At 63.5% G+C, this 115343-nt stretch carries 95 protein-coding genes and 1 pseudogene; 33 read left to right on the top strand and 63 right to left on the bottom strand.

The window, feature by feature from the left end; translation table 11 throughout:
- Nucleotides 1-79 precede the first annotated feature (79 nt).
- The 3 genes from LG661_RS09135 to LG661_RS09125 form a co-directional block, all read right to left on the bottom strand.
- Nucleotides 80-1399 (bottom strand): amino acid ABC transporter permease, encoded by a 1320-nt coding sequence (locus LG661_RS09135; protein WP_230531566.1) that lies wholly within the window; start codon nucleotides 1397-1399, stop codon nucleotides 80-82.
- Between the two features lie 9 nt (nucleotides 1400-1408).
- A complete protein-coding gene (locus tag LG661_RS09130) occupies nucleotides 1409-2683 on the bottom strand; it encodes an amino acid ABC transporter permease (protein WP_407666687.1) in 1275 nt (424 codons plus the stop codon).
- Nucleotides 2684-2751: 68 nt separating this feature from the next.
- Nucleotides 2752-3771 (bottom strand): amino acid ABC transporter substrate-binding protein, encoded by a 1020-nt coding sequence (locus LG661_RS09125; RefSeq protein WP_230531564.1) that lies wholly within the window; start codon nucleotides 3769-3771, stop codon nucleotides 2752-2754.
- Nucleotides 3772-3998: 227 nt separating this feature from the next.
- On the opposite strand from LG661_RS09125, the gene metC reads away from it, so the two are divergent.
- Nucleotides 3999-5195: a cystathionine beta-lyase gene (gene metC, locus LG661_RS09120; RefSeq protein ID WP_230531563.1), complete on the top strand. Its 1197-nt coding sequence runs from the start codon at nucleotides 3999-4001 to the stop codon at nucleotides 5193-5195.
- Between the two features lie 27 nt (nucleotides 5196-5222).
- On the opposite strand, the gene LG661_RS09115 is transcribed toward metC, so the two are convergent.
- The 7 genes from LG661_RS09115 to LG661_RS09085 all read right to left on the bottom strand — a co-directional run bounded on the left by LG661_RS09115 (nucleotide 5223) and on the right by LG661_RS09085 (nucleotide 14013).
- The gene (locus tag LG661_RS09115) at nucleotides 5223-5603 is read right to left on the bottom strand and encodes a lipid-A-disaccharide synthase N-terminal domain-containing protein (protein WP_230531562.1); all 381 of its coding nucleotides are present in this window, start codon (nucleotides 5601-5603) and stop codon (nucleotides 5223-5225) included.
- A 1-nt stretch (nucleotide 5604) separates the two neighbouring features.
- Nucleotides 5605-6336: a glycosyltransferase family 2 protein gene (locus LG661_RS09110; RefSeq protein WP_230531561.1), complete on the bottom strand. Its 732-nt coding sequence runs from the start codon at nucleotides 6334-6336 to the stop codon at nucleotides 5605-5607.
- Nucleotides 6337-6382: 46 nt separating this feature from the next.
- Nucleotides 6383-8092: an ArnT family glycosyltransferase gene (locus LG661_RS09105; protein ID WP_230531560.1), complete on the bottom strand. Its 1710-nt coding sequence runs from the start codon at nucleotides 8090-8092 to the stop codon at nucleotides 6383-6385.
- A 202-nt stretch (nucleotides 8093-8294) separates the two neighbouring features.
- Entirely contained in the window at nucleotides 8295-9704 is a 1410-nt protein-coding gene (locus LG661_RS09100) for a M10 family metallopeptidase (RefSeq protein ID WP_230531559.1), read from the bottom strand.
- Between the two features lie 241 nt (nucleotides 9705-9945).
- Nucleotides 9946-11829 (bottom strand): TRAP transporter permease, encoded by a 1884-nt coding sequence (locus LG661_RS09095; protein ID WP_230531558.1) that lies wholly within the window; start codon nucleotides 11827-11829, stop codon nucleotides 9946-9948.
- Between the two features lie 102 nt (nucleotides 11830-11931).
- A complete protein-coding gene (locus tag LG661_RS09090) occupies nucleotides 11932-12879 on the bottom strand; it encodes a TAXI family TRAP transporter solute-binding subunit (protein WP_230531557.1) in 948 nt (315 codons plus the stop codon).
- Between the two features lie 63 nt (nucleotides 12880-12942).
- Nucleotides 12943-14013 carry an Ldh family oxidoreductase gene (locus tag LG661_RS09085; protein WP_230531556.1) on the bottom strand — a complete coding sequence of 357 codons (1071 nt, stop codon included), beginning with the start codon at nucleotides 14011-14013 and terminating at the stop codon, nucleotides 12943-12945.
- Nucleotides 14014-14333: 320 nt separating this feature from the next.
- Between LG661_RS09085 and LG661_RS09080 the strand changes: the two genes are divergently transcribed.
- Nucleotides 14334-15098, top strand: coding sequence for an HpcH/HpaI aldolase family protein (locus LG661_RS09080; RefSeq protein ID WP_230531555.1), 765 nt, complete (start codon nucleotides 14334-14336; stop codon nucleotides 15096-15098).
- A gap of 38 nt (nucleotides 15099-15136) precedes the next feature.
- Here the strand turns inward: LG661_RS09080 and LG661_RS09075 are convergent, their stop codons facing one another.
- Together LG661_RS09075 and araD are read right to left on the bottom strand one after the other, a co-directional pair.
- Nucleotides 15137-15856 (bottom strand): ribonuclease activity regulator RraA, encoded by a 720-nt coding sequence (locus LG661_RS09075; RefSeq protein WP_230531554.1) that lies wholly within the window; start codon nucleotides 15854-15856, stop codon nucleotides 15137-15139.
- A gap of 16 nt (nucleotides 15857-15872) precedes the next feature.
- Nucleotides 15873-17609 (bottom strand): L-arabinonate dehydratase, encoded by a 1737-nt coding sequence (gene araD / locus LG661_RS09070; protein ID WP_230531553.1) that lies wholly within the window; start codon nucleotides 17607-17609, stop codon nucleotides 15873-15875.
- Between the two features lie 320 nt (nucleotides 17610-17929).
- On the opposite strand from araD, the gene LG661_RS09065 reads away from it, so the two are divergent.
- The 8 genes from LG661_RS09065 to LG661_RS09030 all read left to right on the top strand — a co-directional run bounded on the left by LG661_RS09065 (nucleotide 17930) and on the right by LG661_RS09030 (nucleotide 27399).
- Nucleotides 17930-18649 carry a GntR family transcriptional regulator gene (locus tag LG661_RS09065; protein WP_230531552.1) on the top strand — a complete coding sequence of 240 codons (720 nt, stop codon included), beginning with the start codon at nucleotides 17930-17932 and terminating at the stop codon, nucleotides 18647-18649.
- A gap of 204 nt (nucleotides 18650-18853) precedes the next feature.
- Entirely contained in the window at nucleotides 18854-19477 is a 624-nt protein-coding gene (locus LG661_RS09060) for a class I SAM-dependent methyltransferase (RefSeq protein ID WP_230531551.1), read from the top strand.
- Nucleotides 19478-19519: 42 nt separating this feature from the next.
- Nucleotides 19520-20290, top strand: a complete 771-nt coding sequence (locus LG661_RS09055) for an alpha/beta fold hydrolase (protein ID WP_230531550.1) — start codon at nucleotides 19520-19522, stop codon at nucleotides 20288-20290.
- Between the two features lie 189 nt (nucleotides 20291-20479).
- Nucleotides 20480-21514: an ABC transporter substrate-binding protein gene (locus tag LG661_RS09050; protein ID WP_230531549.1), complete on the top strand. Its 1035-nt coding sequence runs from the start codon at nucleotides 20480-20482 to the stop codon at nucleotides 21512-21514.
- Nucleotides 21511-24414: an ATP-binding protein gene (locus LG661_RS09045; RefSeq protein ID WP_230531548.1), complete on the top strand. Its 2904-nt coding sequence runs from the start codon at nucleotides 21511-21513 to the stop codon at nucleotides 24412-24414. Before LG661_RS09050 ends, LG661_RS09045 begins: the two co-directional genes overlap by 4 nt.
- Complete coding sequence (locus LG661_RS09040) at nucleotides 24411-24779, top strand: response regulator (RefSeq protein ID WP_230531547.1); 369 nt, start codon at nucleotides 24411-24413, stop codon at nucleotides 24777-24779. Before LG661_RS09045 ends, LG661_RS09040 begins: the two co-directional genes overlap by 4 nt.
- A gap of 14 nt (nucleotides 24780-24793) precedes the next feature.
- Nucleotides 24794-25918 carry an adenylate/guanylate cyclase domain-containing protein gene (locus LG661_RS09035; RefSeq protein ID WP_230531546.1) on the top strand — a complete coding sequence of 375 codons (1125 nt, stop codon included), beginning with the start codon at nucleotides 24794-24796 and terminating at the stop codon, nucleotides 25916-25918.
- A 746-nt stretch (nucleotides 25919-26664) separates the two neighbouring features.
- Complete coding sequence (locus LG661_RS09030) at nucleotides 26665-27399, top strand: PhoH family protein (RefSeq protein WP_407666686.1); 735 nt, start codon at nucleotides 26665-26667, stop codon at nucleotides 27397-27399.
- Nucleotides 27400-27493: 94 nt separating this feature from the next.
- On the opposite strand, the gene LG661_RS09025 is transcribed toward LG661_RS09030, so the two are convergent.
- The 7 genes from LG661_RS09025 to uxaC all read right to left on the bottom strand — a co-directional run bounded on the left by LG661_RS09025 (nucleotide 27494) and on the right by uxaC (nucleotide 35381).
- The gene (locus LG661_RS09025) at nucleotides 27494-28156 is read right to left on the bottom strand and encodes a cold-shock protein (protein WP_230531545.1); all 663 of its coding nucleotides are present in this window, start codon (nucleotides 28154-28156) and stop codon (nucleotides 27494-27496) included.
- Nucleotides 28157-28384: 228 nt separating this feature from the next.
- Nucleotides 28385-29869 carry a mannitol dehydrogenase family protein gene (locus tag LG661_RS09020; RefSeq protein WP_230531544.1) on the bottom strand — a complete coding sequence of 495 codons (1485 nt, stop codon included), beginning with the start codon at nucleotides 29867-29869 and terminating at the stop codon, nucleotides 28385-28387.
- A gap of 9 nt (nucleotides 29870-29878) precedes the next feature.
- Complete coding sequence (locus tag LG661_RS09015) at nucleotides 29879-30721, bottom strand: ABC transporter permease (protein WP_230531543.1); 843 nt, start codon at nucleotides 30719-30721, stop codon at nucleotides 29879-29881.
- 4 nt (nucleotides 30722-30725) lie between these two features.
- On the bottom strand, nucleotides 30726-31637 hold the full coding sequence (locus LG661_RS09010) for an ABC transporter permease (protein WP_230531542.1): 912 nt from the start codon (nucleotides 31635-31637) through the stop codon (nucleotides 30726-30728).
- The gene (locus tag LG661_RS09005) at nucleotides 31637-32722 is read right to left on the bottom strand and encodes an ABC transporter ATP-binding protein (RefSeq protein ID WP_230531541.1); all 1086 of its coding nucleotides are present in this window, start codon (nucleotides 32720-32722) and stop codon (nucleotides 31637-31639) included. Before LG661_RS09005 ends, LG661_RS09010 begins: the two co-directional genes overlap by 1 nt.
- 14 nt (nucleotides 32723-32736) lie before the next feature.
- On the bottom strand, nucleotides 32737-33924 hold the full coding sequence (locus tag LG661_RS09000; RefSeq protein ID WP_230531540.1) for an ABC transporter substrate-binding protein: 1188 nt from the start codon (nucleotides 33922-33924) through the stop codon (nucleotides 32737-32739).
- 53 nt (nucleotides 33925-33977) lie between these two features.
- A complete protein-coding gene (uxaC, locus tag LG661_RS08995; RefSeq protein WP_230531539.1) occupies nucleotides 33978-35381 on the bottom strand; it encodes a glucuronate isomerase in 1404 nt (467 codons plus the stop codon).
- Between the two features lie 122 nt (nucleotides 35382-35503).
- Between uxaC and LG661_RS08990 the strand changes: the two genes are divergently transcribed.
- From LG661_RS08990 to LG661_RS08975, 4 genes are all read left to right on the top strand, one after another.
- Nucleotides 35504-36232 (top strand): GntR family transcriptional regulator, encoded by a 729-nt coding sequence (locus LG661_RS08990; RefSeq protein ID WP_230531538.1) that lies wholly within the window; start codon nucleotides 35504-35506, stop codon nucleotides 36230-36232.
- Between the two features lie 86 nt (nucleotides 36233-36318).
- Nucleotides 36319-37515, top strand: a complete 1197-nt coding sequence (uxuA, locus tag LG661_RS08985) for a mannonate dehydratase (RefSeq protein ID WP_230531537.1) — start codon at nucleotides 36319-36321, stop codon at nucleotides 37513-37515.
- 139 nt (nucleotides 37516-37654) lie between these two features.
- Nucleotides 37655-38317 (top strand): hypothetical protein, encoded by a 663-nt coding sequence (locus LG661_RS08980; protein ID WP_230531536.1) that lies wholly within the window; start codon nucleotides 37655-37657, stop codon nucleotides 38315-38317.
- A gap of 212 nt (nucleotides 38318-38529) precedes the next feature.
- Nucleotides 38530-39576 (top strand): FUSC family protein, encoded by a 1047-nt coding sequence (locus LG661_RS08975; RefSeq protein WP_230531535.1) that lies wholly within the window; start codon nucleotides 38530-38532, stop codon nucleotides 39574-39576.
- Between the two features lie 64 nt (nucleotides 39577-39640).
- Here LG661_RS08975 and LG661_RS08970 read toward each other — a convergent pair whose 3' ends face one another.
- The 5 genes from LG661_RS08970 to LG661_RS08950 form a co-directional block, all read right to left on the bottom strand.
- On the bottom strand, nucleotides 39641-40723 hold the full coding sequence (locus tag LG661_RS08970; RefSeq protein ID WP_230531534.1) for a D-TA family PLP-dependent enzyme: 1083 nt from the start codon (nucleotides 40721-40723) through the stop codon (nucleotides 39641-39643).
- Nucleotides 40724-40763: 40 nt separating this feature from the next.
- The gene (locus LG661_RS08965; protein WP_230531533.1) at nucleotides 40764-42281 is read right to left on the bottom strand and encodes a UxaA family hydrolase; all 1518 of its coding nucleotides are present in this window, start codon (nucleotides 42279-42281) and stop codon (nucleotides 40764-40766) included.
- Between the two features lie 12 nt (nucleotides 42282-42293).
- Nucleotides 42294-43649: a TRAP transporter large permease gene (locus LG661_RS08960; protein ID WP_230531532.1), complete on the bottom strand. Its 1356-nt coding sequence runs from the start codon at nucleotides 43647-43649 to the stop codon at nucleotides 42294-42296.
- A 13-nt stretch (nucleotides 43650-43662) separates the two neighbouring features.
- Nucleotides 43663-44217 carry a TRAP transporter small permease gene (locus LG661_RS08955; protein ID WP_230531531.1) on the bottom strand — a complete coding sequence of 185 codons (555 nt, stop codon included), beginning with the start codon at nucleotides 44215-44217 and terminating at the stop codon, nucleotides 43663-43665.
- A 149-nt stretch (nucleotides 44218-44366) separates the two neighbouring features.
- A complete protein-coding gene (locus LG661_RS08950) occupies nucleotides 44367-45362 on the bottom strand; it encodes a sialic acid TRAP transporter substrate-binding protein SiaP (protein ID WP_230531530.1) in 996 nt (331 codons plus the stop codon).
- A gap of 131 nt (nucleotides 45363-45493) precedes the next feature.
- Here LG661_RS08950 and LG661_RS08945 point away from each other — a divergent pair, with 131 nt between their 5' ends.
- The 3 genes from LG661_RS08945 to LG661_RS08935 all read left to right on the top strand — a co-directional run bounded on the left by LG661_RS08945 (nucleotide 45494) and on the right by LG661_RS08935 (nucleotide 47717).
- A complete protein-coding gene (locus tag LG661_RS08945) occupies nucleotides 45494-46204 on the top strand; it encodes a GntR family transcriptional regulator (protein ID WP_230531529.1) in 711 nt (236 codons plus the stop codon).
- A 74-nt stretch (nucleotides 46205-46278) separates the two neighbouring features.
- Complete coding sequence (locus LG661_RS08940; protein ID WP_230531528.1) at nucleotides 46279-47007, top strand: vWA domain-containing protein; 729 nt, start codon at nucleotides 46279-46281, stop codon at nucleotides 47005-47007.
- Complete coding sequence (locus tag LG661_RS08935) at nucleotides 47004-47717, top strand: DnaJ domain-containing protein (RefSeq protein ID WP_407666685.1); 714 nt, start codon at nucleotides 47004-47006, stop codon at nucleotides 47715-47717. The genes LG661_RS08940 and LG661_RS08935 overlap by 4 nt, the downstream gene beginning before the upstream one ends.
- 260 nt (nucleotides 47718-47977) lie before the next feature.
- Here LG661_RS08935 and LG661_RS08930 read toward each other — a convergent pair whose 3' ends face one another.
- The 14 genes from LG661_RS08930 to LG661_RS08865 all read right to left on the bottom strand — a co-directional run bounded on the left by LG661_RS08930 (nucleotide 47978) and on the right by LG661_RS08865 (nucleotide 62305).
- On the bottom strand, nucleotides 47978-48550 hold the full coding sequence (locus tag LG661_RS08930; RefSeq protein ID WP_230531527.1) for a HupE/UreJ family protein: 573 nt from the start codon (nucleotides 48548-48550) through the stop codon (nucleotides 47978-47980).
- A 12-nt stretch (nucleotides 48551-48562) separates the two neighbouring features.
- On the bottom strand, nucleotides 48563-49186 hold the full coding sequence (ureG, locus tag LG661_RS08925) for an urease accessory protein UreG (protein WP_230531526.1): 624 nt from the start codon (nucleotides 49184-49186) through the stop codon (nucleotides 48563-48565).
- Nucleotides 49183-49911: an urease accessory protein UreF gene (locus tag LG661_RS08920; RefSeq protein ID WP_322098848.1), complete on the bottom strand. Its 729-nt coding sequence runs from the start codon at nucleotides 49909-49911 to the stop codon at nucleotides 49183-49185. Before LG661_RS08920 ends, ureG begins: the two co-directional genes overlap by 4 nt.
- Nucleotides 49877-50350, bottom strand: a complete 474-nt coding sequence (locus LG661_RS08915; protein ID WP_230531525.1) for an urease accessory protein UreE — start codon at nucleotides 50348-50350, stop codon at nucleotides 49877-49879. The genes LG661_RS08920 and LG661_RS08915 overlap by 35 nt, the downstream gene beginning before the upstream one ends.
- A gap of 1 nt (nucleotide 50351) precedes the next feature.
- A complete protein-coding gene (gene ureC / locus LG661_RS08910; protein WP_230531524.1) occupies nucleotides 50352-52079 on the bottom strand; it encodes an urease subunit alpha in 1728 nt (575 codons plus the stop codon).
- Nucleotides 52079-52699, bottom strand: coding sequence for an urease subunit gamma (locus tag LG661_RS08905; protein WP_230531523.1), 621 nt, complete (start codon nucleotides 52697-52699; stop codon nucleotides 52079-52081). Before LG661_RS08905 ends, ureC begins: the two co-directional genes overlap by 1 nt.
- 8 nt (nucleotides 52700-52707) lie before the next feature.
- Complete coding sequence (locus tag LG661_RS08900; RefSeq protein WP_230531522.1) at nucleotides 52708-53547, bottom strand: urease accessory protein UreD; 840 nt, start codon at nucleotides 53545-53547, stop codon at nucleotides 52708-52710.
- The gene (urtE, locus tag LG661_RS08895) at nucleotides 53522-54217 is read right to left on the bottom strand and encodes an urea ABC transporter ATP-binding subunit UrtE (RefSeq protein ID WP_230531569.1); all 696 of its coding nucleotides are present in this window, start codon (nucleotides 54215-54217) and stop codon (nucleotides 53522-53524) included. The genes LG661_RS08900 and urtE overlap by 26 nt, the downstream gene beginning before the upstream one ends.
- Nucleotides 54218-54219: 2 nt before the next feature.
- The gene (urtD, locus tag LG661_RS08890) at nucleotides 54220-54972 is read right to left on the bottom strand and encodes an urea ABC transporter ATP-binding protein UrtD (RefSeq protein ID WP_230531521.1); all 753 of its coding nucleotides are present in this window, start codon (nucleotides 54970-54972) and stop codon (nucleotides 54220-54222) included.
- Between the two features lie 3 nt (nucleotides 54973-54975).
- Nucleotides 54976-56112, bottom strand: a complete 1137-nt coding sequence (gene urtC / locus LG661_RS08885; RefSeq protein WP_230531520.1) for an urea ABC transporter permease subunit UrtC — start codon at nucleotides 56110-56112, stop codon at nucleotides 54976-54978.
- Entirely contained in the window at nucleotides 56109-57701 is a 1593-nt protein-coding gene (gene urtB, locus LG661_RS08880) for an urea ABC transporter permease subunit UrtB (protein ID WP_230531519.1), read from the bottom strand. The genes urtC and urtB overlap by 4 nt, the downstream gene beginning before the upstream one ends.
- Before the next feature lie 68 nt (nucleotides 57702-57769).
- Nucleotides 57770-59026 (bottom strand): urea ABC transporter substrate-binding protein, encoded by a 1257-nt coding sequence (gene urtA / locus LG661_RS08875; protein WP_230531568.1) that lies wholly within the window; start codon nucleotides 59024-59026, stop codon nucleotides 57770-57772.
- Between the two features lie 238 nt (nucleotides 59027-59264).
- Nucleotides 59265-60080: an ATP-binding cassette domain-containing protein gene (locus LG661_RS08870; RefSeq protein WP_230531518.1), complete on the bottom strand. Its 816-nt coding sequence runs from the start codon at nucleotides 60078-60080 to the stop codon at nucleotides 59265-59267.
- 44 nt (nucleotides 60081-60124) lie between these two features.
- Nucleotides 60125-62305 carry a TonB-dependent siderophore receptor gene (locus tag LG661_RS08865; RefSeq protein ID WP_230531517.1) on the bottom strand — a complete coding sequence of 727 codons (2181 nt, stop codon included), beginning with the start codon at nucleotides 62303-62305 and terminating at the stop codon, nucleotides 60125-60127.
- Nucleotides 62306-62866: 561 nt separating this feature from the next.
- Here LG661_RS08865 and LG661_RS08860 point away from each other — a divergent pair.
- The 3 genes from LG661_RS08860 to LG661_RS08850 are packed head-to-tail and all read left to right on the top strand — an operon-like array spanning nucleotide 62867 to nucleotide 66844.
- Nucleotides 62867-63772 carry an iron-siderophore ABC transporter substrate-binding protein gene (locus tag LG661_RS08860; RefSeq protein ID WP_230531516.1) on the top strand — a complete coding sequence of 302 codons (906 nt, stop codon included), beginning with the start codon at nucleotides 62867-62869 and terminating at the stop codon, nucleotides 63770-63772.
- Nucleotides 63769-65730, top strand: a complete 1962-nt coding sequence (gene fhuB / locus LG661_RS08855) for a Fe(3+)-hydroxamate ABC transporter permease FhuB (RefSeq protein ID WP_230531515.1) — start codon at nucleotides 63769-63771, stop codon at nucleotides 65728-65730. Before LG661_RS08860 ends, fhuB begins: the two co-directional genes overlap by 4 nt.
- 13 nt (nucleotides 65731-65743) lie before the next feature.
- A complete protein-coding gene (locus tag LG661_RS08850) occupies nucleotides 65744-66844 on the top strand; it encodes a siderophore-interacting protein (RefSeq protein WP_230531514.1) in 1101 nt (366 codons plus the stop codon).
- 63 nt (nucleotides 66845-66907) lie between these two features.
- Here LG661_RS08850 and LG661_RS08845 read toward each other — a convergent pair whose 3' ends face one another.
- From LG661_RS08845 to LG661_RS08830, 4 genes are all read right to left on the bottom strand, one after another.
- A complete protein-coding gene (locus LG661_RS08845) occupies nucleotides 66908-67765 on the bottom strand; it encodes a PCC domain-containing protein (RefSeq protein WP_230531513.1) in 858 nt (285 codons plus the stop codon).
- Nucleotides 67766-67781: 16 nt separating this feature from the next.
- On the bottom strand, nucleotides 67782-68585 hold the full coding sequence (locus LG661_RS08840) for an SDR family NAD(P)-dependent oxidoreductase (protein ID WP_230531512.1): 804 nt from the start codon (nucleotides 68583-68585) through the stop codon (nucleotides 67782-67784).
- Between the two features lie 83 nt (nucleotides 68586-68668).
- Nucleotides 68669-69679: a TRAP transporter substrate-binding protein gene (locus LG661_RS08835; RefSeq protein WP_230531511.1), complete on the bottom strand. Its 1011-nt coding sequence runs from the start codon at nucleotides 69677-69679 to the stop codon at nucleotides 68669-68671.
- A 54-nt stretch (nucleotides 69680-69733) separates the two neighbouring features.
- Nucleotides 69734-71602 carry a TRAP transporter large permease gene (locus LG661_RS08830; protein ID WP_230531510.1) on the bottom strand — a complete coding sequence of 623 codons (1869 nt, stop codon included), beginning with the start codon at nucleotides 71600-71602 and terminating at the stop codon, nucleotides 69734-69736.
- Between the two features lie 362 nt (nucleotides 71603-71964).
- Here LG661_RS08830 and LG661_RS08825 point away from each other — a divergent pair, with 362 nt between their 5' ends.
- The 3 genes from LG661_RS08825 to LG661_RS08815 all read left to right on the top strand — a co-directional run bounded on the left by LG661_RS08825 (nucleotide 71965) and on the right by LG661_RS08815 (nucleotide 75334).
- A complete protein-coding gene (locus tag LG661_RS08825; protein WP_230531509.1) occupies nucleotides 71965-72777 on the top strand; it encodes an IclR family transcriptional regulator in 813 nt (270 codons plus the stop codon).
- 46 nt (nucleotides 72778-72823) lie between these two features.
- A complete protein-coding gene (locus tag LG661_RS08820; protein ID WP_230531508.1) occupies nucleotides 72824-74461 on the top strand; it encodes an acyl-CoA synthetase in 1638 nt (545 codons plus the stop codon).
- 69 nt (nucleotides 74462-74530) lie between these two features.
- Nucleotides 74531-75334 carry an SDR family NAD(P)-dependent oxidoreductase gene (locus LG661_RS08815; RefSeq protein ID WP_230531507.1) on the top strand — a complete coding sequence of 268 codons (804 nt, stop codon included), beginning with the start codon at nucleotides 74531-74533 and terminating at the stop codon, nucleotides 75332-75334.
- Here LG661_RS08815 and LG661_RS08810 read toward each other — a convergent pair.
- From LG661_RS08810 to LG661_RS08790, 5 genes are all read right to left on the bottom strand, one after another.
- On the bottom strand, nucleotides 75301-76416 hold the full coding sequence (locus tag LG661_RS08810; protein ID WP_230531506.1) for a DUF1513 domain-containing protein: 1116 nt from the start codon (nucleotides 76414-76416) through the stop codon (nucleotides 75301-75303). The two genes, LG661_RS08815 and LG661_RS08810, sit on opposite strands and share 34 nt — an antisense overlap.
- Nucleotides 76406-77449: an imelysin family protein gene (locus tag LG661_RS08805; RefSeq protein WP_230531505.1), complete on the bottom strand. Its 1044-nt coding sequence runs from the start codon at nucleotides 77447-77449 to the stop codon at nucleotides 76406-76408. The genes LG661_RS08810 and LG661_RS08805 overlap by 11 nt, the downstream gene beginning before the upstream one ends.
- A gap of 9 nt (nucleotides 77450-77458) precedes the next feature.
- Nucleotides 77459-78646 (bottom strand): di-heme oxidoredictase family protein, encoded by a 1188-nt coding sequence (locus LG661_RS08800; RefSeq protein WP_230531504.1) that lies wholly within the window; start codon nucleotides 78644-78646, stop codon nucleotides 77459-77461.
- A complete protein-coding gene (locus LG661_RS08795; protein ID WP_230531503.1) occupies nucleotides 78646-79995 on the bottom strand; it encodes a multicopper oxidase family protein in 1350 nt (449 codons plus the stop codon). The genes LG661_RS08800 and LG661_RS08795 overlap by 1 nt, the downstream gene beginning before the upstream one ends.
- A 116-nt stretch (nucleotides 79996-80111) precedes the next feature.
- Entirely contained in the window at nucleotides 80112-81389 is a 1278-nt protein-coding gene (locus LG661_RS08790; protein ID WP_230531502.1) for an imelysin family protein, read from the bottom strand.
- Nucleotides 81390-81596: 207 nt separating this feature from the next.
- Here LG661_RS08790 and LG661_RS08785 point away from each other — a divergent pair, with 207 nt between their 5' ends.
- Nucleotides 81597-82355, top strand: a complete 759-nt coding sequence (locus LG661_RS08785; protein ID WP_230531501.1) for a calcium-binding protein — start codon at nucleotides 81597-81599, stop codon at nucleotides 82353-82355.
- Nucleotides 82356-82555: 200 nt separating this feature from the next.
- Here the strand turns inward: LG661_RS08785 and LG661_RS08780 are convergent, their stop codons facing one another.
- The 3 genes from LG661_RS08780 to LG661_RS08770 all read right to left on the bottom strand — a co-directional run bounded on the left by LG661_RS08780 (nucleotide 82556) and on the right by LG661_RS08770 (nucleotide 86395).
- On the bottom strand, nucleotides 82556-83554 hold the full coding sequence (locus LG661_RS08780) for a Gfo/Idh/MocA family protein (protein WP_230531500.1): 999 nt from the start codon (nucleotides 83552-83554) through the stop codon (nucleotides 82556-82558).
- 96 nt (nucleotides 83555-83650) lie between these two features.
- Complete coding sequence (locus tag LG661_RS08775; RefSeq protein WP_456085510.1) at nucleotides 83651-85249, bottom strand: glycoside hydrolase family 43 protein; 1599 nt, start codon at nucleotides 85247-85249, stop codon at nucleotides 83651-83653.
- A gap of 99 nt (nucleotides 85250-85348) precedes the next feature.
- Complete coding sequence (locus LG661_RS08770; protein ID WP_230531498.1) at nucleotides 85349-86395, bottom strand: LacI family DNA-binding transcriptional regulator; 1047 nt, start codon at nucleotides 86393-86395, stop codon at nucleotides 85349-85351.
- A gap of 160 nt (nucleotides 86396-86555) precedes the next feature.
- On the opposite strand from LG661_RS08770, the gene LG661_RS08765 reads away from it, so the two are divergent.
- From LG661_RS08765 to LG661_RS08740, 6 genes and pseudogenes are all read left to right on the top strand, one after another.
- Nucleotides 86556-87791 (top strand): ABC transporter substrate-binding protein, encoded by a 1236-nt coding sequence (locus tag LG661_RS08765; protein WP_230531497.1) that lies wholly within the window; start codon nucleotides 86556-86558, stop codon nucleotides 87789-87791.
- Nucleotides 87792-87885: 94 nt separating this feature from the next.
- Nucleotides 87886-88920, top strand: a pseudogene (locus LG661_RS08760) (carbohydrate ABC transporter permease); the annotation flags it as partial.
- Nucleotides 88917-89801, top strand: a complete 885-nt coding sequence (locus LG661_RS08755; RefSeq protein ID WP_230531496.1) for a carbohydrate ABC transporter permease — start codon at nucleotides 88917-88919, stop codon at nucleotides 89799-89801. The pseudogene LG661_RS08760 and the gene LG661_RS08755, both read left to right, overlap by 4 nt.
- Before the next feature lie 2 nt (nucleotides 89802-89803).
- A complete protein-coding gene (locus LG661_RS08750; RefSeq protein WP_230531495.1) occupies nucleotides 89804-90883 on the top strand; it encodes an ABC transporter ATP-binding protein in 1080 nt (359 codons plus the stop codon).
- A gap of 61 nt (nucleotides 90884-90944) precedes the next feature.
- Complete coding sequence (locus LG661_RS08745; protein ID WP_230531494.1) at nucleotides 90945-91712, top strand: sugar phosphate isomerase/epimerase family protein; 768 nt, start codon at nucleotides 90945-90947, stop codon at nucleotides 91710-91712.
- Between the two features lie 5 nt (nucleotides 91713-91717).
- Nucleotides 91718-92893 carry a Gfo/Idh/MocA family protein gene (locus LG661_RS08740; RefSeq protein ID WP_230531493.1) on the top strand — a complete coding sequence of 392 codons (1176 nt, stop codon included), beginning with the start codon at nucleotides 91718-91720 and terminating at the stop codon, nucleotides 92891-92893.
- Between the two features lie 106 nt (nucleotides 92894-92999).
- Here the strand turns inward: LG661_RS08740 and hemN are convergent, their stop codons facing one another.
- The 7 genes from hemN to LG661_RS08705 all read right to left on the bottom strand — a co-directional run bounded on the left by hemN (nucleotide 93000) and on the right by LG661_RS08705 (nucleotide 101784).
- Nucleotides 93000-94352, bottom strand: coding sequence for an oxygen-independent coproporphyrinogen III oxidase (gene hemN / locus LG661_RS08735; protein ID WP_230531492.1), 1353 nt, complete (start codon nucleotides 94350-94352; stop codon nucleotides 93000-93002).
- Between the two features lie 370 nt (nucleotides 94353-94722).
- The gene (locus tag LG661_RS08730; RefSeq protein ID WP_407666688.1) at nucleotides 94723-96333 is read right to left on the bottom strand and encodes a phytoene desaturase family protein; all 1611 of its coding nucleotides are present in this window, start codon (nucleotides 96331-96333) and stop codon (nucleotides 94723-94725) included.
- Nucleotides 96334-96383: 50 nt separating this feature from the next.
- The gene (locus LG661_RS08725; protein WP_230531490.1) at nucleotides 96384-97172 is read right to left on the bottom strand and encodes an amino acid ABC transporter ATP-binding protein; all 789 of its coding nucleotides are present in this window, start codon (nucleotides 97170-97172) and stop codon (nucleotides 96384-96386) included.
- A gap of 46 nt (nucleotides 97173-97218) precedes the next feature.
- Nucleotides 97219-98193, bottom strand: a complete 975-nt coding sequence (locus LG661_RS08720) for an amino acid ABC transporter permease (RefSeq protein ID WP_230531489.1) — start codon at nucleotides 98191-98193, stop codon at nucleotides 97219-97221.
- Nucleotides 98194-98234: 41 nt separating this feature from the next.
- Nucleotides 98235-99521, bottom strand: a complete 1287-nt coding sequence (locus tag LG661_RS08715) for an NAD(P)/FAD-dependent oxidoreductase (RefSeq protein ID WP_230531488.1) — start codon at nucleotides 99519-99521, stop codon at nucleotides 98235-98237.
- Nucleotides 99522-99573: 52 nt separating this feature from the next.
- On the bottom strand, nucleotides 99574-100401 hold the full coding sequence (locus LG661_RS08710; RefSeq protein ID WP_230531487.1) for a transporter substrate-binding domain-containing protein: 828 nt from the start codon (nucleotides 100399-100401) through the stop codon (nucleotides 99574-99576).
- Nucleotides 100402-101052: 651 nt separating this feature from the next.
- Nucleotides 101053-101784, bottom strand: coding sequence for a GntR family transcriptional regulator (locus tag LG661_RS08705; RefSeq protein WP_322098849.1), 732 nt, complete (start codon nucleotides 101782-101784; stop codon nucleotides 101053-101055).
- Between the two features lie 264 nt (nucleotides 101785-102048).
- Between LG661_RS08705 and LG661_RS08700 the strand changes: the two genes are divergently transcribed.
- Nucleotides 102049-103062: an SIS domain-containing protein gene (locus LG661_RS08700; RefSeq protein ID WP_230531485.1), complete on the top strand. Its 1014-nt coding sequence runs from the start codon at nucleotides 102049-102051 to the stop codon at nucleotides 103060-103062.
- Nucleotides 103063-103100: 38 nt separating this feature from the next.
- Nucleotides 103101-103916 carry a PfkB family carbohydrate kinase gene (locus LG661_RS08695; RefSeq protein ID WP_230531484.1) on the top strand — a complete coding sequence of 272 codons (816 nt, stop codon included), beginning with the start codon at nucleotides 103101-103103 and terminating at the stop codon, nucleotides 103914-103916.
- A gap of 31 nt (nucleotides 103917-103947) precedes the next feature.
- On the opposite strand, the gene LG661_RS08690 is transcribed toward LG661_RS08695, so the two are convergent.
- The 4 genes from LG661_RS08690 to proV form a co-directional block, all read right to left on the bottom strand.
- Nucleotides 103948-105690: an inorganic phosphate transporter family protein gene (locus tag LG661_RS08690; RefSeq protein ID WP_230531483.1), complete on the bottom strand. Its 1743-nt coding sequence runs from the start codon at nucleotides 105688-105690 to the stop codon at nucleotides 103948-103950.
- A 99-nt stretch (nucleotides 105691-105789) separates the two neighbouring features.
- Nucleotides 105790-106677 carry a glycine betaine ABC transporter substrate-binding protein gene (locus LG661_RS08685; protein ID WP_230531482.1) on the bottom strand — a complete coding sequence of 296 codons (888 nt, stop codon included), beginning with the start codon at nucleotides 106675-106677 and terminating at the stop codon, nucleotides 105790-105792.
- Between the two features lie 65 nt (nucleotides 106678-106742).
- Nucleotides 106743-107657, bottom strand: a complete 915-nt coding sequence (locus tag LG661_RS08680; RefSeq protein ID WP_230531481.1) for an ABC transporter permease — start codon at nucleotides 107655-107657, stop codon at nucleotides 106743-106745.
- A 25-nt stretch (nucleotides 107658-107682) separates the two neighbouring features.
- A complete protein-coding gene (gene proV / locus LG661_RS08675; protein ID WP_230531480.1) occupies nucleotides 107683-108924 on the bottom strand; it encodes a glycine betaine/L-proline ABC transporter ATP-binding protein ProV in 1242 nt (413 codons plus the stop codon).
- A 355-nt stretch (nucleotides 108925-109279) separates the two neighbouring features.
- Here proV and LG661_RS08670 point away from each other — a divergent pair, with 355 nt between their 5' ends.
- On the top strand, nucleotides 109280-110518 hold the full coding sequence (locus LG661_RS08670) for an MFS transporter (protein ID WP_322098847.1): 1239 nt from the start codon (nucleotides 109280-109282) through the stop codon (nucleotides 110516-110518).
- Nucleotides 110519-110559: 41 nt separating this feature from the next.
- Here LG661_RS08670 and LG661_RS08665 read toward each other — a convergent pair whose 3' ends face one another.
- Both LG661_RS08665 and LG661_RS08660 read right to left on the bottom strand, forming a co-directional pair.
- Nucleotides 110560-113067, bottom strand: a complete 2508-nt coding sequence (locus LG661_RS08665) for a cation:proton antiporter (protein ID WP_230531479.1) — start codon at nucleotides 113065-113067, stop codon at nucleotides 110560-110562.
- Nucleotides 112956-115343, bottom strand: a 2388-nt coding sequence (locus tag LG661_RS08660; RefSeq protein WP_230531478.1) for an HAD-IC family P-type ATPase, incomplete at its 5' end; no start/stop codon positions are given. The genes LG661_RS08660 and LG661_RS08665, both read right to left, overlap by 112 nt.

Raw genomic sequence — 115343 nt, 5'->3', positions numbered from 1 at the left:
TCTCAACGGCAGCCTCGGCCATGGGATCGACGGCGGTGGGACGAATCTGCTGGGATGCGGTTGTCGTTGCCATGGGATCTTACCGTTTCTGACCTGCCGCAAGGCGCCGCTCGACCCCGAGGGAATAGCGCGACATGCTCCAGCAGAAGATGAAGTAGAAGAAAGCTGCGAAGGCGTAGCCCGTATAGCTGATCGTCGGAGCCGCCCATTCCGGGTCAATGCGGGACGCCTCGATGGTCTTGATGAGATCGAAGATGCCGACGATGGCGACGAGGGACGTATCCTTGAATAGCCCGATGAAGGTGTTCACGATGCCCGGGATCACGATCCGCAGGGCCTGCGGAAGGACAATGAACACCATCATCTGCGGATAGCTGAGGCCAAGCGACATCGCGCCCTCGTACTGCCCCTTCGGGATAGCCTGAAGGCCTCCGCGCACCACCTCTGCCATATAGGCGGAGGCGAAGAAGGCAGTGCCGATGAGAGGTCGCAGCAGGCGGTCGACGGTAATGTCTCCCGGCAGGAAGAGCGGCAGCATGGTGTTGGCCATGATCAGAACGGTGATCAGGGGGACGCCGCGCACGAACTCGATGAAGATGACCGACGCCATCCGCACGATGGGGAGCTTGGAGCGCCTGCCCAGGGCAAGCAGGACGCCGAACGGCAGCGAGAACACGATGCCGACGGTCGCCACCAGCAGCGTCACAAGAATGCCGCCCCAGAGCGAGGTCGGCACGTTTTGGAGGCCCCAGTCGAAATCGACGAGAGCCAGCGTGATCCCGATGACGGCGACAATACCGCCCCCGATCAGGAGCGCCGGACGGATGGAGGTCTTCAGAAGGGCAGCGATGAGGGTGAAAAGTCCAATCAGCAGAGCACCGAAGATCAGGAACCCGGTCCAGAAGCCGGCGCCGAAATCCGCGTTTCCGCCGGTCAGCACGATGTAGGAGGCGACCGGGAACAGCCAGAAGAAGTAGATTGCCCCGAGATCCCGCCGCGGTGCCCGCAGCCACAGGAGCCAGACGACGCCGATGGCCAAGAGCACGAAGAAAGTGTCGACGCGCCAGCGTTCGTCAGCCGGGTAGGAGCCATAGGTAAAGTAGTTGATCTTGTCCCAGATGAACGCCCAGCAGGCGCCGACTTCGCGGCCTGCCGTTTCGGCGCGGCAGGCCTCACGACCCGTGCCGGTCCAGACCGCATCGATGAAGAGGAACTCCACAAGCGGCGGGATGCTGACATAGAGCAGGTAGAGCACCACCAATGTCAGCAGAGTGTTGAACGGGCCCGAGAAAAGGTTCTCACGAGCCCAGGCAATGGGGCCGCGCGTCAGATTCGGCGGCGGCAGCGCCTCCACCTGATTGGCGCGGACGAAGTGGGGGCTATCGACGGCGGTGCTCATGAGAAACTCCTACCGTTCAACGATCGCCACGCGGCGGTTGTAAATGTTCATGAAGTACGAGGTGATGAGGCTGATGGTCAGATACACGCCCATGGTGATGACGATGACCTCGATGGCCTGGCCCGTCTGGTTGAGGACCGTGCCCATGAAGACCTGGACGAGGTCGGGATAGCCGATAGCCACCGCCAGCGACGAGTTCTTTGTGAGGTTGAGATACTGGCTCGTCAGCGGCGGAATGATCACGCGCATCGCCTGGGGAATGACAACAAGGCGCAAGGTCTGTCCCGGCGTGAGTCCGAGGGAGCCTGCAGCCTCCGTCTGCCCTCTCGACACGGCGAGAATACCGGCGCGGACTACCTCCGCGATGAAGGCGGCCGTATAGGTGGACAGGCCCAGCAGCAGGGCTACGAATTCGGGCAGGATCTGCATCCCGCCCGTCAGGTTGAAGGTGCCTCTCTCGGGCATCTCCACCCCGATGGGATTGGCACCCGCAAGGGTGAGGACCAGCCAGGTAGCGACGGGAAGCCCGAGGATCAGACCCAGGCTGACGAGCCCGACCGGAGCCTGCTCTCCGGTCTGCTCCTGCCGGCGCCACGCCCAGCGGCGGTAGATGAAGGTGCCGACAAGACCGACGAGGAAAGCGGCGGCGATCAACCAGGCATCGGAGGCATAGAGCGGGCGCGGCATGAAGAGGCCGCGGGCGTTCAGGTAGAACCCGGCTCCGAATTCATAGGAATTGCGCGGATGCGGCAGGGAGCCGAGGACCGCGATGTACCAGAACAGGAGCTGCACCAGCAGCGGGATGTTGCGCAGGACCTCGACATAGACCATTGCCACCTTCGCCACGACCCAGTTGCTGGAGAGCCGGGCGATGCCGATGGTGAACCCGAGAATGGTCGCGAAGACGATTCCGATGGCGGAAACCAGGAGGGTGTTCAGCAGACCAATGAGAAAGGCCTCACCATAGGTTGAGCCTGCGGCGCTGAACTGGAACAGGGTCTGGCTGATGTCGAACCCGGCCGTGACGTCGAGGAAGCCGAAGCCGGAGGCGATCTTCGCACGCTGCAGATTCTCAATGGCGTTCGTCGTCGCCACATAGAACAGATAGGTGACAACGACGACGAGAAGGGCCTGATAGAAAACACCGCGGACCTTCGGATCGTACAGAACCGACTTCTTCGGCGGCGATGTCTGGCTCACAACTGTCTGCACTGAACTCTTCCTTTGACGGCTGGCATGGCCTCTGACCGTCCTCCCCGGCTTGATGCAAGCATCGGGCGCCATGAACTGGCGTCAATGTTATAAATTATAAAGGGACGCCCGGGGTTGCCGGGCGCCCCAATCATGGGATCTTAGCGGACCGGGATGCCGTACTGAAGGCCGCCCTTCGTCCAGAGAGCGTTCTGGCCGCGATTGATCTTCAGCCTGGAGCCCTCGCCGACATTGCGCTCGAAGGCCTCGCCGTAGTTGCCGACGTGCTTGATGATCCGGTAGGCCCAGTCATTGGTCAGGCCGATGGACTCACCGAACTTGCCCTCGGTGCCGAGCAGACGCTTGATCTCCGGGTTGTCGGAGCTCCTCATCTGGTCGACATTGGCCTTGGTCACGCCGAGTTCTTCGGCGTTCAGCATCGCCATGTGGGTCCAGCGGACGAGATCGCCCCACTGATCATCGCCGTGGCGAACGGCCGGGCCGAGCGGCTCCTTGGAGATGATCTCGGGCAGAACCACGTGATCGTCCGGGTTCGAAGCGCGCAGGCGCTCGGCGTAGAGGCCGGAAGCATCCGTCGTGAACGCATCGCAACGGCCGGAGTCGTAGGCCTTGAAGGTCTCGTCCGAGGTGGCGAAGGCCACCACTTCGTACTTCATGTTGTTGGCACGGAAGTAGTCGGCGAGGTTCAGCTCGGTCGTGGTGCCCTGCTGGGTGCAGATCGAGGCGCCGTTGAGCTCTTTGGCCGAGGACACGCCGAGCTTCTTGCGGACCATGAAGCCCTGGCCGTCGAAGTAGTTGATGGCCGGGAAGTCTAGGCCGAGCTGTGTGTCGCGCGACATGGTGTGCGTCGAGTTACGCGACAGAACGTCCACCTCGCCCGACTGGAGCGCCGTGAAGCGATCCTTGGCGGCGAGCGGAATGAAGCGGACCTTGCTCGGATCGTCGAAGATGGCGGCCGAGATGGCGCGGCAGAGATCGACGTCGAGACCCGTCCAGTTACCCTGAGCATCGGGCAGACCGAAGCCGGCGAGACCCGTGTTCGAGCCGCAAACCAGATATCCCTTCTGCTTCACGCCGTTGAGGGTCGCCTGGGCCGAAGCGCCCGTTGCGAACAGGCCCGCCGTGAGGCCGAAGGCAACCGCTGCGATAGCCTTTTTCATGTTAGTGTATTCTCCTACTGTGTCGACGCGGCTCGGCGGCTCTCTGATGGAGCCTTCCGAGTCCCCCGTGTGACCGTTCCGCGCCGCTTCGATTGAGGCGGCATCAAGACCCATCACATTCCATGATTGATGACTGGTCAAGTCTTGATGGGATTCCACCGTGCCGGGGTTGACGCCGCAAGCCCCTCGGCCTCACATCAATTTCCCGTCATTAACCGCAAGATCCAATGTCCAAGCCTCCTTCAAAACCCGCCGATCTGGGAGAGCGCACCCGGCTTGTCCATGCCGGCCGCGAGCCCTTCGAGCAGCATGGATTCGTGAATACGCCCATCTATCGCGGCTCAACCGTTCTCTATCCGACCACCGACGATCTCCTGCACCGGCGGGGCCGTTACTCATACGGAACCAAGGGAACACCAACGACGGAGGCCCTCGAGACCGCCTGGACGGAGTTGGCCCGGGCGGCCGGAACGGTGCTTGCGCCCTCAGGCCTCGCGGCTGTCACCGTAGCCCTCATGTCCTGCCTGAAGGCTGGCGACCACCTTCTGATGACCGACTCGGTCTATCTGCCGACCCGGCAGTTCTGCGAGGGGGTGCTCAAGAAATTTGGTGTGGAAACCACTTACTACGACCCGCTGATCGGGGCCGGAATCGAGGCGCTGATCCGTCCGAACACGACGGCTGTCTTTACGGAAGCTCCCGGCTCCCAGTCCTTCGAGATGCAGGACATCCCGGCCATCGCCGAGGTCGCGCACAGGCATGGGGCCGTGGTGCTCATGGACAATACCTGGGCCACCCCCCTGCTCTTCCCGCCCCACGAGCGCGGTGTGGACATCGCCATCGAGGCCGGCACGAAGTATCTCAGCGGCGGGTCCGACCTCCTGCTCGGCATGGTCTCGGCCAACGAGCGCTGCTTCAAGAACCTGCGGGCGACCTATGACGCCTTCGCCATGTGCCCGGGCCCTGAGGACGTGTTCCTCGGCCTGCGCGGTCTCCGCACCATGGCCCTGAGGCTGCGGGAGCATGAGAAGCAGGCCCTCGACATGGCGCGCTGGCTTGCCGCCCGTCCGGAGGTGGCCCGGGTCCTTCACCCGGCGCTCGAGACCGATCCGGGCCACGCGATCTGGAAGCGCGACTTCAAGGGCTCGTCCGGCCTGTTCTCGGTCATCCTCAAGCCCTTCTCGGACAGGGCACTGGCCGCCATGCTGGACGGGCTCTCCCTGTTCGGGATGGGCTATTCCTGGGGCGGGTTCGAGAGCCTGGTCATCCCCTTCAACTGTGCGAGCTACCGCACGGCGACAAAGTGGGCGCCGGAAGGCCCTGCGCTTCGCTTCCACATCGGCCTGGAGGATCTCGACGATCTCAAGCGCGATCTGGATGCGGGCTTCGCCCGGCTCCGCGAAACGGGTGCCGAGGCGGCGTAAGAAATACGAGTATCTCGGCGGGCGGCTTCAGGCCTGTCCCGCCGAGGCTTCCATATCGCCTGTCGACCGAACCTCGTCCGTAATTCCGGCCTTTCGGTTGGCTTCCTTCGCGATCAGCATCAGGTTGCGGGCATAGATGAAGATCGAGAGGGACTGGCCGAGGATGATGACGATGTCCTTACGGGCGAAGCCATAGACCAGGGTCATCAGCCCGCCGGCGATGGACAGGAACCAGAACCCAACGGGAATGACGCTCTTCTCAGCCTTCTCGCTCGCAACCCACTGGACCAGGAACCGCGCCCCGAAAACAAATTGCGCCAGCACCCCGAAGGCGGCCCAGAGATCGAAACGGGCGATGACGAGATCATAGAAATAGAGCCCGAGATCGTGTGAAAGGCGCATCAACATGTCAGACGATCTCCTGAGCGATCGGCACGCGGCGGCGGCGGCGGATCAGCCACCAGACCCCGGCGAGGTCGAGAATGCCGACCCAGAGCCGGTCGAACAAGCCGTAATTGGAGTGCCCCGCGTTGCGCGGACGGTCGACCACGTCCACATGGGCAATGTGAAAGCCCTCGCGCTTGACGAGGGCCGGCATGAAGCGATGAAGAGCATCGAAATATGGCAGACGTAAGTAAACGTCGCGCCGGAAGGCCTTGAGCCCACAGCCCGTATCCCGCGTTCCATCCTTGAGGACCTGCGCCCTGATCCCATTGGCAATCCGCGACTGCCACCTCTTGCCCGCGCCCTTGCGACCTACCCGCTGCCCGGCGGCAAGCGCGACCTGCGGGTCGTCCAGCGCCGCCACCAGCCGTGGAATGAAGGCCGGATCGTTCTGCCCGTCCCCGTCCAGGGTCGCGATGATGGGTGCGCGGGCGACCAGAACTCCGGTGCGCACGGCAGCGCTCTGGCCGCAGCCGACCTCGTGACGCACGAGGCGAAGCCAGGAGCGCGTGGCCCTGGCGCTCAGGACCTGCTCCGCGGTCGCATCCGCCGAGCCGTCATCCACATAGATCACCTCGAAAGGAGCCAATGGCGCACAGGCGCGCTCGATCTCCTCTACCAGGAGGAGCACGTTCAGCGCCTCGTTCTTGACGGGCACCACAACGCTAAGGCGCGGGGCCGGGGAAGAATCAGTCATCCGTTCAGGGCCATTGCTGGCCACCTCTTATTGCTTATGGCAGGGATTAGAAGCCGGTCGCGTAAGCTCCGATATCGACCCGCCGGCCGCTATTGATATTGAATCCATGAACCCGGGTCGAGAGCGCAGGCGCGAGACCAAGGCGCGCATTCTCCGCCCGGAAATCCGCATCGAAACGGCTGTCCACGAAGACCACCCGGCACCCGCCCCGGCTCAGGAAGGCCGAGGCCTCCTGCCCGGTCTCCAGCATCTCGAGGCCTGTCCCGGTCAGGAAGACGAGGCTCGGCTCGCGATAGCCGAGGGTCGCCACCCGAGGATTGTCGCAGGTAAGATTTCGCGCGACCTCCGCAAGGCGGGGCGAGATCTTGAGCGAGCGGAGATCGAGCTGGGCAAGGCCGAAAACGCCGATCGACAGGCAAGCCGCCGACGCGAAACTGGCCACGAGGCATGGGACGATCCTGTTCTTGAGGAACAGGCGCCACGCATACAGAGCCGCAAGCGATGAGGCGACCAGGACCGGCAGGGCGCGATAGGGCAGCATACCGTCAAAAGACCAGGCCACCGCCGACAGGCCCACGGTCAGCCCGACCGGGATGAAGGGGATCAGGATCGTCGCCGGTTTGGCTGCCAGCCGGTGCGGGCCGACAAAATGGCGCGAGATCGCCATGACGGTGAGGATCGTCACCGCCGGGAACAAGGGCATGGTGTAGTGCGGGAGCTTCGTCGGCACGGCCTCGAAGACGATCCAGGAGGGAACGATCCAGGCGAGAGCGAAGGCAACCGGCTCCTCCCGGCGATAGATCCAGGCGAAGGGCACGGCAATGGCGGCGAGAATCGCTCCGGGCCAGAAGGTGGCGAAGAACGAAAGAAGATAGAAGCCCGGCGGCGCCCAGTGGTACTTCTGCGCCGTGCCCACCTTCCCCAGCATATCGTGGCCGACCGAGGCCGAATAGAAGGCCCCGCCGCTCTTGATGGCGATGGCGACGAACCAGGGTAGCACTACCATCAGCGTGAGCGCCAAACCGAGCCAAGGCCTCAAGGTCAGAAGCCACCGCGCAGAGCGCTCCTTGTAGGACAGCACGGCAGCGGTCAGGCCCGCGAACATCAGGATCAGGGGCCCCTTGATCAGGATGCCCAGAGCCAAGCCGGCCCAGAAGATAAGGAGCGCCCGGCGCGGCAGGACCCCCGCGCCCCGGCTCAGATAGGCCCGCGCCAGTCCACCCATCACGGCGACGGAGCAGGCGGCCAGCATGGCATCCGTCTTGGCGAGGCGTGCCTCCACCATGAGGATGATCGAAGTCGCCATCAGAGCGGCCGAAAGGAAAGCTCCGCGCCTGCCGAAGAAGGCTAGGCCGGCCCAATAGGTCAGGAGGACGGTCGCGATGGCTCCCGCCAGAGAGGGAAGCCGATAAAGCGCAATGGTCGTGCTAGCCTCGGGAATCCCGACCGCCTCGCCCGCCGCCACCGCGGCACTCTGCATCCAGTAGATGCCGACCGGCTTCTTGTGCCGCGCCTCATCCTGGAAGCGGATATCGACGAAGTCGCCGGCCTCCAGCATCTGCTTGGAGGCCTGGGCATAGCGCGGCTCGTCCCGGTCCATGGGCTGGAGTGAGGAGAAGCCCGGCAGGAAGCAGACCAGCGAGAGCAGCACGAGCACGAGGCAAAGGCGGGCATGGCTCCGCTCGACGGCATTCGCCAGCTGCGCCACGGAGAAGTGGCGCAAGGACAAACGCGGCTGGGCGACAGAACCGTCCATCGAATACTCCGGAGGCCTCAAACAGCCTTCGTGCCAGAAGAATGTGCGCGGGCGAAGCCCAGGAACGGCGCTGATGTCCTCCAAACCTGGCGGGAAGTCAAATGGACGGAGTGTAGCGGCAAGGCTCGGGCCGACCGCCTTGCTTCCCAACGCATTGCCGTAAGCAGGGCCGTTCGGCACTTCGGGGTTGAAGGCAGCAGCCTCAGACGACGAAAAAGTCGCCCGCCTTGAGCTTCAGCCCCTTGTCCAGCTTAGCGAACTTGATCTGATCGTTCTTTCCGGTGCCATCCGCATCGTAATAGAGAATGCCGGATTTCCTGTCGTGGATGACCCGGTCAGTCTTATCGTGGGCCTTGGGTCCAGCCCAGAAGGCCTTTCCCGCCAGCATTCCGCCTTTTCCGATCTTCGCAAAGACCCCGTTCTCGAGTTGGATTGTGTCGTCCTTCACATTGAAATCGTTGATCCGGTCGACATTGGTCTTCCGGTTCGGCTTCTTGTCGAAGGCGAAGGTGTCCTTGTCGGCCCCTCCCGTGAGAATATCGCGGCCGGAGCCGCCAAACAGGGTGTCCTGCCCCTCGCGGCCGCTGAGGCGGTCGGCTCCGCCCCTGCCTTTGAGGATGTTCGCCGCCTCATTCCCGAATAACCTGTCACTCCCGGATCCGCCGGTGGCGTTCTCGATCAGGGAGCGGGTATCCCCCTGGTAGAGCAATGCATTCGCAACATTGCCGCGGGCCACCTGAGCGGGACCGAGGTGAGCCAGTTGCGCGGCGGAGAGCGTGCTCCACGCGCCGGGGCGGAGATCGATGATCAGGTTCGTGGCATAGTTCGAGAGGTCGTAGGTGTCGTTGCCACCGCCGTCCCAGACCGTCATGAGGACCCGGTTGGCTCCAGGGCTTCCCTGCCCAATGCCATCGACGAAAGCTTGCCCTGAGACGGGATCCCAGCCGTAGGTCGTGCCGCCACTGTTGGTGGAGAAGTCAGCGCCGTACATGTATTGCAGGGCGGCAATGTCATACATCATGAGCGTCTGGGCGTAGCCCCAGGTCTCATTCTCCACATGCACCCCATCGGCTCCGACATAAGACCTGTATGTCGTGACCGAATACTCCATGGAATCGCGCGCCGCCGTCATGGTCCCGAACCCGCCGGTTTCGCTCCCGTGCTTCAGACCGAGCGCATGCACGATCTCATGGATGAAGACATAGTGGGCATAGCCTCCCGGAGCCAACTCGTCGAACCATCCGCTCGAGGTCCTGAACCAGGAGTCACCCCCCTCCTGGCGCGCCTCCGGCAGATAGGTCCAGGCAGAAGCCGGCGCATCTGACGATGCAAGGCGCAGGTCGGCATGGACTTCCCCGACTTCCTCGATTTCGGTGAAGGTCAGGTTTGTCACCGAAGAGATCATTCCGAAGGCCCGACGGGCCGCGTCTGCCTGGTCTGCGCTCAGGGGCTGGAAGTTGGCCGACAGCTCACCATTGCCATAGCCGTCCCCATAGGAGGCAGTATCGGTTGGGAAGCTGTAGGTGATGTCTAAGACATCCCATCCCAATCCCGACAGCAGACCGTCGATATCCTGATTAAAGGTGCGTTCGACCGAGACGGGGCCTACCATGTTTCCTCCAAAGCAAATCACCGTCAAATACTGGCCAATCAAGTTCCCCAGGTCATTCCATTTCTGTGTGAAAGATTATGTATAATCGGCGGCATTACATCACACATATTAGAACAATGTTGCCGTTCAGTGAATATTGCCCTGAAGCACGACAAAAACATCTACGCCAATAAGTAAGTATTCATCACATTTCTTGGATTTCTTGTAACTGCCCGGCAGCAGCTCCCATCGGAATGGGCGCTCAGGGCGTGCCCGGCTCCTTCACGCTCAGGGTACCGGAGTACTTCCGGCCCCAGGTGAGTTGGCTGAGGACCACCGTGCCGGTCAGCGCCGCCCCGGCAATATCCGTAATAAGACCCGGCTTGATCAGGCAGAAGGCGGCAGCAACGAGAAGCGCCCTCTCCCACAGCGCGGCCGGTCGGAGGAGATATCCATGCAGACCCGCTGCCAGCAGGAGCGCACCGGCGGCGGCAGTGATCATTGCGGACACGATCAGCGGCCAATCGCCGATCATCAACAAGGCTGGCTCATAGACAAACATGAACGGCACGATGAAGCCCGCGGCGCCGATCTTCACCGAGGCGATGCCGCTCTTCCAGAGATCCGCCTTGGCAAGGCCCGCGGCCGCGAAGGTCGCAAGCGCCACAGGCGGAGTGATGGCCGACAGGATGGCGAAGTAGAAGGCGAACATATGAGCTGCGGGCTCCACCACCCCGAGCTTAATGAGCGCAGGCACGAGAAGCGCGGTCATGATGATGTAGGCCGGCGTCGTGGGCATGCCCATGCCGAGCACGATGCCGGCGATCATGGTCAGGACAAGCGCCAGCAGCAGCGTGCTTTGGGCGAGATGCAGCACGACCTGTGTGAAGACGATGCCCGCTCCTGTGAGCGACACCACGCCGATGATGATTCCGGCGCAGGCGCAGGCGAGCGCGACGGGCAGTGCATTGCGCGCGCCGTCGATCATTGCCTCAATCACATTGCGCAGGGTGACATTGTGACGGGTCGAGGCACGCAGGGCCGCCACCGGGAAACAGGCGAGCGTACCCGCAAGGGCCGCCAGGGGCGCACTGTACCCGGAATACATGACGAAGAGGATCGTCAGGACCGGCAGGAAAAGGTGACCGCGCTCCCCCAGCACCTGGCCCAGCCGCGGCAGCTCGGAGCGCGGCATGCCGGCAAGCCCCGCGCGCTTGGCCTCGAAATGCACCGCGCCGAAGCATGCAAGATAGTAGAGAATGGCTGGGAGCAAAGCCCAGAGGATTACCTGGCCGTAGGAGACTTGCATGAACTCGGCCATGACGAAGGCGGCCGCTCCCATAATGGGTGGCATGATCTGCCCGCCGGTTGAGGCCACCGCCTCGACGCCGGCCGCGAAATGAGGCTTGAAGCCTGTACGCTTCATCAGCGGGATCGAGATCGGACCGTCGACCATCACGTTCGCGACCGCCGAACCCGATATCGTGCCGAACAGGCTGGAACTCACGACCGAGACCTTGCCGGGGCCGCCGGCGGTGTGGCCTGTGAGGCTCATGGCGAAGTCCATGAAGAGCTGGCCGGTGCCGGTGCGCTCCATGAACGCGCCGAACAGGACGAAGATCATCACGTACGAAGCCGAGACGCCGAGCGGCATCCCGAAAATGCCCTCCGTGGTCATGTAGAGCTGGTCAAGCAGCCGCATGGGCTCGACGCCGACATAGAAAAGACCATAGGCCAGGAAGATCAGCGCTGTGAGGGGCAGAGCCCAGCCGATAAGGCGGCGCGTCGCTTCCAGGATCATAACGACGAGAAGCGTACCGAGCGCCATGTCGGTCCAGGTCAGGTCGTCGATGTAATAGATGCGGTTCACGACATAGTCGTAATAGAAGAACAGGTAGAGGATCGGCGCGACCGCGAGCGCGAGCAGGCCGTAATCCAGCACCGAAGGTGGCTGTCCCTCATGGGTCTGCGTGCGCCGCGCCATCAGGAAGGTCAGCGTCAACGCGAACAGAAGATGGGTACCGCGGAAGATGATCGCCTCCGGCGTGCCGACCAGGATGACCCACATGTGATACGCCGCCATGGCAAGGCCGATGATGCCGGCAGTCCAGCGGACGATGTTGCCGTGCGTGAGATGCTGCTTCATGGGGGCGCTTCCGCGTAATCAGGTCGTGACGGTCTACAGGGAGGGCCGCGCCCCTCTGCCAGTGCGGCAGGAGGCGCGGCGCCATTCGCTTATGAGGCCCGATCAGGAGCTCTTGGCCTGTACGGAGATGCCCTGCTCCTTGTAGAACTTGGCCGCGCCAGGATGGAACGGCACGCCGACATCCTCCGCCATCTCCTTCGGAGTCAGCCCGGACATCGCCTTGCTAGTAGCTGCCAGCGAAGGCACGTTGTCCGCAATGGCCTTCGTCATCTTGTAGACCATATCCTCCGGCAGGTCGCAGTTGGCGACGAGGTGCGTCGCATAACCGATCACCTTCACGTCCTGCTCCTGCTTCGGGTAGGTGTTCTTCGGCACGGTCACGAGCGTGTAGCCGGGGTTCATCTTCTTCATCTCGGGCAGGCTGCCCGACAGGTCGAGAAGCTTCACGTCCCGCGCAGAGGCAAGGTCCATCACCGCACCGGAAGGAATGGCCGTGCCGAGGGTAAAGGCCTGGGCGTGCCCGTCCTTCATCTGCTCCACGGAGTCGGTATAGGAGACGTGGCTGACCTTCACGTCGTCATAGCTCATCCCGTTGGCCTTCAGGAGTTGCTGGGTGATGAGTTCGCCCGTGTTGCCGCGCGGCTGGGTCGTGATGGCCTTGCCTTTCAGGTCGGAAACCTTCTCGATGTTCGAATCCGCGGGCACCAGCATCTGGAAGTACTGCGGATAGAGCGTCGCCACATTGCAAACTTTGGTGGCGGCTTTCGGGAACGGCGCATTGCCGGCCAGTCCATCGACCGTGGAAATAGAGTTGCCGAAACCGACATCCGCCTTGCCTTCGTCGACACCGCGAACATTCGCAATGCCGGCGCCGGGAAGCGGCTGGACATTCGTTCCCGGAATCGCCTGCTCCCAGATCTCCTTCAGCTGACCGCCGAGCGGCACCCAGACGCCGCCCTGGGGCCCAGTCATCAGCTTCAGGTCGGCGGCATGGGCTCCGAGCGCGATCATCGAAGCGGCAGTTGCAGTCAGGATGGTGCGTAGCTTCATCGTTTCCTCCATGTCATTGTTCCGTGGCGGATCGAGCCGCCTCGGTCTTTCATCCCGCTGGCGTCAGGCCAGTAGAAAATCGGCGCCGCATTCGCGGGCAATACCTTCCACAACCTGCATCAACGAGCGGGGGACAGGCACGCCTTCGCGGGAGCGCCGCCGATAGGTCTCGTGCTCAGGATCGCCCGGAACCAGAACGGGCTGGCTCTCGTCGGCAGGACGTGTGGCGTGAAGGCAGTCGATAAAGGCGTCGAGGTCACGGGCGAACTCGCCCTCCTCGCGAAAAGCATCTGGGTGGATCGCCATGTGAAAGTGGCCCACATCGAAACGGCCGGCATTCGCATCGCGGAGCGGCGCATAGCTCGCGCCCGGCAGAAGCGTCGAAAGGACCTCGACCATGGCGGCAAGTCCATAGCCCTTGTGACCGCCCATCTCGCGGGAACCGCCGAGCGGCGTCATGAGGCGGTCGGCGAGGGCCTGCTCGGGATCGTGCTGCGGCTGTCCCTCGCGGTCGAGAACCCAGCCCGCCGGCAATCTCTTTCCCTCCCTGGCGGCAAGCTTCAGCTTGCCGATGGCGATGGTGCTCGTAGCCATGTCGAGCAGGAACGGCCTGTTGTCGCGCCCCGGCGCAGCGAATCCGATCGGGTTCGTTCCAAGCCGCGGCTCGCGGCCGAAGACCGGAACGATGGAGGGCTTGTAGACCGCCGAGGTCGACAGTCCGATGAGCCCTGACTGCGCGGCTCGGAGGGCATAAATGCCGGCGGCTCCGTAGTGATTTGAATTGCGCACCCCGACTGCACCGATGCCGAAGGCGCGCGCCTTCTGAATGGCGAGATCCATGGCACGGATAGATGGCGCCTGGCCAAAACCGCCGCCGCCGTCGATGAGAGCCATTGCGCCGAAGGAACGCGCAACCGCGACCTGTGCTTTCGGCTCTACGCGTCCGGAGCGGATCAGTTCGTCATAGAGCGGAAGCAGCGTTATGCCGTGACTGTCGATCCCCATCAGATCGGCTTTCGTCAGCACATCGGCGGTGACTGCAGCATCGTCTTTCGGTAACCCCCAGGCTTCGAACACCAGCGTCATCTGCCTGTGCAAAAGCTCTGCCGGAATCTTCGCGTGCTGCAGGGTCAATGGGCCACCCTCACCTGCTCTCCGCCGGCGCCAAGGCCCGGCGCGGAGGGGATCCTGCAAACGGCAGAAGCCGTCGTCTTTCCATAGGGTCGCTCCAAGGATCGTCGATGCCTGCAGACAATTCCAAGCGTTCCACTCAGGGTCAGGCTTGTCAAGTTGACGAGGGTTCTGCTGCATCGCTGCGCGGAAATACTTTTGCTGCTCTGCAGCATTTCTGATCTCCGCAGACTTCTCCCTCGAATAACTCTTCGGCAGGCGCTATCCGAGCGTGGCAATGCAGTGCTATCCATGAACCGCCAAACGGGAGGAACACGTACGCCATGGACATTCCGACGAACACCTTCAAGCGCGCGATTGCCAAAGGGGAGAAACAGATCGGCCTCTGGAGCTCGACGGGCAGCATCGCAGCCGTCGAGATGCTGGGGCACGCCGGCTATGACTGGCTTCTGCTCGATACGGAGCACACGCCTACGGAGCTGCCCGACATCATCTCGCAAATGCGCGTCCTCGTCGGGTGCTCGGCGGAACCCATCGTGCGCCCGGCCTGGAACGACACGGTTCTCATCAAGCGCTTCCTTGATGCCGGCGCGCAGAGCCTGCTTATTCCCTTCGTCCAGAACGAGGAAGAAGCCGAGCGGGCTGTGCGGGCAATGCGCTATCCGCCGCACGGCGTGCGCGGCGTGTCCGTCAGCTCGCGGGCGAACCGCTACGGGCGCGTGACGGATTACTTCAAGAAGGTTCATGACGAGTTGTGCTGTCTCGTCCAGCTCGAAACCGGCGCTGCGCTGGAGCGGCTCGAGGCCATTGCTGCCGTGAACGGGATCGACGGCATCTTCATCGGCCCATCTGACCTCTCGGCCGATCTCGGGCATCTCGGCAATCCAGGCCACCCTGACGTACAGGCAGCGATCCGCTCGGCCGTCGACAGATGCCGCAAGCTCGGAAAGCCTGCCGGAATCCTCGCACCGGTCGAGGCCGACGCCCGGCGCTATCTCGAGTGGGGCTACACCTTTGTGGCCGTCGGCGCCGATATGGGCCTCCTCCGCAAGGCTGCGGACGAACTCATCTCCCGCTTCAGGGAGTGAGTGCCGTCCGGGGCTCTGCGTCAGAAGCCTCATTGCGCTCACCGGTTGTTAGCCGCCCGCCACGTGGCGAAATCGGTGAGTGTCTGCGGGTCGGTGGCGGGGTAAAGGCCGAGGATCGAGCGTCCCTCCAGCACCTTCTCCGTTACGAAATCCTCGAAGGCTGTCATCTCGACGGCCTCGTTCGCGATCTCGTCCGCCAGATGCGCTGGGATCACCACGACGCCCTCCCCGTCCCCGACAACCACATCGCCCGGCCAGACCGGAACGTCGCCGCAGCCGATGGGTACGTTGATGTCGAGTGCCTGATGAAGCGTCAGATTGGTCGGGGCCGAGGGGCGGCTGTGATAGGCGGGAATGTCGAGATTTGCGATCTCCGGGGAATCCCGGAAGCCGCCATCGGTCACGACTCCGGCAACACCCCGCTTCATCAGTCGAGTAACGAGAATGCCGCCCGCGGACGCAGCGCGGGCATCCTTGCGGCTATCGATCACCATGACGGCGCCCGGCGGGCATTCCTCGACCGCCTTGCGCTGCGGATGGGAGCGGTCCTGGAATACGATGATCGGGTTCAGATCCTCCCGCGCCGGGATGTAGCGAAGGGTAAAGGCCTCGCCCACCATGTTACCGAGGTTCGGATTGAGCGGGCGCACATCCTGGATGAACTGGTTGCGCAGGCCTTTCTTGTAGAGAGCGGTACAGAGCGTCGGGGTGCTGACGGTCTTGAGCTTGGCGCGGGCCTCGGGGCTCAGCTGGGTCATGGTTCGTCTCCGGAACTCAGAAGATGGCCGGCTCGCCCGCGGGCGCACCGAAGCTCGTCTCAAGGAAGTCGAAATCGCAGCCCTCATGGGCTTGGCGGATGTGGCGCGTGAACATCCAGCCGTAGCCGCGCTCGAAGCGAAGTTCGGGCGGAACCCAAGCCATGCGACGCCGCTCCAACTCCTCCTCAGTGACGTCAAGGCTGATGGTACGCTCTGCCACGTCGATGGAGATGGGATCGCCGGTCTTCACGAGCGCCAGCGGCCCGCCGATATAGGCTTCGGGCGACACGTGCAGGATACAGGCGCCGTAGCTCGTGCCACTCATGCGCGCATCCGAGAGCCGCAGCATGTCGCGCACGCCCTGCTTCACCAGTTTCTTCGGGATCGGCAGCATGCCCCATTCCGGCATGCCCGGCCCACCCTGCGGGCCGGCGTTGCGCAGGATCAGCACGTGGTCAGGCGTGACGTCGAGACACTCGTCGTCGGTGGCCGCCTTCATGGAGGGGTAATCGTCGAAGACCAGCGCCGGGCCAGTATGCTTCAGGAAGCGGGGATCGCAGGCGCTCGGTTTGATGACGCAGCCGTCGGGGGCCAGATTGCCTTTTAGGACGGCAAGCGCCCCTTCCGCGTAAATCGGGTTATCCAAGCTTCGGATGACGTCGTCATTGTAGACCTCCGCCTGGGCAATGTTCTCACCCAACGTCTTTCCGCTTACGGTCATCGCATCGAGATAAAGATGTTCTCGGATGCGCGTCATCAGTGCCGGCAACCCGCCGGCATAGAAAAAATCCTCCATCAGGTAGGCGCTTCCGCTTGGCCGAACATTGGCGATAACGGGCACCCTGCGGCTGGCTTTCTCGAACTCGTCGAGACCGATCTCCTGCCCTGCCCGGCGGGCCTGGGCGATCAGGTGGATAATCGCGTTCGTAGAACAGCCCATGGCCATGGCGACCGCAATGCCGTTCAGGAAGGACTCCCGCGTCTGGATCCTATTGGGCGTGAGGTCCTCCCAGACCATCTCCACGATGCGACGGCCGCACTCGGCGCTCATGCGGACATGGTTGGAATCCGCCGCCGGGATCGAGGAAGCCCCCGGCAGGGCCATGCCGATGGCTTCGGCAATGGCCGTCATGGTGCTGGCGGTGCCCATCGTCATGCAGGTGCCGTAGCTTCGGGCGATGCCCGCCTCCATGTTCAGCCAGTCGGCGTCGGTGATGGTGCCGGCGCGGCGCTCGTCCCAGTATTTCCAGGCATCGGAACCGGAGCCGAGGACCTTGCCTTTCCAGTTGCCGCGCAGCATCGGCCCGGCCGGCAGGAAGATCGCCGGCAGGCCCGCGCTTGTGGCGCCGAGCAGCAGGGCGGGCGTGGTCTTGTCGCAGCCGCCCATCAGCACGACGCCATCGACCGGGTGGGAGCGCAGCAACTCCTCCACATCCATCGCGAGCAGGTTGCGGTAAAGCATGGTGGTCGGCTTGACGAAATTCTCAGCCAGCGAGATGCCCGGCAGTTCGATGGGGAACCCGCCAGCCTGGAGCACGCCGCGTTTCACATCCTCAACCCGATGCCGGAAATGAGCATGGCACGGATTGATGTCGGACCAAGTGTTGAGGATCGCGATCACCGGCCGCCCGGCCCAGTCCTCGGGCGCATAGCCCATCTGCATCATGCGGGAGCGATGGCCGAAGCCCCGTAGATCATCCGGCGCGAACCATCGCGCGCTCCTGAGCGCTTCCGGCATCTTCCTAGCTGTCATGGGATTGGCACCTGTGGAACGAGGTCGACCCAATGCGCCTGCCTAGACAGGCTAAGGGCGAAGGGCGCGCGCAATGAAGGGCTTAGGTCAGCGGGTGAGCGCAATCGGTGCCGCCGGTGCGGCCTCGGCAGCCTGGGTACCGGCGAGCAGGCGCACGAGTGCGCTCTCTGCATCGTCATGGCGCTTCCTCACTCTGGCCTCTCTTATCGGAGGCTTCCTGATCGGATCCGGCTCTTGGGCCGGCGACTCATACGCTAATGCATTAGTGCGCCAGCAACAAGTCTGTTATGCTGGCACACCAGACAACGGATTCCTCAGGCGTGACATCCTCAAGCACAGCACCGAACCCCTTCCCTGTCCCCGTGGCCGAGCGCCTTGAACGCGGTCGCCAAGCGGCTCCCCAAGTCTTCGAACGGATGAGGGAAGCGATCCTGTCCCTTGCCCTGACGCCGGGCACGGTCCTCTCCCGTAACGCCCTCGCCGCTCAGTACGGAGTAAGCTCGACGCCCGTTCGCGATGCGCTGATGCGGCTGGAGGAGGAAGGGCTCGTCGAGGTCTTTCCGCAGCATGCCACCGTCGTCAGCGCCATCGACCTGACGCTTGCCCGGCAGGCGCATTTCCTGCGGCGTTCCCTTGAGCTCGAACTGGTGCGGGATCTTTCGCATGCTCCCGACCCACGGCTGATCGCGAGATTGAAAGCCTGCCTGGCCGAGCAGCAGGCGCTCATGGAGGCTCAGGATGTCGAGGCCTTCGCCGCCGCCGACCAAGTCTTTCATCGGCACCTCTATGAGGCGGGCCAGATGCAGGCGCTCTGGACCCTCGTCCGCAGCCGAAGCGGGCATATCGACCGCCTGCGGCGCCTACACCTGCCGACCCCCGGCAAGGCGCAGAATATCCTCCAGCACCACACATGGATCGTAGAAGCCATCGCGGCCGGAGACTCCGACCGGGCGCAGCAGCACCTCCGCGACCACCTCTCCGGCACCCTGGCCCATGTGGACGAGATCCGCAGTCGCTACCCTGGATATGTCAGAGGCTAGAGAATGATCCGCAGGGCGACCTTGTCCTGCGGATCCCTCATCAGTGCATCGGCGCGCACACAACAGGGCACCGCTCAACTTGAAGCCGGAATCCTATGTGCTTCAGAGCACTTCGCTGAGGCCTGTATGCATTAGAAATGATCGTGCCATGACGCGGCTTTGAATGCCCGAAAACGACCTGGGGGGCAGTATCGGAGACCTATCATGGGTATCTATGCACAGCACATCGGACCGCGCATCGTGCGGTGTCTCTGCTGTAACCCGAACATCGCGCAGGAGCGCGGCAAGGTCGTCCCCCGCGCCAGGGGAACCGTTCTGGAGATCGGAATCGGGCCGGGTCTCAACCTGCCCTACTACGACTCCTCACATGTCGAGCGCGTAATTGGCGTCGATCCGAGCGAAGACTTCGTCAGGCTCGGGAAGGATAATCTCGCTTCCTCTGCGGTGCCAGTGACGCTCATCCAAGCTCCTGCCGAGCGGATCCCCCTCGACGATGCATCTGCCGACACAGCCGTGATCACCTACACCTTGTGTTCGGTCCATGACCCGGCGCAAGCGCTGCGGGAGGTCAGGCGTGTCCTCAGACCGGGCGGAAGTGTCCTGTTCCTGGAGCATGGTCTCTCCGGCGATGCAGCTGTCGCCCGGTGGCAGAAACGTCTGAACCCGATCTGGCGTCCCCTTGCTGTGGGCTGCAATCTTACCAGACCCGTGGCCAAGCTCCTCGAATCCGCAGGATTCCGGATCGAACAACTCGAAGAATTCTATCTTCCGGCAACACCGCGGCCGGTCGGGTTCCATTCACGAGGTACAGCCAAGCGGATCCACTAGGCGAAATCCCTCTGCATCGAAAAGCGAGGTAGGAGTGTCATCATGCATTCCTTTGCAAGGAACGGCGACGTCTTCATCAGCTTCCGTGATTTCGGAGAAGGCCAACCGCTGGTTCTGCTGCACGGCTTCAGCCTCAGCAGCCGAGACTGGTTCGACATGGGTTATGTCGAGCCGCTGGTCGAGGCCGGATACCGCCCCATCCTCGTCGATATCCGCGGGCACGGCGAGAGCGGAAAACCTCACGAACCTGATGCCTACACCGAGGAGGCCCAGGCCGGCGACATTGCATCCGTCCTGGATGCACTCGGCATCGAGCGGGCCGACATCCTGGGTTACTCCCGGGGTGGGCGCATGGCCCTGGATTTCGCTTGTCTCTATCCCGACCGCGTCGTCCGGCTCGTGATCGGCGGCGGCCATCCCTTCCGGCAGGACATGTCCCAATTCCGTGCAGCCACCGCGCACGGAATTGAAGGCTGGCTCGCAGTGATCGAGCAGTCCGGCGGCCCGCTGCCTGCCCAATTCCGCACCCGCGTCGCGGCTAATGATATCACGGCGCTGAGGGCTGCAGTTGCGCTGGACCGGCCGGATATATCCGGAGAACTGGGAGCGCTCCGCTCGCCGTGCCTCTTCTTTGTGGGAGCCGACGACCCGTTGCGCCCGCTGGCTCATAAGGCTGGGACGCTGCTGCAGACTGCGAAAGTGATCGACATACCAGGCTGCAACCATATGACGGCGCTGCAGAGGGCAGATCTCGTAGTGCCGCATGTACTGGAGTTCCTCACCGAGAGCGAACCTATCGTCATGAACGCCTGATCACCCGGAGGAGCTCTCGCTTTCCTGTCTGCAACCACGCTTGGCACGAGGAACAAAGGAGGTCAGACGCTTGAGGCTTGCCCTGACAGCGCCTACAATCTGCCGCTACGCGAGGCGCCATTCCGCGTCAGTTGGGGGAACGACGTCCTCGCGCAAGACAGCCGAACGTTCGTGCAACCGGTAGCCGCCATGCTGCAACGTTTCGAGTACACCTTGTCTTGCATGATCCGACTGCGTCCGCGCAGGCAGGCGGCGGCAGCTTGTGCGCGCCTGTTGTTCCTTTTCGGCGTGTTCATTCCCGCCCTTATCGCCTTTCCAGGGTGCAACTCCTCCGATGCTGCCGAAACAGGCCGGCGGGTCCTCCATGTGGATTCCTATCATCAGGGAAATGAGTGGAACGACCGGATCGTCGCTGCACTTCGGGATACCCTCACGGCAAAGGATGTCGAATTGCGCGTCGTACACCTCGACGCCAAACGCCGGCCGTCCGAAGCGGAGATCCAGGCATCCGCTCTCGGCACGTTGCGCCACATCGAGGAGTTCAAGCCTGACGTGGTGACCGTCAGCGACGATCCTGCCGCGCAGTATCTCGTGATGACCTACCTGCGGAACACCACGATTCCTGTCGTCTTCTGCGGGCTGAACTGGGATGCCTCTGTTTACGGCCTGCCGTATCGCAACACCACCGGCATGGTCGAGGTCTCACCGATCCCGCAGATCATTCGCCTGCTGCGCCAGCACGCGCGCGGCAACCGCCTCGGCTTTCTCGCCGAGGACACGGACGTCAAACGCAAGGAAATGGCCTTTCACGAGAAGCTATTCGGGATCGTGTACGAGAAAGCCTACTTCGTTGGCTCCTACGAGGAATGGAAGGAAGCCTTTCTGAAGGCGCAGCAGGAAGTGGATATGCTCCTGATCCTCGGCGTCGGCGCGATCGCGGACTGGGATCTCGACGAGGCCCGCCGCCTTGCGGAGGAGCACACCAGGATTCCGAGCGGCACCGACTTCGAATGGCTCACACCGGTCAGCCTCATGGGCGTGGTAAAACACCCGGAGGAGCAGGGGCGCTGGGCAGCGCAGGCCGCCCTGCGCATTCTCGACGGTGTGGAGCCCAGCACCATTCCGCTCACCTACAACCGGGATGGCGAGCTTTTCTTCAATGCACGCATCGCCCGGCAACTCAGAATCAGGGAAGCCCCGCCCCTGGCCAGGACGGTGCCATGACAGCTCCCACGGATGCGTCATCGGCTTCCCGCTCAAGACCGAAAAAGTCGATCACCCGGCAGACTCTCCGCCGGATCACGCTGCGCATCAGCATTGTCGTCGCAGTGGCGACGATCCTCAGTTATTGGCATGTGCGCAACGGCTTCGAGCAGCAGGCCCTTGAGGTTCTGGAACGTTATGTGGAGCAGAGGCGGGACCGTGAGAGCGCCGTCTTCGACTTGGCAAGCGGCAATCTTCGCACTTTTTCGGAGGCCTATCTCCGGGAGATCCGCCAACTCGACCCGCGGGATGCGGAGCGGCGCTTTTCCGCATTGTTCGAGACCCGGCCCGACGGCACCACGCGGCTCACCGATGCGGTCTTCAACACCTATGGCGTCACGGGCTTTATCGGAAAGCATGTGGTCGCGAACAGAGATCTGAAGCGGCGGCTCATCGCTGCCTTCGATCTCATCAAGCAGTTCGGTCCAGCCTGGGCGAGCCAGTTTGCCAATCTCTATGTGCTGACCCCGGAAGGGGCCGTCATCATGTACTGGCCGGGACAACCGTGGGGCCTGAGGGCCAGTGACTGGGAGGTAGCTGGCAAACTGAACCTGCTCACCGACCGGGACGACTCCATCGTGGTCGCGGGCGCCAGCGCGCCGCTTCCCATCGTGGATCGGCAGGAGCGCTGGTCGGAGCTTTACTTCGACTACGGCATCAACGACTGGCTGGTCTCAACCGTTCGCCCCGCTTTTGCCGACGGCACGCTCCTCATCCAGGTCGGGCAGGATATTCTGATGCATGACCTCCTGGGGCGCGCCCTCAGCGAGGATCTGAAAGGTACCTATAACCTCCTGTTTTCCGATAGTGGCGAGTTGATCGCGCATCCGCGTTTCATGGATGCCATCCAGGCCCGCAGCGGCTCCCTTCCGATTGCAGAGACGAAGGACCCGCATCTGGCCCAGATCCATCGGCTTGCGCTCGAGCGCAAGTCCGATCAGATCGTCATGCGCAATGCGCCGTATAACGAGATCGTCGCCCTTACAAAGCTGAGCGGACCCGGCTGGACCCTGGCGACGATCTTCCCGCTTACGCTCACTGCGGCCAATGCCTGGGAGGCCGCGCGGATCGTGCTCGTCATGGGCCTGCTGGCGCTCCTGATCGAGCTCTACATCCTCAGTTCGACCCTGAAGACGCAGATCGCCGTGCCCCTGCGCCAGCTTGTCAGAGCGACCGGATCGGTTGCCCGAGGGCAGCCCGGCACGAAGCTCGACCTGCGCCGGGATGATGAGTTCGGCGAGTTGGCCGCCGCTTTCACAGCCATGGCACGGCAGGTCGATGCCCGCGAGATGGCGTTGAAGGAGAGAAGTGCAAGCCTGGCGGAGCTTAACTCTCAGCTGGCCTACGAACTGGCGGAGCGCGAGCGCGCGGAGCGGGAATTATCCCACCATCGGGAACTCAATGCGCTCCTGGAGACCGTACAATACGGCGTTCTCTTCCTGGACCCGGAGCTGCGCATCCGCCTTGCCAACCGGGCCTACCGGGAAATGTGGGACATGCCGGCCGATTTCTATGACCAGCCGCGCACTCTCGAGGAGGATATGGAGGAGAGCCAGGCATTGGGGCTCTACGATGTGTCGGAGGACGAGTGGGCGCGCTACAAGGCCGAGCGCCTCGCTTCGATCCGGCAAGGGGACGTTGCACCAACGGAAATGCGGTTTCGCAGCGGCAAGGTTATCCTATACCGCTGCACCGCGCTTCCCGACGGCGGCAGAATGCTCACCTATTTCGATATCACGGAACTCAAGCGGATCGAGGAGGTGCTGCGCCGCCAAGTGGCGGCCATGGAGGCAGCCATGGACGGCATGGCGATCCTGACGCCGGATGCCAGCTACGAGTACCTGAACGCCGCTCACCTCAAGATCTTCGGATATGACCACATGTCCGAACTGAAGGGAAAGAGCTGGCGGCGTCTCTACCCGGAGGACGAGCGCAAGCGATTGGAATCAACAGGCCTGGTCACCCTGTTTCAGGAGGGCCGCTACAGCGGCGAAGCTATCGGTCTGCGGCGTGACGGCAGCACTTTCCCTCACGACTTCTCCCTTACCCTGCTGCCGAACGGCGGTTTGATCTGCGTCGTGCGTGATATCTCGGAGCGCCATGCCCGGGACGAGGCTCTGAGGGAGGCGAAGCGTCACGCAGAGGAGGCGAGCCGCGCCAAGTCCCAGTTCCTCGCCAATATGAGCCACGAGCTCCGCACCCCTCTCAATGCGGTGCTCGGCTACACGGAGCTGCTGCTGGATGGCCTCTATGGCACGCTGCCGGACAAGGCAGACACCGTTCTTAAACGGGTGCAGGCCAACGGCCGCCATCTGCTCGCCCTGATCAACGATGTCCTCGACCTGTCCAAAATCGAGGCCGGAGAGCTCTCAATCGTCCGGGAGCCCTACTCCATTCACGGCCTCATCCAGACCGCGATCTCCGCCATGGAGCCTCTGGCCCGGGCCAAAGGCCTCGACCTGAAGGCGTTCGTGTCTGAGGGGCTGCCGGCGGGTCTCGGCGACGAGCGGCGTCTGATGCAGGTTCTGCTCAACCTGATCGGAAATGCCATCAAGTTTACGGAGAAAGGTTCGGTCGAAGTTGCCGCCGCAGTGGACGATGGACGCCTGCAGATATCCCTGACTGATACGGGGATCGGGATCACGCCGGAGGATCAGCAGCTGATCTTCGGCGCCTTCCAACAGGGCACCAATGCGTCCGCGGCCGGCCAGGGCGGTACAGGGCTTGGTCTCGCCATCTCCAAACGGATCGTCGAGATGCATGGTGGATCGCTCACGGTCCACTCCGAGATCGGATGCGGCTCGACTTTCACGATCGACCTGCCCCTCGATCCGGCATGCGCGGATATGGAGGTCGCATGACGGGAAGCTGCATCCTGATCGTCGAAGACACGGAGGACAACCGGCAGATCATGCGCGATGTCCTGACGAATGCGGGCTTCGCTATCGTCGAGGCGCATGACGGCCTCATGGCCGTCGGCCTCGCAGCGGAGGTGAAGCCCGATCTGATCGTCATGGACATCCAGCTTCCCATTCTGAACGGCTATGAGGCAATCCGCCTGATCCGGGCCGATCCCGGCCTCCACCACGTCCCTATCGTGGCCGTGACGTCCTATGCCCTCTCCGGAGACGAGGAGAAGGCCCGGGAAGCCGGCTGCAACGCCTACATCGCCAAGCCCTTCAGCCCCCGCCAGCTCCTCGCGATTGTGCGCGAGTTCCTGGACTGACAAACGGAGCCTCCATGCGCGAGCGTCCTCTCATCCTGGTCGTGGACGACGTCGCCGAGAACCTTGATATCGTCACGATGCGTCTGACGGCCCAGGGGTACGCCGTCGAAATGGCGAGGAACGGGCGCGAGGCCATCGAGCGGACACATGCGCTTCGACCTGACCTGATCCTCCTCGACGTCATGATGCCGGAGATCGACGGCATCGAAGTGACGAAGAGGCTTAAGGCCGACCCCGCAACGCGGACCATCCCGATCCTGCTGCTTACGGCGCGCTCCAGCACGGAGGACGTGGTGGAGGGCCTCGACGCCGGCGGCGACGACTACATCACCAAACCTTTCGACCAGACGACCCTTGTCGCGCGGGTGCGCTCGCTCCTGCGCGTCAAAACGCTCTACGACACGATCCAAACGCAGGCGGAAGAGTTGGCCGCCATGAACCAGGATCTGGAAAGCCGCGTCCGGCAACAGGTGCAGGAACTGGAGCGCATGCGCGAGTTAAGGCGGTTCCTGCCGCCGCAACTGGCTGACATGATCATCTCGCAAGGCCGCGAGGCTCCGATCCTCGACCATCATCGCTGCGAGATCGTCGCCCTGTTCTGCGACCTGCGGGGCTTCACCAGTTTTGCGGAGATCGCCGAGCCGGAGGAGATCGTGGACCTCCTGAATGCCTACCATGCGGCGCTCGGCCCGCTCATCCATGAGGCGCAAGGGACACTCGAGCGCTTCCTCGGCGACGGCATGATGATCATCTTCAACGATCCCCTGCCCTGCTCCGATCCGGCCTCCCGCGCCGTGAGGCTTGCCGCCGCCATGCGCGATCGGTTTCACGGGCTGGCCCAAAATTGGGAACTACGCGGCTACGCCATAGGCTTCGGGCTCGGCATCGCCCAGGGCTACGCCACGCTCGGGCGGATCGGCTTCGAAGGGCGGTTCGACTATGCCGCCATCGGAACCGTCACCAATGTGGCGGCCCGCCTTTGCGCGGAGGCCCTGGACAGCCAGATTCTGGTTACCCAGCGCATCGCCTCCGAGATCGGCGAAATCGCCGATCTTCAACCTATCGGGGACCTTCAACTGAAAGGCCTGAGCAGGCCGGTTCCGGTCTTCAACGTCGAAGGTCTCAGGACTCCGGCCTGAGAAGATGAAGTGAGATTATTGGCTGCGGGTTTGATCGGCGTCACTGCGGCTGGCACGCCGCCGCTCGCGCCTGAGGCGCTTCATCAGGGCAATAGATGCCACCATGGTCCGTTCGAGTTCATTGAGAACAACACTGGCATTCGGGACATTGGTTAGGTTATTTTGTTCTAGCTTCAATGGTCTGGCTCCCGCTTCTTCTTGTACAATATTGTCAAATGAGCGCTTGGCGGAGACAATCAAGCCTCGCAGTGCGGCTGGAATATGGCCTCGGCCAGGACGGCATCCCTCTTTATCTCCACGATAGCTTGGCGTCTTCTCATGTGATCTCGGTCTTGTGGTTCATGAAAGGCCCTGAGGGGTTAATCCCGAAGGAAGGACGAGAAAGCGGCTGCCTGCCCTCGGGCTAGCTGCCTATAGCCTACGACCATGAACAGTTTTCCCCAGCCTTGTAGCCCGTAGGCAGCGCCGCCTTGGAACCGGGCAATATGCCTCAACATTTGACTCGCAGGTGAGCGTTGCAGGGATAAACTGTCATGAGAATCGAAGATGATTCCTCCCAGAAGGGTGGAGAAGACAGGCTTTGATGGGCAGGCAGACAGATCCTTTCCCCTCGGATCGCGGAACTCCACCGCCCAAAGCAACTCGCTCTCGAATTCGGACCTCTCTCGCATTTGCCTCCGTTCCGGCGCCTCTGCGCGGCGCCTGGAACGATGATCCTGCGCAGCCTCCAAACCAGGAGTCGGTCATTGAGCAAGCATCATGAGAAGCAGCGCCGCAAAGCCCGCCGTTCCCATGAAACGGCACAGGTCTTCGAGCTGAACGGCTCCAAATTCCAAGGTGAACGCAATCCCCCGCCGATCAAACCGCTCAATGCCACGCAGGACGACTACCTCGACGCTCTAAAGACCAGTTCCCAGGTCGTCGTTCTTGGACCGGCAGGCACCGGTAAGACCTGGATCGCCGCCACCTACGCTGCGGATCTCTACCGCCAACGCCGCATCTCCAGGATCATCCTGACCCGCCCCAATGTGCCCTGCGGCCGCTCTCTCGGCTTCTTTCCCGGAACTCTCGAAGAAAAATTCGGCCCCTGGGCCGCGCCTGTGATCGAAGCCATCAAGGAGCGGATCGGCACCGCAGCCTACGAAATCGCGCTGAAGAACGGTGATATTGAGATGGTGCCGTTCGAGATCATGCGCGGACGCTCGTGGAAGGATGCCTTCATCCTCCTCGACGAGGCGCAGAACGCCACGCCTGCCGAAATGAAGACCTTTCTCACCCGCATTGGCGAGGATTGCACCGTGGTCATCAACGGCGACGTGAGTCAGTGCGACCTGCGTGAGACCTCGGGCCTGCGCACCGTTATCCACCTGATCAAGTCGCAGATGCTGCCGGTGCCCATCGTCGAATTCAGCTTGAGCGACATCGTGCGATCCGGCGTCTGCGAGATGTGGGTCCGCGCCTTCGAGGAGGTTCACTGCTGACAGTTTCCTTGGCGGAACTCCGCTAGGTCCTGCCAAAAGAAAACACCCCCTGCCAGATGGCAGGGGGTGTTTTCATGGTGTCTGATAGGGATCGTTACGCGGCCTCGATGGCCCCGACCTCTCGGCCCTTGCGGCCCTCGACGATGGAGATCCGGACCGACTGGCCCTGCTCCACGCTGCTGAGGCCTGCCCGCTCAAGGGCCGAGATGTGAAGGAACAGGTCCTTGGGCTCGCCCTCGACAGAGACGAATCCATAGCCCTTCACCGTATCGAACCACTTTACCGTGGCAGGGACATCCGGGGGACCGGCCACCGGGCGAGGACCGCCGCGCGGCTGGGAGAAGCCGCCGGGCTGGCTCTGCCGCCCCGGCCCGCCCTGCGGCCTCGGCCGCGACTGCTGGGGCTCAGCGGTGCTGGTATCGACGCTGACGATCTCGTTGACCTGGGGCCCCTTCTGGCCAGCTCCGACCTGGACGACCAGGGTCGTGCCGGGCTCCAGGGCCGTATGGCCGGATGCCTCGACCTGGCGGATGTGCAGGAAGGCCTCGCCCGAGCCGTCAGTCAGCTCCACAAAGCCAAAGCCCTTGTCGGGGTTGAACCATTTCACCCGCGCTTCGGTCTCGCGGCCGGGTTCCGACCAGGAGGGCCGCTGCTGCGGACGCTCATAGGTCGGTTGCGGGGCATAACCGCCCCAGGGATCTTGAGGTTGGTCGCCGAACTGACGGCGACGGTCGCGGTGGTCGTTTCCTCGGCCCATGAGGCAGCCTTCTGAAGTCTAACGTTTCCATGAATGCGCTACAGGCCTACCGTTCTCAGGGGCCATAGGCAAGCTGATTGCTGAGCATCAACAAGGATATAATGCACCGGAATCGGGAGCGCCGTCCAGCCTGCATCTTTGAAAACGGCTCAGGAAACCCGCTTTGTCATCGCCGAAACTTGGCCCAAAAGAATAGTTCGGGCCATTCACGCATCATTCGGCTTGGTTTTAGCGGCGCCGTGAGGCCAGTTCCGCGACGGTGCGCGCTGAACCATTCGCATAAAGGCGCTGCAGCGCCGCCGTCACCGGCCCGGTGAACCGCGGATTGCCGGAGAGATCGTCTCCAAAGACTTCGCGCAGGGCGAACAGCGCCGTGGAAAGCTGCTCAGCAGAGCCCCCTGCCCGATCCGCAAGCTCCCGCAGCTGTCCCGCCAGGGGATCGCGCACATCGATGGGAGCGCCCCTCTCGTCGGTCCCCGTCACGTAGCGCATCCAGGCGGCCACCCCAAGGGCGAGCCGCTCGATGGGCGCATCGCCACGAAGACGGTCCCGGATCGTGCCGAGCAGTCGCTGGGGCAGCTTCTGGGATCCATCCATAGCGATCTGCCAGGTGCGGTGCCTGAGCGCCGGGTTCTTGAACCTCTGGATGAGCGCGCGCTTGTAGGACGTGAGATCCGCCCCTGGGGGCATATGGAGCGTCGGCGTCACCTCCTCGTCCATCAGGCCTTCGACCAGGCGGGAGAAAGCGGGGTCGGCCATCGTGTCCGCAACGGTCTCGTAACCCGCGAGATAGCCGAGATAGGCGAGTGTCGAATGACTTCCGTTGAGGAGCCGGAGCTTCATATGCTCATAGGGCTCCACATCGGCTACGAACTCCGCACCTGCCTCCTCCCAAGCCGGCCGGCCTGAGGGGAAGCGGTCCTCGATCACCCATTGAGTGAACGGTTCGGTCACGACAGGCCATGCATCGGCGACGCCGAGAGCCCGGCCAATCCGCTCGCGGTCCTCGTTGCTGGTGGCGGGCACGATCCGGTCGACCATGGTCGAGGGACACGACACCTCATCGGCTACGAACCGTCCGAAACCGGGCTCCACCAGTTCAGCGAGACGGGTGAGGACGCGCTTCACCGTGCGCCCGTTCGACGGAAGATTGTCGCAGGTCAGAACCGTGAAGGGCGGCACGCCCGCCATGCGCCGGCGGCGCAGGGCCTCCACGATGAAGCCGGGAGCAGTGCGCGGGGAACGCAGATTCGCCAGATCGTGCACGATATCCGGGTGGCTCTCGTTCAGGGCGCCTGTCGCCGGGTCATGGCAATAGCCCTTCTCGGTCACCGTCAGCGTGACGATCCGCGTCGCCGGGTCGGCCATGGTGCGAAGAAGCTCTTCCGTCGCCCTGGGGGCGACGATAACCCGGCCGATGGAGCCGATCACCCGGAGCGCTTCGCCCTCGTGGGAGCGGACCGAGAGGGTGTAAAGGCCGTCCTGCGGATCGAGCGCATCGTAGGTGTCCGGGCTGCGCAGGCTGGCGGCCACGATGCCCCAGCGAGGATCATGGATCAGTATGTCATCCGTATAGACGGCCTGATGCGCCCGATGGAAAGCCCCGATGCCGAGATGCACGATTCCGGCGGTGACCGCGCTCCGATCGTAGCGGGGTCGCTGAATGCCCGCCGGAAGGCCTGCGAGCGTCGTTCCGTTCAGACGTTCGTTCATCCCTGCCCCTCAATGCGCCGGCTGTTGCTTCGCGCGGGTGACGATCTGCGTCGGGTTGACGAAGCGCAGCGCAATGATGAGCCACACCAGCGTCGTCACCATATAGACCACCGCCATCGCGTCGATAGACTGGACGGCCCGCACGCCGGCCGCGAAGACGGCATAATAGAGCGCAACGACCAGGGTCTGGCTCGTCGGCCCCGCCACGAGGAAGGTCAGCTCGAACATGGCGATGGTGCGCACCAGCACCAGAAGCAAAGCCGCCAGGATGCCCGGCAGGAGCAGCGGCAGAAGCACATGGATGAAGAGCTTGAAGGTGTTCGCGCCGAAGACGCGGGCGGCCGCCTCGATCTTCGGGTCGATCTGCTCGATGAACAGGATCATCAAGAGGATCACGAAGGGAACGGTCGGCACCAGATTGGCCACCACGACCCCCCAGAACGTTCCCGCAAGCCCGGTCTGGTAGAGAACGGTCGCGAGCGGAATGCCGAAGGTAATCGGCGGGATGAGGAGCGGCAGCAGGAAAAGCAGCAGAAGCATGCGCTTGCCGGGAAAGTCACGCCGGGCAAGCGCGTAAGCCGCCGTGACGCCCAGCGCTCCGGAAATCAGCACCACCGCCCCGACCACCTGGAATGTGACGAGGAGAACGTCTCCCAGCTGGAACTCGCTCCAGGCCGAGGAGTACCACCGCGTCGTCCAGCCCGCCGGCAGCCAGGTCCCGAGCCAACGCGTGGCGAAGGAGCTGGTGACCACTGTGCCGATCATGGCGAAGAGATTGACGACGAAAAAGCCGACCATAGTCCAGACGGCCACAGCCCAAAGCTTCGAACCGAGTGTCGTATCGCGGATCATCGGCTTACCCTTTCGCGCCGGAGGCCGGGCCGCGGTAGAACAGCCCGCGGGAGGCCAGCACCGCCACGACGATGCCGAGCTGGACGAAGCCCATGATCATCGCCACAGCGGAGGCCATCGAGTAGTCGTATTCCTCGAAGGCCGCCTGATAGGCCGCAATCGAGATGACGCGCGTCGGTCCCGCAGGCGCACCAAGCAGCACGGCCGAGGGAAATACCGAGAAGGCCTGCACGAAGGACAGGCAGAAGGTGATGGCAAATCCCGGCATCAGGAGCGGAAGGTAAATGTGGCGGAAGCGCTGCCAGGCGTTGGCTCCGAGGGTTGCGCCGGCCTGCTCCAGGGCCGGGTCGATGCCGGTGACATAAGACAGGGTCAGAAGGAACGTGAACGGGAAGCCTGTGATCACGAGCGAGGCGAAGACGCCCCAGTAATTGTGGACGAGTTTCAAAGGCTGGTCGATCAGCCCAACCGTCATCAGGGTCCTGTTGAACCAGCCCTGGGGGCCCAGATAATTCAGCAGGCCCTCGGCCACGAGAACGGTCCCCAGCGTGATGGGCAGGACGAGGATCGTCGTCAGGAGGCGTTGGCGGCGCATGAGGCGCACCCGAAAGGCGATTGGAACCGCCAGAAGCAGGTTCAGGATCGTAACGGGAACGGCGAGCCATAGCGTCTTGGCAATGGTTTCATAGAGGAACGGATCCGAGAAGAAGCGCCGGTAGTTGGCGAGCCAATCCCCCCCGGCCTTTGGCTCGAAGGACAGGACGAAGCCGAAGGCGAAGGGATAGACGAACAGGACAAGGCTGAAGATGGCGGCCGGCACCACGAGCAGGGTAACGGCGTCGAAGCCGCGGGAGGCCAGCCGCTGGCGCAGGCTCGGCCCCGCTATGACGGCCGGGGTCGGCGCAAGGACGTCCATCAGGCTCTCCCCTGGACCGGCTCGGCGAAGACGAGGACGCGGCTGTCATCCGCCCGCAGATGGATGGGCGAGCCCGGCGCAACCTCCTGATGGGAACGGAAGACGAAGTCGAGGCCGCCTTTCGAGTGCGCCGTCCCGACGAACTCGCGGCCCCGGTACTCGATGGTGTCCACCGTCACGGCCAGGGCATTCGGCCCGGGCTCTCCGGCCACCAGATCGTCCGGACGGATGGAGGCGTAGGCCGACGAGCCAGTCGAGACCCGCTCGCGAGCCATGCCGCCGATCTGCGCTCCCTCGACATCCAGAAGGACCCGGCCGTTCTCGTGCGAGATCACGCGACCCTTGAGGCGGTTTCGGAAGCCCATGAAGTCTGCGACGTCGAGATGGGTCGGCGCATCGTAAAGCTCCTTCGGCGTCCCCACCTGCCGGACGATTCCGTCCTTCAGCACGACGATCCGGTCGGCGAGCGAGAGCGCCTCGTCCTGGTCGTGGGTCACGTAAATGGTCGTTGCACCGAGCTGGTTGTGGATGCGCCTGATTTCGGCGCGCATCTCGAGGCGCAGCTTGGCGTCGAGATTGGACAGGGGTTCGTCCATCAGCACGAGCGGAGGCTCGATGACGATGGCGCGGGCAATCGCCACGCGCTGCTGCTGACCGCCGGAGAGCTGGCCGGGCAGCTTGTTTTCCTGCCCCCCGAGCCGGACGAGGCTGATCGCCTCATCCACCTTGCGGTCGATCTCCGCCTTCGGCCGGCCGCGCATCTTGAGGCCGAACCCGATATTCTGGCGCACATTGAGGTGGGGAAAGAGCGCATAGTTCTGGAACACCATGCCGAACCCGCGCTCCTCGGGCCTCAGGGTGTCGACCCGGCTCTTGTCGAGCCAGATCGCTCCCCCCGTGACGGGAAGAAGGCCCGCGACGCAATTCAATGTCGTGGACTTGCCGCAGCCAGAGGGCCCGAGCAATGCGATGAACTCCCCTCGCTGAACCGTCAGGGAAACATCACGCAAGGCGTTGAGGGCTCCGAAATCCCGGCTGACGCGGTCTAGTCGGACTTCGTTGAATTGTGACAAAGCAATCGTCATCGCGGGCCTCTGACTTACTGGCGCTTCGCGCCGCCGACCTGTTCATCCCACATGCGGAACGCAACCACCATCTGCTCCGGCTGGAGCGGAAGTTCGATGGGGTTTTCGGCGATCCACTGCTCGTATTCGGGACGGCCGAACTCCTTGATGGCGGCCTGGCTCTCGGGCGGGGCCATGTCGAGGGTCACGCCCTGCACGGCAGGACCGGGGTAGAAATATCCCTCGTCATAGGTGTAGGCCTGCTGGTCCTTGGTGAGCAGGAAACTCATCAGGTCGAGGAGAACGGCGACCTTCTCGTTGGAAAGCCCCTTCGGCACCGACATGTAATGGGCATCCGCCACCCAGTGGAAGCCGTCGATCTTGCCGACCTTGGCCTCCTTCGGCACCACGCCGAGGACGCGCGGGTTGATGTCCCAGCCCGTCGTCGTCACCGTCATGTCGCGGGAGCCTTCGCCGAGTTCCTTCATCACCGCGCCCGTGCCGGACGGGTAGTACTCGACGTACTGGCCGAGCTCTTTCAGGTAGGCCCAGGTCTTGTCCCAGCCCTTGGCCGGATCCTGCGGGTTGCTGTCCCCGAGGATGTAAGGCAGCCCCATGATGAAGGTGCGGCCCGGTCCCGAATTGGCCGGACGAGCATAGATGAAGCGACCCGGATTGGCTTTGGCCCAGGCCAGCAACTCCTGGGCCGTCTTCGGCACGTCCTTTACCTTGTCGGGCATGTATTCGAGCAGCGGACCCGATGGATAATAGGTCACGACGACACCCTGCCCTTTTGCAAGCGACTGCATCTTGGCGGCGGCCGGGATATAGATCTGCTCGAGATTGGGCAGCGCGGATGCGTAATCCGGCAGCAGCTGGACCCAGAGATTCTGCTCGATACCGGCGGATAGCGCATCGGTGCCGGTGAGCACAAGGTCGATATCGACGCGGCCCGCAACCTGCTGCGCCTTGAGCTTGCCGGCGAGTTCCGGAGCCGGGGCCTTGGTGAAGGTGATGCGTGAGACGAGGTTGGGCTTCGCCTTGCGATAGTTCTCGATAGCCTTCTGCGTCAGCGCCAGGTTGCCTGCGACATCGATGATGTTGAGGTTGACCGGGCTTTTGGGCAACGCGAGCTGGGCGAAGGCTTTTCCGCCGAGAGCGGCCACGCCCGCGGCACCTGACACAGCACCGATGAAGGTCCGTCTGGTGAGGATATTCGTCATTCTCTCTTCCTCCCTTTTCTGTGCGGCGCGCTCCTTTGGGAGCTTGTCCGGCATCACAGCTTGTAGGCCTCTTTGGCGAGGCGATAGGCCAGGTCGTAGGCAACCTCGTGCGCCTCGTCCTCGTCGAGGCGATGGGTCGTCACGAGATTGGCGAGAAAGGCGCAGTCGACACGCCGCGCCACATCGTGACGGGCGGGGATCGACAGGTAGGCGCGGGTATCGTCGTTGAAACCGACGGTATTGTAGAAGCCCGCCGTCTCAGTGGTCAGTTCACGGAAGCGGCGCATGCCTTCGGGCGCATCGAAGAACCACCAGGCCGGCCCCAGCTTCAGCGCCGGATAGTGCCCGGCGAGCGGCGCCAATTCCCGCGAATAGCTCGTCTCGTCGAGGGTAAAGACGATCAGGGTCAATCCGGGCTCGTTGCCGAAGCGATCCAGCAGAGGTTTCAGGGCTTGGACGTAATCCGTTCGCGTGGGGATGTCCGCGCCCATGTCCCGGCCGAAACGGTTGAAGATCGCCCGGTTGTGGTTGCGGAACGAGCCGGGATGAATCTGCATGACCATGCCGTCCCCGACGCTCATGGCGGCCATCTCGGTCAGCATCTGGGCTCGGAACGTCTCCGCATCCTCGGCGCTGAAATCACCGGAGGCGACTTTGCGAAACAAGGCCTCGGCCTCCCCACGTGAAAGGTCGGCGGTTCGCGCCGTCGGGTGGCCGTGATCGGTCGATGTCGCCCCATAGTCACGGAAGAAGGCGCGGCGTTTCCGGTGCGCCTCCAGATAGCCGCTCCAGGTCGTGGCATCGCAGCCGGTGATCTCGCCGAAGCGGATGAGATTGTCGCGAAAACCTTCGAAGTCGGGATCGACGACCGGATCCGGCCGGTAGGCGGTGATCACGCGCCCGCCCCACCCGGATCGCCGGATGGTCTCATGGTGCATCAAGGGATCGAGCGGGCTTTCCGTCGTGGCGATCGCCTCGATTCTGAAGCGCTCGAACAAGGCGCGGGGACGGAATTCCGGCGTGCGGAGAGCCGCATCGATCCGGTCGTAATAATCGTCGGCATTCGCTGCGGAGAGTCGCTCCGTGAATCCGAAGAGCGTTGAAAATGTGTGGTCGAGCCAGGCCCGCGTGGGGGTGCCGCGGAAGAGATGATAATGGGCCGCGAAACGACGCCAGATCGCGCGCGGATCGCGCTCGACCGGGCTTCCGTCCCGGGTCGGAATGCCGAGGTCCTCCAGGCGAACGCCCTGGCTGTAGAGCATCCGGAAGATATAGTGATCGGGAACAACGAAGAGAGCCGCCGGATCCGGGAACGGCTCATTCTCCGCATACCAGCGCGGATCCGTATGGCCGTGGGGCGACACGATCGGTAGATTGCGGATGCCTGCATAGAGCCTGCGGGCCACGTCGCGGGCAGACGCGTCGACAGGAAAGAGCCGGTCCGGATGGATCAGCATGGCGTTCTCCCTCAACGCTTCCTCCAGCTTGTTTCCGGCCGGTTTCGAAGCGCCAACACTAGAAAGCTTAGAGCGGTCCAGATCGGTTTGCAATGGCCTACTAGTATGGTAGTGTTCCGCTTATGACGAATAAAGCACCCCTCGCCAAGCTCGATCTCAGCCGGGAACCCATGGCCCGCCAGGTGACCAGGGCCCTCCGCCAAGCCATCGTGAACATGCAGTTCGCGCCTGGAGAGATGTTGTCCGAGCAGGATCTCGCGCAGCGATTCGGAATCAGCCGCTCGCCCGTCCGTGAAGCCCTGATCAAGCTGAGCGAGGCCGGTCTCGTGCGTGTGCTGCCGCAGCGCGGAACGCAGGTTGTGAAGATCTCGCGCTCCGGCGTTGAGGACGCGCGCTTCATCCGCGAAGCGGTCGAATGTGCTGTGGTGAGAGAGGCCGCGCTCAAAGCGACACCCGTGATGCTCACAGAGCTCAATGCCAGCCTGACCCGGCAGCGGCGCGTCCAGCGCTCGGCCTCGACGGAAGAGTTTCTTTCTCTGGACGAGGAATTTCACCGTCTTCTCGCCGAGACGGCGGGGCGGCCTTCCGCCTGGCGGATGATCGAGGACATCAAACCTCAGATGGACCGGGTGCGATTCCTCGACATGAAGAAGGCAGTGCCGCGGCACTCCGTCATTGCGCAACACGTCATCATCGTGGAAGCCATCAAGGCGGGAGATCCGGTTGCGGCCGAGCAGGCGATGCATCAGCACCTGAGCGAGATCCTCCGCTCGCTCCCGGAACTCGCCGCGCAGTTTCCCGATCTCTTCGAGGCGGTGGACGAAGCCTCGCCAGAGGCCCTGAGTGCCTGAACCGGCCTTCTTGACGCGCAGCTTCAGCTGTGCCGACTCCCAAACTCCTCGCCGGCGTCCGAGCTCGGCTCCAAAAAGGTGACATCATGGAACAGACCTGGCGCTGGTTCGGCCCCGAGGATGCGGTTCGCCTCCCCCACATTCGCCAGACCGGTGCGACGGGAATCGTGACGGCCCTTCACCACATCCCCTACGGCGTTGTCTGGAGCATCGATGAGATCGAGGCCCGCAAGGCGCAGATCGCGGCCGATCCCTCGCTCGGCCTGCGCTGGAGCGTGGTAGAGAGCCTGCCCATCCATGAGAGCATCAAGATCGGGGAAGGCGACCTCACTCCCTTCTTCGACAACTACCGGCAATCCCTGCGCAACCTCGCGCAATGCGGGATCCTGACCGTCTGCTACAACTTCATGCCGGTGGTCGACTGGACACGCACCGAGCTCGCCTATCCCCTGCCCGGCGGCGGGACGGCCCTGCGATTCAACATGCACGAATACGTCGCCTTCGACTGCTTTATGCTTCAGCGCGAGGGCGCGGAGGCGGAGCATTCGCCGGAGGTCATCGCCCGCGCCAGGGCCTGGTACGAGCGCTCGTCGGAAGCCGATCGCCGCAAGCTCCTGTCCAACATCATGGCCGGGCTGCCTGGCGCCTATGACCGCTACGACGTTCCGGGCCTGCGTCTGATGCTGGACCGCTACCGGGGCATGGACAGAAACCGCCTGCGCGAAAACCTCGCCCGTTTCCTGCGCGAGGTGATCCCGACGGCCGAGGAGGTCGGGATTCGGATGTGCATCCACCCCGACGATCCGCCGCGCTCGCTCATGGGCCTGCCCCGCATCGTCTCGAACGAGGACGATCTGGCCTTTATCCTCGGTGCGGTCGATTGCCCCGCCAACGGGATCACCCTCTGCAGCGGTTCGCTCGGAGCAGGACCCGACAACAACGTTCCCGCGATTGCGCAGCGCTTCGCCAGCCGCATCTGGTTCACCCATCTGCGAAACGTCGCGAAGGAGCCGGATGGATCCTTCATGGAAGCCGACCATCTCGGCGGCGACACGGACATGGTTGCAGTCGTCAGCGTCCTGCTGGAAGAGCAGAAGCGGCGCAAGGAGGTCGGTGCCCCGCGCTGGCGGATCCCGATGCGGCCCGACCACGGCCACGAGCTCCTCGACGACGTCGGCAAGCCCACGCACCCCGGCTACCCGGCCATCGGACGCCTGAAGGGTCTCGCCGAGCTGCGCGGGGTGATGACGACGGTGGCCGCGCTCCGGAACCTGCCTCTGTAGCCCTGACCTTCTCTAGCGGCGCGCCCGAGCGCCGACATGGCTGTACTTGGAACGGAACCGTACCATACGCGATGCGGGCCGGAACGGGGCTGGTGCGGAGGGTTTATCCAATCCCCTCTTGCGACCCAGAAGGTGCATCATGGCGGCAGGCGCCTCGAACATCGTCAGACAGCCCAGCTTCATCGTCCTCGCCATCGTGGCCGCGGTCGGCTGGCTCATCGCCATCTGGGCCATCGTTGCGGGCACGAGGGAAGAAGCGGAGTATCAGAATCGAATCCAGCAGCTGGAGGTCAGCCGCGCAGCAGCCGTAACCGAACTGGAGGAACTGCGCCGGACGTCCGGAATGCTCGCCGATCTCGAAAGGCAGGTTGCAGCCGCACGCACCACCCTGGAGCAGATCCAAGCGGAGCAGCAGCAGGTTCAACAGAACCTCACAGAGGCAAGGCAAAACCTGACTGAAACGGAACGCCGCAGGGATGAGGCCATGAGGACGCTCAGTGACGCCTTGGCCAGCCGTGACCGCATCCTCGGCGAATTGCAGCAAGCACAGGCCCAATCGGCAGAGCTCCAGCAGCAACTGAACGGACTGATCGAACAGATCACGGCCCGTTCGAACGACCTCGCGACGATGGAGCGCCAACTGGACACAGGGAGGAATCCAGGGAGAGAAGCCGGACCGCCCCAGACCGGGACTGTCGATCTGGGCGCCGGCCCGAACGCCGCTTCGCCTCGCGTTCCCTCTCAGCCCAGCTATGGTTGTCGCGTGAGCGAGGGCGGCTGGGTCTGCTCGACGGGAGAGTGAGCCCCTCCTGAGCCAGACGGGGCTTACGAAACATTAGCCGATCTGAGCCGTTCTCCCTAGATCGGCACAGAATTCTCTGCAGTCGACCCAAATTCCTATCAATTCCAGGCTCCTGAGGAGCGGCCCCGCTTCCGGCGAGGCTTTGAGGCATTGCCAGGCTCTGAACAGCGAGTTCATCAGACCGGCAGCAAGAATCGGTACAGAGTATCGACGTGCAAGACATTCTGATCAAGCTCAAGCCCGGAACGCTCCGGGAATCTCTCCGGCTTGGGCTGCAGGGCGCGATTTCAGCCGCAGCAACGTACCTCCTTATGGAATGGATGGGACTTGCGGAGATGTCCTGGGGCGTGATCTCGGCGCTCTTCGTTGTCCAGCAGAGCACCGATGGAACGCTCACGGCCGCGAGCGGCCGCGTGGGCGCTACCGCCGTCGGAACGGTCATCGGCCTCGCATCGATCCAGTTCATCGGCGGTGATTTCGCGACGGCGCTGCGGCTTGCTGCCTCCGCCCTCGTCGTGAATGCCCTTGCCGCCTCCTGGCCGGGTTTGCGCTTCGGCGTCGTCGCCGCTGTCGCGATTGCTCTCGGGCCCAGCGCCAACGTCTGGGACGGCGCACTCGACCGCGGCATCGCCATCATGCTTGGCGCCCTGATCGGAACGATCGTCGGTTTCGGCGTCTGGCCGGAGACCGCCCGGCAGAAGGCGATCCGGTCGGCGCAGGCTGCGCTCGAGAACTGCGCCGACCTCCTCCAGGTTGCGCTGGACGAGACCCTGGACCCGCGTGAGCGGGAACTCGGAGCGATCCACCGTCGCTTTCTCGCGAATGTGCGGCAGGCTCACGACATGGCCTCCAGAGCGCGCCTGGGCAGGAACAACCGCCCGCCGCTGCACGAATTCGTCCATGCCCTGGAGCGCCTGTGGCATGCCCTGATCATCCTTGACCGGGTCGTCCAGGGTGACCGGCGGATCGATCCAGCTTGGTCCGCAGACATGGACTCGACCATTCACTGCATTCAGGAGGAGGCATGCGCCTATCTGGGAGAGGTAGCCCGCTACCTTCAGGAGCAGGGTCCGGCACCAACAATGGAACACCTGGATAAGATGATTGGCATGGTCGAGAAGCTCGCCGCCCCGGCCGCACTCGCAGAACCACGGGAGAATACACCCGCAGCCGAAGACCCGTTGCCGGTGCAGGCCCTCATATTCGGCCTCAGAGAGGTCGGCAGAAACCTGCGGGAGATCGGCCGGGTGCTGCAGTAGCCCAACAATCTGGCGAGCAGCGCCCGATCAGCGCCTTTTTCTCCGTCCGCATCGAATCTCGCTGTCAGACCAGGCGCCCGCGCGCGGCGACAGGAAGCTCCCCCACGATCTCCCCTCCCTGCACGGTCACGAGGCGGTCGACCATGTTGACCACCACGCAGACGTGATTGGGAATGACGCGGACGATATCGCCCACCTTGGGACGGTCGTTGCAGGCGGAAAGATCGAGGAAGCCGTGCTCCTCCGCAAAGCGTGCGATCTTGGCCTGAGGATGTTCAACAATAAGGCCATGGCCGTCGAGACCGCCCGTATCGCTGGTCAGGGTCTTTGAGCCCGAATCCAGGATCCCGCGATCGGCCTCGGCCCGGCTGACCACTGTGGCATAGACCGTCAGCGCACAATCGGAGAGGCCTGCGACGCCGGCGGCCAACATCATGCGGTCGTTGAACACATATGTCCCCGCTCGGTGTTCGGTGACGCCATCGATCCTGCCAAGATTGTTCAGATTGGGAGTTCCACCCGAAGAGACGATCCGCGGCTGGAGCCCCGCCTCCCGCACGCCCGCCGTCGCCTCGTTGAGGAAGGCCTGTGTCTCGGCCATGGCGCTCTCAGGAGGATAGAGCATGAAACCGGCGAACGAGAGCCCAGGGCGCGACGCGATGTCCTTCGCCAGGGCCACCGCCTGCGCCACTGTCGCAACGCCTGCGCGCTTGCGGCCAGTGTCGCACTCCACCACTACGTCGAGATCACGCCCGGCGATTTCTGCCGCGCGGGGCAGGCCCTCGACCACGGTCGGGTTGTCGGCGGCAACCGTCACCTTCGCCTTCGAGAGGAGCGCTCCGAGGCGGCCGATCTTGTGCTCCCCGAGCAGGTTGTACGAGATCAGGATGTCGTCGAGACCGGCCTCGGCCATGACCTCCGCCTCGCCGAGCTTCTGGCATGTGATGCCGCGCGCTCCGGCATCGCGCTGCATGGCGGCGATCACCGGGCTCTTGTGGGTCTTGATATGCGGGCGGTTCGCCACACCCGCCGCATCGCAGAGCGCCTGCAGGCGGGCGATATTGCGCTCGACGACATCGAGGTCGATCACGACGGCAGGTGTGCCGAACTGCCGGGCAATCTCGGCCTTCAGATTCTCAATCGACATGATCTATCCTTAAACGCGGCGACGGCCCGCGATTCCGCCGTCACATTACCGCGCCGACCTGCCAGGGCACAAATTCGAGGTCTCCGTAGCCCAGGTCCTCGGATTTCGTGTGCTCGCCCGAGGCGACCCGCAGGAGCGTGTCGAAGATTTCCGCGCCCTTCTGCTCGAGCGGGATGCCGTCGAGAATGTCGCCGCAATTGATATCCATATCGTCCATCATGCGGCGGTAGATATCGGAATTTGTCGCAAGCTTTAAGGAAGGCACGGGCTTCGCCCCGAAGGCGGATCCGCGTCCTGTGGTGAAGGCGATCAGGTTCGCCCCGCCCGCCATTTGGCCCGTTGCCGCGACCGGGTCGTAGCCAGGGGTGTCCATGTAAACGAAGCCATGCTCACGCACGAGTTCTGCATACTCGTAGACCGCACGCAGCGTCGAGCGTCCGCCTTTGGCTGCAGCGCCCAGCGACTTTTCGAGGATGGTAGTGAGTCCGCCTGCCTTGTTGCCGGGAGACGGATTGTTGTTCATCTCGCCGCCGTTGCGGGCGGTGTACTCCTCCCACCAGCGGATGCGGGAGACGAGCTTCTCGCCGACTTCACGCGTTGCGGCCCGCCGGGTGAGCAGGTGCTCGGCTCCGTAGATCTCGGGCGTCTCCGACAGAATCGACGTGCCACCGTGCCGGACAAGGAGATCGGAGGCCACCCCCAGCGCCGGATTGGCGGTGAGGGCCGAATAACCGTCAGATCCGCCGCATTGCAGGGCGAGCACCAGTTCAGAGGCAGGCCGCGTTTCGCGCTGGGCCGCGGCCACGAGCGGCAGCATGGTCCGTACCGCATCGACGATGGCCGCAACCGTGCGGCGCGTGCCACCGGTCTCCTGGATCGTGAGGGTGCGGAAGGTGTCCGTTTCGGTAAGCCCGTATTCCTGCTTCATCCGGCCGATCTGAAACACCTCGCAGCCGAGCCCGACCATGATGACGCCGGCGAAGTTCGGATGGCTGGCATAGCCCCACTGGGTGCGACGCAGGATGTCGAATCCCTCACCATAGGCTGCGTGCCCGCAACCGGTGCCGTGGACGATGGCGACGACGCCGTCGATGCCGGGGTACTCGCGCAGCAATCCTGAGCGCTCCACCTCGGCGGCCGCAAACCTGGCGACGGAGGCCGAACAGTTCACCGAGGTCAGAATGCCGATGTAGTTGCGGGTCCCGGTCCGTCCGGAGGCGCGCCTGTAACCCTGGAAGGTAGCGCGGGCTTCCGGGGGCAGCAGGTCGTCGTCGCGGGCATCGGAGCAGAACGCATAATCCCTTTCAAAGTCGTGCAGGCCGACATTGTGCTCGTGCACCCATTCTCCCGGCGCGATATGAGTCTTCGCAAAGCCGATGATCTGGCCGAACTTGCGGATCGGTTCCCCTTCGCGGATCGGCTCGACGGCCATCTTATGCCCACGCAGAATGCGCTCCCGGGCGGTCAGGCCGGAAGCGGAATCCCCTTGGTTCACCAGATCGATAGCGATGGCGACATTGTCCTCTGCGGACAGGCGGATGGTGCGGGGCGTGGTCATGGGTGCAATCTTCTAGAGATAGCCGAGTTGCCGGAGGAGGTCCGGTAGCCAGAGAACGGTTTGCGGAACGAAGGTAATGACGAGGAGAACCGCAATGAGCGGCAGCAGCCAGGGGGCGCAGGCTTTCATGCTGTCCTCGAACGAGATCCTGGCGACCCGCGCCAGCACGTAGAGAACCATGCCGACAGGAGGGGTGAGCAGCCCGATCATGAGGTTCAGCACCATGATGATCCCGAAATGGACCGGATCGATGCCGAGCTTCATGGCGACCGGCAGCAGGACCGGCGTCAGGATCGTGATCGCCGCGATGGTTTCCATGAAGCAGCCGACCGCCAGAAGGAAGACGTTGACCAGGATCAGGAAGGTGATGGGATCGGCCGCATAGGCGATAATCCACTCGCCCAGGGCGTCAGTAGTGCGTGTAGTGGTGAGCACCCAGCCGAAGATCGAAGCGCCCGCCACGATAAAGAGGACCACCGCCGTAGTTTCGATGGTATCCATCGTGACACGCACGAACTGGCGCAGGCTGAGGACGGAATAGCGATGTTTCTCCCCCCGCGCGGCAAGCACCAGGTTGAACGCCCTGTGGATCACGACCGAGAGCAGGAGTGCATAGCCGCAGGCGAAAACCGCCGCCTCTGTCGGCGTGAAGAGGCCGAAGCTCATGCCGCCGATGATGATGGCGGGCGTCAGGAGCGGCAGAAAGGCATTGAGGAACGAGCGACCGAGCCGACCAAGCTGGAAATTGGCATCCCGGCCGATTCCATAGCGATAGGCATAGATCACCACCATGCCCGAGGTGAACAGCGCCATGATCAGGCCGGGGACGATGCCCGCCACGAAGAGAGCATTGATCGAGGCATTCGCTACGACGCCGTAGATGACGAGGGGAAGAGACGGCGGGATGATCGGCCCGATGGTCGAGGATGCGGCTGTGAGCCCGACCGCGAACCGCGTGTCGTAGCCGTGATCGCGCATGGCCTTGATCTCGATCGTACCGATGCCGCCTGCATCGGCTACCGCCGTCCCGGACATGCCGGCGAAGATCACGGAGCCTGCGACATTCACGTGGCCGAGGCCGCCTTTCAGCCAGCCCACCGCAGCGACGGCAAAGTCATAGATCTGCTTCGTGATGCCGGCGGAATTCATCAGGTTGCCGGCCATGATAAAGAACGGGACCGCCAGGAGCGGGAAGGAATCCACCCCGTTCACCATCCGGTGGATGACCGTGATGACGGGCGTGGTCGTCTCGCCGGTCAGATTGCCGACGACGAGGAAGAGAAGCGACGAGCCCGCCAGGGCGACCGCAATCGGAACGCCGATCACGATCATCACCAGGAGTGCAACTATCATCGTAGCGACAAGCATGGAGCACTCCGACTCAATCGAGGGCGAGGCCGTGAGGCGCATCCGCCTCGCGGCCGCGAAGCCGCCGCACGAAACGGATCGCGGCATGAACGGTGATGCCGGCCAGGGCCGCCGAGACGATCCAGTAGACATATCCTTTGGGGATATCGATGGACACCATGTAGCCGGGAGCGAGCGCCCCGAGCTGATAGGCATACCAGGCCATGGCGCCGCAGAAGAGCGCGACGAGGCCATCCACTGCGACGAGAACCCAGTGCCGCCCCTTTCGCGGAAGGAACACGAGGAGCGCCTCGACCGCGATATGCGATCCCTTACGCATGGCCGTGATCGAGCCGACGAACGTCACAAGGATCAGGAGATAGCGGGCGATCTCCTCCGTCCAGCCGAGGGAGTCGTTGAGGACGTAGCGGGTCCAGAACTGCAGGAAGACCACGCCGAACAGGGCCCAGAAGATCACGAAGACCAGCGCATCGGACCAGCGCAGGTCGGACAGATCCACATGCGATTCCTCCTCCTGCCATTGCTGGAACAGATCGTCCGTTTCGTCCCGGGGGGTATCGGCAGGCAAAGCCCGCTCCCTGGAGACTGGAGCCCTTGAAGCCTCGGTTTGCATGTTCGGCAGAATCCACGGTTCTTCCCAGCCTTGGGCGGGAAAGGAGACACCAGAAGGCGAAGCCCCTCCCCCCGCGAGAACGGGGAGAGGGAGGGAGAGCAGGATCAGTTCGTGCTCGACTGGATCGCCTGCAGGCGGTCGTAGGTCGCCTTGTCCCAGGTGGCGTCGGGACCCATGTGCATCTTCACGGTGGCCTCGCGGAAGGGCTTGCGGTCAACGGCGACCACGTTCTCACCCTGTCCCTTGAACCAGTCGACGAGCTCCTTCTCCTTCTGGACGATGTCGTTGGTGCACTGATCCGCAGCCTGCCCCAGGATCTCGGTGAGAGCCTTCTTCTCCTCGTCGTTCAGGCGCTGCATCGTGCCGCCGGAAACGATGGTCAGCAGCGCGTCCGTGATATGGCCGGTGAGGACGATGTTGTCCTGAACCTCGTGAAACTTCTTGGCCTGGATCGTGACGAGCGGGTTCTCCTGTGCATCCACGACGCCCTGCGAGAGGGCAAGATACACCTCGGCGAAGGCGATGGGGGTCGGGTTGGCGCCGACGGCCTTCGGGAACATGGTGTAGAGCGGCGCGTCAGGCACGCGGATCTTCAGGCCCTTCATGTCCTCCGGCTTGGTAATGCCCTTGTTGGAGGTGACGTGGCGCTCGCCGTAATAGGTGAGCCCTACCACCTGATGCCCGGTCTTCTTCTCGTAGCCCTGCCCGAGTTCCTTGAAGAGATCGGAATTCCGGAAAGCCTTCCAGTGGTCGAAGTCACGGAACATGTAGGGTGCGCCGCCGATGGCGATCGGACCATGAGCACGACCGGCGAAGAGCTGGCCGGTATAGATGATATCCACCGTTCCGAGGGACAGTCCCTCGTTGATGTCGCTTTCCTTGCCGAGCGACGAGGCAGGGAAGACCTCGATCTCGTATTTGCCGTTTGTCCGCTTCTTGAACTCCTCGCCGGCCCAGAGGGCGCATTTGTGGTAGGGCTCGGAGGTCTCGTAGACGTGGGCGAATTTCAGTTTCGTCTGGGCGCTGGCTGGCAGCGCGGGCAGCGTGAGAGCGGCGGTGGCGAGAATTCCAAGTGTCAGGCGGCGTGTCAGATGCGACATGCAGTTTTCCTCCCGAAGCTTCGGCTCTACGGCCGTTTGTTGAGTACCGGCGAGCCCGACTGGCCCGTCCGGAGCCCGATCGGCCGATGGCGTCGGCTCGTCGGATCAGCTAACATGTTAGTACGATGCAGGTGATCGACAAGAAAAAAAATTACGGTTTCCTGGCTCTTTTGGACCGGGGCCCCCGCGGAAACACGACCGAGCAGGTGGAGCGCACGCTGAGATCCGCCATCGTGGCGCTGGACTTCGCCCCGGGCGAATTCATCGACAAAGGGCTCGTCTGCGAGAGACTCGGCGTCTCGCGCTTTCCCGTATCCGAAGCCCTCACGCGGCTGGCGGCGGAGGGACTCGTCGAGGTCCTGCCGCAGCGCGGCACCCGTGCCGCCCGCATCCGCCGGTCCGAGATTCAGGAATCCATGCTGATCCGCCGGGCGCTCGAGGCCATGGTGGCCGAAGCCGCTGCCCGGCGCCTGCCCTCCTCGGCTCTGGCCGCCCTCCAGGAGAACCTGCAGGCCCAGGAGGAGGCCGTCGCGCGAGGCGACCGGGCGGGGTTCTACACCCTCGATCTAGTCTTCCATGCGATCCTTGTGGACAGCCTGGAGATGCCCCGGGTTGCCGCCGTCATAGAAGCCTCCCGGGCCAATATCGACCGGGTCCGCCGCCTCCTCTCGTCCCCGCGCCGCCACGCGGTGACGTTCGCCGAGCACCGGGTCCTTGTCCGGGTGATCGAGGCCCATGATCCCGAGGCCGCCCGGCGGGCCATGGAGGCCCATCTCGATGCGGTCATGGATGAGCTGGAGCGCTTTTCCAGCGCGCATCCCGAGGTCTTCATGCCTCAATGATCGAGCGCGCGGCCTCCCGCCACGGATTTACAAGCCCCCCCTTCCTTCCCACATGATAGGCCGAGGGAGGGACGATGACCGACAAGAAGGATCTCACAAAGCCATCCGCCGACACCGGCAGTCCGGGCTCGATGATCGACTCGTTCCTGCAGGAGGCGAAGCGCCTCGGCCCGCTGGAGAACGGCGCGCCCCGCCCGCGTCTCGTCTTCGCGCTCGACGCCACCATGAGCCGGCAGCCCACCTGGGATGTCGCCTGCCGCGTCCAGGGCGAGATGTTCGCGGCCGCGGGCCAGACTGGCGGTCTTTCGGTCCAGCTCGTGTATTTCCGCGGCTTCAACGAGTGCCGCTCCTCCCGCTGGGTCGCTGATCCTCGCTCCCTGACGGACCTCATGACCAAGATCGGCTGCCGGGGCGGCCAGACGCAGATCGGGCGCGTGCTCCGCCACGTCCGGACCGAGGCCGGCAAGGAGCCGCTCAAGGTCCTGGTCTATGTAGGCGACGCCATGGAGGAGCCCATCGACGACCTCTGCGCGGTCGCGGGCGAACTCGGCCTGCTCGGCGTCAAGGCCTTCATGTTCCACGAGGGGCATGATCCGGACGCCGCCCGCGCTTTCAAGGAGATCGCCCGGCTCACCGGCGGAGCCTATGCCCGCTTCGATGCGGGCGCACCCCAGACCCTTTCCGAACTCCTGCGCGCCGCCGCCGTCTATGCGACCAGCGGCGTCGAGGGGCTCACGCGGCTCGCCTCGAACAGCACACACGCCAAAGCCCTTCTTTCCGACATGACGGAGCGCAAGCGGTGATGGTGCTCTACGGCATCGCGGCGGTCGCTCTCCTGTTGTGGATCCTGAACAGCTTCACGCAGGCGAACACGGCTGCCCTGGCAAAAGTCCTGAAGATCGTCGGCGGCATCGCCGCCCTCGGTCTTGCCGCACTCTTCGGCTTGCGGGGGCGGCTTGAGCTCGCCTTTCTGATCGGAGGCTTCGGGGCCTGGCTTCTCGGCTGGAGCGGCTTCGGCATTCCCGGATTTGGAAGAGGCTCCCAGAAATCCGCCGGCAGCGTCTCGCGCGTCCGCTCGGCGCTCATCGAGATGGAGCTCGACCACGATACGGGCGATATGGACGGCTCGGTTCTCGCCGGGGCCTTCTCCGGGCGGCGGCTCAGCGCCCTCGGCGAGGCGGAACTACAGGCGCTATTAGCGGAATGCCAGGCGGGCGATCCCGATGGCGGGCGTCTCCTGGAGGCCTATCTCGACCGCCGCTTTCCTCAATGGCGGGGAGGCGCCGGGACCGAGGAGCAGGCCGAGACGCCCCCCCGACCCTCGTCCGGCGCCATGTCGCAGGAAGAGGCTTACCAGGTCTTAGGCATCGAACCGGGCGCCGATCCCGATGCGATCCGGCAGGCGCATCGAGACCTCATGAAGAAGCTTCATCCCGACCAGGGCGGCTCGACCTACCTCGCGAGCCGGGTGAACCAAGCCAAGGAGGTCCTGCTGGACCGCGGGAAGTCGTAAAACACAACCCCGCCCTTCATTCTTCATTCATCGAGGATTCGTTAGAAGCCGCATCGATTGTGGCGAGGCCCCCATGAGTGATATTGGGATTGAACTTCTGTTGATCGGCGCAGCCGTAGCCCTCATGGCCACTATCTGCAGCTTCGAAGGCTGGTCGCGGTAACCCAGGACGGCTGCGGCGAAGGCCGCTCCTGATCAGAACAACCTGCATCGTCCCGACGCTCTCAGAGCGCCGGGCTGTCTGCGGCCGTGTCAGATGTCTAGCCTAAGGCCAGCACGAGACCCGAGGCGGCAACGGCCGCACCTGCAAGGCGGATGGCCTGAGGACGACCGAAGGCCAGGAAGCCTGTGCCAATTCCGGCCGCATGGAGCATTGCGCTCGCAAGGGCGAAGCCGAGGCTGTAGAGCGCTGCACCGGCCTCACTCGGCATCTCCGCGCCATGGGCATGTCCGTGGAAGATCGCGAAGACGCCAACGAGCGCCATGGCCATGCCAGGGGACCAGGAGCGGCCCAGGGCGACAAGCCATCCTAGGACGACGATCGATGCAACGATCCCCAACTCGACGCCAGGAAGGGTAACACCCGCCAGTCCCAGGCCTCCCCCCGCCAGCATCATGGCGATGAAGGTTGCCGGAACCGCCCACAATGCCCGTCCGCCGAGAACGGCCGCGAAGAGGCCGACCGTTACCATCGCCAGGATGTGATCGAGTCCGCCTAGAGGGTGCTGCAGGCCGGAGGCGAAGCTGGAAGCCGAATGGTCTCCGGTATGCGCCAGCACCGGCGTCGATGCGAGCATCAGGACCGGGGCGAGGATGCAACTCTTCTTGATCATGTGGTGCTCCTGTCAGGCGGCCGCGGCGAGTCCGCCGGCCTGTTCGATGAACCGGGCGATGGCATCCACGCCGACGCCGTCGCGGATGTTGCTGAACACATACGGCCGCTGGCCGCGCATGCGCTTGGTGTCCTCTTCCATGATCGCGAGATCGGCGCCCACATAAGGGGCGAGGTCAATCTTGTTGACTACGAGGAGATCGGACCGGGTGATGCCGGGCCCGCCCTTGCGCGGGATCTTCTCGCCGCCCGCCACGTCAATCACGTAGATCGTCAGGTCCGCAAGCTCCGGTGAGAAGGTCGCAGCGAGATTATCGCCGCCGGATTCCACAAGGACGATATCGAGCCTCGGGAAGCGCTTGCGCATGGTGGCGATGGCCGCAAGGTTGATGGAGGCATCCTCGCGGATCGCCGTATGCGGGCACCCGCCCGTCTCGACGCCCATAATGCGCTCCACGGGCAATGCGCCAGCCACGGTCAGGAGGCGCGCATCCTCCTTGGTGTAGATGTCATTGGTGATGGCGCAGATGTCGTAGCGCTCGCGGAAGGTCTTGCAGAGCGCCTCCATCAAGGCGGTCTTGCCCGAGCCGACCGGGCCGCCGATACCGACGCGAAGGGGTCCCGTTGAAGAGTTCATGAGCGGAAAAGCCTCGTGTATTGGTTTTCATGGTGGAACGAGCCGAGATCGGCCCGGAATGTCGCGCTGCCGATATCGTCGACGGTCAGGTGAAGGGAGTTCCGGGCCACGTCACGGACCGTCGCCGAAAGAGCAGCGGTGGCACGAATTCCGGCGGTCTGCCCGATGGGCGCGAGACGGATGGCGGCTGAGACAAGGGTCTGGATGAGCCCGAAGAGATAGGCTTCTGCCGTCACGGCCAGGGGAATGCCATGGGCGGCCGCCGCCATGCCGATGGCAACCGGAAAGGCGACATCTCCTTCGAGGTTCGGGAGGCGCGGCGAAGGCCATGCGGCGAGCGTCGCATCGAGAAAACTGCGACCCTGCTGGCTCGTTTCGAGATAGAGCTCCCCGGATGGCGAGAGCGCCAGCGCCAGCTCGTTGACGTCCGCAAGTATCGCAATGGCATTTGCCTCCACCGCCCGATAGGCATTGGCGAGCAAAACTGCATCGTTGCGGCCGAGCCCCAAGGTCATGGCATCGCTGAGCCAGGCAACGAGGGTCCCCTCGTTCGTCACATCCCCGGTCTCCACCGCCCATTCCAGGGTATGCGAGTAGGCGTAGCAACCGACCGGATAGGACGGGGACAGCCAGGCGAAGAGCGGCAGGACCGCCAGCCCCTCTCCAGTGCCCTGCAGAATGCCGCCGTTCTCACCCATGGCCATGCCCATGATGATGTCCGCCATGCTCATGGTGATGATACGCCCCACGGACGGGACGGAACGGCCTCTCAACGATCTCGACCTGAGCGCCGAGCCCTTGCAGCATATCGACCAGCACGTGATCGTAGCCGATGTAGATCGCATCGCGGGTGATCTCGGCCGGGACGTGCCGGTTGCCGATGTGCCAGGCGAGCGTCAGGAGGTCGAGGGGATCGCCCGTCCTGACCTCGACCAGCTTTTCGGGAGCCGCCCTCACCTCCACGAGCCAGCCGCTGTCCAGACGGATGGCGTCGCCGTCCTCCAGCACATCGGCCTTATCGAGGTCGAGGAGGAAGGCCGTGCCCCCATCGGCATGGAGCGCGATCCGGCGGCGGTGACGGTCGCCATGGTCGAGGGTGATGATGTCGACGATGCGGTCGGGAACGACGGCCTCGCGGCGGATGATGGATGTGGCGCGGATCATGTCAGAACAGGAAATAGCGTTGGGCCATGGGGAGGATCTTGGCGGGCTCGCAGACCAGCAATTCGCCGTCGGCGCGCACGTCATAGGTCTCGGGATCGACCTCGATTGCCGGCGTGGCGTCGTTGAGCACCATGTCCTTCTTGCCGATTCCGCCGCGGACGTTCTCGACTGCGACCAGCTCCTTCTGAATGTTGAGCTTTGCGGCCAGACCGCCCTCGACGGCAGCCTTGGAGACGAAGGTGAGCGAGGTCGTGGCGAGCGCCCGTCCATAGGCCCCGAACATCGGCCGGTAGTGAACCGGCTGCGGCGTCGGAATCGAGGCATTTGGGTCGCCCATGAGGGCGGCGGCGATGGCTCCGCCCTTGATGACGAGATCGGGCTTCACGCCGAAGAAGGCGGGCGTCCAGACCACGAGATCCGCGAGCTTACCGGGCTCCACGGAGCCGATATGCCTGGACACGCCATGGGCGATGGCAGGGTTGATCGTGTATTTCGCGATGTAGCGCCGGGCGCGCAGGTTGTCGTTGTCGCCGGTCTCTCCCGGCAGCGGACCGCGCTGGACCTTCATCTTGTGCGCCGTCTGCCAGGTGCGGATGATGACCTCGCCCACGCGGCCCATGGCCTGGCTGTCGGAGGACATCATCGAGAGCGCGCCGATATCGTGCAGGATGTCCTCTGCGGCGATGGTTTCCTTGCGGATGCGGCTTTCGGCGAAGGCGAGGTCTTCCGGGATGGACGGATCGAGATGGTGGCACACCATGAGCATATCGAGATGCTCGTCGATGGTATTGACCGTATAGGGCCGCGTCGGATTGGTGGAGGACGGCAGAACGTTGGGAAGTCCCGCCACTTTGATGATGTCGGGCGCATGCCCCCCGCCCGCCCCTTCCGTGTGGAAGGCGTGAATGGTGCGGCCCTTGAAGGCGGCGATGGTGTCCTCCACGAAACCGGACTCGTTCAGGGTGTCCGTGTGGATCATCACCTGGATGTCATAGTCCTCCGCTACCGAAAGGCAGCAGTCGATGGCGGCCGGCGTCGTGCCCCAGTCCTCGTGCAGCTTCAGGGCGCAGGCTCCGGCCTTGATCATCTCCTCCAGGGCTGCCGGCTTCGAGGCATTGCCCTTTCCGGAGAAAGCCAGGTTCATGGGAAAGGCATCCGCCGCCTCGATCATGCGGGCGATGTGCCAGGGACCAGGCGTGCAGGTGGTGGCATAGGTGCCCGTGGCCGGTCCCGTGCCGCCGCCGAGCATCGTGGTGATGCCGGACATCAGCGCCTCTTCGATCTGCTGCGGGCAGATGAAGTGGATGTGGCTGTCGAAGCCGCCGGCAGTGATGATCTTGCCCTCGCCCGCCACGATCTCCGTGCCGGGACCGATGATGATGTCGACCCCCGGCTGCACGTCCGGATTGCCCGCCTTTCCGATCGCGGTGATCCGGCCGCCCTTGATGCCGATATCGGCCTTCACGACACCGGAATGGTCGAGGATCACGGCATTGGTGATGACGGTGTCGACCGCTCCCTCCTGCCGGCTCGCCTGCCCCTGCCCCATGCCGTCGCGGATGACCTTGCCGCCGCCGAACTTCACCTCCTCGCCATAGGTGGTGAAGTCCTTCTCCACCTCGATAATGAGGGCGGTATCGGCGAGCCGTATCCTGTCTCCCTTCGTCGGTCCGAACATGTCCGCATAGGCCGCACGCGGGAGCGAGGCGGGCTTTCTTCCGTTCGTCATCACAGCGCTCCCATTACGCCCCGGCGGAATCCGTAGACCTCGCGCTTGCCCCCAAGCGGCACCAGCACGACCTCCCGGGTCGCGCCGGGCTCGAAGCGCACCGCCGTGCCGGGCGCGATGTCGAGGCGCATGCCGCGGGCCCTGTCGCGCTCGAAGGAGAGCGCAGGGTTGGTCTCGAAGAAATGATAGTGGCTGCCTACCTGGATTGGCCGGTGGCCGGTATTGGCGACGCTGATGACGACCCGCTCAGCGCCCTCGTTGAAGACGATCTCGCCTCCCAGAGTCGTGACCTCGCCCGGCACGTCTTTCGAGGCTGCACCGCGGATCGGGTGATGGACCGTGACGAGCTTGGTGCCATCCGGAAAGGTCGCCTCGACCTGGATGTCGTGGATCATCTCTGCGACACCCTCCATGACCTGGTCGGCGCTGACCACATGCGCGCCCGCCTCCATGAGTTCGGCGACCGAGCGGCCATCGCGGGCCCCTTCCAGCACCGTATCGGTGATGAGGGCGATGACTTCCGGATGGTTGAGCTTCACGCCGCGCTCCAGGCGGCGGCGGGCGACCATGGCCGCCATGGCGATGAGGAGCTTGTCTTTTTCACGCGGTGTAAGCTGCATGTTGGACCTTAGCTGAGCCAGACGCGGGGCAAGGGCTCGCCCCGAAAGGAAACGAGAAACGGACAGGCGGCGGCGCGCAGGGCCTCAATGGACACAGCACAGAAGCGCACTGCGAGAAGCCCGTTCCAGGCACCCGCCGCCGCATCGCAGCCGGGAACCGGGACAAGCTGCTCGCGCGCCTGCTCCAGGCGCGCCTCGGCATCGGGCGCGACATGGATCAGTGTCGCCAGGGCACGGGCGCCTTTGCCGACACTCGGTCTCTCGAGAAGGTCGGCAACCGGCCCCTCGAGGCGCAGCGTGTCGGCATAGATGAGGCGTCCGCCGCGCCGGATGCGCCAGCGATCCTCGAAGAACCCCTCCATCACCCACTCTGCGCGGGCCGCTCGACCGAAGACGACGGCTTCGAACAGGGTGAGGCGCGCATCCTCCGGCATGGTCACGTCGAGGCGTCTGGCGAGGCGCGCCCTATCGAAGAGCAGCGTCTCCTGGGGCAGCCAGTCGAGTTGCGCTCCGGCATGAAGCCTGAGATCGACGAAAAGCTCCGCCACCGGCCCGTCGGAGCGGTAGACCTTCTCGGCAGCAGGCGTCGCCACCGTCACCGACGCGCCGGTCTGCGCCTCGATCTCGATGGAGAAACGGTCGCCGCAGGCGATGCCGCCCGCTGTGTTGACGAGAACCGCATCCAGACCCGCCCCCTCGCCTCTCGGGAGCCGGATGCGCATGGACCCGCTCTCCTCGATCCGCACGGGGCGTGTCCGCCTGTCGAGAGACATTGCGCTGAACGCGACACGGCCGACGGCCCGCTGGCGCAGGGCGGCGGCGTCAAATGGCAAGGCGCTGACGGACATCGTCCCCCTCAAGGCCTGAGCGGCCACCCTGCTCGACGATTTCGCCGCGCTCCATGACCACGAAGCGGTCGGCCAGATCGCGGGCAAAATCGAAATATTGTTCGACAAGAAGGATCGCCATGTCCTTCCGTTCGCGCAGGAATGCGATTGCCCGCCCGATATCCTTGATGATTGACGGCTGGATGCCTTCGGTCGGTTCGTCCAGCACGAGGAGGCGCGGACGCATCACGAGGGCGCGGCCGATCGCGAGCTGCTGTTGCTGCCCCCCGGACAGATCGCCGCCGCGCCGTCCAAGCATGGATTTGAGAACGGGGAAGAGTTCGAAGACCTCTTCGGGAACCGTCTTTTTCCCCCGTTTCAAGGGAGCGAATCCGGTTTCCAGGTTCTCCTTCACGGTCAGGAGCGGGAAAATCTCGCGGCCTTGCGGAACATAGGCGATCCCGAGAGCCGCCCGCTCGAAAGGCTTCATCCGGGCGATGTCCTTGCCGTCGAACAAGATCGTCCCGCCCGAGATGGGCCGGTGCCCCGCAATGGCGCGAAGGAGCGAGGTCTTGCCGACCCCGTTGCGTCCGAGGACGCAGGTGACTTCCCCCACAGCGGCGGCAACGGAGACGCCGCGCAAGGCCTGGGCCGCGCCGTAGTGGAGGGACAGGTTTTCAACGGAAAGCATCGTCATCGGCCCAAGTAAACCTCAACCACGCGTTCATTGGAGCTCACCGCATCGAGGGAGCCTTCGGCCAGCACAGAGCCCTCGTGCAGGCAGGTGACCTTGACGCCGAGGTCGCGCACGAAGGTCATGTCATGCTCCACCACGATCACCGCCTTGGTCCGCGCGATGTCGCGCAGGAGATCGGCCGTGTCGGCGGTTTCCTGATCGGTCATGCCGGCCGCAGGCTCGTCGATCAGGAGGAGCTTAGGCTCCTGCGCCAGCAGCATGCCGATCTCGAGCCATTGTTTCTGACCGTGAGACAGTTCCCCAGCCTTGCGGTGCCGGTGGGCGGTGAGACGTACGCGTTCCAGCAGCGCATCGATCCGCTCCCGCTCCTCCCTGGTGCGACGGGAGAACAGGGTGGCGATGGGCCCCCGCTCCTCCTTGAGAGCGAGCAGCAGATTGTCCTCCACGCTGTGCATGTCGAAGACGGTCGGAGTCTGAAATTTCCGGCCGATGCCGAGTTCCGCGATCGCCGCCTCGTCCAGAGCCGTCAGGTCGTAAGTGCCCTCGAACAGGGCCGTTCCCTCGTTGGGCCGCGTCTTGCCGGTGATCACGTCCATCATCGTCGTCTTGCCGGCCCCGTTCGGGCCGATGATGGCGCGCATTTCCGCATGGTCCACCGCCAGCGACAGGGCATTCAGGGCGCGGAAGCCGTCGAAGGAGACGGTGACATTGTCGAGATAAAGAAGGGACGGCGTGACGGGCGCGTTCATGGTTCACTCCGCGGCAGGAGACAGGGCTTCGGCAGGCCGGTTCGTGCGAAACCGCTGCCGGGATCGTTCCCAGAGATCCTGGGCGGACCCGAGAATGCCGCGAGGCATGAAGAGCGTGACGAAGACAAAGAGACCGCCGAGCGCGAAGAGCCAGAACTCCGGAAGAGCGCCGGTGAACCAGGTCTTGCCCGCATTGACGACCAATGCGCCGAGGATCGCCCCGGCCAGCGTCCCGCGGCCGCCCACCGCCACCCAGATCACGACCTCGATGGAGTTGGCGGGCGCGAACTCGCTCGGGTTGATGATGCCGACCTGTGGCACGTAAAGCGCGCCGGCGACGCCCGCCAGCATGGCGGACAGGGTAAACACGGCGAGCTTGTAATGCTCGACCCGATAGCCCAGGAACCGGGTGCGACTCTCCGCATCGCGCACGGCGACAAGGACCTTGCCGAACTTGGAGGAAATGACCCAGCGGCAGAGCAGGTATCCGCCTGCGAGCGCCAGCACCGAGAGCACGAACAGGACGAGGCGCGTCGCGCCCGCCTGCAGCGGGAAGCCAACGACATCCTTGAAATCCGTCAGACCGTTGTTGCCGCCGAACCCCATGTCATTGCGGAAGAAGGCCAGCATCAGGGCGAAGGTCATTGCCTGGGTGATGATGGAGAAATAGACGCCGGTGACGCGGGAGCGGAAGGCAAACCAGCCGAAGACGAAGGCGAGCGCACCCGGCGCCAGCAGCACCATGAGGGCGGCGAAAGGGAACCAGTCGAAGCCGTACCAGAACCATGGCAGCTCCTTCCAGTTCAGGAACACCATGAAATCGGGCAGGATCGGATCGGCATAGACGCCCCGAGGGCCGATCTGGCGCATGAGATACATGCCCATGGCGTAGCCCCCGAGCGCGAAGAAGGCACCGTGCCCGAGGGAGAGAATACCGCAGAAGCCCCAGATCAGGTCCACCGAGAGCGCCAGCAGGGCGAAGCAGATGTACTTGCCGAGAAGCGGCACGAGATGGTCGGAGAGATGCAGCGCCGATCCCGGTGCCATGATCCCGTTGAGGACCGGCACCAGGATGGCCGCGGCGGCGAGCAGCGCGAGGACGACGATGCTCTGCCTGTCGAGCAGCGATTGGGTTTTCATGCTTCCACCGCTCTGCCTTTCAGCGCGAAGAGACCGCGCGGACGTCTTTGGATGAAGAGAATGATGGCGATGAGGAGCACGATCTTGCCCAGCACCGCGCCGGCATAGGGTTCGAGCAGCTTGTTGGCGACGCCCAGCGTCATTGCGCCCACGAGCGTACCCCAGAGGTTTCCGACCCCGCCGAAGACGACGACCATGAAGCTGTCGATGATGTAACCCTGCCCGAGATTGGGGCTGACATTGTCGATCTGAGAGAGCGCGACGCCCGCAATGCCCGCCACGCCGGAGCCCAGGCCGAAGGCCAGCGCATCGATGCGGCTCGTGCGGATGCCCATGGAGCCTGCCATGCGCCGATTCTGAGTCACCGCGCGGACGAAGAGTCCGAGCGAGGTGTATCGCAGGACCAGGAGCAGGACTGCGAAGACGGAAAAGGCGAAGACCACGATGACGATGCGGTTATAGGTCAGGCTCAAGGCTCCGATCTCCCATGCGCCGCTCATCCAGGCAGGCGTTCCCACCTCCCGGTTCGTGGGCCCGAAGATCGTGCGGACGCCCTGCTGCAGGATGAGGGACAGGCCCCAGGTCGCAAGCAGCGTCTCCAGAGGACGGCCATAGAGGAAGCGGATGACACTGCGCTCGATGAGGATGCCGACGGCGCCCGCGACCAGGAAGGCGAGCGGAAGGGCAATGAAAAGCGATGCGCCGAAGAGGCCCGGCGAATAGGTGCGAATGAGTTCCTGCACCACGAAGGTGGTGTACGCCCCCAGCATCACCATCTCGCCATGGGCCATGTTGATGACGCCCATGGTGCCAAAGGTGATGGCAAGGCCAATGGCCGCGAGCAGCAGCACGGATCCGAGCGAAATGCCGTACCAGACGTTCTGGACGGCGCTCCAGAACTCCAGGCGCGAGCGGACAGCGTCGGCCGCCTGCTGGGCGGCGGCCACCAGCGCCGGCGGGCTGTCGGCAGACAGGTTGGACAGGAGCGCCAGGGCGTCCTGATCGCCGCGCGCCCGAAGGGTTGAGACCGCCGAAAGCCGGTCCTCCGCAGAAGCATCGGCCTTGGTCAGCAGGATCGCGGCGCGGGCTTCCTGCAGGGCCTGCTTCACGCCCGCATCGCCTTCCTGTCCAACGGCCTTATCGAGATTGGGCAGAGCCGCCTCATCGCGAGAGCGGAAGACGGCGCGGGCCGCCTCCATGCGCGTTCCCGCATTCGGGCTGAGCAGCGTCAGCCCGCCGAGGGCAGCCTCGATGGCGCGGCGCACGCGATTGTTGACGCGAACCGGTTTCAGGTCTGCGGGAGCCGCCCCAAAGGCCTGGCCCGTGGCGGCATTGACGAGACCACCCGACGGATCGCGAATGAAGACTTGTCCATTGCCGGCCAGGAGCCTTCCGTCCTGCAGGGCTTCGATGACGGCCTGAGCCATGGGGTGGCCGCTTGACGCCACAGCGCCGATGGCTTCGTCCGTTTCGGAATAGCTGCCTGCGGAGAATTTCGGCAGCGCGTCCTCATAAGGTCCCGCGACAGCGGTGGCTGTGAAACCGACCAGAAGGACGACGGCTCGCAGGAGATGGCGCAAGCAGAACATTCAATCACGCTTTGAAAAAGGAGGATCGAGAGGGCGGCCCCATGGCCACCCTCGTCTTCAGCACCAGGTCACGCGCCGCACTTCTTGGTGACGGTGTTGTAGTTGCCGCATTTCAGGGTCTTCCAGTCGGCGATCAGGTCCTTGGAGCCCTCGAGGTGCTTCGACCAGGCATCGCCCGGAACGAGGCCGTCGGTCTGCCAGACGGTGTCGAACTGGCCGTCCTCCTTGATCTCGCCGATGAGGACCGGCTTCGTGATGTGGTGGTTCGGCAGCATTTCCGAGACGCCGCCGGTGAGGTTCGGAACCTGAACGCCGACGATGGCGTCGATGACCTTGTCGGGATCGGTCGTTCCGGCCTTTTCGACCGCCTTCACCCACATGTTGAAGCCGACGACGTGCGCCTCCATCGGGTCGTTGGTGACGCGTTTGTCGTTCTTGGTGAAGGTCTTCCACTTCGCGATGAATTCCCTGTTCTCCGGCGTATCGACCGACTGGAAGTAGTTCCAGGCGGCAAGGTGGCCGACGAGCGGCTTGGTGTCGATGCCGGCGAGTTCTTCCTCGCCCACCGAGAAGGCGACCACGGGAATATCCGTCGCCTTCACGCCCTGGTTGGCGAGCTCCTTATAGAACGGCACATTGGCGTCGCCGTTGATCGTGGAGACGACCGCCGTCTTCTTGCCCGCGGAGCCGAACTTCTTGATGTCGGCCACGATGGTCTGCCAGTCGGAATGGCCGAAAGGCGTGTAGCTGATCATGATGTTCTCGGGCTTCACGCCCTTGGACTTCAGGTAGGCCTCGAGAATCTTGTTAGTCGTGCGCGGATAGACATAGTCCGTTCCGGCGAGCACCCAGCGCTCCACGCCCTCTTCCTCGGCAAGATAGTCGACCGCCGGGATCGCCTGCTGGTTCGGCGCGGCGCCCGTGTAGAACACGTTCCGCTCGCTCTCCTCGCCCTCGTACTGGACGGGATAGAACAGGATGCTGTTGAGTTCCTTGAAGACCGGCAGCACGGATTTGCGCGACACGGAGGTCCAGCAGCCGAACACGGCCGCGACCTTGTCCTGACTGATGAGCTGGCGGGCCTTTTCGGCGAAGAGCGGCCAGTCGGAGGCCGGATCGACCACGACGGCTTCGAGCTTCTTGCCCAGCAGCCCGCCCTTCTTATTCTGCTCCTCGATGAGCATCAGCATGACGTCCTTCAGCGTCGTCTCGCTGATCGCCATCGTGCCGGACAAGGAGTGCAGAACTCCAACCTTGATCGTCTCCTGAGCCGTCGCAGTCCCGGCCAGGGCGCTGGAAACCAGCGCTGCCGCACTCAGCGCCATCAGGTTTCGCCGCGAGATATTGAATATCGACATAGGTCTCTCCCTTGCCTGCCCTGTTTCAGGTGCAGCACGGAAGCTCCATGCAAGGACCATGCCAAGATCGGAGAAAACACCCTGCCTCTGCCGGAGAATCGGCGAGAGGATCCCAAAAGGTGAAATTGCCTGCGGAACGCCCAGAAAATCGGCGAAAGCCCAAATACGAGGCCAAAAGGGCGTCGCCCTAAGGGACTAGGGCCGCTCAGCGGACGAAGCTGATCGGGTTTCCGGTGACCGGATGGGCGATGACATCCATGGGGATGCCATAGATCGACTGGAGACAGTCCGGGGTCATGATGTCTCTGGGATCACGGTGCGCAATCAGACTCCCGCCTTTCAGGGCGAGGATCTCGTCGCAAAAGCGTGCCGCCATGTTGACGTCGTGCAGCACCACGACAGCCCCCAGGCCGCGCTCCTGCGCCAGTCGCTTCACAAGGGCCAGCACCTCGACCTGATGGGCAACGTCCAGAGCGGAGATCGGCTCGTCGAGCAGGAGGCACTTGGCATCCTGCGCCACCAGCATCGCCAGCCAGACCCTCTGCCGCTCGCCCCCGGACAGGGTGTCGACCAAGCGCTCGGCGAACGGCTCGACATCCGTCAGCGCCATGGCCTCGGCCACCTTCCTGCGGTCTTCGGGACCGAAGCGGCCGAGCAGCCCGTGCCAAGGATAGCGGCCGAGCGCGACGAGTTCCCTGACGAGCATGCCGGAGCCCAGTGGCGTCTGCTGCGGCAGATAGGCTACTTTTCGGGCAAAAGGCCGGTCGCCCCACTCGGAGAGCACCCTCCCCTCGAAGGATATGACGCCGCCCGATGCGGGCTGCTGACGGGCCAGAAGCTTGATCAGGGTGGACTTGCCCGATCCGTTGTGACCGATCAGCCCGATCACGCGCCGCCCGGGAAGGGTCAGCGTGAGGGGCTGGAGAAGCATGCGTCCCGGAATGGAGAAACTCACCTCGTTCAGCGCGAACAGGGGATCTCCGGCATCAGCGATCGGATCGGGACAGAATGCAGTCGACATGGACGGGGATGTGATGGCGCCGCCCTGAGACGGCGCCCCGCGCATTACCACTTGTAGCTTGCCTTCAGGGTCGCGACCCGCCCTGCACCATAGTTGCAGGTGTACTGCGTCTGGCAGGAGGCCACGTACCGGTTGTCGAAGACGTTGTTCACGTTCAGGGCAACCTCGAAATCGTCCCAGGCATACCGGATCGCGGCATCGACCACGGTCGCCGACGGCACCTTCAGGGTGTTCTCGTTATCCGCGTAGGAGAAACCTGCATAACGCACGCCGGCACCGAACCCGAGACCTTTGAGAGGACCTTCCTGGACCGTGTAGTCGAGCCAGCCCGACGCCAGGATCTCCGGCACCACGTTCGGGCGGTTGCCGATCAGCGCGGCGTTGGTGTCACGGGTGATCTCGATGTCATAGGCGGTGAATGTGGCAATCGCCTTCAGGCCATCGGCAATGTTCGCCAGCGCCTCGACCTCGAAGCCGCGGGAACGAACCTCGCCTAGCTGAACCTCGAAGAACGAATTGACGGGATCGGCCGTGAGCGTGTTCTCACGGGTGAGATCGAACAGGGACGCCGTGATCAGACCATCGAAGAAGGTCGGCTTGTACTTGATGCCGACTTCATATTGCCGCGCGATCTCGGGCTCGAAGGGCTTGCCGTAGAAGTCCGAGCCGATGACGGGATCGAACGAGCGGGAGACCGCGACATAGGGCGTCAATCCGTTCTCGAACTCGTAGCCGAGGCCAAGGCGTCCGCTGAACTCGCCCGCCTCCTCCTCGAAATTGGCGGATCCCGCTTTATCGGTGCTCTCCGCCGTGACGTGATCGTAGCGCCCGCTCAGGCTCGCGATCCAGCCGCCGAGCCTGATCTGGTCCTGCGCATAGAACCCGACCTGGTTCATGATGAGGTCTTGGTCGAGATAGGGAACCGTCGGCCCCTGCGGCACGCCGTAGATCGGGTTGACCGGGCTCAGCGGCGTTCCGCCGACGGAGGCCTGGACGTGGTCGATATTGTAGTACTTGTAGTCCAGCCCGAAGAGCAGCGTGTGCCTGAGCGGACCGGTATCGAACTTTGCCTCGGCCTGATTGTCGACCGAGAACGTATCCACCACCGTATGGTGATCGAAGCCGATGCGGTAGAGCAGGAAGTCGGGGCCCACAGGGTTCGGGCCAGGGAATCCGGTGGCCGGATCGAGATATCCGTAGGGGTAAGGCCCGCGCTCCTTCGAATCCGTATGGGCGTAGCGAAGGTTCTGCCGGACCGTCCAGACGTCATTGAAGCGATGCTCGAACTCGTACCCGATCATGGCCTGATCGCGAACGTAGAGATCGACACCAGGCTCGTTGTAGTAGAACCGGCGCGGGATGTACCCGAATTGCGCGGGAACGACCGTACCGACGTAAGGCAGGAATCCTCCCGTGTGGGAGAGATCGAGACGCTGATACGACCCGAGCACGGTCAGCTCCGTGTCGGCATTGGGGCGGAACGTCAGCGCAGGCGCGATGACGCCGCGGAAATCCTTGGCCTTCTCGGTCTCCCATCCGCCGCCGGAGATCTTTCCGGTCAGGCGGTAGGACCAGATCTTGCTGCTGTCGAGCGCTCCGCCGAGATCGAATGCGCCATAGCCGTTGCCCCAGCTGTTGATGCCCGTCTCGACGTAGCGGAGGCTCTCGGTAGCCGGACGCTTGCTCACGAGATTCACCAGACCGCCGGGCGAGCTACCGCCGTACAGGGCCGAACTCGGACCCTTGAGTACCTCGATGCGCTCGAGGAGGAAGAGATCGATGTAGAATCCGCCGAAGCCGTATTGGTAGAGCGGCAGGCCATTCAGGAAAACGCCCGTCTGCCCGGCATCGAAGCCGCGGATGTAGAACCAGTCCGTATCGGAATCGAAACCGAAGGGCTGCGCGTAGACGCCTGCCGTGTAGCGGAGCGCCTCGTCGACCTTCTGAGCCTGGCGATCCTCGATCTGCTCGCGGCCGATCACCGAGATCGACTGCGGAATCTCCTCAATCGGCGTGCCGGTCTTCGCGCCGGTTGTCGTGCGGCTGGGAACGTAACCGTTCACCGGCCCTGTCGCCGTCCCGCCCTGCCCTTCAATGGTGATCGTTTCAAGAGCAATGGCGCCGGAATCCGACACGGCCTGCGCAAAGGAAGGCTTGCTGGATGCGGCCATGACGACAAGGGATGCGAAACTCACACCCACGCTCAGGAGAAAACGACGGTTCATTGTAGCCCCTAGACTCTTCGCGCGGACATGGCCCCGACGGGCTCGTGCGCATTCACGTCAGCAGATCGCTGTTCGCGGCCCTGACTATGGACTCGCTTAAAATCATGCAAGCACTATATTTTTTAATTACTACAAACTACGCCACATTATCGCTCAGAATAGAGGAACCTTGCTGTTTATAATTCATATAAACGGCTCACAACCCCTTTTTGCTTCAGTACCCCGTTATTTGATCGTCCGGCTGCACCCGGTGGCTGACAACAATCAGGATTCCCAAACCAAGCCCGGCCAGATCGAGCGCGCTCCTCCACATGCTTCTTTTGAAATCTTCTAACCTAATACAATATAAGAATTTTCCTGTGCAATCCGCTTGACGGATCGAGGTTTGCGGTCCATCACGCGGGATAGAACCTGCAGCCGCCCTGCGGACAAGACTCCTCTCTGACCTGAGATGGAAACCACTTGGCGCACCGAATAGACGCGCTTCTTATAAGTATTCGTGTATATAAAACAAATATTGACCGTTCTGCGGATTGTGAAAATCAGCGAGCCGGAAAGCGAATGCGGTCCTATATCACCGAAAATGCAAGGGCTTGGAGCCGTCGAACGCTGCTCGTCGCGGCGCTCGGAATGCCGTTCATCCGCATGGCTCGCGCCGACCCGCATGCGCGCATCGCCGTCGTCGACTGGGCGCTGCTCGAGACCCTGCTGGCGATCGGGGCGGCACCCGTTGCAGCGACGGAGCTAGTCCAGTTCAGGAAGATCGCCGTCGAACCGCCGGTCCCTCCGCAGGTCGCCGACCTCGGGCTTCGCGGCTCGCCGAACTACGAAATGCTCCTTCTCTCGCGGCCCGATCTGATCGTCAGTTCGCCCTGGTTCGCCTGGGCGGAGGGCAGTCTCAGCCGCATCGCGCCGGTTGCCTCCTATTCCATCTACGAGCCTGGCCGCCCGCCCTTCGCGCCCGCCGAGCAGGTCACGAACCTCCTGGGCGAGCGGCTCGGACGCCCGCGAGAGGCGCAGGATTATGTGGCCGCGACCTACCGCGAGATCGAACGGGCAAGGCAGCAATTGGCAGCGTGGACGCGCCGGCCCGTCTTTCTCATCAATCTCGGCGATGCGCGGCATTTCAGGGTATTTGGCCCCGACAGCATGTTCGGTGACGTCCTGCAGCGGATCGGTTTCGAGAATGCCTGGCCGCGCCCGACCAGCTACGGGGCGGCAGCTCCCATTCCGCTCGAGGCTCTCGCCCAAGTTCCCGAAGCTACCATCGTCATCATATCTTCCACTCCGCCGGATGCCGAACGAACACTCGCGGATAGCCCGATCTGGAATGCCATTCCGGCCGTCCGTGCAGGTCGCGTGGTGATGCTCGATCCCATCAACCCCTTTGGGGCGCTCCCCTCCGCACGGCGCTTCGCGCGCCTTCTGACGAATGCGCTTCTGGCAGCCGGAAGTGAGCCGGCATGACGGCAGTGCCTGCGTTCACGCGCTCGCGGACAGTCTGGATCCTGGCGGCGGCAACGGCAGTGGCTTTGTGCGGCTACCATGTCCTGCGCCTGCTGCCCTTGTCCGAGTCATTCGACCTGAACCGCGTCGTCCTATTGAACAGTGTTCTCCCTCGCGCGGCAGTGGCGTTGCTCGCCGGCGCAGCCCTCGGCCTGTCGGGAGCCCTGCTGCAGCAGGTGCTGCGAAACCCGATTGCGGATGCCTCGACCCTCGGCATTTCCGCAGGCGCGCAGCTCGCCATGACGGCTGCCACTCTGTTTGCGCCGACCCTCATGGCGCACAGCCGGGAATTCGTCGCCCTGGCCGGGGGCCTTGCCGCCGTCGTTCTCCTCATGTCGCTCACCTGGAGGCGAGGCCTCGAACCTGTGACGGTGGTTCTCGGCGGCATGGTGATCTCGCTGATCGCGCTGGCTCTGAGCGCCACGATGATCCTGGCGAACGGCGAATACATGATGTCGCTTCTGATCTGGGGCAGCGGCGCGCTCACCCAGCAGAGCTGGAGTCCAGCCCAGTCGATTGCCGCAGTCCTCGTCGCTTCCTTTGCGGCCTCGATGCTGCTGCTCCGCCCATTGCAGATCGTTGGATTGGATGATGCGAGCGCCCGCAGCCTCGGTGTCAGTCTCCTGTGGTTGCGCCTTGCTGCCCTTGCCATTGCCGTGTGGCTTGCCGCAGCCGTCACGGCTGAAGTCGGAATCATCGGCTTCATCGGGCTGGCAGCGCCCGCCTTCGCCAGGATCGGCGGCGCGCGCACTCAAAGAGAGATCCTTCTCGCGGCACCGCTGATCGGGGCGACGATCCTCTGGCTGACAGACGGCGTCGTTCAACTCGTCGCAGGCGGACCGGCGAATATGGTTCCGACCGGCGCGGCGACGGCTCTGCTGGGTGGCCCGCTGCTGCTCTATCTCCTCCCCCGAGTTCGAACGGCCGGCCACTCGCCCGCCGCTGCAAATCCGCCACCGGCCCTGCGGATCGCACGGCCCGTTCCGATACTGTTGATGCTCCTGCCTGTTGCGGCCGGCCTTGTGCTCCTAGCGCTGTTTGTCGGTCGCGGCCCAGAAGGCTGGGATATCGCCACCGGATCCCTCCTCGAAGATCTTCTCCCGTTTCGGGCGCCGCGCACCATCGCAGCCTTCGCGGCCGGGGGCATGCTGGCTGGGGCAGGCATGATCCTTCAGCGCATGACCGGCAATCCGCTGGCAAGCCCGGAGGTTCTGGGCATCAGCGCAGGCGCCGGAGTTGGGCTGGCGGTTGTCCTCTTCACGCAGTCCGCGCCATCGATGGGAATGAGGCTCGCAGGCGCGGCGGTCGGCGTCCTCATCGTGCTGACGGCCCTCCTCACGATCTCGGGGCGGACGGAACAGGGATCCGCGCGCCTCCTGCTCGGCGGCTTCGCGGCCGGCGCCTTCTGCAACGCCATCGTCAACGCCGTCATGGTGACGGGCGACATGCGCGCCTTCCAACTCCTGACCTGGATCAGCGGCTCCACCAATGAAACCGGCTGGGCGGAAGCAGTCATGGCGTTCACTACGGCTCTCGTTCTTCTGGCGCTTCTGCCACTGATGATGCGCTGGCTCGATATCCTGCCTCTCGGCTCGGCACCGGCGCAGGCCGTGGGGCTGCCGCTGCAGAAGAGCCGCATCGCCCTCGTTCTGACGGCCTCCGGTCTGACGGCCGCCGCCTCGCTGATCGTCGGGCCCTTGAGCTTCGTAGGCCTCGTCGCTCCCCACATGGCGCGGCTGATCGGGTTTGGCCGGGCTCATCAGCAGCTTGCCGCAGCGATCCTGATCGGATCCGGATTGATGGTCGCAGCCGACTGGCTTTGCCGGACCCTTGCATTCCCCTACCAGCTGCCCCTGGGGCTTTTCGCCTCCCTGATCGGCGGTCCCTACCTCGTCTGGCTCCTGCGCCGCAGGGCCTAACCCAGAGATGCCGATGGAACATCCCACGACCTCGCACCTCCTGCGCGCCGAAGCCCGGGTTCCCCTTTCGGGGCCTCACCATATGATGGACAAGCTGTGCGAGACCTTCACCGAATTCGGGACGGTGGAGCGCTCCGGACGATCCGCCCGTCTGGAAATCGCCTATGGCAGCATCTTCTTGGAAGCCGGCGAAACCAGCCTCGACCTGCGGGCGGAGGGCAGCGACCCAACCTGTCTGGCCTATGTGAAGATGAGCGTGGCCGAGCATCTCCTGAACCTCGCTTCCGACGAAAAGCCCCCTCTCGTCTGGTCGGGCGACGGCGCGGCGGGATCTCCTCTTCCGTATTTCCGTGAGATGCGCGTGGTGAGCGCCTGCAACGTCACACCCCGCATGCGCCGGGTGATGCTGCGAGGATCCGACCTTGCGCGCTTCACGACGGGCGGGCTCCACGTTCGCCTGCTCATCCCGCCGCGCCGAGGCGCTCACCCGCAATGGCCGGTGACCGGCGAGGACGGACGTCCCGCCTGGCCCAAGGGAAACGAGCGGCCGATCATCCGGATCTACACAATCCGCGAAATCGACGTGGAGCGGGGCGAGATCACCATCGACATCGTGCTGCACGAGGGAGACGACACGCCCGGCTCCACCTGGGCCCGGGAGGCGTCGGAAGGCGATGTCGTCGGCGTCATGGGGCCCGGCGGGGGCGATGTCCCGGCGGCGGATTGGTACTTGCTCGCGGGCGACGAGACCGCCCTACCTGCGATCGCCCGCATCCTGGCCTCCCTCCCGGCCGGATGCCGTGCAACTGTCATCCTCGAGATCCCCGATGAAAGCGAGCGACAGCCTCTCCCGAGTGCGGCCGAACTCGATGTTCGGTGGCTCTACCGAAACGGAGCGCCGGCCGGCACCACGTCTCTTATCGAGGACGCCGTACGCGGGATCCAATTGCCAGCCGATGTCGGCCGCCGTTTCATCTGGGCCGGATGTGAGCAGAAAAGCTGCCGGTGCCTGCGAAAGCTCGTGCGCAAGGAGTGGAGCGTCCCGGCCTCGGACCACCTGGTCGTAGCCTATTGGCGGGCCGGCTGCGCGGGAGAGACATCGGGCGAGGCTTGAGCCTTACGCGGGAGCACCGAACTACTCACGCATCGGCATGAGACGCCAAAGAGAATTCACGCGTCAGGGCTTCACGGTCTCGATGACCAGCTCGAACGTCACGCAGACCGGATTGTCGCCGCGAATGAGTTCGCCTGAGAAGATCGCTCCATCGATATCGACGACGTCGATATCGAGTTGCGCCCGCGGGTGGCCGGCCATACTCTGGACGCAACCGCGCCGGATCAGGACTTCGGTGGCGTGCGAGTCGACCCTCGTTCCATCCTCGAAACGCACGCCGTTGAGGCTTCCGATCCCATGAATACGGGCGGATCCGATGCCGTGCCTCGCACAGATCGCCTCGATGGCAAGGCTGATATCCTCGTTCGGACGGACCTTGGCGAGGAGCGCGCCCGCTTCCATCAACCCGCCGTCCTGGCCGGAGAGCGGCACCGGCTCGAACAGGGTGAAATTCGTCTCCGGATCGGGCCGCGCCTCGAAGGTCACATTCCTCATGCCGATCCCGGTCAGCTCCAGCGGCTCGGCCACGACGGTCTCGGGCGCCAGAAGGTGGCCCATCCTTGGGCCATCGGCCGTGTTCCAGATGCCATGGCAATGGAGGAATGGCCGTTCGTCGCGTATGCCGACGATGGCGCAGGCCCGCTCGATCTCGACGATCCCATCAGGCTCGAATGTATGACTGTACCAAGCGGCATGTCGGGCATCGGACGATGCGGCCGGGATCACATAGCTGAAGGGCTCACAGCGCAACCCGTCGAGGGCCACGAAGCCGCCGCGACAGCCTGCAGCCGCAAATCCCCTGGCCACCGCCTCATCCACGGTCAATCCGGGTTCGAGGATGAAGCGCAGCGGAACGGGCGAGCCGGCGCAGTCGCTCGTGCGCTCCTGATTGGCCGGGCCTGGATGAAGAATGTGCCTCATGCCCGATCACCGTCCTTTAGCGAAACTCGGAGATTGCGCAGCTTTGCCCTCCGTCGACCGGCAGACAGACGCCGGTAATGAACCGGGCCTCGTCGGAGGCGAGGAAGACGGCGGCGTTGGCCACATCCCAGGCCGTGCCCATGTGGCCCATGGGAACGGCGGCATTGCGCGCCGCCACCATCTCCTCCACTGAAGCATATTGACCGGAGATCTGCTTGTAGATCAGCGGTGTGTCGATCAGGCCCGGCATGATGCAGTTGGCGCGGATGCCCTGCCGCGCGTATTGCATGGCGAGCGCAACGGTCGCCTGGTTCACCGCCGCCTTGGTCGCGTAATAGGCGAAGTAGGGATAGCCGGTCCAGCGGATGGCGGCGAGGGACGAGATGTTGACGATGGCCCCGCCGCCCTGCCGCAGCATGTGCGGGATGACGGCCTTCGCCGTGCGGTACACCGACCCGAGATTCAGATCGACGGCGGCTGCGAACTGCTCCTCGCTCAGCTCGACCGGCCCGCCCATATGGGTCACGCCCACATTGTTGTGCAGAATGTCGATGCGCCCGAAAGCCTCGACGACGCTGGAAACGGCGCTCTCGGTGGAGGCCGCATCGGTGACATCGGCGGAAAGTGCGATGGCTTCGCCGCCCTCCCCTCGGATGATACCCGCCGTCTCCTCGGCCGCGTCCCGGGCGAGATCGATGCAGGCGACCCGCGCACCCTCACGGGCGAAGGCCACGGCCGCGGCCTTCCCGTTGCCCAAGCCCGGCCCCGAGGACCCCGCCCCGAACACGATGGCGGTTTTACCCCTCAGGCGCTCGGCCATGCATCTCTCCCCGGAATCGGATGGTCGTAGGATCACCAGGCCGGCCGAGGATCGGACCGGCCCAGTGCGTGTCGGAGTGGCGATCAGCTCAGGTTGCTGCCGACGGCTTTTTCGAGGATGGACCAGGCCTCATCGCCGTACTTCTTCTTCCACTCGGCATAGAAGCCCGCCTTGCGCAGCGCCTCGCGGAAGGGCGCCGGGTCCGGATCGTTGAACACCATGCCCTTGGCGGTGAGATCGTCCTTGAGACCCGCGTTCAGTTTCGCGACGTCGGCGCGCTCGGCGACGGCAGCCTCGTTGAGGTTCTTCGCCACGATGGCCTGCAGATCCGCCGGCAGGCGGTTCCACGCGCGGCGGTTGGCCAGGAACCAGAACCCGTCCCACATGTGGTTGGTCATGGAGACGTGCTTCTGCACCTCGTAGAGCTTCGCGGTCGAGATGATGGCCAGCGGATTCTCCTGGCCGTCGACCACGCCGGTCTGCAGCGCCGGATAGACCTCGGCGAAGTTGATGCTGGCGGGAGCCGAGCCGAAGGCCGTGAACATGGAGGTCCAGAGCGGGCTGACCGGCACGCGGATCTTGAAACCCTTGAGATCTTCCGGCGTCTGGATCGCCCTGTTGGAGCTAGTGATCTGCCGGAACCCGTTGTCCCAGATCTTGTCCATCACCACCAGGTTTGCCTTCTCAATCTCGCCGCGGACATAGGCGCCGAGTTCGCCGTCCATGGCTTTCCAGACAGCGTCATAATTCGGGAAGGCGAAGCCGATGCCGCTGATGGAGGCGTTCGGCACGAGGGTGGACAGGATCAGCGGCGACAGGGTGAAGAACTCCACGCCGCCCGACCGCACCTGGCTCAGCATGTCGGTGTCGGAGCCGAGCTGGTTGTTCGGGAAGATCTGGATCTCGACCCGCCCGTTCGTCTCCTGCTTGATCTTGTCCGCCGCTTCCTTCGCACGCAGGTTCATCGGGTGCGTGACCGGCAGGTTGTTGGCGTATTTGTAGACGAATTCGGCCGACTGGGCGCGGGCGCCGAAGCTGGTGACCAGCGCGGCAGAGGCTGTGCCCTGCAGCAGGGTCCGACGTGAAATGATCATTGATGTTCCTCCCTCTTGGTTGTTGTGTCAGGCGTCTTCACGCACGCTCTCGCGTTACAGGAAGCTGGTGGAAATGGCCGGGATCGCAGCGATCAGCACGAGGCCGACCAGAAGGGCCGCGATGTAGGGCCAGATGGCCCCCATCGCCTCGTCGGGCGAGACGTTGCCGATCTTGCAGGCGATGTAGAAGCCGATGCCGATGGGCGGGGCCATCAGGCCGATATTCATGGCTGTCACGACGACCATGGAATAGTGGACGTCGTTGATGCCGAGGTTCTTGGCGATGGGGAACATGAGCGGCGCCATCAGCACAATGGCGGGCAGCCCCTCGAGCACGCAGCCCAGGATGAGGAAGACGACGATGGTGACGGCCATGAAGCTGATCCAGCCTCCGGGCAGTCCGGCCATGAAGGTCGCCAACTGCTGGGCGAAGCCGGTCTGGGTGAGAGCCCAGGCCATGGCCAGCGCCGTGCCGAGAATCAGCAGAATTGCTCCGCTGAGCGCTGCCGTCTCCACGAGCATGGCGTAGAAGGTGCGCCCACTGATGCCGCCATAGAGGATCATGCCGATGATGAGGGCATAGAGGACTGCGATGGTGGAGACTTCAGTGGCGGTCGCGATGCCGCCGCCGACGGCGCTCCGGATGAGGAACGGCAGGACGAGCGCCGGCGCTGCGATCAGCATCGTGCGCCCGATGACCGAGAGCGGCGCCCGGCGCACGCCGGAGAGACTCTCCCGTGCGGCCTTCAGGCGCGCGAGCACCGCAAGCACGAGGAGCAGGACCATCGCCACCACGAAGCCGCTGGTGAACAGGCCCGCAATCGAGACGCCCGCGACGGAGCCGAGCACGATCAGCACAATGCTCGGCGGAACGGTATCCGCCATGGCCGCGCCCGTCGCTAGGAGCGCGATCATCTCGCGAGGCTGATGCCCTCGGCGCTTCATTTCCGGGAACAGAGCTGGGGCGACAGTCGCCATGTCCGAGACCTTGGAGCCGGAAATGCCTGAGACGAGGAACAGCGATCCGAGCAGAACATAGGACATGCCGGCGCGGACGTGACCCAGCAGGGAGGCTAGGAAATCGACGATGGCCTTGCCCATGCCGGTGGCGTCGAGAATGCAGCCGAGCAGCACGAAGATCGGCACGGAGAGCAGGATGATGCTGGACATCCCCTCATCCATGCGGCCGATCATGACGAAGATCGGAACCCGCGTGCTGAAGGCGAGGAACGCCAGCGTCCCGATGCCGAAGCAGAACGCAATCGGCACTCCCAGCACGAGACACACGGCCACAAGACCGACGAGGAAGATGAGGATGTTGACGTGGCCGAGCCGCAGGAGGGTCGGCGAGAGGAGCCAGAATGCCCCAGCCACCGCTGCGATCAGCAGGACCGCCGCGGCGAGATCCCTGATCGTGGAGGTCCTCACGGCATAGGACAGGACGAGGCCCAGCATGGCAAAGATGCCGAATGGAATGGCCGCAACGCGGAAGCTGTTGGGAATGTTGAGCGCAGGCGTCGAAACATACCACTCCTCCATCACGTACTCGGTGGCCGGCTGCAGCATGACGAGCAGGAAGGTGGCGACGAGAAGAAGGGCCAGCGTGTGGACGAAGGCCTGCGCCCTCGCGGGGAACATGCCCGTGAAAAGGGTCAGCTTCAGATGCTCGTTACGGTCGATGGCGATAGCCGAGCCCAGCATCGCGAGCCAGAGGAACGAGATCGACGCGACCTCGTCGATCCAGACCACCGGGATGGAGAACACGTAGCGGGACGCCACGCCAGCCAGCAGCAGAACGATGATGACCGACAGGAGAACAGCCGAGACGGCCTCAATGGGGCGGATCAGCAGAGTGCCCACACGAGGCGCATCGACCTCCTGCGCATTCGCCACAGGGACGACCGTTTCAGTGGTGGCAGCCATTTTGCTCTTCCTGTCCGACGATCCCCCGCCTTCAGACGACGGGACGCTAACCTCAGAGATGACCGAAGCCGCGCAGGGCGGCAGGGGCCGGACGATGGGATGCGAGGCTGACCTCCCCGCCTCGCCTCATGGAGAGCGCTAAATAGCCGGGTCCCGCCAGGCGCATATCGTTTCCTCCCGTCCCCTGATTGTCAGCGGCTGAACCGCATGACAGGTCCATCTTATGGATCTCTGTTTTGCAACGGATAGTGAAAAGATACACGTCTGACAGGTCATTGCAACACGGCCTGAAGCGAATTAGGCTTTTGGCGATGATCCCCTGAAGCGCTTTTGGTCCACATTATGGACCCGGATCGAGCCCCATGGACGATGCGCAGTTCCAACCTCATGACCTGCCCGGCTCACAGAGCGTGGACCGGGCGTTGCGCCTGTTGTCGCTGGTGGGGCGTGAGGCCGAACGCGGCGCACAGCTGAGCGACATCGTCGAGGAAAGCGGCCTCAACAAGCCTACGGCGCGACGGCTCCTGCTCGCTCTGATGCGCGCAGGCCTCGTCGAACAGGAGCCGGTGACCCGTCGCTACTACCTTGGCGAGGAGGCCTATGTTCTCGGCACGCTCGCCTCCCGCCGACACGGCCTGCTCGAACTGTCGATGGAGAGCCTGCGCAATATCTCGGAGGCGACCCGCGACACGAGCTTCGTCTCCATCAGGCGGGAGAACTACGCCGTGTGCCTGCACCGGGAGGAAGGCACCTATCCCGTACGTACCCATGCTTTGCAGGCCGGGAACCACCACCCTCTCGGAATCGGAGCGGGCTCGCTCGCCATGCTGGCCGCCCTGCCGGACGAAGAGGTCGAGCACGTTCTGGCAGCCAACAGGAGGGTTCTGGACAACCAGTATCCCAACTACTCCGTCGAGCAGATCCGCGAGGATATCGCCGCAACGCGAGAGAATGGCTACGCCCTCAACCCCGGCCGCATCTTCGCCGGCTCCTGGGGCCTTGGCGCTGCGATCCTGTTCCCGGACGGGCGGCTTGCCGGCGCGCTCAGCATCGCCGCCATCGACAGCCGCATGGCGGCCGACCGGCAGCCGGAACTCGTTCGCCATCTGAAGGCGGAAGTCGCGCGTGTCGAGACCAAGCTCCGCAGGATGTTTCCCACGAGCAGCGGAGCCTGACCATGTGGGCCAACACCCATTGCACCTCCTACCTGGAAGGGAAGACATGACCAGCAGCTCCCCCCAACCGCATGGCGGCGTCGCACCGGTCTCCAGGCGCGTCATGAACCTGTCCCATTTCCTTCGCCAGACGGCCCGGCGGCATGGGCAAGAGATCGGCTTCGTGTGGGGCGATGCGACCTGGACATGGGCCGAGCTCGACCGCCGCGTCGACGCCATAGCGGCGACCCTTACGGCAAAAGGCATTAGGAAGGGGGACCGGGTGCTAGTGCAGTCCAAGAACTGCAACCAGATGTTCGAAGCGATGTTCGCCTGTTTCCGGACCGGAGCGGTTTTCGTGCCGACGAACTTCCGGCAGACGCCCGATGAGGTTGCCTATCTCGCACAGGCCAGCGGCGCTTCCGCCCTGATCTGCCACTGCGATTTCCCCGAGCATGCCGCGGCGGTGCGCGATGCGATGCCTGACATCAGGTTCGTGATTTCCATCGGCCCATCAGAAATTGGCGAAGACTACGACGGGCTCGTCCAGTCCCATCTGGGTCAACCGGTTCAGGCGGCTCCCGTGGAGCATGACGACCCGTGCTGGTTCTTCTTCACCTCGGGAACGACCGGACGCCCGAAGGCCGCGGTCCTCACCCATGGCCAGATGGTTTTTGTGATCACTAACCACATTTGCGACCTGATGCCGGGCACGACCCATGAGGATGCATCCCTCGTCGTGGCGCCGCTCTCGCACGGCGCCGGCGTCCACCAGCTCGTCCAGGTGGCGCGAGGCGTCAAGACGGTGCTTCTCCCCGGCGAGCGCTTCGATGTGGCCGAGGCCTGGAGGCTGGTGGAGCGCTGGCGCATCACCAACATGTTCACCGTACCGACCATCGTGAAGCTGCTGACCGAGCACCCATCGGTGGATGCGTTCGACCATTCCTCCCTGCGCTATCTCATCTATGCGGGCGCGCCCATGTACCGGGAGGACCAGAAGCACGCACTGAAAACGCTCGGGAAGGTGCTCGTCCAATATTTCGGCCTGGGCGAGGTCACCGGCAATATCACCGTGCTGCCCCCAGCCCTCCACGATCTGGAGGACGGCCCGAACGTGAAGCTCGGCACCTGCGGCTACGAGCGCACGGGCATGCAGGTCTCGATCCAGGACGATGAGGGGCGCGAGATGGCGCCGGGTGTGACAGGCGAGATCTGCGTCTGCGGCCCGGCCGTCTTCGCGGGCTATTACAACAATCCGGAGGCTAATGCGAAGGCCTTCCGCGACGGGTGGTTCCGCACGGGCGATCTCGGGCACATGGACGAGGAAGGCTTCCTTTATATCACCGGCCGCGCCTCCGACATGTACATCTCCGGCGGCTCGAACATCTATCCCCGGGAGATCGAGGAGAAGATCCTCGCGCATCCGGCTGTCGCCGAGGTCGCAGTGCTCGGCATCCCGGACAAGACCTGGGGCGAAATCGGCGTCGCTGTCTGTGTCCTGCGTCCCGAGGCGGTGCTCAACGAGCGCGAACTCCTGGCGTGGATGGATGGCCGGATCGCCCGCTACAAGCTCCCCAAGCGCATCTTCTTCTGGGACGCCCTGCCCCGCTCCGCTTATGGCAAGATCACGAAGAAGAACATCCGCGCAGAGCTGGAACGGCGAGGCTGCCTTCCCCTCGACCAAGCTGTCGAGGCTAGCGCCTGAAGCAAATTGAGAGGAACCGGGCTTCAAGATCCGGCGAGCGACAGTTCAGGGGGCATGGGAGGGGATGAGATGCACAAGCAGGGAACGGTGCTGGTCACGGGCGGCGCCTCAGGGATCGGACTGGCCGTCGTCGAAGCGGTTCTCGACAAAGGCTGGCGTGCCGTCGTAATCGATCGGGACGAGCGGAGTCTCGATCAGTGCCGGGCGTCTCTGGACCGCTTTGCCGGCCGCATCCGTTTCGAGCCGCTGGATATTGCCGACGAGAATGCCGTCGTCCGCTCCATTGCACAAATTGAAGCGGATGAGGGTCCGATCACCGGCTTGGTGAATTCCGCCGGGATCGCGAAGGATATCCCCTCGCTTGAAACCAGCGCGGAGGTTTTCCGCCGCATGCTGGAGGTCAACCTCATCGGCAGCTTCGTCGTCTCGCGGGAAGTGGCCCTGCGGATGCGCTCGCGCGGGGCCGGATCGATCGTCAACATCGCATCGGTGTCCGGCGTCCGCGGCAATGTCGGCAGGGTTGCCTATGGCGCTTCCAAGGGCGGCGTGGTCACGATGACCCAGGTCATGGCGGTCGAACTGGCGCCAATGGGGATCAGGGTCAATGCGATTGCGCCGGGCCCGATCGAAACGCCGCTCGTCCGCGAAGTGCATACCGATCAGGTCCGCGCCACCTGGCTCGCGATGGTCCCGCAGGGACGCTATGGACAGCCGGCCGACATCGCCAGCATGGCGGCCTTCCTTCTCGACGATGCGCTCTCGGGCTTCGTGACAGGGCAATTCATCTGCGTCGATGGCGGCTTCACGGCAGCGGGCCTGATGGGTCAGAAAGCAGCGGCTCAGTCAACGGAGGAATCAAGCCAGAGGGCGTGATTGTCCCAGCTCCACCGTTCGAGATCGCCCCCTACGCGCTCGATGGCCTTGCCCTCGATCCGCGTGAGCCCGGCGCCGGCATTGCCCGACGTGACGAGGAATGTTGCGGAATCCTGTGCGGCGGCTATCCCGCAAACGTCGGACATGCTCTGCCGCCCCAGATAGCGCCGCGATTTGCGGTCCCAGAAGGCGACGATATTGCCGTGAGGACTCGTGGCCGCGATGATATCGCCCGAGCGGTCGAGCGACACGGAGCCGATGTAGTTCTCCAGGGAGGCGAGGTCGTCCTCAGGCATTTCGAGGAACACCGCCCTGCCCTCTGACGTCAGGATGCCGACGAGGGGAACGACATCGAACGGATCGCCCCGGAACTGACACCCGAATACGGTCTCGCCATCGGGGGAACAGGCGAGATGGCGGATGCTCAGGTTGCGCAGGTCGCGCGCAAGCTCGATGCGGCCTTCCACGTCGCCCGTGCCGGTGCGCAGGATGGCGAGGCTGGACTCAAGCGCGCCTTCGTTGACAACCTCCCGGCTGGCTGCTTCCGTGCGCTCCCCCCCGTTGGCGATCACGAGACGCTCGCCTCCGGGCAGGAAGACGAGATCATGGGGGCCGGGGCCGCTCGTCGGCATTTCGCCGATCCGCGCATAGCCGGCATCGGCGTCATAGGTTCCGACGATACCCTCGCCCGTATCCCCCTGGTTTTCCGTGGCGAAGAGCAGTCGCCCGTCATCCGAGAAGGCGCCATGGCCGTAGAAGGAGCGGCCCGCAGCCGCAGGAATCACCTTGCGGACGCCTCCGGTGCCGGGGTCGATCACCGCCATCCAGTTGCCCGGCCTCCGGGCAAACACGACAAGCTCGCGTCCGCCCGGACGAAGGGTCATGTCGTGCCCGCGCGACGGCAGCGTCGTCGCGAATTTCAGACGTCCGTCGAGCGAGAATGCAGCCAGGTGGTGGACGCCCTTCGCATCCGCGCAGGCCGACACGTAGACAGGCTCTGCCGCGAGGGCCGCACGCGGAGCCAGGCTCGAACCGATGGCCACTCCCAGAGTGGCGAGAAAGCTCCTGCGATCAATCTCCATCGAGCGAATTGAACCCCGTCGTGATGCCTAGGGCGGGAGGCAGGGTTGCTGCCGTGATCTCGCGTGCGGACGAAACCGCGTCGCGCAGAAGAACGACCTGAGGCCGACGGCGCGGGTCGGCGGCCGCCTCGCCCAGATCGTCCGGAACGTTTGCGGCGATGGAGCCTGCCGCCGCGATGGAATCGAGCGCCCCTGCTCCTTCTCCGGGCTGTGCGCCGAGCAGCGCCTTTGCGAGATCATGGGCGGATTCGAGGTTGAGGCGGATGGCCCGCGCTGCGCGGCCGCTGCGCCACATCTCGGCCAGGGTCGGACGCGCCGCATCGATATTCTTCCCGAGCGGCCCGGCGAGCTTGAGGTCCTCGGTCACCTCCGAGCCGGTCAGGAGTTCCGTCGCGAAGCGCGTTACGGCCTCCCGCGCGCGGGGCTCGTCCGCGCTTTCCAGCATCGGCAGAGTCTCGCTTCGCCACTTCTGCGCAACATCCCGAGAGGTGGACGCCAAGCCATCCGCAATGGCCTGCCCGATCCGGCACAGGCGCTCGGCCGAAGCCGCGCCCGATCGCAGGGCCGATCTGGTCTCGTCCTCGAAGAGCAGCCGCTCCAGCGCTGAAAGGCCTTGGCCGGCGACGCTCGTCTCACCGAAACGCTCGGGCGAAAAGACCTCCGCATCTGGGCGACCGATAAGGTTAGACAATGCCCGCGACACCGCGTTCCGGCGCTCGGGCCAATGCGCCATGCGTTCGAAGCGGAAGCTTTCTCCGATGGGGCCGTAGCGCAAGAACTCGATCTTCGCCCAGGCATCGGCGGCCTTGCCGAAGGCCTTGTCGAGGCTGGCGGGATCACGCGGCGGCGGCGACTTGCAATACGCGTCCCAGGCCTGCGCCTGCTTGGCCGTCTCCTCGGCAAGCTCCTCATAGCGCGGCACAACGAAGCCGCGCGCCGTGCGCAGCGCCGTCTCGCGGTAATCGGCGGCATGGAGAGTGCCGCTCGCCACGAGCGCGAGAAGAAAAGCGAAACCTGAAAGAAAGCGCTTCAAAGGAAACTCCTAGAGCGACGACACGAAGGCGAGAAGCCTTTCGCGATCGTCCTTGTCGAGGGCCATGTACCGCGACCGGGCCTGCCGCCCTTCGCCGCCATGAGCCCGGATCGCCTCATCCAGCGTTCGTGCCCGCCCATCGTGCAGAAGGCCTGAACCCGAGGCAAGAATGCGGGACAGGCCCCAGAGCGGTGCGGTGCGCCATTCTCGCGAGTCGACACCCGGCTCCGTTGCGCCCCCGTCGAGTTCATCGCCCATGTCGTGGAGAAGAAGATCGGTATAGGCCTGCACGGGTCCCTTTGGCGATGGAAGGGCGGGTGCATGACAGGCGCTGCAGCCGGTATTCGCGAACAAAGCCGTCCCCTCCGCATTCTCGGCCGTAGGCTCCCTGGACGGCGGCGCGACGGCGGCGAGATAATCGCGGATCATAGCAACGAGTTCGCCCGTGATCTCAGGCGTATTCAGGTCTCCGCCATGCGGAGCCGCCAGGCACTCCGACTGCTTCTCCCCACAATCGCCCCAGGGAGCGGGGCGGCCGGGCGTCGACAGGCCAAGATCCGTCGAGAACGCCATCTCGACCATGTCGGAGAGCCTCGCGGCCGAGGCCTTCCAACCGAAGCGCCCGACCTGGTATCCGCCATCACGCGCATACACGAATCCGGCCCGGCCGGAGATGCCGTCGCCGTCGCTGTCATCGGGATCGGCGAGCTTGAGAAGCTCATCCTCCGGGACAGCCTCAAGGCGACCGAGCCCGCGCAGGGCCGGAGCGATACGCGCCCCATAACGGGTGCCCTCCCCGACCGGTCCTTCGAGGTCGTGAGGGACGGGCCCAGCCACGGAGAGGGCGATGCGCCCTTCCGGCTCGACACCGGGAACGGCAGCGGTCTGGAGTTGCTTGCCATAGACCGGATCCGCCCTTCCCGCCCCATCTGAGAAGCGCAGCACAAGGCTTTCGCCTGTGACTTTGCCCGTCGGATCCGTCGTGACAGGCATCCGCTCGAGGCCTGCATGGCAGGATGCGCAGGCGCGCGCATTGAACAGGGGACCGAGTCCATCATTGGCCTTGGTGGAGGACGGCGCAGGAACCCAGGCGCGCTCGAACAGCGCCTTGCCGATGGTTCGGCTCATGCGGTCGTCGGCCATCGCGGCGCCTGCCAAAAGAGCCGCCGCGACGGCAATGCCCATGGCGAGGCGCATCACACAACCCTCACGTAGCCCATCATGCCGAACTCGAGATGCTCCAGGATATGGCAATGGAACATCCAGTCGCCGCGCTCGGCCACGAAGGCGATCTCGATACGCTCCTTGGGATGCAGCAGCACCGTATCGGCCATGAAGCGCGGAACGTCGGATCGCGACGCCGACAGAACCTCGAACATGTGACCGTGCAGATGGATCGGGTGCGGGTGCGGCGTGGCGTTCATCAACTCGAACACGTAGGACTTGCCTGCCTGCAGCATCGCCAAGGGCGGCGGCATCCGCCGGTGGTCGGCATTCGGCCAGGAGACCTTGTTGATAGCCCAGAAGGTCGAATCCTGTACGCAAAGGGAGTCGAGCAGCACCTTGCTCAGGGGATCGTCCTGCGCCACGGCCTGCACGAAGTTGGCAGCCCCCGTCGCGGCGCTGAACGCAAAGCTCATGCGCTCTGCATTCTTCAGGTCAGCCCTTGGCACGAGGGAGGCGTAGAGCGGCTTCGGAGAGAATGGGCGTGGCCTGAGAGATGCTTCGACGGTCTTCAGCGTTGCAAGGGGCCAGGGCTCAGCGGAGAAGTAGTCGAGCACCTGGAACGTGCGGCCCGCTGCGGGTGCGCGCACCAGGACATCGAGGCGCATTGCGGCCCCAAGCCGCCAAGTGTGGAGCGGGAACGGCTCGACGGGATTGCCGTCCGTTGCGATCACATAGGCCTCCGCCCCCTCCACGCCGACTTCGATCATCCGGCTGGCATCGAGATTGAGGATACGCAGGCGAATATCGCCATGGGCGGGCACGTCGGCGGAGAAGGCCTGCATGCCGTTGACTGCGCGCACGGTACCGAAGGTGCCGGCCCGGCTCGCCCCCTCCGGTGTATCGAAAGGCAGCCAGGAGCCGTCATCGGCCAACCGCCAGTCCTTGTTGGCGAGCACGATATCGGCATGCGACGGCTCCTGCTCCTCGCCCTCGACGATCAGGATGCCGGCAAGCCCGCGCCCCACCTGTCCTGTCTCATTGCAATGCGGGTGGAAGAAGAAGGTGCCCGTGTCGGGCGGCGTGAACTCGTAGGTAAAGCTCTCGCCCGGCTCGACAGGAGGCTGCGTCAGATACTGGACGCCATCTTGGCTGTTGGGCACGCGGATCCCGTGCCAATGCATCGAGGTGTGTTCGGGCAGGCGGTTGACGAGCCGTGCCTGCAGCGTATCTCCCAGCCGCAGGCGCGTGACGCCGAAGGGTTCGTCCGTGTAGGTCCATATTCGCGAAACGGGACCCGCAGGTCCCAGGAGGCGCGCCTCGCGTTCGGCGGCCGTGAAGGTCAGCTCATGCCGGCGTCCCACCGGAAAGGGGGGCCGCACGGGCAGCCCTTCGCCTGTCCGCGCAGGCGAAGGCCGCCATCCGAGACCCGCGAGAGAGCCTGCTCCCGCGAGCCCGGCGAGACCGCCCAGGAAGGCGCGACGTGTCGGCCTGAGGCTCACTGCACCGCCGAAGGATTATCGAGGCTGTCCGATCCCTCGATCTCGATCTTGAGACCGAGCTCGTTGACCAGCCCTTCGATGGCGCGGGCTTGGGCGACGAGCGCGTTCACGCCCTCCTCGACGACACGATTGCCCTCGGCATTACCCTCCGCGATCATCTGGTCGTAGGCCTCGACGCCCTTGTCCGCGCGCGCCTTGATCGCTCCAAGCTTGTCCGTTGAAATCTTCATGGCGGTGTCGACCTTGCCGGCGACGCCTCCGGCCTTCGCCTTGGCGTAATCCGCCAGACTTGCACCCTCAACGACGCTGCCGTCGGTGCGGATATACCGGCCATTGTAGATCGCGGCCATGCCGACCTGATCGTAATAATGCGAGTTGTGGGTGTTGTCCGAGAAGCAGTCATGCTCCTCTTCCGGATCATGCAGGATGAGGCCGAGCTTCATGCGCTCGCCAGCCAACTCGCCGTAGGAAAGACTGCCGAGGCCGGTGAGGATCGTGGAAAGACCCTCTTCGGCGCTCTTGCCCGTCACGTCCTTGCGGGCGGCGCCATCAGCGCTCCAGGCCTCGACCATCTCCGAGAGATCGTCGATCAGGAGGTCCGTCGCGACGCGAAGATATTCGCGCCGGCGCTCGCAATTGCCGTGGGTGCAGTTCTCGAGCGAATAATCCGTCGCAGGACGCGCTCCGGCCCCGGCCTTCGTGCCGTTGAGATCCTGCCCCCAGAGCAGGAACTCGATGGCGTGATAGCCAGTCGCCACATTGGCCTCGACGCCCCCGGCCTCCTGCAGCGTCTCGCTCAGGAGCTCCTTCGTGATCTTGCTCGCATCGACCTGATCGCGACCGATGCGGATCTGCTTGTTGGCGACTACATTGGCCCGGTAGAGCGGGTTCTCGTCGGAAGTCTCACCGTAGGAGGACGCATCGACGTAGTCGATCAGGCCCTCGTCCAGCGGCCAGGCATTGACCTTGCCCTCCCATTCGTCGACGAGCGCATTGCCGAAGCGGAAGCCTTCCGTCTGCTGGTAGGGCACCCGCGCAGCAAGCCACGCCTCGCGCGCCTTCTTCAGGTTGGCCTCCGTCGGCGCCGCCAGGAAGGCATCGACAGCCTTGTCGAGATTGCGGGCCGCCGTGAGCGCATCCTCGTACATGGCCTGCGCGATATCCGCATAGGTGGACACAACCGCCTTCGGCTCGGGAGCAGCGGCGAAAACAGGCGAAACAGCAAGCGCGCCAAGCAGCGCCGTTGCAGCCAGCAGGGACCGGGCAGACTTCATGCGAGAGACCTCCTCCAGGACCGGCAGGATTGGCGATCCAGTTTAGAACTTCTAAAAAGCATCTTACTTTTCAATCAGTTAGCTACACGAAGGGAGGCATGGGCGCAACCCGGAGATCGAGCCTTTCTGCCATTACCGGCAGAGCCTTTCTCTTGATCCCCTCCTGCTCTTTCGGATAACCATCCTATCCAAACAGAGGAGGAATCGATGGCAACGTTCACGTGGAAAGGCTCTTACGGCTTTGATATGTGGTCCTACAGCTTGAGTGGATTGGCCTACGGAGATGGTTATTCGCGCTCTACGACGAAATTTGCGGTAAGGTATGGTTCCAGCTGGTCGACGCGGGATGAATTCCGGGGCGCCGGTTTCGCCTATGACGCCGATGGTGTTCCCATCAGCGGGACCGTAAAAAGTTACGCTGGTTACATCGACGGTCGACAGATTTCCTCCATCACCGGCGCGAAGGTTGCCGCGACGACGCTCGTTTCCGCCGCGGCCACGTCCTCGACTTCAGATGACCTGCGCGTTTTCAGGTCCATTCTGTCCAAGAATGATGTCGTCAAAGGCGGCAAGTATGACGATACGCTCTACGGCTTCAACGGGAAAGACAAGCTGATCGGCGGTCGAGGCGACGACTTCCTTTATGGTGGCAAGGGAGCCGATCGGTTCGTCTTCCAGTCCGTGCGGGACAGCTCGGTCGCGGACGGCGACATCATCATGGATTTCTCTAGAACCCAGCGCGATAAGGTCGACCTGAGGATTATCGACGCCAATACAGCTGCCAGAGGGAACCAAGCTTTCAAGTTCATCGGAACGAGCGAGTTCAGCAATAAAGCGGGCGAGCTGCGCTACTTCGGCACGGATGGCGTGGTCGTCGAGGGAGACACCAATGGCGATGGCCAAGCCGATTTCTCGCTTTACCTCGCCGATATCTCCAAGGTCTACAAAAGTTACTTCATTCTGTAGAACCCTTTGGAATCCTACTCCCGCGTACGACTGAGGCGGAGAAGACCGGCATAGGTCGCCACATCCATGAGGCGGTGGGGAGCCGATCAAAACAGGGTTATCGGCTCTCCGTTAGGCCGAGGCGATGGCTTCATCTCTCCCGCGTCCGTCCGCGCAATGCTGCATTTTGGCCGCATCTCGGAAGACGCTTCGGAAAACCTCTAAGTCGTCTCCCAGGCAGCCGATTGCGAGGAGCGCCGCAAAGCATCCAGGATGCGCATGTTCATCAGCGCATCCTCGAGACCATAGGCCAGCGGCCCGGCGCCGCGGATTGCCCGGCTGAAGGCCTCGCCCTGCAGCTGGTACTGATCAGCGACCGGGAATTCCACGGCTCGGGCGGAGCGCCCCCCCGGCACGTTCCCGTCATCGACAAAGATGCGGGTCGGTTGGTCGGGCGGGGCATTGAAGGGAATCTCGATTTCGATGCGTCCCCTCGTCCCGAGGATCTGCACCCGTTGATGGGGCACGAGCTGGGTGGAGACCGTGAAGGTGAGCTGCCGTCCCGCCCCGAAATCCATAAGCGCGCTTGTCGCGCGGTCGACGGCCAGGGTCGGATCGAGGTCCACCAGCGCGACCGTGCGAACGGGCTCGGCATCGAAGAAGTAGCGTCCGGCCACGACGGCGTAGCAGCCGATGTCCAGCAGTCCGCCGCCGCCAATATCCGCCTGGTTGCGGATATTGGAGGGATCCGCATTGTAATACGAGAAGAGCACCTGGATTGCCCGCACCTCGCCGATCTCGCCCTGCTGAATGAGATCCCGGGCGTGTTGCCATTGCGGGTGATGGCGGACCATGAAGGCTTCGGCGATGACGACCCGAGACGAAGCCTCCTTCAACTGCTCCGCCTCCTGACGTGTGATCGCGATGGGCTTCTCGCACAGCACATGCTTACCGGCGGATGCGGCCATGAGGGTGAGAGGAACGTGCAGGTGATTTGGAAGCGGATTGTAGATGGCCTCGATATCCGGATCGGCGAGCAGTGCCTCATAGGAGCCGTAAGCCTTCGGTATCCCAAGCTCGCTGGCCATCTCTTGAGCGGATGCTTCATTCCGCGAGGCTACGGCCGCGATCGTGCAGAGGGGGCTCTTCATCATCCCGGGAACGACCTTCGCCCTGCCGATCCTGGCCGTGCTCAAGATACCCCAACGAACCGGTTGCATATTGTCCTCCTGTCAATGAGCACGCCTGTGACGGCATGTGGCTTTTGAGACCTGTATTACCTTGACTGCAGTTGTTTCACTCTCGTCCGCAGTCGCCTATTCATTGCGATGAGCGCGATAGGTGAAGAAGTCGAAATCGGCCGGCTGGGCGCGGCCTGTCAGATCGTGAGCCGCCATCCCGACAAATGCGCCGGTGAAAGATCCATGCCCTCCCGGCCCGACTTCGTCCGACAGAATGCTCGCATCGAGGACCGGACCGACGGGATGCCACTCTGCCCCGTCGACAGACCATCTGAACCGAAGATCCGCCAAATGGACATCAACGCCGAGGTGGACCGGCCCCCTTGCCGGCAGGGGCAAGTCGCTGTCGAGCGCATAGGTCATCAAGGCATCCGGGTGATCCCCCAGGCATGAGATGACCTGAAGCACCCGCCTCCCCTCGTCGTCGGCGGACACCGCAAGATAGTGGAAGCGGGCGCGGTCGTAGTAACAGATCAGGCCGGCCAGCTGTTGATAGGTCTCGGGCGCGAACTCCACCACCGTCTCTGCCGAACAGCTCCATTCGGTCTGGCGGCGCGCCACCAATGCCTGTTCGAACCAGCTCCCGATCGACTCCCGTCCGTAGAGCCGCAGATAACCCGGTCGGGCCTCCAGCGAAAAGAGGCGCTCCCACTCGGGAGTGCGCAGCCACTGGAACACGGAAGGCAACTGGCCCTCATCGAAATCGTGACGATCCGGCTCAGGCGGGAACGGATGCGGCGGCAATTCGGGTCCTTGGACCTCGACCGCCGGCACCTGACCTCCATGGGCGAGATAGAGCCAGCCGTCCTCTTTCCAGACCACCCGCTGAATGGCCGTTTCCCGGCCCAGCGGAGAGCGCCGGGTCCCAGGAAGCGGGCGGCTGCAGAGATGGGTATGAAAGACCTCGCCCGTGGGTGTCTCGACATAGAAGCCGTGTCCGGCCCTTTGCAGCGGAGCATCCGGAGCATCCTTGCTGGTCAGAAGGTGCATGTCCGGGTGCAGCTCATAGGGACCGTTGATACTTCTGGACCGCGCCATTGTGACGGCGTGGTTGTAGGAGGTGCCGCCCTCAGCGACCGTGAGATAGTACCAGCCGTTGCGTTTCCAGAGATGCGGCCCCTCGACCAGCCCGAGCGGGCTTCCTTTGAAGATGTTCCTGATCGGACCGACGAGGCGCTGCTCGCTGGGCGAGTACTCCTGCAGGAGAATGCCGTCGAAGGAACTCCGCCGCCGGCGGTGGTCCCAGACCATGTTGACGAACCATTTTCGGCCGTCGTCGTCGTGAAACAGCGAGGGGTCGAAGCCGGACGAGTTCATGTAGATCGGATCGGACCAGGGACCTTCGATGGAGGGAGCCGTTACCAGGTAATTGTGCGTATCCTTGAAATTGCCGAGACGCCGCTTCACGTCCGTGTAGATCAGCCAGAACAGACCATCCGCATAGGTCAGCGCAGGCGCCCAGACGCCGCAGCTGTCGGGATTGCCACGCATGTCGAGCTGGGACGGACGATCGAGCGGCCGGCAAACCAGCCTCCAGTTCACGAGATCGCGCGAATGGTGGATCTGCACGCCCGGATACCATTCGAATGTCGAGGTGGCGATGTAGTAGTCGTCGCCAGCCCGGCAGAAAGCGGGATCGGGATTGAAGCCGGGCAGAACAGGATTGCGAATGATCGTCATGAGCTTTTCCGGCGCTGGAGGAGATTGGGACAAGCGAGGTTCGGTTCATCTGCAGTGCAAGGATTCGAGAGGCGGCTGCTGCACCGCTTCATCTCACCCTCCGGGTCTCGGCGCAGGGCCTGTGGTGCCACGCTCTAAGAGCCGCAAGGGCAATTGGATGTCCCATTCGGCGGGATCCATTTTCCCCTGAATCATCCTCAGGAGGGTGCGAGCTCCAGCGCGGCCGATCTCATGCAAGGGCTGCTGAAAGGTGGTGAGCGTCGGCTCGATGTAGTCGGCGAACTCGATACCGTCGAAGCCGATGACGGAAACATCGTCAGGAACCCGAACTCCGGCGGTCGTCACGGTCTTGATGAAGCCGATCGCGCTTTCATCGCAGGCCGCGAAGATGCCTGTCGGCCGCTCCCTCAGGCGGAGGAAGGACTGCGCGGCGGATACGCCGGTCGAGAACATGAAGGGCCCTTCCCAGCGCACAAAATCCTCCTGGCCGAAGCCGGCCGCGGCGATGCCTTCCAGGAAGCCCGTGAACCGCTCCATTTCGATGAACGTGCCTGGAACGCCTGAGATATAGCCGAACTTGCGGTGCCCGAGTTGGGCCAGGTATTCCACGGCCTTTCTCGAAGCCGCACGGTCCTGAACCGTCACATTGGGGACTCGGCCGCCCGGGATGGCCGAGCACATGGCCACCATGGGCAGCCCTGACTCCCCCATGCTGCGCTTGCCGCTCTCCGGAATGCGCCCGTTCATGAGAAGGACCCCGTCGACCTGTCGGGAGAGAGCAAGGTCGACATACCGGGCCTCCCGCTCCGTCCGGTTATCCAGATTGCCGACGATGATGCCGTACCCATTCTGCGTCAGCTCGTCGTCCACTCCCCGCAGGACCTGAGCGAAGACCGGGTTGGTGAGACGCGGGGCCACCACGAGCACGGTCATGGTACGCCGGGTGCGCAGGTTGCGGGCCGTGCTGTTGGGCGTGTAGCCGCTCCGGCGCACCGCCTCCATCACGAGAGCGTGCGTTTTCGGCCGCACCTGATCGGGATTGGCCAGGACGCGACTAACCGTGGCGGTCGAGACACCGGCCAGTTGGGCCACGTCGGCGATGCGTATCTCTTTGACTGTGCGCCAGCGCTGACGGCTCATTCAGCGCATCCATAAAGCTCGGACATGTTACCACCCGATCGTTGTAGCCGATCCGCTACGTAAATTTTATGCTTGACGTACCTTGAAGTCGATTTCAACCTACATACAAAAAGATGTAATCGATTACAAAAATCGATCAAAACGCTTCTGGGAGGAAGCCATGCACCTGAAGACACGCATTTCCGCGTATACCCTTTCTGTTGCCATCGTTTGGAGCTCCGGAGCCTTCGCTCAAAAAGCCGAAGTACTCCATTGGTGGACGTCCGCGGGCGAATCCGCAGCCGTCAAGGTTTTCGCCGACCAGTACAGCAAGGCCGGCGGAGAATGGGTCGACAACGCCATTGCAGGCGGCCCGAATGCCCGCGCGGCAGGCATCAACCGCATCGTCGGCGGCAATCCGCCCACCATGATGCAGTTCAATACCGGCAAGCAATTCGAAGAGCTTGTAAGCAACGACCTCGTTCGTGACGTCGAGAGCCTGGCGAAGGCCGGCAAGTGGCGAGAGATCATGCCGAAGCCGATCGTCGAGGCGACGGTCCGCGACGGCAAGTTCTATGCAGTTCCGGTGAATATTCACGGCCAGAACTGGCTCTTCTACAATACGAAGATCTTCAAGGATGCGGGCCTCGAGCCTCCGAAGACCTTCCCTGAACTGATTGAGTCCGGTGAAAAGCTGAAGGCGCAAGGCGTCATCCCCCTCGCATTGGGCGGTCAGCCGAATTGGGAGCACAACCTGTTCCGCGCCGTTCTCGTCGGCAACGGCGGAGCCGACCTGTTCCGCAAGGTCTATGGCGCACGGGACCAGAAGGCCGCCAAGAGCGCCGAGTTCAAGGAAGCGGCCGAACTCTTCGGCAAGATGCGCTCCCTCGTCGATCCGGGTTCGCCCGGGCGGAACTGGAACGATGCAGCCGCCCTCGTGATCACCGACAAGGCAGCCATGCACTTCAACGGCGACTGGGCCAAGGGCGAGTTCACCGCTGCGGGCCAGACGGCAGGCAAGGAATACGGCTGCACCATCGTCGGGAGGGATCCCAGAGTCGTGATCGGCGGCGACGTCTTTGTCTTCCCCGTGACTCAGGACAAGGACCAGCTCGCAGCGCAGGACAAGCTGGCGGGTGTCCTGCTCGACCCCGCGACACAGCTCGAGTTCAACAAGAAGAAGGGATCGATCCCGGTCCGCCTGGATGTGGACGTCTCGTCCATGGACATCTGCGCCCAGAAGTCCGCTGCCGTCCTGAAGGACCCGGCGAACCAGGTTGAGGCCATGGAGCTCCTGAGCACGCCGAACTTCTCCGGCGCCATGCAGGACGCGGTCACGCAGTACTGGAACAACCCGAACATGCCGGCCGACGCCTTCGTGGAAAAGGTTGTGTCCGCCATGCAAAGCGCCAGCTGAGACAGCCTCGTTACAGATCCGGCGGGAGATCTGCTCCCGCCGGAGCCCTGCCACTCTCGCTAGAGCGGACGACCGATGGCCATTGTCACGATTCCTGCTGCAGTCGCCAGTTCCTCACGCCCTCTCAAGAGGCGCCGGCTTTTCAGCACAAGGCTGCCCGCAGCTCTCGCCCTTCTGCCGACGGCGCTGATCGTCCTGGTCGTCTATATCGGCTGCATGCTCTGGACGGTGCGGTTGTCGTTCACGAGCTCGACGCTCCTGCCCAGGCTCGATTGGGTCGGCTTTGCTCAGTACAGCCGCCTGTTCATGAACGACCGTTTTCTGGTCTCGGCCGAGAACATCCTTATCTTCGGCACGCTCTTCATTTCGGGATGCCTCATNGCTCGATTGGGTCGGCTTTGCTCAGTACAGCCGCCTGTTCATGAACGACCGTTTTCTGGTCTCGGCCGAGAACATCCTTATCTTCGGCACGCTCTTCATTTCGGGATGCCTCATCCTCGGCTTTCTGCTCGCCGTCTTCATCGACCAGAATGTGCGCGCCGAGGGTGTTTTCCGCACGCTCTTCCTCTATCCCTACGCCATGTCGTTCGTCGTCACCGGCGTAGCGTGGCAATGGTTTCTCAACCCTGGCCTCGGCCTGGAAAAGCTCGTGCGCGACATGGGCTTCGAGAGCTTCACCTTTGACTGGCTCGTGAACCAGGAGATGGCGATCTACACCATCGTCATTGCGGGCCTTTGGCATGGAGCCGGGCTGACAATGGCGATCCTGCTTGCAGGCCTGCGGGGCGTGGATGCGGATCTTTGGAAGGCCGCGCGCGTCGATGGAATTCCGACCTGGCGCGTCTATCTCTCTGTCGTGCTGCCCCTGCTCCGGCCGATGGTCGTGACCGCCACCGTGCTCCTTGCGACCGGCGTCGTGAAGCTCTACGACCTCGTCGTCGCCATGACCCTCGGCGGTCCTGGCATCGCAACCGAGGTGCCGGCGAAATTTGTCATGGATCACCTGTTCGAGCGCAACAACATCGCGCTCGGAACGGCGGCAGCGACAGTCATGCTGATCACGGTGATCGCGATCCTGGCGCCCTGGGTCTACGCCAAGTATGTCCGGCCGCAAGGGAGGCTCGCATGATCGCCGCCGTACCGCAGGGGCGTCGCCCACGGCGTCTCACCATCGGCCGGATCGGCGTCTACGCCTTCCTGATTTCGGCCGCCCTGTTCTTTCTGCTGCCGCTCTGGATCATGGTCGTGACCTCGCTCAAGCCGATGGAGGAGATCCGGCTGGGCAATATCCTCGCCCTCCCTGCGGAACTGACCTTTGGGGCCTGGAGCAAGGCTTGGTCCTCGGCCTGCACGGGGCTGGAATGCAACGGGATCAGCGTCGGCTTCTGGAATTCGGTGCGCATCCTGATCCCCTCCGTGATCCTGTCGATCGCTGCCGGCGCCATCAACGGCTATGCCCTGTCTCTTTGGCGGGTCCGGGGAGCCAACCTGATGTTCGGAGTCCTGCTCCTCGGTGCGTTCATTCCCTACCAGGTCTTCCTCTATCCCCTGGTTCGGATCTTTTCCACGACGGGGATCTACAATTCGCTGCTGTGCATCGTCATTGTCCACGTGATCTTCGGCCTGCCGACGATGACGCTGCTGTTTCGCAACTACTATGCCGGACTTCCCATCGAACTGTTCAAGGCGGCCCGCATCGATGGCGGGGGCTTCTGGACGATCTTCTTCCGGGTGATGCTGCCCATGTCGACCCCGATGATCGTTGTCGCGACGATCCTGCAGGTCACCGGCATCTGGAACGACTTCATCTTCGGGCTGACCTTTGCGGGCCGTGAGAACCTGCCCATGACCGTTCAGCTCAACAACATCGTCCACTCCACGCAAGGCGAGCGCGCCTACAACGTCGACATGGCGGCAACCATGCTGGCGGCCCTCGTTCCCCTTGTTGTCTACTTCGTCTCAGGGCGCTGGTTCGTCCGCGGCATCGCCGCCGGTGCTGTAAAGGGGTAAGCATGTCCGCAGTTTCCGTTCGCGATCTCACCGTAGCCTTCGAGGCGGTCCGCGTCTTCAACGGCCTCTCGCTCGACTTCGAGGAGGGCGAGTTCATCGTCCTGCTCGGACCTTCCGGCTGCGGAAAGTCCACCCTGCTCAACGCTATCGCCGGTCTCCTCGACATCTCCGAGGGACAGGTCTGGATCGGGGGGCAGAACGTCACCTGGGAGGAACCGAAGGATCGCGGCATCGCCATGGTCTTCCAGTCCTATGCGCTCTACCCGCGGATGAGCGTGCGCGAGAACATGTCGTTCGGTCTCAGGATGGCGAAGACGCCCAAGCATGAGATCGAAAGGCGGGTCAGTCAGGCAGCCGATCTTCTGCAGATCACGCATCTCCTGGATCGTCGCCCCGACCAGCTGTCGGGCGGCCAGCGCCAGCGCGTGGCCATCGGCCGGGCTCTCGTGCGCGATGCGGCGGTCTTCCTGTTCGACGAACCGCTCTCCAATCTGGACGCCCAGCTCAGGAACGAGCTTCGCATCGAAATCAAGAGACTCCACGCCAGGCTCGGCAAGACCACGATGATCTACGTGACACACGACCAGATCGAAGCCATGACCCTGGCAGACCGGATCGTGGTCATGAAAGAACAGAAGATCCAGCAGGTCGGCACTCCGTCAGATATCTACCATCGCCCAGCCAACATGTTCGTCGCCGGTTTCGTCGGCTCTCCACAGATGAACTTCATCGAAGGCAGAATCGAGAACACTGGCAGCGGACCGATCTTCGTGTCGGGCCAGCGCCGCCTGCCTCTCCACGGCTACGAGTTCACGGGCAATCCCTCTTCCGGACAGGAAGTGGTTCTCGGCGTGCGACCGGAGCATTTGGAGATCGTCGAAGTCGGCGCCTGGCCGGGCTTCAAGGTCGATCTCATCGAGCCGATGGGCGCCGATACCGTGATCTGGTGCAGGGACGGCGACGGCTCGCTTCAGGTCCGCACCAACGGCAGCGCCCGCATATCGACCGGCGAGCGACTCAGTCTGGGGATCGATGCCGCCCAGGTCTCGCTCTTCGACTTGCGAAGCGGCCAACGCCTTTAACCACCAGCAACTCCCGCGCCGGCCCCGCATCACAGGCAGCGCATTCAACCTCGGGGGCTCCATGAGCGTCACAGACTTCCTTTCCATTCAGCTTTATACCCTGCGCTCGATGGAGGACCTCGACCGCATCCTCGATAAGGTGGCCCAGGCCGGATACCGTTATGTGGAAACGGTCGGGTCGCATCTCGATGACGCCGCGAACGTCCGCTCCAAACTGGAGACCCGAGGGCTGCAGGCATCGTCCAGCCATGTCAGCATGGCGGCACTGCGCGAGAAGCCTGACGCTGTTGTGGAGGCTTGCCGCAATCTCGGCATTACGGACCTCTACATGCCCGCCGTTCCCCCGGAACAGCGCGACGTGGACGCGGATGGGTGGCGCTCGCTTGGACAGGAGCTCGGCCAGATCGCCGACCGTTTCCAAAGAGACGGAATCCGGCTCGGCTACCACAACCACCATTGGGAACTGAAGCCGAAGGACGGAAGCAAGACAGCGCTCGAGCTTATCTTCGAAGAAGCGGAAGGAAGTCCCCTCGCCTGGCAGGTCGACGTGGCATGGCTCGTGAGAGGCGACGTCGACCCTAAGGACTGGATCCAGCGTTATCGCAACCGGATTACGGCCGCCCACGTTAAGGACATCGCCCCGGCAGGGCAGAACGAGGAACAGGACGGTTGGGCCGATGTCGGCTCAGGCGTCCTGGACTGGCGCAGTCTGTGGCGCTCCTGCCGCGAGGCCGGGGCCAAGTGGATGGTGGTGGAACACGACAAGCCTGCCGATCCCGCCCGGACAGCCCGCACCAGCTTCGATTTCCTGCGCACCATCGAGGAATAACCGTCATGAAAACCCTGAACGTCGGCATCGTCGGGTGCGGCAACATCTCGGGTATCTACCTTCAGAACATCCCAGCCTATCGGGGGCTGGCGCTGCGGGCCTGCGCCGACATGAAACCCGAGGTCGCACAGGCGCAGGCCAGCCGATACGGCCTCGAAGCCCTCTCGGTCGATGAGCTTCTGGCACGCGAAGACATCGATCTCGTGGTGAACCTCACGATTCCCAGCGCCCATTTCGGCGTCTCCCTTGCCGCGCTCAGCGCGGGCAAGCACGTCTTCTCCGAAAAGCCCCTCGCCATCGATTTCGAGCAGGGCCGCAAGCTCGTCGACGAGGCGGAGGCCCGTGGCCTGCTGCTGGGCTGCGCACCGGACACATTCCTTGGAGCAGGAGGACGCCTCGCCCGCAATCTGATCGATGAGGGTGCGGTCGGACGCATCCTCTCGGGCTCTGCCACCCTGATGTCGCACGGCATGGAGCACTGGCATCCGGATCCGGAATTCTTCTTCAAGCCGGGCGGCGGGCCCATCCTCGACATGGCGCCCTATTACCTGAGCGCCCTGGTCAATCTCCTCGGTCCCGTTCAGCGCGTCTTCGCCATGTCGAGCATCGGGTTCCCGGAGCGCATCGTGACGTCGGATTCGCCCCGCAAAGGTCAGCGGATCACCGTGGAGACGCCCACGAGCGTCATGGCGCTTCTGGAATTCGCCTCCGGCGCCCAGGTCACCTTCTGCATGAGCTGGGACGTGTGGAAGCACGGGCATCCGGCCATCGAGCTCTACGGCACGGAGGGCTCCCTGCGCGTGCCGGACCCGAACTTCTTCGGCGGTCATGTCGAGGTGACCGAGCGCGGCGGGGACTGGCAGGCAAAGGATTCCGGCAATATGCCGCTTGGAGCCCCGAACTGGCGCTCGCCGAACTGGGCGCCGGATCTACCCTCGCGCGCCAACTACCGGGCGCTCGGCCTTGCCGATCTCGCCAGCGCCGCCCTCAACGGCACGCCTCACCGTTCCACAGGCCGTCTGGCGCTTCATGTCCTCGAGGTGATGCACAGCATCCTGGAAAGCGCCGCCACCGGACGCCCCATGGCCATCACGACCATGCTTGAACGCCCGGCGATCCTATCCGACGAGGAGGCAGCCGGCCTCTGGCAAGGTCCGCCTCACGCGGCTACGGCGGCCTGACGGGACGAGGCGCGTGACCATAGTCCAGTATGAACTGCAAGTCGCAATGGGAGCCTGCCGGTGCAGAGCAATGGCTCGATCCCCGATAGGCTTCCCGGCTTCCTGCTCAAACGGCCCGGCTATGGGTTCGGCCCGATTGGCCGAGATAGGCGTCGAACAATGAAGCCACGCTCCTGACGAGGAAGCGCGTGTCGTCGCTCACCGACAGGACGCTTCCGTCGAGACGGATGATGCCATCGCTCTCCAGCATCCGGAGCCGCGGGATCGACTGCAGGATGCTCTCCGGCGCCACGCCGTGCCGGCCACACACCTGCATCAGGTCGACCCGGAAATCGCACATCACGCGCTCGATCAGATCGGCCCGAAGCCGATCGTCCGCCGTCAGCGCATAACCCTTCGCAGTGGCGAGTTCGCCCTGCAAGATGCGCTCGGCATAGCGCCCCAGCACGACTTCGTTCTGGGCATAGCCCTGCGTCAGCCGCCCGATGGCCGAGGCGCCGAAGCCGATGAGAACGTCGCTCGGATCGGTCGTGTAGCCCTGGAAATTACGGTGCAGGCTCCCACCCACCTGGGCCTGCACCATGGAGTCCTCCGGCAGCGCATAGTGATCGAGACCGATCCGCCAGTATCCGGCGGCCACGAGCGCCTCGGCAATAGCCTCCGCCTGCTCGTAGCGGGCGGCCCCATCCGGCAGCATCGCCTCGTCGATCTTGCGCTGATGCTTCTTGAACGACGGCACATGCGCATAGCCGAAAACGGAGAAGCGCTCAGGCCGCAGCTCGATGCTCCTGTGCACCGTGTCGATGCAGGACTCGACCGTCTGGTGCGGAAGTCCGTAGATCAGGTCGAAGTTGACCCCACGCACGCCCGCGGCCCTCAGCCCCTCCGTCGCCCGAGCGGTCTGCTCGAAGCTCTGCACCCGGTTGATCGCGCGCTGTACGGCAGGATCGAAGCTCTGGACCCCCAGGCTCGCGCGGGTGACGCCCGCCTCCCCGAGCGCCGCAATCATGGCGCGGGTCAGGGTGCGCGGATCGATCTCGACCGCAATTTCCGTCTCCCGGTCGAGGGAAAACCGTTGTCTCATAAGATCGACCAGGGCGAGAAGCTCCGACGGCTCCATGACCGTCGGCGTGCCCCCGCCGAAATGCACATGCCGCACCGGCAGAGGAGTGCTCAGGCGATCCCCCACGAGATCGATTTCGCGGCGGAGAACCTCTAGGTAGTCGGCAATGGGGGCGTCCCGCTGGGTAATCGTGGTGTGACACCCGCAATACCAGCACATGGAGCGGCAGAACGGGACATGAAGGTAGAGCGACGCCGTCGCTCCGTCCTGCAAAGAGGCAAGCCACTCGCCATAGGCCTCGTGGCCGATCGCAGCGGAAAACTGCGGGGCTGTCGGATAGCTCGTGTAGCGGGGAAGCCGCTCCTCCCCATACCGCGCTCTCAGATCGTCTCTCATCATGCGTTCCTCAATGCGCCGGAACATCCTCACCCGGCCGCATCTGCGCCATTGGCGCCCATCCGCCGCATCTAACAGTGCCCACCCCTCGGTTCTTTGACCTTCCTCAATCCGAGCTGAGATCGGTGAGGCACGGGTGGAGATGGTTTGATCCAGATCAAAAAGACGGATTCAACTTGGGAAGCTTGGCCAGAAACACTTCGCAGTTTTCGCTGCGGGAGACTCGGAGCGCTATACCCATGGCCGCCCAGCACAACGCCCCTCCGATGGAGACCAAGGATGGCCAGCTGAAGATCGGCCATGGGTACGAACCCACTGCAAAGCGAGGTCTACTCTGTACGAATCGTGGAGTGCTCGATTGACCGGCGGCTCAACGCAACCGCCGCATGTCCGCCATCATGGCCCGCGCCGCGTTGTGGCCCGGTGCGCCCGTGACGCCTCCGCCCGGGTGCGTGCCCGCACCGCACATGTAGAGTCCTGTAACTGGAGCGCGATAGTCGGCGTGGCCCAGCATGGGACGGGCGCTGAAGATCTGGTCGAGAGTCAGGGCGCCATGGAAGATGTCGCCGCCGATCAGGCCGAATGTCCGTTCGAGGTCGAGCGGGCTCATAATCTGCCGGCCGACGACGCTCTGCTTGAAGCCCGGAGCATAGCGGTCGACAGTGGCAATCATGAGGTCCGCCACCTCCTCGCGGTGATCATCCCATGAGCGGCCGTCGGAGAGCTTGGGCTGCACATGCTGGCAGAACAGGCTCGCCACATGCGCGTCCTTGGGCGCGAGGGTGTCGTCCAAGGTCGAGGGAATGAGCATCTCGACCACGGGTTCACGGCTCCAGCCCGACTGTTTCGCGTCGTCATAGGCGCGATCCATATAGGCGAGCGATGGTGCGATGATGATGCCGGCCGTGTGGTGATCCGCCGGATCGCGACCCGGCAGGGCCGAGAAGCTCGGCAATTCGGAAAGGGCCACATTCATCCGGAAGGTGCCGGAACCGGATTTCCATCGGCGCATGCGGCTCAGAAAGTCGGCAGGAAGAACCTCCTCCGGCACGAGGCTGTCGAAGAGCAGCTTGGGATGGACGTTTCCTGCCACCGCCCGTGCCTTGATGGTCCGTCCGTCCTTCAGAACGACCCCTGCCGCCCTGCCCTTCTCGATGATGACCTCTCGAACGTGCGCATCGAGCTCGATTTCCACGCCGCGCTCGCGGGCGGCTTTCGCCATGGCCTGGGTGATGGCTCCCATGCCGCCGATAGCGTGACCCCAGGCCCCCTTCTTGCCGTTCACCTCGCCGAAGACATGGTGAAGCAGTACATAGGCGGTGTTTGGCGTATAGGGGCTCGCGAAGTTGCCGACGATGGCGTCGAACCCAAAAACCGCCTTCACGCAATCCGTCTCGAACCAGCCGTCGAGATAGTCGCCGGCCGACTTGGCAAAGAGATCGAGCAGCGCCCGGCGGTTTGCCATGGAGAGTCCGCGCAGGCGGTTCCCGGTGGACAGGGTGCGCCACCCCTCCGACAGCACCGAACGCCAGCCGCCATCGACCAGATTGGGAGGCTGCTGCAGGGTGAGATCCCGCAGCACGTCCGCAATGGCGTCGATCTCATTGGAATAAGCTTTGTAACGCTCCGCGTCGCGGGCGCTGTAGCGGGCGATCTCCGAGCGAGTAACGCCTTCGCCAACCTTCAAGTACTGTTCGTTCGGGAGAGGCAGGAAATTCGCCAGACGACGCTCGACGATCTTCAATCCATGACGCTGAAGATCCAGATCCCGGATGATCTTCGGATTGAGGAGGCTCACCGTATAGGAAGCCACGGAGTTGCGAAATCCTGGGTGAAACTCCTCTGTCACCGCAGCGCCGCCCACGACGGAGCGCTGCTCGAAGACTTTCACATTGTAGCCGGCAGCAGCCAGGTAGAATGCGCAGACGAGACCGTTATGCCCCGCGCCGATGACAACGACATCGCAACTCTCGGCCACGATCCCCTCCCGCTTCCCTATCGCTCGACCTTCATCAAGCACATCCTGGGCGCTTAGTGAATGATCTGGCTCAGGAATGAGCGGGCCCGCAGTTCCTTCGGATTGGAGAAGAACTCCACCGGCGTTCCTTCCTCTACGATCTCACCGCGATCCATGAACACCACCCTGTCGGCGACCTGGCGGGCGAACCCCATTTCGTGGGTGACGACTGCCATCGTCATGCCCTCTCCGGCCAGCTGAGTCATCGTGTCGAGTACTTCCTTGACCATTTCGGGGTCAAGGGCCGAGGTCGGCTCGTCGAAGAGCATGATGTCGGGCTGCATCGACAAGGCGCGCGCGATCGCAACCCTCTGCTGCTGGCCGCCTGACAGCTGCGAGGCATATTTTCCGGCCTGCTCCGGGATGCGGACCTTGCCCAGGTAATAAAGTGCGCGCTCCTCCGCCTCTTTGGTCGAGACGCCGCGGACGAGCCTTAGCGGGAGGGTGCAGTTCTCGAGAACGGTCAGGTGCGGAAACAGGTTGAACTGCTGGAACACCATGCCGACCCGCAGACGCACGGCCTCGACAGCCTCGGGCTTGCGCGTCAGCTGGATGCCGTCGACACGAATTTCGCCCTGCTGAAAACTCTCCAGGGCGTTAATGGTCCGAATGAGCGTGGACTTGCCCGATCCGGACGGACCGCAGATCACCAACCTTTCACCCCGCGCAATGGTGAGACTGACGTCCTTCAGGGCCTGGAAGGACCCGAACCACTTGGAGAGATTGCGGATCTGCACGGCGGGAGTGGCCGGGACCGGATCGGCGACCGGCTCGACGAGAGAGAGGCTGTTTCCCTGGACCATGACGCATTCTCCTCTCAAGCAAGACAGTTCGTGAACGGCGCATCCATCACCGGGTCTGGGCCCTGTTGAAGCGCCGTTCGATACGGGTCTGAATGAGTTCCAGCACGATGGACATGACCCAGTAGATAAGAGATGCGGTGATCATCATCTCTATGTGGCGGAACTCGGTCTGCCCCTGGGTGCGGGCGAGATACATCAACTCCCAGACGCCGACCACCGAAACGAGCGAGCTGTCCTTGAGCATTGCGATGAACTGATTGCCCGTGGGCGGAATGATGATGCGCATCGCCTGCGGGAGAATGATGCGGGTCATCGTATCTTTGGGCTTCAGGCCAAGGGCACGAGAAGCCTCCCACTGGCCCTTCGGAATGCTCTCGATGCCAGCCCGGAAAATCTCGGTCATGTAGGCGCCGTAACAGAGCGACAGGGCCATGATGCCCGCCGGGACCGCATCAATCACGTAGCCGAGTTGCGGCAGGCCCAGATAGATCAGGTAGATCTGCATGAGCAGAGGGAGGCCGCGGAACAATGAGGTGTAGAAGTTTGCGATCCCCAGGGCGATACCGTTGGACGACAGCTTGGCAACCGCACCGACCATCGCCAGAACGGATGCGATGAAGATCGAGACCGCGGAGACATACAAGGTGGTCGTGAGACCTTGCGTGATCAGGAACCCGATCTTACGGCCGATAAACTCGAAGCTCAGGTCGAAGGAATAGAAGAACACCAGGACGAGAAGCGCGAGCTCGGCCCAGACGACATAGACCTGATGCTTGAGGCTCAGCCGCAGCACCACGAAGACGTTGAGGGCAACGATCCCCGTCACCAGAACGGCGACAACAAGATTGGCGGCGAAGGGCGCGTCCGCGGCCATTCCAAGTGCCGAGGCCAGCATCTGCCCGAACGAGGTCGTTCCGGCCTGCACATAGAGCAGAAGCCCGAACAATGCGGCAAGCCCTGGGATGTAGACGGACGGCCGGGACAGGAGCCTCGGATAATCGACGTTATCTGCGTAGTGCATCGGCTTGCCCTTCCTTCAAACCTGATCCAGTCACGATGTCCTCAGGCCGACTTGCGCTCTCTAAAAAGATCGGCCGCCTGATAGGCCCAGTAAGTGAGCTGGGCCGCCGCCCGGCCCGCGATCCATCCGTTCCAGGCGAGGCCGAAGGGAGCGAAAAGCTTATAGCGGTCCGTCTCTCCGGCGACAGCCTCGGCGATCACGCGCCCGCCGATGGCGGTCGTATTCAAGCCATGACCTCCAAAGGCCGTGCAGTACCAGACCCCGGGTTGCAGCCGCCCGATCTGCGGCATCATATGGCGGGCATAGGACATCAGGCCCGACCAGACGATTTCGACCGGAAGGTCCTTCAGCTGCGGGTAGGTGGACACCATGGTCTTGTGCAGCAAGCGCCCGAGAAGCCTCGGCTCCGTCGTACGGGTGGTGATCTTGCCGCCCCAGAGGATGCGCTCGCCCCCGTCGACCAGACGGTAGTAGTCGCCGGCCCGCCGGTCGTCTCCAATAGCCACTTCGGTGCGGATCGCACTGGCGATCAGCTCCCTGTTGGGCTCGGTCAGCATCACATAGGTCGCAATCGGCAGATAGCTCCGCTTGAGCTGCGGCACGACGTTGCCGGTATACCCGCCCGATGCGAGCACCAGATGGTCCGCCTCAATAGATCCGTAGCTCGTCTTCGCAACCTTCGTCGGCCCATCCAGACTCGTTTCGACGACCGGAGAGCCTTCATAAATTACGCCACCCAGCCGCTCGATCTCCCTGGCGACTGAACGTGCGTAGTTCAGGGGGTGGAAGTGAAACGCGTTGGGGTCCAGGAGTGCCTGGTAATAGCGCGGCGAGACCAGAAGCTGCCTGACCTCGTCCCTGCTCTTGAACTCGACCTTGTAGTTGAACTCCTTCTCCAGCCAGTCGCGATGCGCCTTGAGATCGTCCGCCGCTTCATACCGTACGGCACCCATGATGCCGTGGACCGGCTTCGCGGCTTCGAGCGCAAAGGCCTTCACATTGCTCAGAACGTTGTCGGCCCCCTCGGTGGAAAGCCGGTGCAATTCCTTGGCGTGGTCGGGACCGACCATGCGCTGGACGTTTTTGTAGCGCGCTGCCCAGCCGGGACTGACAAAGCCGCCATTGCGACCCGACGCTCCCCAGGCGACGCGGTTGGCCTCAAGGACGCAGACATTGCGCCCTCGCCTTGCCAGTTCGAGTGCGGCCGTCAGGCCGGCCAATCCCCCACCCACGATGCAGACATCAGCCTTCACGCGACCTTCGAGAGCTGGTCGCTGGACGGCATCCGGACCAAGCGCCCGCCGATAGTACGTTTCGATATAGGACATGATGGTGCGATGTCTGTTCGTGGCTGGGAGATCGATCAGAGAAGCGAAGGGACTATTTGCTGTAGTCGCTGCCGTACCATTTGGTGGTCAGCTTGCTCAGCGTTCCGTCGTCCTTCATGCTCTTGATGATGCCGCTCAGCTTGGCAGTCCATTCCGGATCACCCTTGTCGGTCACCACCACGAGCGGCTCCTTGAAGGCTGCATCGCCCGGAAGGATCTTGATGGGGTAGCGATTCTTCATCGCGTTTCGCGCCGTCTGCTCCGGCGCGATCACCGCATGAATGCGCACGCCGTCGCCCAGACGCAGATCGTCGAACGGCAGCATCGAGTCGGCATAGGTCTTCACCTCGCCCGGATTGAGCGTGTACTTGATCGGCGGCACGTCCGGGGCATCGATTTCCAGGCGGCGGTTGATGTAGTCCTCCGAGGTGGTGCCGGTCTCCACGCCGATCTTCTTGCCGTTCAGATCATCGCGCGAGGCTGCCTTGCTGTCCTTGTGCACGGCGAACACATAGGGGCTGTAGTAGTACACGCCTGCGAAATCGATCACCTGCGACCGAGCCTTTGTGGGGGTGATGGAGCCCACGGCCACATCGAAGCGGCCATGCCAGCGACCGCCGGTCATCACGTTCCATTCGGGGGTCTCGAACGTCGCTTTCACGCCGAGGCGCTTGGCAATCTCGTTGGCCACATCGACGTCGAAGCCTACGAGCTTGTTGTTGTCATCGAGATAGCTCTGCGGAGGCCAGCCGCTGTTGGTCGCGACCTTCATCTCGCCGGCCTTCGTGACTCGGTCCAAGGTCGGGCCGGCCTGAGCCGTCGCGCTCATGGCGGCGGCAAAGCCCATCGCCATCACGGTGCTAAATACGAGCTTACGCATTCTTCATCTTCCCTCTGGTTTGGGTTGGACAGCAAGGCGATGGGTTTTCCCTAATTCTTGGAGCCGAAGCTCGGGCTCAGCCGCGCTGAGCGTCAAAGCAGGATTCCGCCGCACCATGCGGCGAAATTCCCGAACAAATTTCAGATCGCGAGAAAATTCCAGAGACGGAGCAGGAGACCTGCTCGTCGCGTGCATTCCGCATCTGCCAGGGCATCCTTGGCGCGCATCCGCCTTGCGGGTCGGCATGCTCCACGCGATCCGGTCCAAGTCGGTCGATGCGATCTGCGCTGCATGGCTCATGCTCAGAATCTCGCCAAAGACTAAAGTGCTTCTGCGCAGGTAAGCATGCCTAGGATCGGCCATTTGATCATCTAGACACTCCCTCGCGGCTTCCGCCTCTTATCGTTGTCTGACAGCAGACGACTTATCTTAGCCGGTGTCAAGACCGCTGACGTGAGGTGAGAGCATCCCTGCTCCGCTTTCAGGCAGAGAGAGCATTTCCTGTCTTGGGGAAGTCGTCAACGGCTCGATGCAGTCCTGACCGGCCTACCTTCGGACGGCAGGAAACAGATGGCCTGCGACGGCAAGTGCACACGCTGATTCCGAGGGCGCCGCAACTGAACATTGTTCACATCGCAGGGCGAGATTTGCCTACTTGCGCACGAAGCTGAAAGAGAAACGGCTGCCGCGATGATAATCCTTGGCATAGACCACCGGCAGTCCGGTCGGAGTGAAGGCGGTCTCCGTGATCAGGAAGGCCGGCCCGAAATCATGCAGATCGTTCCGCTCCCTGACTTCCGGCGGAAGCATGATGGAGGTGGCGGATGCCGTGGACATCCGGGGGCGCTGCCCGTGCCGCTCCAGCAGATCGAGAAGGGAGCCGCTCCAGTCGACATCGTACAGACGCTCCGGAATGATGGAGCGCGGGATATAGTCGACGCAGTAAACCAGAACTTCCTCGCCCTGCATCCGAAGCCGCTCGAGCCGCACGACACGCGCATCTGGCGCAAGGCGTAGCGCCGTCTGCACCTCTTCCGATGCCACCTCCTCGGAAATGGACAGCACCTTGTTTGTCGGGCGGTAGCCTGACCGATGCATCATGTCGGTGACGCTTTCGAAACAGGTGATCGGGCGCTCGACTTGAAGTGCCGCAGCAGCCGAGACGAAGCGCCCTTTGCCGTGCTTCACATAGATGGCACCGTCCTGCTCCAGAAGTTTCAGGGCCTCGCGCAAGGCGGGACGGGAGATCTGAAACTGCTTGGTAAGCTCCGCCTCGGTTGGGAGTTGGTCGCCCGGTTTCAGCCCCTGATCGCCGATCAAAGCACTGATCGCATCCCGCAGTTGCAGAACCAATGTTCGCTCATCGCGCAGCGGCGTAACCAGTGACATGTTCATTTCAGCCTAGATCGTGAAGCCAGTTGTCAGGCAACTCAAGCATTGAACCATCTTCATGACGCGCGCAAGTCGCCCACGGCAGCCCTCTGTCCGTCCATTCGCCACTGCCTTACCGAAAGCTGTCCTTGGCAGGCCAGCAGACTTCTCCCGAATGCAATTCGCTTGACACTCTCCAAAGGCCATGGCTTAGTTGTCAGACAACTGTCCGCACGGCCCGTTCAGGTTGTGCCCACAACATACCGAGAGATCCCGATGCTGAACTTTGACGAGAAGCGCTTCCTCCGTATTCAGTCCGGAGCGGTTTCCCATGCCGGCGGTATCTCTCGCGCCGTCCAGGAATGTCTCGGCAAGGGCGCCGAGAACCTTTTCTTTCTGGGCACGGGCGGCGCAGCGATCCTGATGACGCCCGCCTCCCAGATGCTTCAACGTCGGTCATCCTTTCCGACCTTCCTCGAAGTTTCGGCAGAGCTGGTCCTGACCGGCCATCAGGCGCTCGGCCCGAAATCGATCGCCGTCATTCCTTCCCTCTCCGGCACGACGAAGGAAAGCGTCGAGGCAATGGAGTACTGCAAGGCGAAAGGAGCGAAGGTCATCAGCCTGACGGGACACGGAGAAACCCCGCTGGCCAGAGGCGCCGATTACGCCTTCGTGAACTTCGCCGAGGACGATACCTCCTGTGAGTCGTTCTACATTCAGTCCCTGCTCATCGCGCTTGCTGTCATGAATCGGCGTGGCGAGTTCCCGGGCTATGAGGAAACCGTACAGGAACTGGTACGGCTGCCGCATGCGCTGCTGGCTGTGAAGCGCGGTTACGAGGAGCAGGCGGAACGTGTGGCCGAGGAAATCAAGGACGAGCCATACCACATCATCACGGGCGCTGGCTCCACCTGGCCGGAAGCCTTCTACTACGGCATGTGCATCCTCGAGGAGATGCAATGGATCCGCACCCGTCCCGTGCACGCATCAGACTTCTTTCACGGCACGCTCGAGCTGGTCGAGAAGGGCGTCAGCGTGATGCTCCTCAAGGGTGAGGATGCATCGCGCCCCCTGGTCGAGCGCGTCGAGCGCTTCCTCCCGGCCTACACGGACAAGGTCTGCGTGTTCGATACGGCCGAGTTCCCGCTCCCGGGAGTTTCCGATAAGGTACGGACCTTGATCTCACCAGTTGTCCTGGCGACCATTTTCGAGCGGATCAGCGCGCATCTCGAGGTGAAACGCAACCACCCGCTGACGACGCGGCGCTACTACAAACGCGTCGCCTACTAGGATTCAATGCCGCCCGATGGTTCACACGAGGTAGCTTGATGGACTCCTTCGACTTTGCGACCGTCGGCGACAATTGCATTGACCGCTTTCTTCCCCCGATCAGCCTTTCGCTGATCGGGGGAAATGCGGTCAATGTCGGCGTCCAGCTCAGCAGGCTCGGGCTCAGGACCGGTTATTTCGGTGTGGTGGGTCATGACGAAGATGGCCGCCGCATGCTGACCTGCTTTCGCGACAACGGACTTTATACGGATCACGTCCGGGTTCTTTCCGGCACGACCGCCTACACGAATATCGAGGTCGATGAAGCCGGGGATCGCACTCTGGCCTTTGAGGAGTTCGGCGTCTGCAGGGGCTACCGCCCAAGCGCTACAGACATGCAAACCCTGCTACGGATGCGCCATGTCCACATCGGCTGGCTCGACGATGGCGGCGCGACACGGCGCGCCTTGAGTGCCGCCGGCGTGAGTGTCTCGCAGGACATCTCCGTCAATGCCGAACCGGCCAATCTCGGCATCGAGGGTCTCACCATTGCCTTCGCATCCGCCGGAGAAGACATGTCCCGCGCCAAGGACCTGCTCCATTTCCTCCATGCGGGAGGAGCCAAGACCGCAGTGGTCACGTGCGGATCCCTCGGCAGCATCGCCTCTGACGGCACAGGGGTGGAATCGGTTGGGGTCAGGACGCTAGACGCCGTCGACACGACAGGAGCTGGCGACAGCTTCATCGCGGGCTTCATCTCGGAGTACGTTTTCGGGAAAGACCTGCAGACCTGCCTCGCCAAGGGCCGCGATGTCGCGGCCGAGACCTGCCGTCATGTCGGCGGCTTTCCGCAACAGGCGCAGTCCCTGGAATAGCAGACCCTCAAGAAGCACAGGGTCTCGGCGTCTATTCGGCCGCCTTCATTCCGCGCACAGCCCTCTCCGCCTCACGGGCGCGCTCTTCGTCGAGCCCATTGTCTCGCCCGAGATAGAGCGTGTGCGACGGGAGCGCGAAGCCAGTCCCGCTTTGCTCAACGACTTCCATGCAGCGAAGGAGCAGTTCTTCCTGGATCTCAAGGAACTCATCGTAATCCTTAGCATGCACATAGGCGAAAACCTCCAGGTCGAGGGAATGCGCACCCAACCGGATGAAACGGACGCGCGCCGGGTCAGGATCGACCTGAGGGTGCCTGAGGAGCATTGTGCGCAGTTCCTGCAGAAGAAAGCGGACCTGATCGGGACTTGTCTCGTACCGGACATTCAGGACGGGATGAAACCAGAAGCGGTCGCGTTTCGAGTAGTTCTCGATCTGAAGCGAAGAGAATTCGCCATTGGGGACCGTCAGGATCGTCCGGTCCAGCGTCCGAATTCGGGTGGACCGGATCCCTATTTCCTCCACTGTGCCGAGTGCCGAGCCGAACCGGCAGAAATCGCCGATCCGGACGGGGCGATCCGCAATCAAGGTCAGGCTTCCGATCAGGTTCTCGAAAAGCTTTTGCGCGCCAAGAGCAATGGCCAGACCGCCGATACCGAGAGCCGCCAGTCCTGTCGTCACGTCCACGCCGAAAGCCCCGAGGAGCGTGATCCCGAGAATGACGATGAGCAGCGCCTTGGCTGCGCGCTTTGAAAAGCTGACCGCGGAGTAGGCCGTCAGCTGCCCGCGCCTCGACATCCGGCCCAGCACGACGGCTCCGGCGGCATCGGCCGTGCGCCAGAGGAGCCAAGTCATGGCAAAGAAGCCGATGATCTGCCCGAGAAACACCACGCGGTAACGGGCGACGACTGATATGCCGAGAGGCTCGATACCAGCCCTGAAAACGAGCACAGCAACGAGGACACCGATGGGTCCGGCGCACGCTTCGAGATAGCGCGTCAGGTCCGTTTCCTCGCCACGACGGCGGAAGATGCGCAGGAGCGGGCCTCGCATGCCTGTCATGAGCAGCCAGATGAGTCCCGACGTCAGGCCGGCAAGAACGACAAGGGCCAGCCAGTGAGACGTCGGCACCCCGCCGATCGTGGGCCCCTTGGGCAGCCTGTCGACCAGGGAGGTCCCGGAGGTGTTGTTCTGAATCGACCGTGCAAGTGCCGGCACTTTCTCCAGCGTATCAGCGGAGACGTACCACAGGGGAACGCCGTCACGCTCCACGCGCCTTGCCAGCAAAGGGATCTCGCCGCCGGCTGCCCTGATGACGCCGAAGCGCTCGGCATTCTCCGCGAGATTGTCATCGAGCCGTCCGGCTGCCGTCGCACTGAGTTCGGCAGGTGTCGTGATAGCGCCGGATCGGTCGAGCACCTCCTGGAAGCCCTTGGCCAATTCCGGTCCTGAGAGGATGAAGCGCCCATTCCTGTCGCGGATCTGCTCAACCTCGAGGAATTGCGCGGCGCGCCCGTAATCCGCATCCGCAAGCGCACTGATCAGCCCCGACACGAGGCCCTGAGGCGTCTCGCGGCCGAGCGGATCCCGTTGCGTGGCGGCGGCCTCGTTTGCAGCAGATGCGGCTCCCGGCGTGGCAATGCCCTGCGGCCAAGCGGCTGACGTCAACAGCAGCAGGACGAGGGCCGAGAGGAGGATACGGGCGAGCGCTGTCACGCTCATCCCGTCCTGCGATTCAGCAATGAGCCTGCTCGGAAGGTTGGAAGGCGAATGCACGTCGATTCTCCTCTCAGCTAGGAAAGCCGCCGGGTTGTCCCGGCGGCTCGCTATGCGTGCGCCGCCCCCTCGGGAGCGGCGCAGGTCTAAGGGCGGCTCTTACGACGCGGCGCTCATCTCGCCCGTCAGCCAGTACTTGACGCGCGCCGGATGCTCGCTGATGTAGTTCTCCACAGCCTTGTCGACCGAAGTTTCGTTCGCATTGGACATGGCAGCCTCGAGCTCGTTCAGCGGCAAATGCATGCGCATCAGGAACTGGGCGACCTCCGGATAATCGCTCTGGAAGCCCTGGCGGGCGACTGCATAGACGCGCTCTACGCCACCGAGGGCATTCTTCGGATCGTCGAGGTAGCGCAGATCGTACTTGCCGAACATCCAGTGGGGGCTCCAGCCCGTCACCACGATCCACTCCTTCCGGCGGATGGCCCGGTCGAGTGCGGAGACCATGGCGGCATCGCTCGCCGTGGTCAGATCGTAGCCGCTCAGGTCATAGGTTTTGATCGCCTCCTTTGACAGGCGGGTAAGCCCGGCTCCGGGATCGATGCCCTGCACCTTCGCGTCCAGCTTCTCCTTCACCTCCGGCTTGGCCAGATCGGCAATGGAGGAAACCTGATCCTCCGGGATATAGCTCGGAACAACCCAGCCGAGCTTGGCATCGGTGTAGAGTACGCCGAGCGGCACGACCTTGTTGCCGACGCGCTCCCAGTAATCCTTATGGGTTTCCGGCAGCCAGGCCATCATCATGGCATCGATATCGCCCTTGGCGACACCCTGGTACTGCGGAGCGATATCGGTCTGAACGAGTTCGACCGTCTGCGAGTAGTTGTCCTCGATGAGCTTCCTGGCGAGTTTTGTGACGAACTCGGCATCGGCCCAGGCGGTCCAGCCGATCTTGACCGGCTTCTTCTCCTCCTGTGCCTGCAGCGTGCCCGCAAGGCCTGTGGTCAGGGCCGCCGCGAGGGCGATCCGGGCGAAGGTCTTGAGCATAGGGTTCTCCTTTTAGCTCTTGGGTTTGGTCGAACACCGGACCGCCTCCGGTCGGGTGTTCGGCGTCAGGCGCCTGCCTTGGCAGGCGCGGTCTCCATGTCGGCAGCTCCGTGAGCAACTGCGGCGCGGCGCGGCGCCAAGCGCGGAAGCTTCAGTGCCGCCGGACGTGAGAGGCTTTGCGTCAGGCGATCGAGGATGATGGCCAGGATAACGACCGCGAGACCGCCCTCGAAGCCAAGCCCGACGTCGAGGCGCTGGATGCCCGTCAGCACGGTGTTGCCCAGCCCTCCGGCGCCGATCATCGAGGCGATCACCACCATCGAAAGACCGAGCATGATGGTCTGGTTCACGCCGGCCATGATGGATGGCAGAGCCAGCGGAAACTGCACCTTGAACAGGAGTTGGCGGTCGGTGCACCCGAAGGCGAGGCCAGCTTCGACGAATTCACGATTCACCTGGGTCAGGCCCAGCGCCGTGAGACGCACGACAGGCGGCATCGAAAAGATCACCGTCGCAATTGTTCCGGGCACTGCGCCAAGACCGAAGAACATGGCGGCAGGAATGAGATAGACGAAGGCCGGCATTGTCTGCATCAGGTCCAGCAAGGGACGCGCACCGGCCGCCGTCATGGGGCTGCGCGCCATGAGGATGCCGAGAGGGATGCCGATCGTGATGGCGATGGCCGTCGCAGCCGTCACGAGGGCAAGCGTCTCGATGGTCTCCTTCCACAATCCCATGCCGACGATGAGAAGAAGCGCGGCACCGCTGGCAAGGGCGAACTTCCAGCCGATCCGCCAGAGAGAAAAAGCCGTGGCGGCGGCAATGAAGGCCCAGGACGGAAGCCAGAGCAAAGCGCTCTCGATGCCGTCGGCAAAGAAGCCGATCCCGTCCGCAATGGCATCGAGCGTCGGGGAAAAGTTGTCGAGCATGTATTCGACAACGGCGCTTGCTCCAGCGCCTATGCTGATATCGAAGTCCATGGATGTATCCGTTACGCGCTGCCGTTCAGCCGGCGCGGTCGAGGGTCATGAGGAGTGACGACTTGGAGATGGCGCCAAGATAGCGCCCTTTTGGATCCACCACCGGGACAGGCCAGCGACTCTCGGCAACGCGGCCCATGACCTGTGCCAAGAGCGTATCGGCATCGATAGGCGTCGTGTCCGGGAGGAAGGCGTTGCGATACGGATCCGGCCCGCCGGCGCGGACGGCATCGTTGAGCGAATCTGCGCTGACCATTCCCTGGTAGCGCTTGTCGCGGGCAATCACGATGGCCACGTCCCGGTCATGGGCGCGCATACGTTCGAGCGCGGCGTTCACGCTAAGGCCGGCCCGGTCGATCAGCGTCACCTGACTGTGGCGGGCGATGTCGCCGGCACGGAAGACGTGGCTGACGTCGACATTGCGGAAGAACGACCGGACATAGTCGTTGGCCGGGCTCATCACGATCTCTTCCGGCGTGCCCACCTGGACGACGACGCCGTCCTGCATGATCGCAATCCTGTCGCCGATCCGCATCGCCTCGTCGAGGTCATGGCTGACAAATACGATCGTGCGGCTTTTCTCGGCCTGCAGACGCAGGAGTTCGTCCTGCATTTCGGTGCGGATCAGAGGATCGAGCGCCGAGAAGGCCTCGTCCATGAGGAGGATCGTGGGTTCGTTGGCGAGCGCGCGGGCAAGACCGACGCGCTGCTTCATGCCGCCGGACAACTCGTCCGGACGGCTTGCTGCATAGCGGTCCAGCCCGACGGCTTCGAGAGCCTGTAGCGCCTTCCTGTTGCGCTCCGCCTCGGGAACGCCTGCGATTTCGAGCCCGAAGGCCGTGTTATCGAGAACCGTGCGGTTGGGCAGCAGCGCGAAACTCTGGAATACCATGCTCATGTCGCGCCGACGAAGCTCGATCAGGTCGCGCTTGCTCATGCGCGTGACGTCCTGACCGTCCACCAGAATGGATCCAAGCGTCGGCTCGATCAGCCGGTTGAGCAGGCGCAGCAGGGTCGACTTCCCGGAGCCTGAGAGCCCCATCACGACGAAGATCTCACCCTCCCGGATGCCGAAGCTCGCGTCGTTCACACCGATGGTGCAGTGCGCCTCCTCCTGGACGGCATCCTTGCCCTGCCCTGCCCGGATCAATTCGACGGCATGAGCCACGTCCGCGCCGAATATCTTGAATACATTGCGCAGCGTGATCTTTTCAGCAGCAATTCCGGCTACACCATCACCGCGCCCAGTAACGTCTTCAATAATCATCAATACCCCGTTTCCCCTCTCTTAAAGATTAGGGGATGCCTCCATTGTGTATTTGTCGACCATGGAAATAATTATAGGATCAGAAGCGATAATATCTACGCACCGCAAAGGATAGGCATTTGGACATGTCAAGCGAAGCGCCCGAAGTTTATCACTTCTGTAGCCTCACCTATCTAGACCGCTCAGCCCGAAAAGCCAACCCCTTGGACACGAATTGGCTACATTCCTCAGTTAGCCACCTTCGTCCACTGATAAGCCCAAGGCGTACTTTAGGTTAGAAAACAGCAAGTTAGTGCTGATAGCCGCGCCTCAGGGCCGGCACGAGATTGCATTGAAGCCTGGCCACTGAGACGGAATGACAATGCTTGGCACCCTACGTCCGGTTCTGGCTCTCCTCTTGGCCGTTTTCCTGCTCATGGTCGGAAGCGGACCCCTCAGCACGGTCATCAGCGTTCGCCTGGAGAGTGCCGGAACCGTTCCGGCAATAATCGGCTTCGTGATGTCGGCCTATTTCGCGGGCCTGACGCTCGGCTCGCTCTTTGCCTACCGGATCGTGACCGGCTACGGCCATATTCGCGCATTCACCGCATTCGCCTCGGCCCTTTCAGGCATATCCCTGATCTATGCTTTGCATCTCGACCCGCTGCTTTGGGCCGTCCTGCGCCTGCTCGATGGTTTCTGCATGGCAGGTTTGTTCATCTGCGTCGAAAGCTGGCTCAACGAAAGCACGACGAAGGCCACGCGAGGAAAGGTCCTGGCCTCCTACATGATCTGCCTTTACTCGGGTCAAGCGGGCGGCCAGTTCATGTTGAACGTGCAGGATGCATCGGGCTACCTCCTGTTTATCCTCGTTTCCATGCTGATTTCCTTTGCCGCCATACCGGTGGCTCTGACCCGTGTTGCCCCACCGGTCCTACCCCATGTGGAGGGCCTCAGCTTCCATCGGCTGTACCGGGCCTCGCCGTTGGGTATCGTCGGCACCGTTGCGAGCGGACTGGTCCTGGGCTCGCTTTACAGCCTTGGGCCTGTCTTCACGAGCGGGATCGGCTTCGACCTTTCGCAGACCGGGTTGTTCATGAGCACCGTGATCTTCGGTGGAGTGCTGCTCCAATTTCCCGTCGGTCGCCTGTCCGATATCTTTGACCGCCGTCTCGTTATCGTCTGTGTCCTCGGAGCGATGGTTCTGGTCAGCGCCGGCACTGCGGCCGTAGCGGAATCGGGAAACATCCTGCTCTACTTGGCAGCCCTCGTGTTCGGCGGCGTCTCGTTCGCCCTCTATCCCCTATGCGTCGCACACACGAACGACCACCTCGACGCCGCTGCGCGCGTGTCCGCCAGCGGGGGCCTGATCCTCGCCTACTCGGCAGGCGCAACCGCGGGACCGCTCCTCTCATCGATGACAATGACGCTCACCGGAGCTGCAGGCCTGTTCGCATTCACGACCGTGATCAGCGGTCTTGCGCTGATTTACGGCCTATGGCGCATGCAGGTGCGCCCCTCACCGCCAGCCGAACAGCAGGGTCCCTACCAGATGCTGCCGCGTACAACGCCTGTGGCCGCACCTCTCGACCCACGGGCGGGGCAAGAACTCTAGTGAATGCTCATGGAGTTCAGGCACGTGGTCTCTAACCGCCATCAGGATACCTGGAGCGAGCGAGAGGCATCTTCATTGGTCGCCACGCGCTTGGCTGCCACCTCCTCGATGTGACGCCTGATCGCAGGATGTTGCGCCAGGAATCCGTTGAAGTCCCGGACATCCAGGCGGAGCAGAAAGCAGTAGCTGATCGCGTGCACGTCCGACTGGCGTGGCAGTCCCGTGAGAAGAGCAATCTCGCCCACGAAGTCGCCGCGGCCCAAGCGGATCTTGTGTCCGGGGATACTCACCTCCACAGCGCCCGAGGCAATGAAATATACGGCATCGCCGGGGTCGCCGCGTCGGATCAGGCGCTCGCCGGGCACGGCGAAGATCGAGCGAAGACGCTTGGCCAGGGCCGCGAGCTGTTCCTCCGTGAATGCGGAGAACAGGGGCAGTTGCGCCAGAAGCTCAGGCGCATTCAACGCAAGGTCGAGCCGGGGCTGGATCTCCGCCTTGCGGCGCTCCTCCTCCACCGAGCGGCGCAGATTGGCGTGAAGCTCGGGACCGATCAAACCATCCGCCAGGAGCACATCATACTCGAGTTCCTCCTGCCGGAGCGCAGTCTTGCGCAGCAGGCGACGTTCAAGGGAGTCGGCGTAACTCGGGTACTGGAGACGCAGCGCCTCAAGGGCGCCGTCGATGGCTTCCCGCCTCCGCGCCAGGATCTCCCCCAGCACCTCACCCACGCGCGTACCGAGGATCGGCACGATCTTGCGGTCGACGAACGGAGCCAGTTCCTCCACGATGATCTGGGTCGCAAACAGGATTTCGAAGCGCCTGGCGAGGAGATGCTCCAAAGGCCCACCGACCTTGAGGCGACGGTGAAGGAACTGAGCGACATCGAAGCGCCAGCCGAAGGCGAGGGTCTGCCTCACCGCCTGCTGGTATCCCGTCCGCCCCCCTGCCCTGGCCTTGTCGAGAAACAGTTCGGCCTGGGCCAAAAGGGACTGGACGAGGGCTGCGGAGACCGTCCGGTCGCGGTAGTGCTCCAGGATCACGTCCCTCTCCCGCCCCGCCAGGGTAACGAGGCCGATGGACAGCCGATCGAGGTCGGAGAGGCCCTGCCTTTGCTCGGTTTGGATGGCGGCTGCATCGATCCGCTCGGCATAACGGCGGGCCTCGGTCAGGGCCGTCGCAGAGCCGACCCGGTACAGTTCGGCGACGTTCTCGACCGTCTCCCGCACATTCTCCAGCGCGACGGCGAGCACCTGCCCGCGCAACGCCAGATCGCGAGGAGAAAGCCGGTCCAGGCCCAGCCACTGGATGAGCCGGCGCATTGTGGTGCCCTGGACGAGAAGAGTGAACAGCACGAAACCGGTCGCCAGGATGGCCACGAAGCGATGCACCTCCTCCGAGAGGGCATAGTTCTCGGTTATGGCGAGCGCCAGGGCCAATGTGACGGCTCCCCTGAGACCGCCCCAGAGGATCACGAACCGGTAGGACCGACTGACGGGCGGAGAGAGCTTTAGTAATGTTAGCAGCGGCAGGATACCGAACAGGACGATCACCCGTGCCAGCAGCGCCGCCCCGGCAACCAGAAGAATGAGCGCCAGATCGATCCATGAGAACTCCGCCAGGAGCTGCGGCACGAGGATAGCCGCCAGCACGAACACCAGGGAGCTGGCCCAGAAGGCGACCTGCTCCCAAACGCCGGTGAGGTAGCTCCAGCCATCGGGCGAGGCGCGGGCCGGCCCCAGAATGTTGAGGGTCATGCCGGCCACAACGACGCCGATCACGCCCGAGACCCCGAGGAGCTGCTCCGCAATGAGGTACACGAGGTAGGGCAAGGCGAAGCTGATCGAGACCTTGGCGGGCTGGTGGTCGGGTATGGAGCCGATCAGCCAGGCCGCCACGCGGGCGCCAACGTACCCGACGAGAGCGCCGAGGACGAGGGTGCGGGCAAAGGTCAAGCCGGCCTCCACCAGATCGAGCGATTGACCGGCGGCCAGAACCGCGAGGAAGACGCTGAACAGGGTGATCGCCGCCGCATCGTTCAGCAGGCTCTCGCCCTCGACCAGTCTCCCGAGACGCGCCGGCGCGCCGATGTCGCGAAAGATGCCGACCACGGCAATGGGATCGGTGGTTGCCACGATGGCTCCGAGCAGGAGGCAGACGACGAGTGGCTGGCCGGCGACCGGAGCAAGGGCGAAGCCGATGATCACGGTGGCGATGAGCACCGCGAGCACGGCCAGAACCAGGATCGGCACCCAGTCCGGCGCCATTCGCCTGACGTCGAGGGTCAGCGCCGTCTGGAACAGCAGGGTAGGCAGGAAGACATAGAGAAAGACGGTCGAGCCGACCGGGAAGTCGAGCACCGCTCGGGCCACATCATTGAAGGCATTGGTGAAGTCGGTGTACCAGAGGAAGCTGGCCGCGGCGCCGATGACAATGCCGATCACGGCCAGAAAGACGCTGAAGGGCAACCGGACGATGCCGGCCAGGGGCTGTGCCAGGCTGACCACCACCAGAAGAACGGCGAGCACCGCGAGGACGATTGGCAACTCCAAGGTGGTACACGCTCCCATAAGGTTGGCGGCGAGGGAATGACAACCTTGTAGGGACTGGACCCTGACCCGTCCATAGGCCGGAGGGAAGTGCACGCCGATCCGGCATCAGTGGACGAACGCCGAGGCGACCACCCGATCCGCATCGTTTCACGGTCAGGCCAGTTCGTCTGCCACCCCAGCCTGCGCATGAGGTGCTTTTCTCCCTCGAAGATCCCCATGGCGACGACACCGAGCACCACGATCAGGATCCCGTTGGCCAGGCTCACCGGTCTGGTCGCGAAGAGCTGCTGCATCGGCGGGAGATAGGTAAAGGCAATCTGGGCAGCGACCACGACAGTAATCGCGATTAGCACGGGCTTCGTGCCAAGGGCGCCGCGCCACGTGAACGAGGTCATGTGCAGGTAACGGACATTGAAAAGGTAGAAGATCTCGAGCACCACGATCGTGTTCACCACCATCGTCCGGGCCGTTTCAAGTCCGAGGCCCTGACCCAGGGCATAGAAGAAGATCGAGAGGGCGCCCGCGACGAAGACCAGCGATACGAACGCGATCCGCCAGACTAGGAAAGGCGAGAGCAGTCCAGCCTTGGCCGGGCGCGGCGGACGTCGCATGACGTTCGGCTCCGGTGGCTCGAAGGCCAGCACGAGACCGAGCGTGACAGCCGTGATCATATTGATCCAGAGGATCTGGGCCGGGGTCATCGGCATGGCGAAATTGAACAGAAGTGCGGCGACGACGGTCAGCACCTCGCCGCCATTGGTCGGCATCGTCCAGGCGACGACCTTGCGGATGTTGTCGTAAACGGTCCGCCCCTCGTGGACCGCCGCGACGATGGAGGCAAAGTTGTCGTCGAGGAGAACCATCTGCGCCGCCTCCTTGGCGGCCTCCGTTCCCTTGCGTCCCATGGCGATTCCGACATCGGCCTGTTTCAGCGAGGGGGCGTCGTTCACCCCGTCGCCCGTCATGGCAATCACCGCGTCGTCGGACTGCAGGGCGCGCACGATGCGCAGCTTGTGCTCAGGGCTGGTCCGCGCAAAAACGGTCGTCTCCTCGGCAACCGCAATAAAGTCCCTGTCCGGGACCTCGTCGAGTTCGCGGCCTGTCATGACCCGCGGTGCCTCGCCGAGGCCGAGTTGACGCGCGATAGCAGCCGCGGTCGCTCCATAATCGCCGGTGATCATCTTGACCGCAATCCCGGCCGAGCGGCATTCGGCAATGGCCGCGACCGCCTCATCCCGCGGCGGGTCTATGAATCCGACAATCCCGAGGAAGGTCAGGTCGCCATTCGTATCCGCAAACGAGAGCCGCTCCGCATCCTGGGGCGCAGGCTTGATGGCAAAGCCGAGGACGCGCTCGCCTTCCGCCGCTGCGGAGGCGATCCGGTTCGCCCAGTAGTCGCGGTCGAGCGCCGTATCGCCATCGTTTCCAGCCTGCTGGGAGCACATGTCGAGCACGCGCTCGGGCGCCCCCTTCACCAGAATGACCTTCTGTCGGAAGGGAGCATGATTCAGCGTGGCCATGAAGCGATTCTGGGCGTCGAACGGGATCTCGTCGACGCGGGCCCACTCGGCGCGAACATTCCCCGGGTCGAAGCCGGCCTTCATGGCAAGGGTCACCAGCGCCCCCTCCATCGGATCGCCCTCGACTCTCCATGAGTCGTCCGACCGGCGCAGATGCGCATCGTTGCACAGAAGCCCCGCATGGATCAGCGAAAGAGCGGGGCCATGCTGTACAGCGGCGTCCGTCCCCTCCCCGGCGAAGAGACGCTCTCCTTCCGGCGCGTAGCCGGAGCCTCCGACGAGGACCTCATCCGCTGCGGTCACGATCCGACGGGCCGTCATTTCATTGCGCGTCAGGGTTCCCGTCTTGCCGGAGCAGATCACGGACACGGCCCCGAGCGTCTCGACCGCAGGGAGGCGGCGGATCACTGCGTTGCGCGCCGCCATCCGCTGCACGCCGATGGCCAGAGTGATGGTGATAACCGCCGGCAGTCCCTCGGGAATCGCGCCGACGGCAAGGGCAATCACGGCGATCAGGGCCTCGGGCCAGGCAAACTGCCGGACATATACGGCAAACAGGAAGATCAGAGCCGCTCCGGAAATCGCAACCCAGGTGAACCGCCTTCCGAAACGGTTGATCTGGCGCAGCAGCGATGTCGTCAGCTCCTCGACGCCGCTCAGAAGCGTGCTGATCCTCCCGATCTCGGTCGTGACTCCGGTAGCCACGACGATGCCTAGCACTACAGTTGCACCTTTCGTTTGCGATGTGAGGCTTGC

The sequence above is a fragment of the Microvirga roseola genome (genome assembly GCF_020866965.1).
Taxonomy (GTDB): domain Bacteria; phylum Pseudomonadota; class Alphaproteobacteria; order Rhizobiales; family Beijerinckiaceae; genus Microvirga; species Microvirga roseola.
This window is presented reverse-complemented; position numbering and strand designations above follow the sequence as displayed.

Coding starts and splice junctions, on each gene's coding strand:
- LG661_RS09110 (WP_230531561.1), bottom strand. CDS start 6,336: ATGACTGATTCTTCCCCGGCCCCGCGCCTTAGCGTTGTGGTGCCCGTC.
- LG661_RS09005 (WP_230531541.1), bottom strand. CDS start 32,722: ATGACGATTGCTTTGTCACAATTCAACGAAGTCCGACTAGACCGCGTC.
- LG661_RS08685 (WP_230531482.1), bottom strand. CDS start 106,677: ATGCTCAAGACCTTCGCCCGGATCGCCCTCGCGGCGGCCCTGACCACA.
- urtA (WP_230531568.1), bottom strand. CDS start 59,026: ATGGCGCTGAGTGCGGCAGCGCTGGTTTCCAGCGCCCTGGCCGGGACT.
- LG661_RS08825 (WP_230531509.1), top strand. CDS start 71,965: ATGGACGATGCGCAGTTCCAACCTCATGACCTGCCCGGCTCACAGAGC.
- LG661_RS08850 (WP_230531514.1), top strand. CDS start 65,744: ATGGAACATCCCACGACCTCGCACCTCCTGCGCGCCGAAGCCCGGGTT.
- LG661_RS08970 (WP_230531534.1), bottom strand. CDS start 40,723: ATGTCGATTGAGAATCTGAAGGCCGAGATTGCCCGGCAGTTCGGCACA.
- LG661_RS08770 (WP_230531498.1), bottom strand. CDS start 86,395: ATGAGCCGTCAGCGCTGGCGCACAGTCAAAGAGATACGCATCGCCGAC.
- LG661_RS09015 (WP_230531543.1), bottom strand. CDS start 30,721: ATGATCCGCGATACGACACTCGGTTCGAAGCTTTGGGCTGTGGCCGTC.
- LG661_RS09050 (WP_230531549.1), top strand. CDS start 20,480: ATGCTGCAACGTTTCGAGTACACCTTGTCTTGCATGATCCGACTGCGT.
- urtB (WP_230531519.1), bottom strand. CDS start 57,701: ATGTTCTGCTTGCGCCATCTCCTGCGAGCCGTCGTCCTTCTGGTCGGT.
- LG661_RS09045 (WP_230531548.1), top strand. CDS start 21,511: ATGACAGCTCCCACGGATGCGTCATCGGCTTCCCGCTCAAGACCGAAA.
- ureG (WP_230531526.1), bottom strand. CDS start 49,186: ATGAACTCTTCAACGGGACCCCTTCGCGTCGGTATCGGCGGCCCGGTC.
- LG661_RS08960 (WP_230531532.1), bottom strand. CDS start 43,649: ATGCTTGTCGCTACGATGATAGTTGCACTCCTGGTGATGATCGTGATC.
- LG661_RS08785 (WP_230531501.1), top strand. CDS start 81,597: ATGGCAACGTTCACGTGGAAAGGCTCTTACGGCTTTGATATGTGGTCC.
- LG661_RS09095 (WP_230531558.1), bottom strand. CDS start 11,829: ATGAAGCAGCATCTCACGCACGGCAACATCGTCCGCTGGACTGCCGGC.
- LG661_RS09025 (WP_230531545.1), bottom strand. CDS start 28,156: ATGGGCCGAGGAAACGACCACCGCGACCGTCGCCGTCAGTTCGGCGAC.
- LG661_RS09135 (WP_230531566.1), bottom strand. CDS start 1,399: ATGAGCACCGCCGTCGATAGCCCCCACTTCGTCCGCGCCAATCAGGTG.
- LG661_RS09090 (WP_230531557.1), bottom strand. CDS start 12,879: ATGAAGCTACGCACCATCCTGACTGCAACTGCCGCTTCGATGATCGCG.
- LG661_RS08710 (WP_230531487.1), bottom strand. CDS start 100,401: ATGCGTAAGCTCGTATTTAGCACCGTGATGGCGATGGGCTTTGCCGCC.
- LG661_RS08965 (WP_230531533.1), bottom strand. CDS start 42,281: ATGACCACGCCCCGCACCATCCGCCTGTCCGCAGAGGACAATGTCGCC.
- uxuA (WP_230531537.1), top strand. CDS start 36,319: ATGGAACAGACCTGGCGCTGGTTCGGCCCCGAGGATGCGGTTCGCCTC.
- LG661_RS09075 (WP_230531554.1), bottom strand. CDS start 15,856: ATGACCCAGCTGAGCCCCGAGGCCCGCGCCAAGCTCAAGACCGTCAGC.
- LG661_RS08905 (WP_230531523.1), bottom strand. CDS start 52,699: ATGCAGCTTACACCGCGTGAAAAAGACAAGCTCCTCATCGCCATGGCG.
- LG661_RS08940 (WP_230531528.1), top strand. CDS start 46,279: ATGACCGACAAGAAGGATCTCACAAAGCCATCCGCCGACACCGGCAGT.
- LG661_RS08860 (WP_230531516.1), top strand. CDS start 62,867: ATGCGGTCCTATATCACCGAAAATGCAAGGGCTTGGAGCCGTCGAACG.
- LG661_RS08745 (WP_230531494.1), top strand. CDS start 90,945: ATGAGCGTCACAGACTTCCTTTCCATTCAGCTTTATACCCTGCGCTCG.
- uxaC (WP_230531539.1), bottom strand. CDS start 35,381: ATGCTGATCCATCCGGACCGGCTCTTTCCTGTCGACGCGTCTGCCCGC.
- ureC (WP_230531524.1), bottom strand. CDS start 52,079: ATGACGAACGGAAGAAAGCCCGCCTCGCTCCCGCGTGCGGCCTATGCG.
- LG661_RS09125 (WP_230531564.1), bottom strand. CDS start 3,771: ATGAAAAAGGCTATCGCAGCGGTTGCCTTCGGCCTCACGGCGGGCCTG.
- LG661_RS09020 (WP_230531544.1), bottom strand. CDS start 29,869: ATGAACGAACGTCTGAACGGAACGACGCTCGCAGGCCTTCCGGCGGGC.
- LG661_RS08800 (WP_230531504.1), bottom strand. CDS start 78,646: ATGCGCCTCGCCATGGGCATTGCCGTCGCGGCGGCTCTTTTGGCAGGC.
- LG661_RS09035 (WP_230531546.1), top strand. CDS start 24,794: ATGCGCGAGCGTCCTCTCATCCTGGTCGTGGACGACGTCGCCGAGAAC.
- LG661_RS08930 (WP_230531527.1), bottom strand. CDS start 48,550: ATGATCAAGAAGAGTTGCATCCTCGCCCCGGTCCTGATGCTCGCATCG.
- LG661_RS08990 (WP_230531538.1), top strand. CDS start 35,504: ATGACGAATAAAGCACCCCTCGCCAAGCTCGATCTCAGCCGGGAACCC.
- LG661_RS08980 (WP_230531536.1), top strand. CDS start 37,655: ATGGCGGCAGGCGCCTCGAACATCGTCAGACAGCCCAGCTTCATCGTC.
- LG661_RS08815 (WP_230531507.1), top strand. CDS start 74,531: ATGCACAAGCAGGGAACGGTGCTGGTCACGGGCGGCGCCTCAGGGATC.
- LG661_RS08720 (WP_230531489.1), bottom strand. CDS start 98,193: ATGCACTACGCAGATAACGTCGATTATCCGAGGCTCCTGTCCCGGCCG.
- proV (WP_230531480.1), bottom strand. CDS start 108,924: ATGATTATTGAAGACGTTACTGGGCGCGGTGATGGTGTAGCCGGAATT.
- LG661_RS08900 (WP_230531522.1), bottom strand. CDS start 53,547: ATGTCCGTCAGCGCCTTGCCATTTGACGCCGCCGCCCTGCGCCAGCGG.
- LG661_RS08835 (WP_230531511.1), bottom strand. CDS start 69,679: ATGATCATTTCACGTCGGACCCTGCTGCAGGGCACAGCCTCTGCCGCG.
- urtE (WP_230531569.1), bottom strand. CDS start 54,217: ATGCTTTCCGTTGAAAACCTGTCCCTCCACTACGGCGCGGCCCAGGCC.
- LG661_RS09010 (WP_230531542.1), bottom strand. CDS start 31,637: ATGGACGTCCTTGCGCCGACCCCGGCCGTCATAGCGGGGCCGAGCCTG.
- LG661_RS08715 (WP_230531488.1), bottom strand. CDS start 99,521: ATGTCCTATATCGAAACGTACTATCGGCGGGCGCTTGGTCCGGATGCC.
- LG661_RS09080 (WP_230531555.1), top strand. CDS start 14,334: ATGGACATTCCGACGAACACCTTCAAGCGCGCGATTGCCAAAGGGGAG.
- LG661_RS08790 (WP_230531502.1), bottom strand. CDS start 81,389: ATGAAGTCTGCCCGGTCCCTGCTGGCTGCAACGGCGCTGCTTGGCGCG.
- fhuB (WP_230531515.1), top strand. CDS start 63,769: ATGACGGCAGTGCCTGCGTTCACGCGCTCGCGGACAGTCTGGATCCTG.
- LG661_RS09040 (WP_230531547.1), top strand. CDS start 24,411: ATGACGGGAAGCTGCATCCTGATCGTCGAAGACACGGAGGACAACCGG.
- LG661_RS08725 (WP_230531490.1), bottom strand. CDS start 97,172: ATGGTCCAGGGAAACAGCCTCTCTCTCGTCGAGCCGGTCGCCGATCCG.
- LG661_RS09130 (WP_407666687.1), bottom strand. CDS start 2,683: ATGGCGCCCGATGCTTGCATCAAGCCGGGGAGGACGGTCAGAGGCCAT.
- araD (WP_230531553.1), bottom strand. CDS start 17,609: ATGACAGCTAGGAAGATGCCGGAAGCGCTCAGGAGCGCGCGATGGTTC.
- LG661_RS09115 (WP_230531562.1), bottom strand. CDS start 5,603: ATGTTGATGCGCCTTTCACACGATCTCGGGCTCTATTTCTATGATCTC.
- LG661_RS08695 (WP_230531484.1), top strand. CDS start 103,101: ATGGACTCCTTCGACTTTGCGACCGTCGGCGACAATTGCATTGACCGC.
- LG661_RS09060 (WP_230531551.1), top strand. CDS start 18,854: ATGGGTATCTATGCACAGCACATCGGACCGCGCATCGTGCGGTGTCTC.
- LG661_RS08780 (WP_230531500.1), bottom strand. CDS start 83,554: ATGCAACCGGTTCGTTGGGGTATCTTGAGCACGGCCAGGATCGGCAGG.
- LG661_RS08740 (WP_230531493.1), top strand. CDS start 91,718: ATGAAAACCCTGAACGTCGGCATCGTCGGGTGCGGCAACATCTCGGGT.
- LG661_RS08915 (WP_230531525.1), bottom strand. CDS start 50,350: ATGATCCGCGCCACATCCATCATCCGCCGCGAGGCCGTCGTTCCCGAC.
- hemN (WP_230531492.1), bottom strand. CDS start 94,352: ATGAGAGACGATCTGAGAGCGCGGTATGGGGAGGAGCGGCTTCCCCGC.
- LG661_RS09000 (WP_230531540.1), bottom strand. CDS start 33,924: ATGACGAATATCCTCACCAGACGGACCTTCATCGGTGCTGTGTCAGGT.
- LG661_RS08765 (WP_230531497.1), top strand. CDS start 86,556: ATGCACCTGAAGACACGCATTTCCGCGTATACCCTTTCTGTTGCCATC.
- LG661_RS08810 (WP_230531506.1), bottom strand. CDS start 76,416: ATGGAGATTGATCGCAGGAGCTTTCTCGCCACTCTGGGAGTGGCCATC.
- LG661_RS08830 (WP_230531510.1), bottom strand. CDS start 71,602: ATGGCTGCCACCACTGAAACGGTCGTCCCTGTGGCGAATGCGCAGGAG.
- LG661_RS08865 (WP_230531517.1), bottom strand. CDS start 62,305: ATGAACCGTCGTTTTCTCCTGAGCGTGGGTGTGAGTTTCGCATCCCTT.
- LG661_RS08950 (WP_230531530.1), bottom strand. CDS start 45,362: ATGTCGCATCTGACACGCCGCCTGACACTTGGAATTCTCGCCACCGCC.
- urtD (WP_230531521.1), bottom strand. CDS start 54,972: ATGAACGCGCCCGTCACGCCGTCCCTTCTTTATCTCGACAATGTCACC.
- LG661_RS08700 (WP_230531485.1), top strand. CDS start 102,049: ATGCTGAACTTTGACGAGAAGCGCTTCCTCCGTATTCAGTCCGGAGCG.
- urtC (WP_230531520.1), bottom strand. CDS start 56,112: ATGAAAACCCAATCGCTGCTCGACAGGCAGAGCATCGTCGTCCTCGCG.
- LG661_RS09100 (WP_230531559.1), bottom strand. CDS start 9,704: ATGGTAGGCCCCGTCTCGGTCGAACGCACCTTTAATCAGGATATCGAC.
- LG661_RS08755 (WP_230531496.1), top strand. CDS start 88,917: ATGATCGCCGCCGTACCGCAGGGGCGTCGCCCACGGCGTCTCACCATC.
- LG661_RS08750 (WP_230531495.1), top strand. CDS start 89,804: ATGTCCGCAGTTTCCGTTCGCGATCTCACCGTAGCCTTCGAGGCGGTC.
- metC (WP_230531563.1), top strand. CDS start 3,999: ATGTCCAAGCCTCCTTCAAAACCCGCCGATCTGGGAGAGCGCACCCGG.
- LG661_RS09105 (WP_230531560.1), bottom strand. CDS start 8,092: ATGGACGGTTCTGTCGCCCAGCCGCGTTTGTCCTTGCGCCACTTCTCC.
- LG661_RS08820 (WP_230531508.1), top strand. CDS start 72,824: ATGACCAGCAGCTCCCCCCAACCGCATGGCGGCGTCGCACCGGTCTCC.
- LG661_RS08870 (WP_230531518.1), bottom strand. CDS start 60,080: ATGTCGACTGCATTCTGTCCCGATCCGATCGCTGATGCCGGAGATCCC.
- LG661_RS08920 (WP_322098848.1), bottom strand. CDS start 49,911: ATGGCGGACATCATCATGGGCATGGCCATGGGTGAGAACGGCGGCATT.
- LG661_RS08845 (WP_230531513.1), bottom strand. CDS start 67,765: ATGAGGCACATTCTTCATCCAGGCCCGGCCAATCAGGAGCGCACGAGC.
- LG661_RS08670 (WP_322098847.1), top strand. CDS start 109,280: ATGACAATGCTTGGCACCCTACGTCCGGTTCTGGCTCTCCTCTTGGCC.
- LG661_RS09055 (WP_230531550.1), top strand. CDS start 19,520: ATGCATTCCTTTGCAAGGAACGGCGACGTCTTCATCAGCTTCCGTGAT.
- LG661_RS08840 (WP_230531512.1), bottom strand. CDS start 68,585: ATGGCCGAGCGCCTGAGGGGTAAAACCGCCATCGTGTTCGGGGCGGGG.
- LG661_RS08680 (WP_230531481.1), bottom strand. CDS start 107,657: ATGGACTTCGATATCAGCATAGGCGCTGGAGCAAGCGCCGTTGTCGAA.